Genomic DNA, 109,969 nt, shown 5'->3' on the forward strand with positions numbered 1-109,969 from the left:
TCTGCCATTTTTAATAGCTCCGTTGCATGCTGTAATGTTAACGCTGTAATTTCGGTTCCAGACATCATACGGCTTACTTCCTCTATACGAGCGTCTTGATCAATCTCTGATAATGAAGTAAATGTTCGATCGTGTTCCACTTCTTTTTTGATGAAGTAATGATGATCGGCCATCGCAGCAACTTGTGGTAAATGTGAAATACATAAAACTTGAGAATTTACAGAAATCGCGGCAATTTTTTCTGCAATCGCTTGCGCCACACGACCACTGACACCTGTATCCACCTCATCAAAAATAATGGAGGTAATTCCATTGGAAGAAGAGAAAATGGTTTTCAATGCCAGCATCATTCGTGATAATTCTCCGCCAGATGCAATTTTTGGTAAAGACTTTGGAGGCTCTCCAACGTTTGTGGAGATGTAGAAAATAATTTGATCTTTCCCATTAGCATCGAAATAGGATAATTCATCAAAATTGACAATAAATTTTGCCTTTTCCATATGTAATTCACGTAGTTCTGCCATAATCGCTTCACTTAATTGTTGGGCTGCAGCTTTACGTACTGTTGAAAGTTCACTAGCCAACTCATTGAGTACAGCTTCCATTTCTAACACGCGTCGTTCTTTCACCTGCAAAATTTCATCGCGATTCAACAGCTCATTTAACTCAGTTTTAATTTTTTCATAATAAGCCAAGATTTCTTCTACTGTTGTACCATACTTGCGTTTTAAATTTTGCAATAATGCTAAACGTTGCTCCACCTCGTTTAAACGAGCTGGATCAAATTCTAATTCATCTAACACATTTTTGACCTGATAGGCTGCATCCTGCAATGCATAAAACGCAGTTGTAACTGCCTCAGACGATTCTTTAAATTGCTCATCAACCGTTGCAGCGTCTTCTAAAGCACCCATTGCCGTACCGATCCAATCAAGCCCTTTTGTTTCGCCTTGAATGGCTTCATAGGCTGCACTAGAGCGTTCAAAAATTTTATTAAAATTCATCAGACGACGGCGTTCGTCTAGAAGCTCGTCTTCCTCGCCTAATTTTAAATTGGCTTCGTCCAACTCTTTGATTTGAAATTGATACAAATCGATACGTTGTGCCATCAATTGCTCATCAATGGATATGGAAGCTAAGTCTTTTTTGAGTAAACGGTATTCATCGTACTGAGCACGATACGTTTTTTGAATGGGCAATAGCTCTTCTTCTGCAAACTGGTCGAGCAAATTGATGTGCTGCTTTTCATCCATTAGCTCTTGATTTTCATGTTGGCCATGAATATCAATAAGACTAGCTCCAATGTCTCTTAGTACCGATAATGGCACAAGCTTTCCATTCACACGGCAAATACTTTTACCCGTATCATTTAAATCACGACGTAAAATAATCGTATCTTCTTCTATTTCAATGCCTGCTTCTTCTAACTTTTTCAGAACAGGATGTACTGAACTCGAAATTTGAAATAAGCCACCCAATTCTGCTTTTCTTGCGCCATGTCGAATAAATTCAGTGTTGCCTCGTCCACCAGCAAGTAAATGCACCGCATCAATGATAATGGATTTTCCGGCACCTGTTTCCCCTGTGAGAACTGTTAAGCCTTCTAAAAAGCTGACAGTCAAATCCTCAATGATGGCAAAGTTTCGAATACTAAGCTCTCTTAACACAAAATGTCACCTCTAAATCAATTTAACCATTTTTTAAAGCATGTCTAATAAGCGATTTTTTGTATTTTCACGCTCATTTTCATTTCGACAAATAATTAAAATGGTATCATCTCCAGAAATTGTACCTAAAATTTCTGGCCAATCTAAATGATCAAGTAAGGATGCAATGGCATTCGCATTCCCCGGAAGAGCTTTCATGACTAAAAAATGTGATGCCCCATCAATACTTACAAATGCATCCGCTAATGCACGATGTAATTTTTGGACTGGGTTGAAACGTTGATCTGCGGGCAAGCTATATTTATAACGACCATCCTGCAGTGGTACTTTCACTAAATGAAGCTCTTTTATATCTCGTGATACCGTAGCTTGTGTGACATTATAGCCTGCTTCTTTTAAAAAATCGACTAAATCATCTTGCGTTTCAATCTCGTGATTGGCGATAATATCCCGAATCCGTATATGTCGTTGTCCTTTATTCAACGAAATCACCTCTTATAAATAATTGTTTATGTGTATAATCACACTACCATTTTCAACAAAAAAGCACAAGAAAAAACACGGCTCTATAAGCGAGCACGTGTTATTTTAAAGAATTATGCGCTTCTTCAACGAGTGCATTAAAAGCTGTATATGCAGGTAGAATTTCTTGTCCAATAGGATTCACTAAATGGAATAAAAATTCAATATTTCCTTCTCCACCTGTGATGGGCGAGAACGAAGCATCTTTCACTACAAAACCAATCTCTGTTGCCATTGCAGCCGTTTTTTCCAATACTTCTAGATGTACTTTTTTATCACGAACAATTCCCTTTTTGCCTACTTTATCTTTACCTGCTTCAAACTGAGGTTTCACCAATGCCATAACATCCCCGCCTGGCATCAATAATGTTTTTAATACTGGTAAAATCAGTGATAACGAAATAAAGCTGACATCGATTGTTGCAAAATCAGGTAAACCTTCTGATAAATCGGCTGCCGTTGTATAGCGAAAATTCGTTTTCTCCATTACCGTGACACGTTCATCTGAGCGAATTTTCCAAGCTAATTGGTTAGAACCAACATCTAGTGCATAACAATGTCTTGCTCCATGTTGTAAGGCGCAATCTGTAAAGCCACCTGTAGAGGAGCCAATGTCAAGCATTAGCTTCCCTTCTACAGACATATCAAAAATTTGTAGCGCCTTTTCTAATTTAAGGCCACCACGGCTCACATATTTTAAATCTGAGCCCTTTACTTGTAGCGGTGCATCGACGGCAATTTTCTCGCCTGCCTTATCAATACGTATTTCATTCGAAAAGACAATTCCCGCCATAATGGAACGTTTTGCTTTTTCTCTTGTTTCACATAGCCCACGCTCTACAAGTAAAATATCTACTCGTTCTTTTGGTTGTTTTGTCATTATTTATTCAAACCCACTTGCTGTTTTTGTTGAAGTAATACGTGCATACGTGCAACCGTATCCTCTGCTGTCATATGAATTTCTGCGAGTAGCTGATCTACGTTGCCATGCTCAATATATTGATCTGGGATGCCCATTCGATCAACAAGCGCATTTAAATAGCCGTGGTCATGAGCAAACTCTAATACACCACTACCAAAACCACCTTGTAAAACAGCTTCTTCAATTGTTAAAATTGGTTTTTGACTAGATAATATACGGTGTAGCATATCCTCATCCATCGGTTTGATAAAGCGAGCATTGACCACTTCAATATCGATACCTTGTTGCGCTAGCATTTCTGCAGCTGCCATTGCCATTGGAATCGTTGTACCAAATGTCAGAATCGATGCGTCTTTCCCCTCACGTAAAACTTCCCAGCTACCAATCGGTAAAGCGACAAGCTCATCATCTAATGGCACACCAATCCCATTACCTCGTGGATAACGAAGTGCAATTGGACCACCATCATAATCAATCGCTGTTTTTACCATATGTTGCCCTTCATTTTCATCCTTTGGCATCATGATGGCCATGTTTGGAATATGACGAAGGAAAGCAATATCAAATACACCTTGATGTGTTTCTCCATCTGCTCCCACTAAACCAGCACGATCAATACCGATAAAGACATTTAAATTTGGGCGAGCAATATCATGTAATACTTGGTCATATGCACGTTGCAGGAATGTAGAATAAATCGCTAAAAATGGTTTCATATTTTGCGTAGCTAATCCTGCAGCCATCGTTGCCGCATGTTGCTCAGCAATACCCACGTCGAAGAAACGATTTGGGAAGTCCTGTTGAATACCTTGTAGCTTTGAACCTACAGGCATGGCAGGCGTAATCGTTACCACTCGCTCATTTTCATGGGCAATTTTACGAACCGTCTCAGCAATTAAACTACTCCATGCTGGTCCAGTTGCCTCAGACTTTACAAAGGCACCATTTTCAATTTTATAAGGACCTGTTCCATGCCAATTCCCAATTGTATCATCCTCGGCTGGTTTATAGCCTTTTCCTTTTTTCGTAATGACATGAACAAGGACTGGCCCTTTCACTTTTTTCGCGTGTGATAAAGTCATTTCAAGCGCTTCAAAATCATGCCCATCAATCGGACCAAGATATTTAAAACCTAGCTCCTCAAAAAACACACCCGATACTACTAAATATTTCAAGCTGTCCTTCACGCGTTCTACAGTAGACGCAAGCTTTCCACCTAGTACTGGAATCTTATTAATAAGTGACTCGAGCTCTTCCTTGGCTTTTGAGTACTCCTTCGCTGTACGTAGACGACCTAAAACATTGTGTAACGCGCCAACATTCGGTGCAATCGACATTTCATTATCATTTAATATAACAATCATATTCGTTTTCGCATGGCCAATATGATTTAATGCCTCAAGTGCCATACCACCTGTTAAAGCGCCATCTCCAATAATAGGGATAACAAAGTTGTTTTCTTTTTTTATATCACGTGCTGCTGCCATACCCATGGCTGCTGACAAGGAAGTCGAGCTATGACCTGTTTCCCACTCATCATGTTCACTCTCCACGCGCTTTGGAAACCCACAAAGCCCTTTGAACTGACGTAGTGTGTCAAATTGACTCGCACGACCTGTTAAAATTTTATGCACGTAAGCTTGGTGGCCAACATCCCACAAAAACTTATCTTTTGGACTGTCAAACATTTTATGCAGCATTATCGTTAACTCAACTACGCCTAAATTCGGCCCGATATGCCCACCTGTGACAGAACATTTTTCGATTAAGAAGGTACGAATTTCTTGGGCAAGCTGCTCAAGCTCCTTCTTATTTAAGTTTTTTAAAAAGGATGGACTAGTTATTTTATTTAAATCCACCTTTCTCACACACCTTTTCAATAAAATATTCACTGCAATTGTGTTTCCACCATTATAGCAGTGTTATCAATATGCTAAAAGTACGAGCACTTCATTGTTTGCATATTGCAAACGTTCCCACCTATTCTAGCATATTCTTTTCCTTCAACGCCTTGATTTTCTCTTAGTTTTTACGATGTACAATATAAGCCGCAAAGTCACGTAATAGGCTGACATCTATTGGTAATTGATCGAGTGCGTTAATGGCATGTTGATAATGCTCAGCAAGCTTTTCTTTTGCTCCCTCTAGTGTTAACAGTGCTGGGTAGGTACTTTTATCACTAGCGACATCTTTCCCAGCTGTTTTTCCTAGTTCTTCTGTTGTTCCCTCAATATCTAAAATATCGTCTTGAATTTGGAAAGCTAAACCAATGTGATGCGCATACTCCTTCAATGTAGCACGGTCTTGTTCTGACACATCTGCAAGTACGGCTCCCGCTTCAATACTAAAGCGCAATAAAGCACCTGTTTTATTGACATGGACTTGTTCCAATTCAGCTAAATTAAGCTGACGTTGTTCCCCTTCCATATCTAGTACTTGACCACCAACCATGCCTTCTGCACCAGCTGCAACGCTTAGCAATTGGACAAGTTCAATACGCTTTTCAGCAGAGATTTCCATACGTGCTAAAATACCAAATGCCAGTGTGTTTAACGCATCACCAGCAAGCGTAGCCAGCGCTTCTCCATAAACTTTGTGATTTGTTGGCTTACCTCTTCTGAAATCATCATTATCCATGCTTGGTAGATCATCATGGATTAAAGAATACGTATGAATAATTTCAATCACTGAACCGACAATCAAACCGTCCTGTAGATTTTCACGGTAAAGCTCCAGTACTGCTAACACAAAAAGTGGACGAATTCGTTTACCGCCTGCCTTTAATGAATACAGCATGGATTCCTTTAAATCTGCTGGTGCATCAATTTGTTCAACAAGTGCAAACATGGTCTCTTCAATTTGTGGTGTATTGCTTTCGATAAAGTACTTTAATGGCTCATTCATTTCCTAATTCTCTCCCTTTAGTGGATCAAATGCTGTTGTTTCACCAGTCTCTTGGACAATTGATACAAGCTGCTCCTCAGCATGTTGCAGCTTACTATGGCAAAACTTTGATAGCTCCATTCCTTGCTTGTATAAATCAATCGCATTTTCCAATGGCACATCACCTTGTTCTAATTGGCGAACGATTTCTTCTAGTGCCGTCATGGCTTCTGCAAATGTTTGTTGTTTTTCTGTCACAACAATTCCCCCTCATTCTTTGGCAAGATATTCGTCACTTCTGCCACAACCTTTCCATCATGGAAGGTCAGTGTCAGTTGATCCTGCTTTTGCACCTCAGTGGATGATTTGATCATTTGCTGCTCTTTATATGCTACTGTAAAGCCTCTTGTTAGAATAGACAGTGGATTTAAAGCTTCTAATGTTCTAACGGTTGACTCAAATTTTTGTTGTTGCTTCGCCACATAATACGCTGTAACACGTGATAATTGTTGGACACGCGCTTCAAGCTCTCTCTGATGAAAAGCAAGTGCCTTTTTGGGTGAATGTTGCTCCACCGTACTATGTAATTGTTGAAGTTGGGCGGCTTTTTTCATCAAGCTCACTTGCATCGCTGTCTGCAATCCGGACTCAAGCTGTGCCAATCTTTCCGTAAAAGGTCGATAAAGTCTTTCTGGCATTGATAACGGATAAGACTGCTGGAGCTTATTTAGACGTTGTCGCTCAGCCATAAGTTGCGACCTAACCATTTGATGAAGCTGTGATTTTTGCGTCAGCACACGTTGGTAGAGCTCCGCTTGATCTGGCACAGCCATCTCAGCAGCTGCCGTTGGTGTCGGTGCACGTAAATCTGCTACATAATCGGCAATCGTCGTGTCTGTTTCGTGACCAACTGCACTTATAATGGGGATTCGGCTTTCAAAAATAGCTCGTGCCACGATTTCTTCATTAAATGCCCATAAGTCCTCGATTGAGCCGCCCCCTCGCCCGACAATCAACACGTCACAGCTCGCCTCTTGATTAGCACGTTGAATATTTTGCACAATATTCGGTGCTGCCTGAGCTCCTTGCACAAGTGTTGGATAAATCAAAATTTCCGCAAGTGGGTAACGCCTCTTTAAGGTTGTACAAATATCCCGGATAGCTGCACCAGTAGTTGAAGTGAGCACACCAATTTTTTCAGGAAACTTTGGAATCGGCTGTTTCCACTCTGGTTTAAAAAGCCCTTCTTTTTGTAATTGCTCTTTTAATTGATTGAAGGCAACAAATAAGCTACCAATGCCATCTGGTTGCATTTCCTGTACATAGAGCTGATAAGTTCCATAGCCTTCGTAAACGTTTACATCACCACGGATAAATACTTGCATACCTTCCTTCGGCTCAAATGCTAATTTGGTAGCCGCTGTTTTAAACATCGTAGCAGCTATTCGGGCACCATCGTCTTTTAAGGTAAAATAAATATGACCGGATTGATGAATTTTCACATTCGATAATTCGCCTTTTACATAGACTTCACGCAAATGTGGATCTGCATCGAATTTTCGTTTAATATATTTTGTTAACGCTTTTACTGTTAAATAAGAAGCAGAGGACATGTTTTCGGCTCCTTTACTAAAATCAAGTTTTTCACAAAACTACACCTATCATAACATTTTTTACAGTCGTTGACGTGCCAAAATGCAGTTTCGCTAGAAAAAATGACTGTCTTTCTTCTATCGAAAAACAACTATAACACATTCCTACACGTTCTCACTATTAGAAACCGTCTATTATGACAAATAACAAACAAAGCCCCATAACTTCATACGTTATGAGACTTTATATTTTAATAGAATAGTAATAAAAGAGTTCCTACAATAAAACAATAATACGTAAAATAGCTAAGTTTGCCACTTTTCATAATGCCCATAAACCAACGCATCGCAAAATAAGTCATAATAAGTGTCGCCAAGAAAGTGGCGGCGTAGGGAAGTGCTAAGGCACCTTTATTCGGCTCGTCTAAAAAATCTGTAATACCGAGGACTACCCCACCCAAACTCACAGGAATATAAAGCATAAAAGAAAAACGTAAGGCTGTATCCTGCTTCATCCCTACTGCTATGGCTGAAATAATCGTAGCTCCTGAACGGCTAATGCCTGGCGTTAAAGCGACTGCTTGCCCTAATCCTACAATGATAGCATCTTTTGCACGTAAATCTGCATCTTTCTTCTTGCCACGCATATTACGTATTAGCCACAATGCGGTCCCTGTCACAAATAGCATAAGCGCAATCGTCGTCATACTTACATTATCCGCAATAACGTCACTTAATAACACCCCTAAAACGCCAGCAGGGATTGAACCAATTATAATATAGAGAGCAAAGCGAAAATCCGCATTATAACGCTTTTCTCCCGTTTTCAAGTAAAGAAAAAAATGGCTGATCAGACGAACAATATCCTCACGATAAATATACATAATAGCGAGTAACGAAGCTGTATTTGTTAAGATGGCAAAAGTAAAGCCTTGTTCACCTAGCCCCAGTATTTCGCTGGCAATCATCACATGCCCACTCGACGATACAGGAATTGGCTCTGTAAAGCCTTGGACAAGTCCAATAATGATATGCTTAACAATTAACATAATATCAATATTTTCCATAAAAACCTCCTTCTAAGTATGTATGTCCCAAACGTTACATTAGACGTCCAAATAGCAGAAAAGTTCTGATTTTACGCAACAAAAAAAGTCATCTCACAGCAATGTTGAGATGACTTTTTTTCAAAGGATTTTTATTTTGCAAGCGTATTTTCAGCTGCTTGCACTGTGTTGAATAGTAACATTGTGATGGTCATTGGACCTACGCCACCTGGTACAGGCGTAATATGAGACGCAATTCCATCCACTTCTGCAAAGTTTACGTCGCCGCATAATTTATTGTTGTCATCGCGATTAATCCCTACATCAATGACAACAGCCCCTTCTTTCACATGCTCTTTCGTAATAAAGTTTGCACGTCCAACAGCGGCAATTAAAATATCCGCTTGTTTTGTAAATGAAGGTAAATCTGGCGTTTTAGAGTGTGTATAGGTAACCGTTGCATCTTTTTGTAAAAGTAGTTGTCCCATTGGTTTACCAACGATATGACTACGACCTACAATCACAGCATGTTTTCCAGCGATTTCAATTCCTGAATACTCAAGAAGCTTCATCACGCCAAACGGTGTACAAGGTAAAAATGTTTCTTGGCCAAGCATCATTTTCCCAACACTTACAGGTGAGAATCCATCGACATCCTTCTCGACTGCAATCGTTGCAATGACTGTATCCTCATCAATATGTTTTGGGAGTGGTAATTGAACTAAAATACCATGAATATCCTCACGTTGATTTAAAAGCTCAATTTGTGCTAGTAATTCCTCTTGCGTTGTTTCTTCTGGTAATTTAATGAGTTCTGAAAACATACCAATTGCTTCACAAGATTTCTGTTTATTTCTCACATATGTAGCTGATGCTTGGTTGTCTCCAACTAACACAACCGCTAAACCAGGTGTTAACCCTCGCTCTTTTAAACGAATGACACGCTCTGCTACAGCATTACGAATTTCTTGACCAATCTCTTTACCATTAATAATTGCACTTGACATAAACCTTCGTTACTCCTTCCAATTCAACACATTATTCTTGTTCTGTAAATTTAGAAAGTACACCATTGACGAATTTAGATGAACTATCATCGCCAAATGTTTTACATAACTCGATTGCTTCGTTTAGTACTACTCTTTTTGGTGTTTCTGGCATGTATAACAATTCATATACAGCTAGGCGTAAAACCGTTCTTTCAATTTTGGGTAGACGGGCAAGTGACCACTTTTCAAGATGCTGTTCTAATGTAGCATCGATTTCCTCCAAATGTTCAGCTGTTCCATTCACGATCTTTTCATAGAAGGCATTGGTAGGTTGACCCTTAATATGGCCCATTGCTTCTTCAACTGTTAGATCCGTATTGTCTAGCTGAAACAAAACTTGCAACGCTTTTTCGCGTGCTTCATGTCGTTTCATGTAAAGCTCTCCTTCTTAAGTGGCATTAAGGTTTATAATAGCATAAAATCACACGAGAAACACGATTTCAAGCAAGTTTTCAATAATCTGAAACCTTTTTCAAGGAACTTTTTGCTTAAGCTCACTTCTTATCGAATAGTGATATTCAAAAATGATTGTTTCCTGTTCATAATGGTATAATAAAGAAAATGAAAAGATCTTTAGAGGTGTTCACAATGCAATATGAAGCTACATGCCCTAGCAGTAAAAAACATTTAAATTGGTTGAAGGTGAAGAACAATATAAACAAATAAAGAAACATAAATCTCACCTATTTTACTGCGAGGATTGCAAGCATAAAATTCGTTTTGATGCCATTCGAAACTTCTTTAGCTATTACTAGTGGAGGCCATTTATGAAGGAACATTATTATACGATAGGTGAGGTTGCCAAACTTTCAAACTTATCGGTTCAGACATTACGTTATTATGATCAAATTGATTTATTTAAGCCTGCTTATATCGATACCTACACCAATTATCGGTATTATAAAGGCAATCAGCTATTCTATTTAGATATTATAAAGTCTCTTAAATATATCGGCGTTTCACTGGATGATATAAAAAAAGCACTTAGACTAACCTCTGAAGAATTGCTTGATTTTTTAGCTCAGCAGGAACTACGCATCAATGAAAAAATTTTACGTTTAAACGAAGCAAAAAATACTTTACTGAAAACTAAAAAGCAATTACAAGAGCAAATTGATATTCCAGTCTTCGGTGAGGTCTATGTGCAGATAGAAGAGGCCATGCCCGTTCTTCAAGTAACCACTACTGAATTAACACCAACATCAAGCACCAGTACATACTATGCCACTTTAATTAAAATTATAGAAAAGGAAGGCAGTGTCTTAAACAGTCGTTATGGCTGTACTTATCCACTAGAGCCTTATAAAGATGTCAATGATATTATTTATGATGCTATTTTCACTCCCCTATTAACGGAGCGCACATTTTCGAAGCTCTCACCAAACATACAACAAACCATTATCCCTGATGGTAAATATGTATGCATTGCCTTTATTTATGATCCTGATACTTATTTTTCATTCTATGAAAAATTGAGAAATCATGTATTGGCTCAGCAGGAACTATTTGAGTCGCAGGTGTATGAGCTATATATGCCAGCAACGCTCACTATGGAGCAAGAAAAGAAATTTATAGTAGAATTAAAGATTAGGCAAAAACAAGAGACACAAAATTCCTCCGAAAAAGTAACTGTGCACTCGTATAACTCTCTACAAGAATTCCCAAACTAATAAAAACTTTAAAAAATAAAAACAAATCTTTTGACCCTATAGTTACTATAGGGTTTATCGTATTACATGGAAATATTCTAGTAGATTGAAAACATGTATCGCGAACAATTAGAAGGAGAAGTTTATGAGCAAGAAGCAAAATATAACCTTAGCTATTTTATTATCTAATCTTTTCATTGCCTTTTTAGGGATTGGTTTAGTCATCCCTGTTTTACCAACCATCATGAATGAGCTACATATTTCTGGCTCTGTTGTTGGTTATATGGTGGCAGCCTTTGCCATTACACAACTAATCGCATCACCAATTGCAGGTAAGCTTGTTGATACTATTGGCCGCAAAGTTATGATTGTTGCAGGTCTTTTTATTTTTGGACTTTCTGAGTTTTTATTTGGATTCGGTCGTTCTGTTGAAATCCTCTTTGTCTCCCGTATGCTAGGTGGCGTAAGTGCAGCTTTCATTATGCCCGCCGTAACCGCTTATATAGCAGATATTACGACATTAGCACAGCGCCCTAAAGCACTTGGCTATATGAGTGCAGCCATTAGCACAGGTTTTATTATCGGTCCTGGGATCGGTGGATTTTTAGCTGAAATTGGTACACGTGTCCCATTTTATGCAGCGGGGGTACTTGGTCTGTTCGCAGCTATCCTGTCATTCATGTTTTTAAAAGAGCCGTCACGTGCTACAGACAATGAAGAAGCAGCACCATCCATGTTAGGGAGTGTCAAGCGAGTGTTTAGCCCGCTCTACTTCATTCCATTCATCCTTATTTTCGTGTTGTCATTTGGCCTCGCTGCATTTGAATCGTTGTTTAGCTTATTCGTTGATCACAAATTTGCGTTTACACCATCTGATATTGCTATTATTATTACAGGAAGTGGTATTGTCGGTGCCCTAGCTCAATTAATACTATTTGATTGGCTGACAAAGAAAATGGGCGAGATTAATGTTATTCGTTATTCGTTAATCCTTTCAGCAGTATTAACATTCGCCATGACGATCGTGAGTCATTATTTTGCCATTTTATTTGTTACATTCTTTATTTTCGTAGGCTTCGATTTAATTCGCCCTGCTGTTACTTCATATTTATCAAAAATCGCTGGAAATGAACAAGGATTTGTTGGTGGGATGAACTCTATGTTTACAAGTCTTGGTAATATTTTCGGTCCTATTCTAGGTGGTATATTGTTCGATATCAACCTGAACTATCCATACTACTTTGCCACAATCGTCTTGGTGCTTGGCGTCATTCTTGCGTTATTCTGGAGAAAGCCAAAGCATATAGAATTATAAAAATAGCGATACACATCCACATGAACCCTAGAGAAATCCATATAAAAAGGACTGCCCTTGATGAACGAATCATCGTCGGGCAATCCTTTTCTTTTTATTCATGTACTACTGCTTCTTCTTTTTCAAAGTGAATACCTGTAATATGCACATTCACTTCTGCTGTTTCTAGTGCTGTCATATTAAAAATAGCCTGACGGATTTGCGTTTGAACTTCTTTTGCTACCTTAGGAATGGCATATCCATATTTCACAGAGCAAAATACATCAATGGCAATTTCACCAGTTTCCGTTACACCTGATTTAATGCCTTTATTGTGTACCTTTTTACCGAAACGTTCCACGACACCCGTCGCAATATTTCCACGAGTTGCAGCAATGCCTTCAACCTCATTTACAGCAATCCCAGCCACAACTTCGATCACCTCTGCCGCTACCTCAATTTTTCCAAGCTCTTCTTTCCCAGAAGGTGTTGGTTGTACGAAAGATTGTCCTACTTTCTCTGCCATACAAATATCATCCTTTCCCTTACACATCACAAACAAGTGCTGTACTTACATTTATTATACTATAAAAAGGAAGGTTTGGCTGTCGAAAGCCGTTTTAATTTAAAATGGGCTTTATTGATCTTCTACATCTATTAAATAAATTCTTTTATCAAATCCACCACGAATTTCTCTCTTGTGCTCACGCGTCGCTTCTAGCTCCTCAAAACTTACTCCTAACATACTGATAGCCGTATGAATGAGTTCCATATATCTAATACTACATCACTTTCCTCTACAAGAAAGAGCAGAAATTTAAATTAAAATAAACCAATTTCATAAAGAAAGTCTAAAGACTATTAGAAGTGACCTTAAAATTTAACAATGAGTTTTATAAATTATGAAAAAAGTTTGATAGATTATTTATTTCTTTGATAAAAATATTTCTATAATAAACTTTTCTCAATATAATTTAAATAAATTTCAAGAATTGATAAGATAAACTAAATTAGCATGTTTAGTTAAAAAATCATTAATTTTTTCTTCAGTAAACAGCTTATCATTTTTATTTAAATATTTTTTATTAGATAATGATTTAAAAAATTCAAGTTCTTGAATTACTTTAACATTCTCTAGTTTTATAATATTATTATATATGCTTCCTTCATCAACTTTCATTTCTTTTCTATAATAGTCAGGAAGTTTTTGTATCGCTTCCTCAAAAAGTTTTGGTGATTTATTTCTAAAAATTATATTTTTTATATGTTCGGCTTTATAAAATTCTGTCGGAAAATAGGAGTTCTCATTTCCTTCAGGATTAACTATAATATATAATTCGGGTTCTTCTGTAATAATCTTATTTTGAATATCTAAATTAATATTATTAAATAAATTTGTTCCAAAATAAACGTCCTTTGCTGTATAGTCTGTTTCCTTAGAATAGTTCCCTTTAATGTGTGAATAAAAATTATCACTTTGTTTAAGTTTAATTAAAACTGTAAATCCATCAAAGATATTTCCCATTTTGATTCTCCTTTTTATATAGGTATCCTTCAGTTTTCAACCTATTTCATCACAGTCTTTTTATAAATATAGAAATGATACTTCATCATTAAATTAGAATCCTCTTTAGTTTAGATTTTTAAAAATTCTTCTAATGATGATTTACTTCTACTCAGATAAGAACAGGTAGTACCTACATCCCCTTGACAATTATTACTCCTAAATATGGTTTGCCAAAATAAAAATGGGATTCTTCCTTGTGCCATAATTACATTTATTCTATCACGTATTTCGTAATTAATGTCTGCTTCTGTTAATTGGACTAACGAATACCATGAATTTTTGCACATTCTATTGCTACACTTTGAAAATTTTATGTAGATATAAAATTCCTTTTTGTGCTTCTAAAGACTAAATTTTCAATATGTAATATTTGCATTTTTTATTCATTTTAGATATTTCATTTAATAGTCTACGAATATCTCCTAAATTCTTTTCTCTAACTTCTAATAAACTATCTACAACATCAGAAGCAACCTTCCTCTTTGAATCTGTTCGTTTTTTGAAATACAATTCATAAAAAAACCTTTTAAATCATGCTTGCACCAATATAAATTGCATATCGCTTCTTTTAAACATTAAACAACTATAAGTCGATATATTCATTTGTTTTCATTCTTCCACAGTCAAGATACTTAATTAAACAATAGATAGGAAATAACAGTTTTCAATACCGTATTCTGTATAAATTATATATCAAATAAATTATTTCTTTCCTTTGTCCTTTTAAAGTTTATAAAAAACCTCCTAACTACTAACAGTTAGAAGGTTTAAAATTGCGAACGCTTACTTCACTTTTTCTGCTACACCCAAAACATCATTCTCTTCAAGGAACTTCGTATTGAATTGTGCTGATTTAAACACGTCATTGTTCATCAATGCTTGGTGGAATGGAATTGTTGTATTGATTCCAGGACCAGATACTTCGAATTCACTTAGGGCGCGGTTCATTTTTGCAATCGCTTCTTCACGTGTATCCGCATGAACAATTAGTTTCGCTACCATTGAATCGTAATATGGTGGGATTGTATAGCCCGCATAGACAGCAGAATCAATACGTACACCGTAGCCACCTGGCGTTATATACGTATCAACAGTTCCTGCTGATGGCATGAAGTTTTTGTAGGCATTTTCTGCGTTAATACGGCATTCAATAGCCCATCCATTTAATTTTATATCATCTTGAGTGAACGGAAGCTTCTCACCAGATGCAATTTTTAATTGTTGTTGTACAAGATCTACACCAGAAATCATTTCTGTTACTGGATGCTCAACCTGAATACGAGTATTCATTTCCATGAAGTAGAACTTGTCCTCTCGATAATCATAGATAAACTCGATTGTACCAGCGCCTTCATAGTCACATGCTTGTGCCGCTTTGACTGCAGCCGCACCCATTTCAGCACGACGCTCAGAAGATAAAGCTGGAGATGGAGCTTCCTCTACTAACTTCTGCATACGACGTTGAACCGTACAGTCACGTTCGCCTAAATGCACCACGTTACCGTAGCCATCTGCTAAAACCTGGATTTCACAGTGACGGAAGTACTCGATGAATTTCTCTAAATATACGCCTGGGTTACCGAATGCTGCAGCAGCCTCTTTTTGCGTAATTTCAATACCTTTTACAAGATCTTCTTCTGTACGTGCTACACGGATCCCTTTACCGCCACCACCAGCAGTTGCTTTGATGATGACAGGGTAACCAATTTTAGCAGCCCATTCTTTACCTGTTTCAATATCTGGTACAATACCAGTACCTGGAACAAGGGGAACACCTGCCGCTTCCATCGTAGTACGTGCAACGTCCTTGATGCCCATAATTTTAATAGAATCAGATGATGGACCGATAAATTTAATGCCAGCGTTTTCACAAGCTTCAGCAAAATCAGCGTTTTCCGATACGAAACCATATCCTGGGTGGATACCATCTGCACCTGTTTTTTCAGCTACACTAAGTAGCGCTGGGAAGCTAAGATAAGAATCTTTTGATAGCTTTGGTCCGATACAATAAGCTTCATCTGCTAATTTCACATGTAATGCGTCCGCATCTGCTTCAGAGTAGACAGCAACCGATTGAATGCCTAACTCTTTACAAGCACGAATGATACGCACAGCGATTTCGCCGCGGTTTGCAATTAAAACTTTTTTCATTTGTTTTGCACTCCTTACTCAGCTTTTACAAGGAATAGTGGTTGGCCGTACTCTACTAAGTCGCCATCTTTAACTAGAATTTCAACGATTTCCCCTTGCACTTCTGCTTCGATTTCGTTGAATAATTTCATTGCTTCTACGATACATACGATTGTTTCATTTCCTACTTTGTCACCTGGTTTTACGTAAGCTGGTGAATCTGGGTTTGGTGCTTGATAGAAAGTACCGACCATCGGAGATACAATTTTATGTAACGAAGGGTCGTTAATTGCTGGTGTAGCTGCAGCTGGAGCTTCTTCCACTTTAGCTGGTGCAGGTGTTACTGCTGGAGCTTCTGCTGGTGCAGATTGTTGTACAACAGGGGCTACTACTTCTTTTTTAGGTGCTACAGTTTCTGTAACAACAACATTATTCTTTTTAAGTTTTACTTTTGCGCCATCTACTTCATACACAAACTCGTCAATTGAAGATGAATCCACTAATTTAATGATTTCACGAATTTCTTGAATTTTGAACATTTCTAACTCTCCTTATGAATTAAAATCTACTACAATAACTATTCTATATTTTTTCGTATCAATTTGAAATAGTTAAATGAAAATTAAGTAAATATGAACAAAATAAAAGGCTTTCCTTTACTAAGCGAAAGCCTTTTCATTACGCTGATATATAACACCCTTTTGTAAATTGACTAAATATTTATTTTTTTCTCTATTTTTTAATAATTATTTGCACTGAACTTTACTTGCACATCATTTGCGCCTTCCATCTCTGTTTTTACCAGATAGATAATTTCGTTTGCTTGTGCTTTTGACAACTCCTCTGCCATCACTGTAACTGAAACTTTTTCTCCCTCAGCGCGAACAAACGCATCCGAATAACCTAATGATTTAACGAGCATTTCAAGCATAGCTTCCGCTGATTCACGTTTAATCAGCCCATCCATTTCATTAAATGCCTCATTTTTTTCTTCAGCAGAAGCTTCCTCAGAAGCAATTTTCTGTGTTAACTGTTCACGAAGTTGGCTTCTCTCATCACTAACCTGCATACGCATTTCTTCGAATAAGTGACTTGGTGAAGATACTTCTTGTGTGATATCATTTGTTGCTTCCTGATCTGTAACACCTGTGACAGCTGTTTGTTGCAGTGTATCATCTGTAAAAATAGTAAGACCATTAAATTGTTTTGCTGGATCAACCAAATAATACACTGAAATGACTGCTACTAAACTTAATAATGTCATAAACCAAACTGTTCTTCTACGTACGCGCATTTACTTTTCCTCCTTATTTTCCATTGGAACGATAATAATTCGATGAATCGGTAATTGCATCACTTGACTGACGACAGCACGAATTTCATTTTTTACAAAGATATCGGAAGCACCTTCTGAAACAACGAGCATTCCTGTTACGTTTTTCGCGCCTTGCTCAGTCCCTCGAAAATATTGGCTGAATAGTTTATTGGCATCCTGATCATCTGTCATCTCTCCATAATAAAAGTAGACTTTAACCTCCCCAACACCTTGCATTGCCTTCAGTGTTTGCTCAAGTTTTTCTTCATTCGTGAGCGGTGAACCTTTGTCGCTTGTTGAATTCGTTTGATACATAGGTAAAATGATGAATATTCCCACGGAGGCAGCTATCAAAATTAAAAGCATCAATGACGTTGTTTTTTTTCGTGTCTTTTCCACTTCACTTGTACATTGCCTCCTTTCATCTTCTCTTTTTCAAGTGTATGTACGCTTGTTTCTTCCTATGAATTGATAAATGGAATCTTTAATAGCAATTGCAAAAATACTAACGTGATGACCAACTTTGTCAGTGAAATTATTTCCTTATCATCCGTTAGAAACACAAAAATCTGACAGACAAAGAGCAATGCCAATAAAAGAATCAATCTATCTCCCCCCTGCCATGACTTGTACGAACACAATGAGGAAAAAACAAGAAAACATAAATGAAAAAGCAATTAAAAATGATACAGCACATAAAGTAAATAGCGATTTGCTAACTTGATCTAGTAGTCTACAAATATCATCAAAGGCAATCGGTTCTAAAATGGCGGCAAGCATTTTCAATGAATAGGCACTGACTACAAGCTGCACTGTTGGGATAAATGACACCGTAATGACGGCGATAAAGGCACTAATACTTGTAAGGGAAGATGTAAATTGTGTCATATGCTGAAACATCGAAAAACTATCCACAATAAAAGAACCAACAACTGGAATATTTTCTTCAATTAATTTTTTGACGGGCTCCGCTACAGCCGCATTGACACTAAATGCTGCTACGCCACTTGCAGTCATCAGCAGAATATAGCAAATGACAGACGCAGACACGATACTCATAATCGTAAAACGAATCAAATCAGCTATCCGCGTAAAGGATATTTCCTTGACGATAACACTGCACACATCAAAGACAATGGCCAATAGCACGCCTGGAATAAGCCACTTACTACTGATAATGGTGAGGACTTGTACAAAAAACAGTAAAAAAGGTTGCCAGGAAGCAATCGCGGTAATACTACTGGATAGGAGAAAGCTTGATGTAAGAATTGGATAAAATGCCGTAAATAGATGGGCTAGTCCTTGTGCAATTTCATCAATTAATGTAAAAGATTTGACAACAACAGGACCGATTGTTGCTAAAACGATAAGAAAAAAAAGTATCCTTGTCCCTTTTTCAAATTCTGGTATTACCATGTTCACAATCAAAATAATGATGACGTAACTGCAAAGCATGAGCGTCATCTTGAGCAAGAGAAAGAATGGGTCGATTAAAAACGATAATATTTGCTCCTGCAATGGCTTCGCTCCTTAGTTTAGCCTTTTTAAAATGGCCGACACCTCCTGTAGAACAGCCAAAAATTCTTTGAACCAATACAGCAAAATCACAATTTTTACAGCAGCAAAAACGATGTTCCCGAGCACTTTATAATTCTGTTCTGCCAGAAGCAATGCCACCCATTGCCCGACATAGAACATACTTGCACTGATTAAAATAGCCTTCGCATAAGGTAAAAACGCAAGTGTTTCTAACAGTTGTTTGGCGAAAGGCAATAAAAGTGTCGAGAACAACATGCCAAAAAGCAAAAAAGAAAACATCACACTGATTAGCGCATGGAGTGGCTGTATAACTTCTTTTATCAGCAATAATAAAAGCAGCATGACAACAGCGACGATCACAATTTCCATTTACGTTACCCCGAAGAGGTAAGCCATTGGAAGAATGTTAAAATCTCATTAAAAAATAGACGTAAAAATCGAAGTAATTCTGCTGTCATATATAAGTAGGCAATGAAAAAGAGGAAAAATGAAAATTCCTTCTTCCCTGTTTGGTCAAAGAAAACATGAAGAAGCGCAACGACTAGTCCCACTCCAGCAACTCTTAATACGTCTTGTAATTCCATTCCTACGCCCCCTCGTGTACAGCAATATATGTCGCTCTACAAAAAAAAAGACCTCTATACGGATGTATAGAGATCTTCAATAAAAAATTTAGAGTAGCTTTTTCAAGATGCTTTTAACAGTGCCTGCTTGCTGAACGAGATGACTATTTTCGCCCATCCACATAGATAAATATTCAGCATTGCCTTGCTCAGCACTTTCTTTACGAATGGTAGTCGTTAAATAGTTTTGTAGAGGATAAGGTGCTACTGTCGCATCCTCCATACGTTTTGTGAAATCATTCGCTAAACCTCGTGCTGGCTTACCAGTAAATGCAAGCGTAATCGTCGTTTGTTGTTCTTTCGATGCTAACACAGCATTTTTATAGAGTGGTGAAATTTCGCATTCATCTGCCACTAGTAAAGCGGTACCAATTTGAACTACCTGTGCCCCACTCTCAAGTGCCTTTTGAATATCCTCTTTGGTTACAAGGCCACCCGCAGCGATAATAGGAATCGTAACTTTTCCCACTACTTGTTGTAGTAAGTCGTTTAACGGAATTAATTGCAGAGGAGCAGTAAAAGAACCTCGATGACCGCCAGCCTCTCCCCCTTGTAATACAACCGCATCCATTCCTGCCTGTTCCACTAATATAGCTTCTTCTACTGTCGTAGCTGTGCCAATCGTATAGATACCGTGATCTTTTAATTGCTTGAGAATCGCTGGAGATGGCAGTCCAAATGTAAATGAGCAAATTGCCACCTTCTCATCAATCACCGCTTGAACCTGTCCTGCAAAAACTTCTTTTGATACTACACTCTGTACAGGCGATAAGCCTAATTCATCGTAAAAAGGTTGCAGTGCCATTCGTGCTTGTTGTAAAACCTCGACATCAATTTTAGGTTCCTCTTGCACAAATAAATTGACTGCAAAGGGCTTTGTCGTTAATTTCTTCACTTCCTGAATAAACTGCTTTGTTTGTTCACCATCTAAGTAACCCGCACCAATTGAGCCTAATAGCCCTGCCTCAGCACAAGCCGCCACAAATTTAGGGGATGTTACGCCTGCCATTGGTGCTTGAATAATTGGATATTGAAAATCAAATGTTGTTTGTAGCATACCTTTCACTCCTTACTATGATTGTAAACAATTCTCCTAGTAATGACCATCTATCTGTTGATAGAAACTTGCTAGTTCCTCAATAAAAATTAGATAGTGCTTCTATCTATTATCACATTAAATGAACGATTTGACAGGATATGTATAAGAAAAAAATAAAAACCTACTCTTTCATCCAAAAGAGTAGGCTGGCTATTACTGGTCATTATGCACGAGAAACGTAAGAGCCTTCTTCAGTGTTAATGATTAGAACATCACCTTGGTTTACGAAGAATGGTACTTGTACAATAAGACCTGTTTGAAGAGTAGCAGGTTTTGTACCGCCTGAAGCTGTATCACCTTTAATTCCTGGTTCTGTTTCAGTTACTTCTAATTGTACAGTGTTTGGTAATTCAACACCTAGCATTTCACCTTGGTAAGATTGAATATGCACTTCCATGTTTTCTTTAAGGAATTTTAGTTCATACTCGATAGCTGCTGAAGCTAGTTCAGTTTGCTCATATGATTCTAAGTCCATGAATACATGATCGTCACCTTGGGCATATAGGTATTGCATTTTACGGTTATCGATTTGTGCCTTCTCTACTTTTTCACCAGCACGGAATGTTTTTTCATTCACGGAGCCGTTACGTAGGTTACGTAATTTAGAACGTACGAATGCAGCACCTTTACCTGGTTTAACGTGTTGGAAATCTAACACGCGATATAATTGGCCATCAACAACAATTGTTAGACCTGTACGAAAATCGTTTACTGAAATCATTTGTGTTCCTCCAAAGTTTATAAAATAATGAGTTCTTTTGACGAATGTGTTAGGAGTTCATTACCCTTCTCTGTGATTAAAATATCATCCTCGATACGGACACCACCGATTCCTGGTAAGTAAACACCTGGTTCAATCGTCACGGCCATACCTGGCTCTAGCACTGTATCAGAACGCATCGATAAGCCAGGGCCTTCATGTACTTCAAGACCAATACCATGTCCTAAAGAATGACCAAATGCTTCGCCATATCCTTTTTCTTTTAAATAGTCACGTGCAATCGCGTCCGCTTGAATGCCTGTTAAGCCAGGGCCCACTTTTTTAAGTGCTAACAGTTGAGAAGCAAGGACTGCATTGTACATATCTACTAATTTTTCAGATGGTTCTCCAACAGCCACAGTACGTGTGATATCCGAAATATAGCCATTATATAGCGCACCAAAGTCTAAAGTAACAAAGTCGCCTTTTTCAATCACTTTATTCGTTGCAACGCCATGTGGTAATGCTGAACGAAGACCAGACGCAACAATTGTGTCAAACGAAGACTGAGTTGCTCCTTGTTTACGCATGAAAAATTCTAATTCATTCGAAACCTCAAGCTCGGTTTTACCAGGCTTGATGAAGCCTAAAATATGTGTAAATGCGTGATCTGCAATTTCACACGCAGCCTTAATAATATTAATCTCTTGTTCCGTCTTAATCAAGCGAATTTTTTCAATTAGCCCAGAAATCGGCACTAAATCTGCTTGAATGTTCGATTTATACAGTTCATATGTGCCATAGCTTACAGTATCTTTCTCAAAGCCCAATAATTTGATGCCCATATTGTTTACTTGAGTAGCGATTTCTTCAATAATTGTCGCTTCATGCTTGACAATTCGGAAGTCCTGAATTTGTGCAGCAGCCTGCTCTGTATAACGGAAATCTGTAATAAATACAGCATCATTTTGAGACACAATTGCTACGCCCGCTGTCCCTGTAAAACCTGTCATATAGTGACGGTTGTACCCATTAGTAATTAGAATGCCATCGATGCTTTGTTCTTGAAGTGCTTTACGTAGCTTTTGTAATTTCAACATAATCAATTCTCCCTCTCGATAAATGTACGTAGTGCCAGTTCATAGCCTTTCGTACCTAGTCCACAAATTTGACCAAGGCAGGCCGGAGCAAGATAGGAATGATGTCGGAAAGCCTCACGTTTGTGGATATTGGAAATATGTACTTCGATAACTGGCACAGAAATACCTGCAATCGCATCATGTAACGCGATGCTTGTATGGGTATATGCACCAGGATTAAAGATAATACCATCATAGTTTTCGTCCTCTGCTTCATGCACCCAATCGACTAGTACCCCTTCATGATTGGATTGACGAAATTCAACTGTAGCACCTAAAGAAGCCGCAAGATTTTGAACATTTTCTCGAACATCATCCAATGTTTCATGTCCATAAATATGTGGCTCTCGTTTACCAAGTCGATTTAAGTTAGGTCCATTCAAACATAATAACTTCACGCTTCTATTCGCCTCTTTCTATGTACTTGCCATTTATTTTATCATACACCGTGCATTCAGCAACTAATTTCAACTAGTGGTTCCATAAATACCCCCTCAAACGAAGGGGATATTTTGCCCCACTAACTTTGTTTTTGTGTCGTATGTTCCTTCTGATGGAAATTGGCGGTTTCCAGCAAGAAACGTAATAAACAAATGACGGTCACCATAAATGGAATCGACAGTTTTTTAAAAGACGTAAGTTGTAATGGTAAATCTAAAGCCATCCATTCTAATGTGATGGTCACCAAAAGACCTAGTAAAAGGGAAGAAAAGACAGCTGGGATGATATATACATAGCGCATTGTCATGTATAAAAATAAGCCAATAATAAATAGAAGAAAAATAAAAAAGGTCCACTGAAATAATTTGGAGCTTTCTTCAAACCAATTCCATTTCTTATAAAACCCAATCGGATGCCATTTAATGAGATGGAAATAATGTAAACCCTTTAAGCACAGCGCTAAAACAAGCGCGTTGACAAGTGCTGTAATCGTCGCTACCTTCACCATATACCTCCTTTATGCACACTAATCATTTCCTAAAATGTACGATTAGTGTAGCCATATAGAAAATTTACTATGCGTAAAGGTAGAGGTTTTTCACTAAATTTAGTACAATGGTACAGTTGAAATATATAAAGAGAGTGGTGTTAGCCTTGAGCAATTCACCTGTATACGGGGGACAAGCACAATTAGAGGGTGTGATGTTCGGAGGAAAGGAACATACTGTTACAGCCATTCGTCGTAACGATGATTCCATTGATTATTATCATTTCAAAAAAGTACAAAAACCGATGTTACAAAAGCTGAAGAAAATTCCATTTGTACGAGGCGTTGTTGCGCTGATTGAATCCGCTGGCTTAGGTTCTCGTCATATGCAATTTGCTGGGGATCGTTATGATGTAGTACCTGGCGAAGAGGAAGATCATAAAGAAGAAGGCTCTAAACTTCAAATGATACTTGGCGTTGCTGTAGTAGGTATTCTTTCCTTTTTATTTGGAAAATTTGCCTTTACATTAATTCCTGTTTTTATAGCTGATTTTTTCTCAAAATGGATTGAAGGAAAAACGGGACAGATTTTACTAGAAAGTGGCATTAAGCTCCTTTTACTACTTACCTATTTATACTTTATCTCGTTGACACCTCTGATTAAACGGGTATTTCAGTATCACGGTGCTGAGCATAAAGTCATTAACTGCTATGAAGCAGGTTTGGACATTACCGTAAAAAACGTCCAAGCTCAATCACGTCTGCACTATCGTTGCGGCAGTAGCTTTATTCTATTCACAGTGTTTGTCGGTATGTTTTTATATTTCTTTGTGCCTACAGATCCACTGTGGCTTCGTATTTTAGATCGTATTCTATTAATTCCTGTTGTTCTTGGTATCTCATTTGAAGTCTTACAAGCGACAAATGCTTGCCGTAATATTCCAGTGTTACGCTTCCTTGGCTACCCTGGCTTATGGCTTCAATTACTAACAACTCGTGAGCCAAAGGACGATCAAGTGGAAGTAGCGATTGCTTCCTTTAATATGCTACGCCAAGTAGAGCAGCAACCTGAAATTGCTGCGACATTAAATCATGATTAACAAAAAAAGGCAGCCCAACATGAACGTTGGAGCTGCCTTTTTTCATTTTGAACCATTGCCTTGCATTTTCTGCTTAAATATAAAAATAGCGAGAATCGTAATAATTACTGTATAACCGATGACAACGATGAGTGAATGAAACATATTAGTATACTCTGCATGTAAAATAGCCTTCGCTGCATTGACTGCATGAACGAAAGGTAAATACTGCGCAATCGTTTGAAATGTTCCACCAATCATATCTAATTCGAACCATGTTCCACTTAACCAAGTTGTGATATTAACAAAGATGGCAAAAATTCCTCCTACCTGTTTATCTGTAAATAATGTCCCAAACAATAAACCAAAACTAATATAGAGTGGTGAGATAATCAGAAGTACAAGGATCATGAAGAGAATGGACTTATTAAACGACAACCCTAAAAACAGGGCGGTAACTAAACAGACAATGATTTGTAGCAGAGCTATTGGTATTAAAGGTAGCATATAACCTAAAATGTAATCAGCAGCAGACATAGGAGAAACGAAAATTCGCATTAAAAAGGATGAGCTTTTATCTTTTCCCAGTAACATTCCTGAAAACAATGTGAGAAAAGAAAAACTAAATACAATGATACCTGGTGTTAGACTATTCATTTCATATAAAGCAAATGGCATATTTTTTTGCATAACAGAAAACAATGCTAACAAAAGGATTGGTAAGCCCATACCAAATAATAAAGTGACTGGATCACGGACAATCTCTTTATGAGTCCTTGTTGCAAATACGGCCACCCTCACAAGAACACCTCCTCCGTTTTTTCCAAGAATACTTCTTCTAAAGATTGCTTGCCCGTTTCACTGATCAGTTGTTGTATCGTACCTAGTGCACATAATTGTCCATGATGCATAATGCCTACACGATCAGCCAAAGCCTCTACTTCTTCTAAATAATGTGAAGTCAAAATAATCGTGACATATCCTTTTAAGTGCTTCAATATGTTCCATACATCATTCCTTGCCCGTATATCCATCCCTAAAGTCGGTTCATCAAGGAACAATACTTTGGGATTTGACATCAAGGCCATCGCTACACTTAAACGGCGCTGGTAGCCACCAGATAGTGTCTTAGCTTTGTCATGCTGACGTGGCGTCAGTCCGAATAATTCTAATTGTGTTTGTACTTGTTGTTGTGCCTGTGCTTTTTCGTAGCCATAAATTTAGCCAATTAATAGTAAATTTTCATATACCGTTAAATTAGGTGCAACAGCCGTTTCCTGAGGAGAAATATTGATCATTTGTTTAACAGCCTGTGTATTTTGTACAATACTTTTCCCGCCTATTGTGGCATCTCCCTCTGTAGGTGGAAGGAGGCCACACAACATTTTGATTGTGGTTGTTTTGCCAGCCCCATTTTGTCCTAAAAGAGCGAAAAGTTCACCTTGATGGATTTGTAAATTTAATTGATTAACGACTACGCGCTCCTTATAACGCTTTGTTAAACCTTTTATGTTAATCGTCAAGCTCTTCACCTCGATTGGAAAGTATGGCATTAATTTTTTCTATGTCACGTTGTGAAAATCTATATTGTAAAACCCATGTCACAATATAAGTTCCGAGAAAGCTGGCTACGAGAGAACCAACATTAGCCATCGTTTTTGGCATCCATAGTAGCGTTACAATTGGTATCCAAATCATTGCCGTTATGAAAAAGTGGACCAAATATTGTTTCAACATGCCCCATCTAGCCATATCAAAAATAAGTGCAGCAAGTGCAAAGGTAATACCGATGACCCCTGTTAATAGATTTTGGCTAATAATTGCACTCATTTCATTTGTAAAGTAAGTACGAAATTCAGGAACAACCCAAACATATTGCCCTTGTCCTATGCCCATTGATACAAAGAATTGCACAATTTGTCCCAGTATCACACCTATCACAAAACCTCCAATAATACGTGTTAAAATTTCTTTTCGCATGTTTTTCACCTCAAATCCCTAAATGTTTCTTAATTTTGCTTACATAACGCCTTGATGCGTATGTTTTCGTGCCATTCTTCAATTCAACTCCGATTGTACCGGTTCTACTAATGTCCATATGCTTGATCATGTAGCGATTGACTATTTCGGCATTTGAAATACGGATAAACATTTGAGGGTTGAGCTTTTCCTCCAGCTCATAAAGGCGAAAACGTACCGTATAAACACCCTTAATGGTTTGCACAAAAACCTTTTTTTGCTCTGTATAAATACGAACGATCTCCTTACTATCGATCAATTCAACGCCTTTATGAGAGAAAGCGATTAACGTGCTTTCCGCTGCCGCAGTAATACTTTGCATAAGATGCTCAATGTCATCCGTCATTTTATCTGTGAGAATGATTACTTTGGGTTCTTTATATGTAGGGTCAATCGATATTTCCACCTTCATATGATCACTGTCCTTTCTACGCCTCACTATAAATTTTTCCATACACGTTGTAAATGAACTTTCGACAACTGGTCGTTATCAAGGAATAAGTGGTCAATCTAAAAGATTTTTTTGAACGATAAAAAACACCCCTCTAGATAGGACTATCCAAAGGGGTGAAACGTACAACTTAGCTTACTTAGACTGTTTTTTGCTTACTATAAGGGCTGTAAAAATACCCACCATATTCGGTATGATACTGATTAATAAAAACCGCCAATTATTTGTTATGAAGGAGATAATAGTAAAAATAATAAGGGATGCGACATTGATGCTTATACCTATCTTCACATAAGAAGACTTAAATGGTACTGGGCCGTACATGTTGACAGTCAAAATGATCCCTATGATCCCCCAACTCCCTATATGTACTAATAAAAGAATACCTAAAACCATGGCAATGTTTAATTCAATTCCAAACACCATTAATGAAAAGAAAATATAAATTGCTGCTAATGTCATATACCATGAATAAGATTTTGCCTTTTGCCAAATATGGTCGTATAGTTCATCTAAGCCTCTATTTTTCTTCGCTTTTTGCCTTCCGAACCACCAACCAAGAATCCCACAAATCATCCCACCATACAGTCCAAAAATACCCCCGATAGAAAATTCCATTATGCCATTCCCTCCTCTTCGAAAATAAATACTTCCTCAATCGTGCAGTTGAACGCTTTTGAAATATTGTAGGCAAGCTCTAGTGATGGATTAAATTTTCCCGATTCAATTGCAATGATTGATTGTCTTGAGACACCAACTAATTTTGACAAATCCTCCTGCGTAATCTTCTTCGATTTCCGCAATTCACGAATTCTGTTTTTCATAATGCCTCCTCATTAAATGTAAAGTAAACTGTACATTTATTTATAAGTAAAGTTTACTTTACATTATTTAGGATGTCAAGTTCACTTTACAATTTTAAATAAACCTTGTTAAAAAAGTACATAGAAAAACGTGTTTTGAATTGGTCAAAACACGTTTTCTGTGAATTATTTACTTAGGATATTTATAATTTTCTGTTGAGCATCTATTGCTTCAGGAATCGGCATCACAACAAACACATGATTCATCTTAGGATAAACAAAGGTAGTGATCGCAACGCCTTGTTCTGTTAGTTGTTCATCAAATTGGATTGCATCTGGATATAAGCTTTCGTGTGTTCCAATAAAATGAGTAATCTTGCTAGTTCCTTGAAAATCACCATAAATTGGACTAATCATTGGATCCTTTAAATCTTTATCAGCTGCCCATATTTTAGTAATAACTTCCATTCCTTCACTAGCTAACATAGGGTCGTTTTCTTCATAGTCATGTATAAGAGGATTTTCTAAACTTATATCAACGCATGCCGACAATAAGATAATATCTTGCGGTTGAGGCAAATGGTCCCGCTTCAAAAGCTGAATCAAACCAAGTGCTATATTTCCGCCTGCTGAATCCCCTATAATGGTTAATTGATTGGAGCTTTCAACAGATTCTAGAATCTCTTTATAGAAGTTAAGCATTTTTGGGTACGTATCTTGATAGTTAAAATGAGGTACTTTCGGATAAATAGGCGCAATAACTTTTGCATTTAATGATTGTGCCATTTTATCCATGAACAACCAGTGTAAATTTAAAGGTTGATTCGTCCAAGCGCCACCATGTATATAAAGAATCACCTTTTGTGACGAAGACTTTTGGTCATTTAAAATGAAAACCTGCATATCCTCGAAAGTTTGCTCCTTCAAATCGCTTACAAGATTGACATCCTCCCCAATCACATAAGGGTGAATATTTTCTGTTCCTCTTTGTTTAATAAACTGTTGAGTATTTTCAATACTAGAAAAGCTCTTTTTATTACTTTGTGAAAATAACAATTTTTCAAATTGAACACTCTCTACAGATCGTTCTCCGTTAAAAATTTCTATACTCATGTTTTTCTCTCCTTTTATTGTTCATTCTGTTTCCTAACATGTAATGATTAATAAAGTTATGATTCATACCGCTAAAACTGAGTATCAAAGGTATCAAACTTTAATTTAATTCTACATTTTGAAGAATACTCCTCCCAAAATCTATCATAAAAATAAAAAGACCTCCCTGTTGTAATGCCCAAATATGAATAGGATTGATTATAATTTATATAAAAAGCTGCATTTTAAATCAAAATGACAGCTTTCTATTGAGTATCTATTCCTTCCAACCTACTGCTATATCATTGGAGGAGAATTCAATAACTAGTTTAATTTGAGGCGAATAAATATACCTATCCCACTTTCTAACTTCTTCAACTCTGTGTAGGATGCTAATTAATTTTGTCTTCATAACATGTTGATAGCGAAGATCAATAATATAGCCTATATCGTTATGTATCTTATGATTTTTAATGACTAGCTCTGCTAATGCGCTTTCATAGTCAATAAAGTTAGAAAATATCGTTTTATAAAACACAAGTGTCCAATCAATTCCATAAGCATGAAACGGAAATTCTGCAAATAATTCATCTATGATTTTATTAGATTCTTCTTTTGATAAAATTTCTACCTCATCTTCTAAATTTGGAAACAACGCTTGAACTTCCTCTAAAACAGTTTCATATTCTCTTTTTTCCTCTTCATCTATTGCTTTTTGCTTTTGCTTATCTAGCAACATTTTTAAACGTTCTTTTTTATTCTTCACTATATTCATCCTAACTATTTATTTGAGTCATATATCCAATTCTTTTAAGTCACCTATCGTTAAGATAATAACACCGACAGTAGTAGATGTCAGTTTAGATAAAAGAACGTAATCATTTGATGTGTCGTTTCATCATTCAGAGATAGCTATACAAAAACGACACGTATGTATTCCTCGTTCTTTAAGCTTTCAAGGTGATGCAATTCAACGTCTTCCATCGTGAGACGACGACTTTTTAGTTTTTTGTCACAATCCCCTGCCCAAAACCTTATTAATTCAGCGCCTTGCTCTGGTTTAATATGTTCCTTCAAATAACTTAAAAAATCCTCTAAAAATTGAGGACCCCAATTTCCCTCAATGCCGTATACAAAAGGTTTTTCATTATAAACCCCTAAATCATATGGTGGATTATCCCATTCAAATATATTCAAATTCCCAAAAGCCGATGCATCTGCTGCATGTAAAACTCGTGCATCATCATCCATCAAATGCCACGGCTGTGTTGGTGTACTCTCTGTAATGGGATATAACTTTTTCATTTCCCTTATTGTTATCTCAGCAATTCCTGTACAATCAACTGTTTGTAAAGAACTGTTCGCTACAAGTACGGAATATAACGTCATATGTTTGTCTCCTTAAGCTTTAATAAATGAAACTCAAAATATTATCTAAGTAGTAATTTCGCCAGTCATCCAACCTTTAATGAATACTTCCAATGAAGAAGCAACCCACGTTCTACTGTCATCTTCGTGGTTCCATACATAAATATCTTCTGTTTGAATGCTACGATTTAATATTTGATAGCCAAATAGGTCACCACATCCATTATCTGAAAAAAATAACAGTTGGTCAAATGGCATATAAATATCTTTATAGTCACTAAAATTTCTAAAAAATAAATTATCCTTTACTATTTGTGAAGTTGACCATATTAAAGGACAGCCGAAACTATCAAACACTCCATTTGTTTCATTATATAAATCAAACAACTTATTTGGTAATTTCACATTTAATTCCTCTGATATTTGAATTATTTCAGCATTAGATGCTGGTGGTTTGAAAGAGTAATCTTTTGATACCGAACTTATATAGTACTTCCACATCTATGTAACACCATCCTTAAAATCGTCTAGTTAGATAATAATTCACCACTATTAAAAGACATTCCTTTTCACTAAACTGCTTCGATAGTTTAAGTACACTTTGTTAATATAAATTTCCAACAAAAAACCATCTTTATTATAAAAGAACAAGTTTTGAAAAAAGATTGATCAAAAGGGATTCTTCTTTAGCAGTTTTAAGTTAGGTTTTTATAAAAAAGTTTGATTATTTTCTACCTGTGTTGCTCCATAATTGCAACCGATTGTTGAAGATCGTTTTTCTTATAGAACTAACGCATCTGTTCGTTAAGTATAACTCTTCACAATTACTTGATATTATATAGGTGAATAGAAAGATAAATTATAATTTAGTTTTGTATTTGTAAAAGTAGGTTATTTATATTATTCTCTTATAATTTTTCAAAAAGGAGAGTTTATGAAAAAGTTCATTGTTTTTGTATTAACGATATTTGTATTATTTTCAGGATTCACAACACAAAGTTATGCTCTGTCAGATTCGAAATCTGCGGCAATACAAGCGTTGCTAGATGATGCCTCTCGTATATCAGGTGTGCCGGGAATGTCCATCTCAATACTTGCTGATGATGAAGTGTTCTACTTTTCTTCAGGGTATGCTGACCGTGAAAAGGGGTTGTCTGCAAGTGAAAATACACTCTATGAGTTAGCCTCGGTCAGTAAAGCTTTTACCGGTATGGGTATTTTGCTGTTGGAAGAGCAAGGGCTGCTCTCAATGACTGACCCTGTCCAAAAATATTTACCTTGGTTTACATTAAAGTATCAAGGGAAACCTGTTGATATGCAAAGCCTTACACTAAATAACTTTCTTCATCATACCAGTGGTCTAACAAATATTAGGCATACCAAAAATATTCCACAAGGCAATTCACCGAATATGTTGCAAAAGACTGTGGAAATGCTCGTAGATGCTGATTTGGCGTTCCCTCCCGGTGAACAGTATAACTATGGAACGGTTAATTATGACGTATTGGGTTTGGTTATTGAGATTGTGTCGCGACAAAGCTATGAAGACTTTATGAGGGAACAGGTATTTCAGCCGTTAGGTCTTCACCAGACGTATGTTTATAAAGAAGATGCTCAAGCCACTGGACAGTTGGCACAGGGCTACCGTTCTTCCTTTTTTATGACAACTCCATTTAAAGCTCCTGATTATGCTGGAAATAAACCCGCAGGCTACATCATTTCTAATACAAAAGATATGGCGCATTGGATGGGCATACAGATGGGTATTGTGCAGGACATACCCGAAATATTCCACACGGTTATCGAAAAATCACATAGGGGTGATATGTCTGTTTCGGCTGTCAACGATATGTATTATGCGGCAGGTTGGTTGGTTAACGCTGACCAAACGATTATAGAACACACTGGGGGCAATCCAAATTTCAGAACCGAAGTAGCCATACTGCTAAATGAACGAACAGCCATCTGCTTGCTGAGCAACGGTGCAAATACCAATATAAATCTGGTACTAAAAGTTAAAGATATATTAGACGGCAATCTAACTCAGTCATATCAAATAAGCGGCACACAGCTTTTGGATATCATTTTGTCAACTGTCACTATTATTCTTTGCCTTTTGGCTGTTCTGCTATTTCTCTTAGGATTACGCAGAAGGAAAACGAATGAGCGGCAGCCAATGACAAAAAGGAGAATAATCGTAACCGTTATTTTCCTAATCTCTACAATTGCCCTGGGTATACTGTGCTGTGCTTTCGATTGGTCAACGATACTTATTTGGCAAACATATAGTGGTCTTACAGCTTTGATTTCGTCAGCATTATTAACAGCAAGCATTGCATGGTTTGTATACACTCACCGATAAAATACCTCGGTCCCAAGATAAACATAATTTTAAGTAATTAAATTTCAATTTATCAGTATGCTTAATTTGAAAACATAAGACACTTCGGTGTCTTTTTTAATACCATCGGCAATTTTACCAACCATACCCAATTACTATTGCTTCCACTAACCTGCTCTGTTTGTGGAATAAGGATGTTTAAACAACTTTATTATTTTTCAAATGACTTAATTGTAAATTAAGCAACAATATTATTTTTGTACAAGCGTCGTTAGGTAACATTTCTTAAAAGACTGTTATTCAACAATCTGGCCCGACTGCTGAATAAGGGAGAATCCTGCATATAACAAGATTTTTTTATCAACCTTTTATAAATTATCATGCTAAGATCTAAAAAAACAGTTCTTCTTTTTTCAAAACGGTACAACTTTCTTACAAACGGTTAAACTTTGTTTTAAAGATACAAAAAGCTCCCCTATAGATTACTATGATCCAAAGGGGAGAGGCGTTGCGATTTTTTAAAAAAACTACATAGCTTTATTTGAAATGATACATCTTTTTTCAAACGATACGACTTTATTTCCAATCTACACAACTTGATTGAAAATATTATTTACAGACCGCATTTCAACTGTGCGCCACAGTTTGTACATGTATTACAGCCGCCCATTTCTTCAACCGTTCCCTTACGGCATACTGGACATGTGTTCCCTACGTCTGAGCCGATAACGGTTGTTGACTCTAACGCTTGGATTGTGTCCACTAGTACAACTGGACGTTTTGTATGTTCTTCTACCAATTCTTCTTCAAATGACAATTGATCCATATCATTTTCTTCAGCTTTTAGTGTAAGTACCTGTGAATCACGGCTACCATCGACATAGACCGTACCACCTTTAGCGCCACCCTTGTAAAGTCGCTCATATACTTTTTCTACTTGCTGTACTGTATAGCCTTTTGGTGCATTTACTGTTTTAGAGATGGACGAATCAATCCATTTTTGAATAATACATTGCACATCAGCATGTGCTTCTGGTTTCAACTCCATTGCTGTGACAAACCACTCTGGAAGCTCTTGCTCATTTACTTCTGGATGACGGTTTAAATATTCTTGGACAATTTCGGCTTTTACTTCAATGAATTTGCCTAGACGACCAGAACGGTAGTACGTGAAGGAGAAGTATGGCTCAAGACCTGTTGCTACCCCTACCATTGTTCCTGTTGACCCTGTTGGTGCAACTGTTAATAAATGCGAGTTACGGATACCAGTCGCTAAAATCTGTTCTTTGATGTGAGCAGGCATTTTTTGCATAAAGCCTGTTTCTGTAAAGGCTTTACGTAAACGAGCTGTTTCTTCGTCTGTAGCACCAACTAAGAATGGGAAGCTACCTCGCTCTTTCGCAAGCTCTGTAGATGCCTCATACGCAGTTTCAGCAATTGTTTTAAAGATTTCATCGACTAACGCATTACCTGCTTCAGAACCATATTCTTTTTCACAGTAAATAAGTAAATCAGCTAAGCCCATAACCCCTAAACCAACACGACGCTCGCCAAGGGCTTGTACACGGTTTTCTTCTAAGAAGTACGGTGTTGCATCAATAACGTTATCTTGCATACGAACACCAACACGAACTGTTTCACGTAGTGCTTCGTAATCAACTGATTGATTTTCTTTATTCGCAAACTGTGCTAAATTCACAGCAGCTAAGTTACAGACAGAATATGGTGCAAGTGGTTGTTCCAATAATTGTTATCCTAAAGGCTTTTTATCCTTTAGTTCTTACAGTTCAATTCCTGCAAGTTCAGCATACATTTTCATTACACACTTTTTTCATAAACCTTAGTAATTCTTTTCTTCCTCTATCTTCACCAAAGACTGCTTTTGAAATTACTCTAAAATCTTTAACACCAAATTCTTGATAAATTTGCTCAATTAATGGATTAAGCGTTGATTTTATTTTATTCAAGGGTGTTACAGTTATTATTTCAGTATGATCGATTGCCCATTGTATGACAGTTTGTTTGATTTCTTGATGTATACTTGCTCGATTTTCAACATAAACTTGTGTGGCGATTTTTATATTCGAATTTCCAGCGCACACTTGAGTACAAAACAATTTGGATGAAGTAATAATTACTTCAAATTCGCGCCCACAACTTTTGCAAATTCTTTGCTCTCGGGGCTTCTTCTGCTTACCTTTTTGTACCAAGCCAGATTTTCTTAAACCTTCAATCATTCTAGCTTTTGCTGGACTATTGGAATCCCACAACTTCTTAGTGTGCTGACCGATTTTTCTTTTTGTTTGGTCAGTATGTTTTTGATTGAAATGTCCATTGTATTTACCATATACAGCTTTGTTTATTGTTGTATTATTCGACTCTATCCATTCTGTAATCGTTGATGTGAGTGAAAATGGAACAAGTTTATACATATCGAGCAACTCTTCATAGGAAATCAATTCGCAATCAATACCATAAGTTGTTTTAATAACATTTAGAGCCTTTAGAGCTTTCTCTTTTGCCTCGTTATCGCGAGACTTAATCTCTACAATCTTTATAAGATTGCCGGCATCGTTATAAAAGAAAAAATCAGGTTTATAAATTTGTATCCTATATTAAATACTCTATCCTCATAGCCCCAAGAAATACAATGATAATCTAGAAATTTGGCGTATGCATACTCATAAGAGCTTCTTAAATATTGTGATTTATAAAAGCCTGCATAACCTCTATTCATTTCTATCACAGCCTTTCTTACATTAGGCAATTTTGAATTTTAATGAATGTGTAATGTTGCGGTCTCGTGCCCGGATTATAGTCTACAAAGTAGGATCACCGGGTATGCGTTGCCCCTGACTAAAGCTTTACCATTAGCCTTCGGTTCGGATTAGCATCTCAGCCTTCCCGCTTTATCCCGCAATTTTTAACGTGAGGCGAAGTCCACCACACGGATTAGTCGCTACAACACTTTGACCATATGCCTTTGCATTTGTCATGTCATTCGCGTTGTCGATGAAGAAAATACCTGGCTCTGCCGAGTATGTTGCACATACATTAATTAAATTCCATAACTCTTTTGCTTTAATTGTACGGTATGTGCGGACTTTATAGCCCATTTTCTCCCATTCACGAACGTCACCAACTTCATGCCATTTCGTGTTGTAAACGCTCATTTCTTCCTTTGTATATTCTTCAACGGCTGGGAAACGAAGCTCAAAGTCAGCGTCTTTTTCAACTGCTTCCATAAATTCTTTTGTTAATGTCACAGAAATATTGGCACCTGTTAAAAACTCTGGGTTATGAACTGTGTATGTGCCACCATCACGTAATTTATTTTCAGCATCACGAATGATCGCTGTATCGAATCCACCTAAGCCTTCAATATTTTTGTAGTTCACGATGCCTTGATACATCGCTTCTTCTTGCATAGAAAGTGGCTTGAAGTTTAATTTTTCTTTTGCTAGACGAATGATTGTTTCATCCGTTGTATTTTCGATCAGGTAACGCAGAATACGTGGATTTTGCATTTTCGAAATAATAAATTCCACAATATCTGGATGCCAATCTGCTAGCATAATCATTTGTGCCGATTTCTTACGCGGGTTCGCTACACCCACTCTCTATGTCACCATAGAAGTTGAGACCATATCTTACATCTTATTAGATGCCCTCGCACTTCGGAGTGGCTTCACTCCTACTCTACTCACTTCCGCTAACTTAGCGTGTTTTCGATGGTCGTTGAACCTTCCCCTTTAAAAGGAGCTTGGCTGCTGATTGTCTTTATCCCACTACTATTTTCAAGCATTCACGTTTACCGTTTCCGATTACGTTGTAGCTAGCAGTGCATTTATAATGCGTTTTTTAACATTTTCAAAATCATTTTTTATCTCATCTTCCCAAAAACGGAGTAAAGTGTATCCATTAGCTGCTGCAATTTGATTTTTTTCGATATCCCTAGCTTTTATTCTCTTTTGTACCTCATAAAAAGAGGAATAAAATTTTGGATTCCCATGCCAAAAATCACCATCACATTCAATTAGAATATTTGTCCCAACTAGTAAGAAATCAAATTGTGCACCTTCAAATATAAAGGAATATTTGTAGGTGATTGATTGTTCAACTAAGAAATTCTCTAAAGCTGTTTCAATACTAGTTTTTCTAAACGTTTCCCTCTCTATTTGCTTTAATGCAGCTTGTCGAATCTTTTCAATGGTTTCTTTACTATAAACCCCTGTCTTACCGCTATTCCATGAAGGCGTTCCATTTATTTTTCTAGTTTTAGCTGTTTTTGAAATGATATTATTAAAATGAACCTTTTTTTGTTCATTTGGCATGTCATTATGCCACTTACCTGTATTTTGGGATCGAAGTCTACTCGCACACTCTTTACTACAAGTTTTAGTCTGCCGATGTATTTCATCGAATAGTTTCCCACAAATTACACAAGTTAAAGGCTCACCTTTTCCTCGACAGCTTCTACAACAAAATTGATTAGGAATACCTCGCCTCAGTTTAACCTTTTTATTACATAAACTATATTGGCAGATCACCATTTCTATTGGATAAAAATAAGATATTAAATAATTATCTAATGTTAAATTATGCTCATTTTTCAAATGAGACGTAAACCATCCTTGTTTATTATGATTTATTGTAAAACCACATATTAAACAAGTTTGTGGTTGTATCGCATCATAAACATCCATATTTCCCACCTCGATTAAAGTGACAATATTTCCGTTAAAGAGTTTCCAGCAATTCACGAGGTTTGTTTACGCAGAAGCACTTAGATTATGCTTACCTCTGCGGCTACCACCTTGTTCGACAAGATGAGTCAGCTTCGCAATATCGTCTAACCATGAGACAGAGCCAGATGATTTACCATTTACACCACGTGCTAATGTGTTGCGTGGGCGTAATGTTGAACCATTTGTTCCTACACCACCACCACGACTCATAATTTCCATTACTTGCTTACGGTGATCACTAATCCCTTCACGAGAGTCAGCTACAAATGGCATCACGTAACAGTTAAAGAAAGTTACATCTGTTTCAGATCCAGCTCCATAAATCACTCGTCCTGCAGGAATGAATTTTAAAGATACTAATTGCTTATAAAATTTCTCAAACCATTCTTGGCGTTTTTCGGGTGTTTTTTCAACAGCAGCAAGGCCTGTTGCATTTCGTTTTGCGATTTGTTCATAAAAAATCTCAAGAGGCTTTTCTAGCACGTCAATTGAACGCGTAATCACTCCCGTTTCTTGCTCTTGCGGATCGTCTAATGCGCTACGATAATCTTCCTCAATCAAAATATCTGCTGTTTTTGTAGACATGTCCAGCTTTTGAATTGTCCCTAAACCACGTGCAGGAAATTTTGGGTCAGCTTTTACCGTTAATACAACAAAATCGCCGGCTTTCAATGTTTTCTTTTCTGTGTCTTTAAACGAATAGCGATCGATCATGACGAGTCTTGATACACCTTTGTGTGTAATATGCATATCAGACGTTACGGGGTGTACCTGTGGGAATTGTTCAATATCTTTGTTTAACTGTTCAAATTGATTGTTTACTTCGGGTTGATGATTTGTGAGTACCATCGTTTTGCCTCCCTTGTTTTCTTCATTACAAAATAAATACACAATATCTTGTGTCGTTAAACACTACATATTGTGTATATGTCTTTTAAAAAGATACTATATATAGTTTTTTAATTCAACTCTTGCTTTTTTTAATAGATTCCGAACTACTTGTTATGACTAGGGTTGAACATTAAAAAATATTTTTTCCATACCATTTTTTACTTTTTAAAGTTCCACTCATCAGAAGCATATTTTTTTTCTTCTAAAGCTCGGACATATTCTAATTGCTCCTCAGAAAGTGTAAATGGTTTTAATTCAATTTGCAACGATTTTGCAAAGCCGTCTCGAAAAGCTGTCACACACTGCTCAACTGTCACAGGCTCTTTTACAAGACTATTGATGGCAACAGCCTTTTCTGGTAGCTTTCTGCGCATACGATTCTTCGCTTCTTCACTTGAGAAATTAAATACGGATAATAATTTCTCCTGATCCAAATCTAATAAAATGGCGCCATGCTGTAAAATAACACCCTTTTGACGTGTTTGGGCACTTCCCGCTATTTTTTTTCCTTCCACGACAAGTTCATACCAACTTGGTGCATCAAAGCAAACAGCACTTTTCGGACTCTTCAAGTCAGCTCTTTTCTCCTCTGTATCAGGTACACTAAAATAGGCATCCATACCTAGGTTATGGAAACCTTGCAAGATTCCCTCACTTAACACACGATAGGCCTCTGTCACAGATTCTGGCATATCCGGATAGCTTTCCGTCACAATAACGCTATAAGTTAACTCATGTTCATGCAAGACAGCTCGTCCACCTGTAGGACGTCGTACAAAACCTAAGCCTTGTTCACGTACAGCATCTAAATTAATATCTCTTTTGGCTTGTTGAAAATAACCAATCGACAATGTTGCAGGTTCCCACTCATAGAAACGAATCACCGGTGGAATTAACCCCTCACTATGCCAATCAAGTAATGCTTCATCTAGTGCCATGTTAAAAGAAGGACTACATTTCCCTGAATTTAAAAAATACCAAGTTGTCATATGTTCATCTCCTACAAATATAAAATGATCCATCAGGCCCCACCTGTGGTTCAACTTTAACGAATAATATTCTACAGTTCAAGTTGCGAACGATTGCTTGTGTAACGAGATAGATGAATTCGCCACAACCTAGTTAATTTTATCAAACTCATTGGACTATCGCTAGCGCATCTTTTATAATAATAGAGAAGATAGAAAGGGGTAAGAAAATCTTGGACATACTTATCACAATCGGTGTCGTTTTAGTAGTCACAATTGCATATATCGGTATTAATGCACTACGACTCAAAAAAGCCGTAACCAACCTAACGCAAGAGCAATTCATAGAAGGCTATCGTAAAGCCCAGCTGATCGATGTTCGTGAGCAAAAAGAATTTGATGCTGGTCACATTCTTGGTGCACGAAATGTTCCTTCGACAACACTACGTCAACGTTATAAAGAAATCCGCCCAGATTTACCAGTATATCTATACTGTCAAAATACAGGCCGTAGCTCACGTGCTGCATTATTTCTTAAAAAACGTGGGTACAACCAAATTTACCAACTTCAAGGTGGTTTCAAAACTTGGACAGGTAAAATAAAAGCAAAAAAATATTAATGCTCTCATGTAAAGAAGTCGTCTCAAAGAACTATGAGACGGCTTCTTTTTTAAAAAATTCAGAGTTTCTACTATATTATATCTATTGCAAATGATGATGTGCCAGCTTCGTGTATACTAAGTCCCTAATCATACATTGGACAGAAAAAGATAAAGCAACGAGACGCAATATAATCCACTTTTTGATACCAAGTCGTTGAGCAGGTTTTCACATAAGCATGAGTGCTTTGACTTTCTTTTGGGAGTGGTCTCCATATAATTGACACCTACTTTGAGCGGTCTTCATATTAGAATGAGCACTTTTTCACACTTTGTGAGCGGCTTTTACATAAGTTTGAGCGCCTTGGCACCTTTTTTGAGCGGGGTCCTTATAAGTATGAGCACTTTGATACTCTTTTGGAGCGGCTTCCTCATAAGGATGAGCGCTTTGATACTCTTTTGGAGCGGCTTCCTCATAAGTTTGAGCACTTTCACACCTTTTTGGAGCGGCTTTCTCATATGTTTGAGCGCTTTGACTCTCTTTTGGAGCGGCTTCCTCATAAGTTTGAGTGCTTTGACTCTCTTTTGGAGCGGGTTTCTTATAGGGATGAGCACTTTGATACTCTTTTGGAGCGCTGTTTCCTCATAAGTTTGAGCACTTTCACACCTTTTTGGAGCAGCTTTCTCATATGTATGAGCGCTTTGACACCTTTTTGGAGCGAGTTTCTTATATGTATGAGCGCTTTGAGACTCTTTTGGAGCGGCTTCCTCATATGTTTGAGCGCTTCTACACACTTTTGGAGCGGCTTCCTCTTAAGTTTGAGCGCTTTGACTCTCTTTTGGAGCGGCTTCCTCTTAAGTTTGAGCGCTTCTACGCCCTTTTGGAGCGGCTTCCTCTTAAGTTTGAGCACTTTCATACCTTTTTGGAGCGGCTTTCTCATAAGGATGAGCGCTTCTACGCCCTTTTGGAGCGGCTTCCTCTTAAGTTTGAGCGCTTTGATACTCTTTGAGAGCGGCTTCCTCATAAGGAGGAGCGCTTCGACACACTTTTGGAGCGGCTTTCTCATATGTTTGAGCGCTTTCACACCTTTTTGGAGTAGCTTTCTCATATGTTTGAGCACTTTGATACTCTTTTGGAGCGGCTTTCTCATATGTTTGAGCGCTTCTACACACTTTTGGAGCGGCTTTCTCATAAGGATGAGCGCTTCGACACACTTTTGGAGCGGCTTCCTCTTAAGTTTGAGCACTTTCACACCTTTTCGGAGCAGCTTTCTCATAAGGATGAGCGCTTCGACACTTACTATGAGCGATCTTCCAATAAGTTTGAGCACTTCGCTTCTCTCAAGAGTATACCTAATAAAATTCATCACTGCCTACTCCACTTAAAGTAATCCCCTCAGAATATTGCTCATTATCACTATATTAGCTTCCATAGAATCAGCCACTACACCTCACATTTTAAACACCCCTTCATCAAACACTTTGTATGACCAAAAATCCTATTTTTCGTTAGAGATATACCAGTTACGAACCCTATTCTTCTATTTTTCAGAAAATAGTCAAAATTTATTGTTGAATAATTTTGGAAGCACTGATAGGATGTATAGTATCTTACAATAATATTTGATTATGAAATTAATAAGCTATGAATGCTATGGATCAAACTATAGCAGGAGCAGTTCTGGAGAGAGCGCACATTGCGTCGCCGAAGGGTTCACTATCTCAGGCAAAAGGACAGAGGAGTAATAGCAGCTTTTATAAGCGATGCTACATGTAATATTCAACCTATTTCATGTAGACATCTGCGAGTAAATGGTATTTGTTATTCTGACGTTTTTCCGAGACTAGTGTCACAACTAGTCTCTTTTTATTTTTCCAGTCATAGTTTTTTATGCATCTTGAGGGGGATTAACGTGGAACAGCAACAATTAAAACGTGATTTAAAAAATCGCCATGTGCAGCTTATTGCCATTGGTGGAACAATTGGGACTGGTTTATTTTTAGGTTCTGGGAAAGCCATTGCCTTAGCAGGACCTTCGATCATTCTAGCTTACTTAATTGTAGGTACTGCGCTATTTTTTGTGATGCGTGCCTTAGGTGAATTGTTACTATCCAATGCAGGCTATTCATCATTTACGGATTTTGCATCCGAATACATAGGGCCTTGGGCGGGTTATGTGACAGGCTGGACATATTGGTTCTGTTGGATAATGACGGCGATGGCAGACATTATTGCAGTGGGGGTTTATACACAATATTGGTTTGATATCCCACAATGGGTGCCCGCTATTGGTTGTCTCGTATTGTTGTTACTACTCAATCTATTAACGGTTAAGCTTTTTGGTGAGTTAGAGTTTTGGTTCGCTATTATTAAAGTTATTACGATTGTGGCACTTATCATCATTGGTCTCATTATGTTAGTGACAGGCTTTCAAACTAGCTCGGGAACAGTATCAGTTGAAAATCTGTGGGCACATGGGGGTATGTTCCCAAATGGTATATATGGCTTTTTAATGGCCTTCCAAATGGTTGTCTTTGCATTTGTTGGTGTGGAATTAGTGGGAGTTTCAGCAGCTGAGACAGCAGATCCTCAAAAAAATATTCCATCCGCCATTAATAAAATTCCATTTCGTATTTTGCTCTTTTATGTAGGAGCATTATTTGTCATTCTATGTATTAACCCATGGTATGAAATGTCTGCCTCAAGCAGTCCATTTGTCCAAGTATTTACATTAGCTGGTATTCCAATTGCGGCTGGTATTATAAACTTTGTTGTCCTTACTTCAGCCGCTTCAGCAGGTAACAGTGGTTTATTTTCCACAAGTCGGATGCTCTATACTCTTGGCAACAACAAACAGGCATCTCCAGCATTTGCAAAGCTCAACAGAAATAGTGTGCCAAGTAATGCACTCGTTATATCTGCTATTGTTGTATCAGTTGGCGCTCTATTAAGTAAGTTGATGCCAGAGAATGCCTTTAGTATTGTGACGACGATTAGTGCAATTTGTTTTATATGGGTGTGGAGCATTATCATCATATCGCACATCATCTACAAACGAAAAAAACGTGCCTTACATGAAGCTTCAACCTTCAAAGCACCGCTGACACCTTTTATCAACTATGTCGTGCTTGCGTTCTTTGCCTTTCTATTAATTGTGATGTTTATTTCTGAGGCTACGCGTACAGCACTGCTGTTAACACCGATTTGGTTTATCGCTTTATTTATTATTTACAAAATGAAAAAAAGATGACTTCAGACAAAGCGCTGAAATCATTTTCACTTATTAAAATATTGTCATATCCCATTCTGTTGCTAGATGTTTCAGCAACTGTACACCTGCCACACTGTTTCCTATTGGATCAATCGCTGGTCCGTAAATTCCGATACCACAGCCGGTAGGAAACGGGGAGTTCAGGCTTGCATGTCCTGGAACAGCGGCAAGAATCGCACCTGATACACCACTTTTTGCGGGGAGGCCAATAAATGCTGCAAACTTCCCTGAGGCATTGTACATACCACATGTCACCATCAAAGCCTTCGCTAATTTCGCCACTTGTTTAGGGAATAGCTGTTTCTTTAACAGTGGGTGATAGCCATCATTGGCAATAACTAAGCCAATCATAGCTAAATCTGATACATTGACTTCAATTGCACATTGCTTCAAATAAACCTCAAGGGCCGCATCTACTGAACAATCTAGAAAGCCAGAATCCATTAAGTAGTAGGCCAATGCTCGATTACGATTAGCCGTTTGCCACTCTGACTCGAACACTTCTTCATTGATACTTAATTGCTTGCCGATGATTTGCTCTAAAAATTGTAGAATCTTTGTGACCTTCTCTTGTGGAGAATGACCAGCCAACATGGAGGACACCGTAATAGCCCCAGCATTAATCATCGGGTTAAAGGGTTTACCTGGCTGATGGCTTTCTAAGCGAATAATTGAGTTAAAGGTATCTCCTGTTGGTTCAACATCTACTCTTTCTAAAACATATGGCAGGCCTCGATCCATACAGGCTAATATAAATGTGATGACCTTGGAAACGCTTTGAAGGGTAAATAGTTCTTCGGTATTTCCTGCTTTGATTTCATGGCCATCTGTCCCAATAATTGCCACAGCTAATTGGTTGGGATCTTTTTGGGCTAAGGCAGGGATATAACTAGCACATTGCCCTTCGTTGGCAGCTGCACGATACTGTGATACCCATTGTGCTACAAGATGATGCTGATGATTGGGTTGTGTTGACATGTCACGTTCTCCTTTCAAATGAGGCAAAAACAGAGCCTTCATAGTTCTCCTATGAAGACTCTATCCTGTTAGCGCTTAGGTGGCTGTGTGCCCTCTGGAATTAATGATTGATATATTTCTCCATCAAGACGTTCTTGCCATTCCTTTTTCGCTTCTTCAATGTATGTAGGATTATCCAGCAACGCTAAAGCTGTACAAGCCATAATTTTAGCAGCCTGTAGCATACCTTTATGCGCAATTGGCATAACTCCCTGAGACACCACCTGCCATGTGTGCAACGGTGTCCCTAATGCCATACATACCGTTGTACACTGCACGGTTGGTACGTTCCAGCTGACATCTCCAACATCGGTAGAGCCACCCATAATAAATTCAGGTAGCATGCCTGGAACATGATCAGCAATCACTTTTCCTTGTAATTGCTTGGCATCTTCTTTACGCAAGCCCACTAATGAAGCGGCTTGTACTTCTGGCGTAAACGTATTGAAAATAGCCTTTGCGTACTGTTCATCCTCTATTGTATAGTCTGGCATGCCAATTTCAAGTATTTGTTGATACATTACATCATAAAGCGTTTTATTTGTAATCAAATCCGAAGCAGCGCCTTCAAACTCAATGTCCACTGACGTCCCTGTCATCATTGTGGCACCCTTTGCAATCTGTTCTACGCGCTGATAAATTTCCTGCACTTGCTGCTTTTTAGGTGCTCTAACAAGATACGTTACCTCTGCATATGGTTGAACTACATTTGGCGAAGTTCCACCTGAATTCGTAATGGCATAATGCACACGCGCTTCTGGAATGATGTGTTCTCGTAAGTAGTTTACCCCAACATTCATAAGCTCAACAGCATCTAAAGCACTTCGCCCAAGATGTGGTGCAGCCGCCGCATGCGCACTTTTGCCCGTAAACTTAAAGGTTGCGGCATAGTTTGCTAGAGAACTACACGTCATCACGGTCGAAAAAGTACCTGGATGCCAAGAGATCGCGATGTCAACATCATCGAAAAGACCAGCTTTTGCCATATAAGCTTTACCAGATCCATTCTCCTCTGCAGGGCAACCGTAAAAACGGATTGTTGCTGATTGATGATTTTGCGCTAAATAATCCTTCACAGCTACAGCAGCTGCGAATGCGCCTGTACCTAATAAGTTATGACCACAACCATGTCCGCTTCCACCATCCACAAGAGGTTCATGTTGTGTTGCCCCACCTTTTTGACTCAAGCCCGGAAGCGCATCATATTCACCTAGAAAGGCAATGACAGGCTTTCCAGAACCATACGTTCCAACAAGCGCTGTTTCAAGACCAGCAACACCAACGTCTGTTTGAAAGCCCTCTTTTTCTAGTGCCTCTTTCATATATTGCACCGATTTTTTTTCTTGAAAATGAAGCTCAGGCACAGCCCAAATCGCATCGCTTAATGCTACCGTAGCTTGCTGTTTTGCTTCAATTAACGTCGAAATTTTTTCATGATAACTCATTTTCATTCCTCCACTTTCATTATGCTTTTAACAGTGTTCCTTTTTGGTCGTTTAGCGTGACAAGCGACACAATACAGATAAGCGCAAAGCCAATTAACATCCAAAAGGCTGCATCAAAGGAGCCATTAAAGGCATCAACCATAAAGCCAATCGCCATTGGTGTGACAAACCCGGCTAATTGCCCCCCTGTATTGGCAATCCCCATCGCAGAACCTGTGATAGAAGAAGGTAATTTCTTCAGTACAATAACAGGTAGTAATGTAATGACAAATGCAATAAAGATTGACACGACCGTTTGGTAGCCAATAAATAACGTTACTGTTTCGGCAGTAAACATTAAATACAATAAAAGACCAATAACTGCGCAGGAGATAGAGCCTAACACTTTATCCATCCCTTTTGGTAGCTTATCAATGATATATCCGCTACCATATACACCTATAATCGTTGTAATGGCAGGTATTGTTTGTGCCCAACCAATGGACATTAAATCCAAGCCTCGATTTTTTTGAAGATATGTTGGAATCCAAGAAACTAATCCCCAGTTCACTGCATAAATACAAAAATAAGCAATAATTAAATTCCACATTAGTGGTGTTTTCAATAACTCTTTAAAATTCACTTTATTCGCAGGATTTTCTGTTTCAGCTGTAGCTGTTTCGTCTTGCGGAAGTTTAATATATTTCCAATATAAAAAGGCAACTATTGCGCCAATGGCCCCAATGATAATAAACATCATGCGCCAGCCAATCGTTCCTAATAAATAGGCAGCTAGCAGCGGCACGATGAGTGAGACAATCCCACCAGAAGTAAGCATGATGGACATTGCTCTTCCTCTTTCTTCTTTCGGGAAGATCGTAGCTATAATCTTAGAGCTTGATGGCTGAAATCCACCCTCGCCAATGCCAAATAAAAAGCGAATCACAATCATCGCTGTTAAAGACCAAGCAATCGCCGTTAGGCCCGTGAAAATAGACCACATGATAACCGCCATCAATAAAACTCGTTTTGCGCCAAATTTATCCGCAAGCCAGCCACCCGGTATTTGCATAATGGCATAACCTAAAAAGAAAGCGCTTAAAATAATACCCGTAGAAGATGCATCCAATTGCAAATCCCCTGTAATCGAAACGACTGCATAGTTCATAATGTAGCGATCCAAATTCCCTAAGGACCAGCCTAAAAATAATAGTGCAAGGATGACATTTCTAGATTTTTTCGTTACTTCATTTGTTGTCATTCATATCCCTCCCATATATAGACATCTTCTCTTTATTGCCATGACCGTTCTTGATTATCATTGCCCCCTGTCAATAAATCCCCTCTTATATACCGACAATTTCGTTATATATTCGTATAATAATCAAAGTTCAATGAAAAAACAATATTTTTTTGAAAATTTCTAATAGATAATCGTCTTCGCATCCCCTTATTATTTACCTAAAAAGTCGCTGAATTCGTTGATTTATCTGTATTAAGAGCTTCTTCTAAAAAAAGCACAAAAAATGTCCCACACCACTTATTGGCATGGGACATTATTATAAATTTTTAGACAAGTTGATACATTTTTATAGGTCTACCTCGCGTATGCTGCAATTCTTCTCCACAAATTCTCGCTAAATCGACATTACATAAATCTGCCACGATTCGTTGGGCATTTCTTTCGCTCATTTGCAACTGTGTCGCTAAATCCTTTGTCGTAAAATGCTTCCAGCGCATTTTCTGTACGAGTGCATGTATTTTCATATAGGTTTTAATACTAATATTCCCTTTTTTTAGTTTTTCTAAAATATAAGGGTCTTCTGCTCGGTAGGAATAAGATAGCTCTTCTACATTTCCTACCGATTCAATAATGGTGCCATCATCCTGTATCATCACGATATCAATAGCTTCATTTTCCTTTGTCTGTCTTAGTCCTCGGTGAGCATGTAACTCGGCATTGAACACTGTTTGAGCAAAACCAATACCTGCTGTCACCTTTGCCTCCATTTCAATCGATAACTGATACATTTTTTCTTGTAAAAATCGTATTTGCCCTTCAATAGCTCCTCTTGTACTAAAGATCGTATATTTGCCGTTCCCCTCTTCAATAAGAGAGCCATCAATCTGTTCACAGAGCTGTAGTAGATTTTCCTTCGTACGCAACTCTAAATATTGAATACGATAGCCTTGCTTCATGCGCTCTTTTAATGAATCGAAGTCTTTTATTTCAAGCATGACCGCACCAATTTGCGTTTCTTTATAATAGGACGTTTTGATCTTTTCTGTAAAAAGCTGAACCGTATGATAAATTTCAGTTTTTGTCGGAGAAACCCAATAAGACGGAACACCACGTTTCTTCAGCTCTTCATCAACAGAAGGATAACAAGTAATCGCAAAATCAATCTTTCCCGCCTGCCAAAGACTATAGTGGAAATCAAATAACTCTTGTGGATCAATAGCCACATCAAATTCCTTTAGATACATATGATGAACATTATTTTGAATCTCCGCAAGACTTTCTGAAGCCATTTGAGAAGGCGAAGGAATAATATCAATACTGACATTTTCAATAAACTTTTTTTGTTGATAGGACTGCTCTAAAAACCCTCGATAAATGGCCGCTTCGGAAAAAATAATATGGGTCAATTTATCTTTAGAAACACTCGTTTGACTGGCTATTTTATAGGGAATGTAGCCAGAAAATAGCCAGAAATCTACAGCCTGATTATGTGTCTCCACAAGATGCTTTGTTTCCGTCGCCACTTTATATATATACGGAATAAATTCCATATCCTGTTCGATTTCTCGCGCTAATCCAATGATTCTTTCAACGGATTGAATGGGACCAACAACACCTATTTTATACATCTTTTGTTCCTACCTTCTTTGTGAAACTACCATCTTTATGTAAACTATTTCTTCCTTTGTTGTACCTAGTATAGCGGACAATCAAATTACTAGACAAATCTTATGTATAAAGAAAAGCCTCGAAAACTGTTCGAGGCCATCTAGAAGTAACTATTATTGCTCAGTTGGATACATTTTTGTATAAAGTAATTCTAATCTTTTAGAAAGCTTACCATAGGCAGTTTTCCATGCTTTGCGCGCTGTTTCATCGCCCCCTGCTGGTTCGTATTTAGTATGCACCTCGTCAACCTTTTTCAAATCACCCTCTGCTTGTGTGAGCTTCGAATAATTTTTAACAACCTTCTTATCAGCATCACTCAAAGCATCATAGGCTTTACGGATTTCACTTACTTTCTCCTGCAAACCATCAATATATTCACCTTTTTCAAGAAGTAAATTGATCGATTCAATTAGCGACAACGCATTTTCATTCGTTTGCTGTTGTCCTTTTTGCTGATCAATAATCAATTGTCGAGTCCCTGCATCAATCAGGCTCACTTGTTTAGATGTAAGCTTTTCAAATGCCTTGATAACGGTGCTTGGATTAGTCGCAAAGGATTTCTCATAGGTCTTCATAAAGCTTTCCACTTTTTTCACATCTGCAAGCGCTGTTTTTAAAATATCATAATTCGTAATCAACTTTTTATCACTTGAACTAAGACTACTATACTGCGTAGAAAGATTTTTAATTGTTTCAATCGTTACGACATAGAGATTATTGGCAACAATTGTAGCAATGTCATTATTTAGCTGTGTGAGCTTCGATGCATTTTCATCGATATTTTGATTTTTTAATAAAGCTTCATATTGTTCTTTTGCTAAATGCTGCTGATTCGCTGGTAATTTTGCATAAGCTTTTTGCACTGTTTCAATTTTTTTAGCTTTTTTCGCAGCATCTGTTTCTTCTCTAGCAGTCTGTATTTTTTTATAGAATGATTTCACACCCGTAATATCCTTCTTTGCCGCCGTTAATAAATAATAATTTGTCACATATTTTCTTGCAGCTGAAGACAATTTTTTATAAGATTCGGTAGCTGTATCAACAGCCGTTTCTAATTGATTGAATGAATATTTCGTCACATCCGCAAATTTGGCGATATCCGTCTTTAACGCCTCTGCTGCTGCTTTATCAGTAGGCACTTTACCATTGCCATCAACAGAAATCTTTGGCGTGTTTAGTAAAAAATCTTCAGCATTATATACAAGTGACTGCTGTAAATTCGTAAGATTATTATAAGCTTTTAAAGTACTTGTATAGCTTGAATTAAGTTTACTTTCCGTAACACCAGTGGTTGCAGATAGCTTTTGATACGCATCCATATCTTTATTTACTTTTTCGGCTGCTTTTAAATCTTTCTGTAAGGTAACAAGACTATCATAGCCAATGATTTGTGCTGCTGAGGCTTTCGTTAAGCTCTTGTATTCTTTGATCAGTTGATTGACATTATTGACATGACTTTGCCATGAACCCGCAGACGGATCGAACGGATAGACATCATCACCAATATAGCTATCTATATCATGATTTAGTTTTGTAATTTGGCTTTCTTCAGCACGTTCTGCTGTAGTCAAACGTTGCACATACGCATCTGGCACTAATTTTAATTGTTTATACGTTAATTTTTCATAGGCTGTTCGAATGGATTTAGCTGTCGTCACTTGTTTATTCGGTGTAATATTTGTAGCTAATTTATCAAATGATTTAATAAATTGCTCGACCTTTTTAATATCCGATTTAGCCTCAGTCAAAATGGCTTGGTTTTGAACAGCAGCTCGGTAGCTTTGTGATAGTTTCTCAATATCTGCTTCAAGCGTCTTCACAATCTCCTGTAAGGAATCAACATCAGCAGCTACATATTTCACAAGTGAATTCTCATAAGTTAGTAAATTAATAATGGTTTGATTGAGACTTCTCACTGCTTTTATCTCTTCAAGATCATTTGGCTCATTTAATAGATTTTTAATGCTCTTATATAAGGTCTCATTTACATCTAAGCTACGCTGTAACAGATCTAGCTTATTATAAGCCTCCTCTATTTCTTTAATTTGTTTTTCATTACTAGTCTCTATTTTGCTCCATTTTTCATTTAACTTATTTAGTAATTCAACATCAGCAAGCGCTCGCTTTAAGACATCGTAATTGGACACATTCCCTTTAGCTGCTGCTGATAAAGATTGATAGTTTTTTTCTAGTTCCGCAACTTTAGCACTGAATGCTTCTAAGCTTGATACATTGTATTTATTGTCATTGACCAATAAAGTTTCAATTTCGGTAGTTAAAGTATCTGTAGATTCTTTTGATACTGTAATGGTATCTGATAGTTTAGATTCCGCAAAAGAAAGACCCACTTTTGCTTTAACTGTAACAGCAATATTCTTAATATCCTTTTCAATAGCATCCTTTGGGATCGTATAGGTACTACCTGTAGCTCCCTCTATGATAGTAAAGGAGTTATCACCCAGTTTATAAAACCATTGATAACTATATGTAATTTGACCACTTTGCAATTCTGCACCATTCTTATCAGTGACAGTAATACCAGCTACTTTCACTGTTTCCCCAGGTGCTGCAAAACCAGAAGATTGACCTTCTAAAGTTGGAATGGTGATTTCAAGATCTAATGGCTGAATTTTGCGTGGTTCACTTTGAAATTTTTTATTTTCTGTCGTAGTTGCTTCCACAAAAATGGTTTTTCCAGCTGCTTCGATGGGCACTTTTAAGGAAATGGACGTAGCACCAGGAATCGGCTTATTTGTTGAACCCTCTTCACCAGTAATTTCCTCTAGGTAATACCATTGATAGGCATTGACGATAGTTTCATTTGGTAATTTATCCACTTTCAATGTTTCATTGACAATATTTTTCCCACTGACTGAAACTAGTTCAGTTGCACCTGCTACAGTTGAAACAATAAGTGCTACAGGAATAGCTGCTGCTGTTAAAAATAATTTTTTATTCAAATCTATTGACCTCCTCAATCCTTCTAATGAATTATATCGGTCATATGGCCATAATTTCCTTGATTCTACGGTAAGTATTGTAAAAAGTGTATTTTCTCCTGATTCTCATTTTGCAAAATAATATTTTTTTGATATCATTTTATTATTTTTGATTTATTAATGCATTTAAATAAACACAACTTCAAACAAAAGCCTTCTAACCTGCATTCGTAGCATCTACGATGAGATTAAAAGGTGTTAAAAAAATGTATGCACTTATGCTTCCGCTTCATCTGGTTATCCTCGTATCATATAAGTTGGTCGGGTCAGGGTCCTATAGGCATAGGGATTCGTATGTTGGGTTTCACTTACTCGAATATGAATCGTCATCCCTTCTCCTACTTTGCTGTCTAAGGCGAATTTCCCATTAAAAGCTTGAACTCGCTCCTGCATACCTTGTATGCCCATGGAATCGGCAAGCAGAATATCATCTATATTACAACCTACACCATCATCGCTATACAAAATTTGAAAGCCTTCTTCAGTGCCTAGTAAATGTATTTCAACTGTATTAGCATAGGAATGTTTTAAAGCATTATTTAATAATTCTTGGAACAGGCGATAAATCATTAAATTTAAGCGTTCATCCTCTAAATAGAGACGGTCAATCGTATAAATCAAAACAAATTTAGCACGTTTATGGATTTTTTGGATTAATTTTTCGAGGGCTGCATTTAAGCCTAATGTATCTAGCAGAGGTGGCTTTAAATTTTCACAATAGCCTCTTAAATCATTCAGTGAGATAATCATATGTTCATGAAGTTTTATAAGTTTAGATGGGATCTCCTCTTTTTCTTTTGCATGCATGAGGACATCCATTTCCCTTGCGATGTGCAGTTGTTCTTGTAAAATCGTATCATGAAGTTCCTGTGCTAACTGATATTTTTCCTCCTCGAAACGTAGCCAAAGTAATTTATTGAGCCATGGTAGCTGTCGATTATCAGCCTCTTTCATATGCTTTAACTGATTCAAAAGCTCCTCAACCATTTTCGTGTTTTCAATAAAATTATTTAAATAGAGCAGCAATAATTCTAACCATAGTAATTCCTCATCCTTGAGATAAATCGTTTTATTATGGTCCACAACAAGGATTCGTTTATAGTTCACATCTTGATGAATAAAGGCGATATAGAAATGATCTGTTTTTTTAATATCCCCTAAGCCTAATCGTTCAACTAGTACCTCGTCTATTTGATGCTGCGTGTATTCTTTGGATTTATTTGTTAAGGTAACTTGATGTGTTTGAAAATCGTAAGTGAGCACATACACACTTTCCATCTCAAGCTGGACCACAACCTCCTGCACAAACCTCTCCAATAAATCCTCAATCTTCACCACTCTACCAATACTCTCAACGGTCGTATACAAGCGGTGAATGTAGTCCCCTTTTGTAGAGAATAAAATTTTCCGTTTACGGTAATCAATCCGCTCTTTTATGTAAAACAACGCCATTAACGATAGAAAGGCAAAAAAGAAAATCTCCGTCATTCGTGAAATGGATAGATCCGCAAATAAATAGAGACCGATTAACAGCCATATGGTAAAGCCAAATGAGAAATTGAAATAATAACGTAATCGAGAAATGAAATACTCCATATCGAAAATACGTTCAGTTAGTTGTGTGAAAATGAAGCTATACGGGATAAGCATTAAAAATAAAGAACATATATCTGCAGAAATTACATACTGATTAAACAAAATTACAGGTACTGCATATAAAAAGAGAAATGGTAAAAACGGTGTAATAACACTTATTAACAATAGTTTCAATTGAGAGGATTTATATCTATAGTATCCTACAATTAAAATACTTAGATTGGAAATTAATAATATAAAAAATGTCCATAATATAACAGTAGAAAATAATGGGTTAATTTTCGGGAAAATTATGCTAATGATACTTATAAAGATTGCTATTAAAGGTAATACGTAAAGAATGGAAATATTTTTAATAAAAATCCATTTTAAATTTAAAAAAGAAAAATATTTTTTTAAAAAATGAATTAATATTACTAAACAAAGTAACATACTCCCACGATTAATAATCATACTTAGATTATCTAGTCGTCCAGATGCACCGCTACTTACATAAGCTATTGAAATAACTAACATAAAATACATTAGTAAATTTAAAAGTGTTGTTCCTTTTTGGGTTATTTTTAAATAAAAAGTAATCAATAACGTAAGGAAAAAGAAACATGCAGGAAAAAAAAAGAGATAATAAAATTGTTGGGGAATATCTAAGTGATTTATTTGAACATAGAGAATTTCACCATTTTGCTTTAAAATCTCTAATGTATTTGCTGCTCGAATTTTGGAATCATATGTAATATTTGAAACTTCATCGACTTTGACTCCATCGACATTAATAACAATATCTCCAACAGATATTTTTTGATCAGTTGCCCATTCTTTATAATATGGTTCTTTAATAATCCATTGTCCATTTTCTTCCTGTATTTTTATGCTTACAAAAGGCGTGCTGTAGGTAACATAAAGGACATAAAAGCCTAGAGTTAAATAAATACCTACAGCAAGCCAAAACCATTTCTCTTTAATTAATGTCAATACCAAATTCCATTTTCTAAACATACATCTTCATCAAACGAATCCAAAATTGCCTTTTGTTCTAATGCTGTTACACCAATAAGAGAAGCTTTTTTTTCTTTTAACAATGTCACCAGCGTCGGATTTTGCTCTAAATATTGAATCATGTTAATCATTAAAATCGCCTCATTTCTTCATTTTATAAGATTATAGTCACTATTTTATACCAATAAATCCTTATATAAAGGAATTATTAACCATATATGTAACTATATTTTCATTATACTATCTCTCTCCAATAATTCAACATAATTTTCTAAAAAATTCAAAAAATAATAGAATACGTAATAATTTTGCTTTATTTTCAATTGTTTTTCTCCAAAAATAGACAAATGAAAAGCTCCTTCCTTATAGTAGGAAGAAGCTTTTCATTTGTCTCTCTTGCTAATACTGACACCCTTCTTGTAGCCACTTGCATAAATCAGAAGTAACCAATGTAGCATGTTGCCGATTCATATCACCACCATCTACTGCAAAAACACGATAATTCTCTGCCTTTATCGCCATTAAAAAGACCATTCCCCCACTATCATCACCAATGGCAATATAGCCTTTTGCATATTCCGCCACTTCCCAAATCTCATTTCTTTCTAAAATGTCCTCTGTACCATAAATGAACACGCCATTCGTAAACGATAAACCGTTACTTTCCTTTAATACATGTCTATATGCACTCGGAAGTTGACAATTCAACCTATTTTCTATGTGTAAAATTTGGTGATCTGTTGCTGGAGGATATGCCGTATAGCTATTATGTATAGGTAACATTCCGTCACCGTCCTTTCTAATAAATTTTTTTCACACCTGTGCTGTACAAAATTCATAAAATGCCGTGATTAAATCATCAATCTCCTGTTTTTTAATAATTTGATTCAACCATTCATCTGGAATCTCATTCAACCAACTACTCATACCCGCTATGGCACCTGTAATTGCGGCAATTGTATCTGTATCTTCTCCTAAATTAACAGCTTTTAGAATCGCTTCGTTAAACGTTCGTGCATTACCAACACACCATATCGCAGCTTCTAGAGAATGGACAATATAGCCACTTGAGTGAATGTCATCTTCAGGAATACTAAAAAAGTTGTCGTGAAATATTCTTGTGTATGTGTTTAATTCTGCTTTCAGTTCGTCCTGCAAATGATTTTCAAGCAATGAAAATATTTCAACTAAGGCAGCTTCTAGCGAATTATTTCGATATAAGCTTAATAATAGCTCAATATAAATAATAGACCCCACGATTGAACGTGGGTGGGCATGTGTAATCTCTGTATATTGTTGAATCAATGCTTTTCTTTTACTAAAATCAAACTCATTCATTACCACAAATACTAAAGGTGCTATCCTCATAAGCGTCCCATTGCCATTATCGAACTCGCCCGTTTTTCCACAATGCTCAGGCAAAACACCTTTTTTATAGTTTGAAACGGCTTCAGCAGTCGTGATGCCGATATCAAACATTTCTCCAAATGGTGTGAGATAGCCTTCTTCCATGTATCGTACAAACTTATCCATTAAATGAGTTGTATTGCCTTTTTCAATGATGTTTTTGACTAAGCAAAGTGTTAAAGAAGTATCATCAGACCAAGTGCCAGGTGGTTGATTGTACGTACCGTATCCTATTACATCTTGCACATGGAAAGTTCCTCTTTTCTTAAATTCAACAGGTACGCCCATTAGATCTCCGACAATCCCACCATATAAAGTAGCAAATACTCGCTCCCTCATCTTTGAACCTACCATAAGATCTCACTTCTCCTTTCCAAGTCAAACATAATACAACGAAGTCTGTTAGTGGAAGTGTGAAATTTACTAAGTTGGTAAATTCACCCTTCCATCCTATAAAATTAAATACGTTCAATTTACCCACGTTCTTACAATAGTAATACCTCAATATCTTCTTACAAAAACATATTTACTTTCACTAACACATAAAAAAACCGTTCAATAAGTATAATCATACTCATTGAACGGTTACTGCTGTTCATTATGCTTTTTGATAGCGTAGCACTGGTGTACGAGCAGCGCGTGTTTCGTCTAGACGAGATACGACTGTTGTATGAGGTGCTTCTTGAACGATTGATGGATTTTCTTCTGCTTCTTTGGCAATTTGAATCATCACATCACAGAATGCATCTAATGTTTCTTTTGATTCTGTTTCTGTTGGCTCGATCATTAATGCCTCTTCCACATTTAATGGGAAGTATGTTGTTGGTGGATGATAGCCAAAGTCTAACAGACGTTTTGCGATATCTAATGTACGAACGCCCAGTTTCTTCTGACGACGACCTGATAAGACAAATTCGTGTTTACAGTGACGGTTATATGGCAGTTCGTAGAATGGCTCTAAGCGACGCATCATGTAGTTTGCGTTTAATACAGCATATTCTGTAACAGCTTTTAAACCATCCGGCCCCATTGTACGAATGTACGTATAAGCACGAACATTGATACCAAAGTTACCATAGTAAGGTTTTACGCGCCCGATAGATTGTGGACGATCGTAATCGAAGTGGTATGTTCCTTCTTCTGTTCTCACTAGAACTGGTTTTGGTAGGAATGGAATTAAATCTGCTTTTACGCCTACTGGACCAGAACCTGGACCACCGCCACCATGTGGACCTGTAAATGTTTTGTGCAGATTTAAATGTACACAGTCAAAGCCCATATCGCCAGGACGTGCTTTACTCATAACGGCATTGAGGTTCGCACCATCATAGTACACTTTACCGCCTACAGAGTGAATAAGCTCTGCCATTTCGATAATGTTTTCTTCAAATAAGCCTAGTGTATTCGGGTTAGTTAGCATTAGCGCAGCTGTATCAGCACCTACTACTTTGCGAAGGTCTTCGATATCAACTAAGCCATTTTCATCCGATTTAACAGTAATTGTTTCAAAGCCTGCTACTGTCGCTGATGCTGGGTTTGTACCGTGAGCCGAGTCAGGAACGATGACTTTGTTACGGTGACCTTCGCCATTTGCTTCATGGAATGCACGAATCATCATTAACGCTGTCCATTCACCATGAGCACCTGCAGCAGGTTGTAATGTCACTTCATCCATCCCTGTAATTTCTACTAAAGAAGTTTGAAGGTCATAAAGAAGCTCCATTGCCCCTTGTGCTGTTGATTCATCCTGTAATGGGTGAACATTGGCAAAGCCTGAAAGACGTGCAACTGCTTCGTTAATTTTCGGATTATATTTCATCGTACAAGAGCCAAGCGGATAGAAGCCAGAGTCTACCCCATGGTTTCTACGAGAAAGTGCTGTATAATGACGCATAATATCAAGCTCAGACACTTCAGGTAGTTCTGCTGCCTCTGTACGTACTAAGTTTGCAGGTAATAAATCTGCTAGGTCTACCTCAGGTACATCTAGTGCTTCTAAATTATAGCCAACGCGACCTTCTTTTGAAATTTCAAAAATGAGTGTTTGATTTTCGTTATGCATGAAGAGCCCCCATTTCTGCAACAAGTGCATCAATTTCTTCTTTTGTGCGTAATTCAGTCACTGCGATTAGCACATGATTTTTAAGAGAGTCATAATTTTGACCTAAAGGATATCCACCGATAATACCTTTTTCGATTAAACCTTTATTGATTTCCTTCACACATTTATTCGTTTTCACAACGATTTCGTTAAAGTGTGCGCCTTGGAATGCGACTGTAAAGCCTGCTGCTTCAAAAGCATTTTTTGCATAACGTGTTTTTGCAATATTTTGAGTAGCCATTTCACGAATACCTTGTTTTCCTAGAGCAGTCATCGCTACAGAAGCTGCAAGTGCAAGAAGGGCTTGGTTCGAGCAAATATTTGAAGTGGCTTTATCACGACGGATATGTTGTTCACGTGCTTGTAGTGTTAATACATACCCACGACGGCCTTCACCATCCACTGTTTCACCAACAAGACGTCCTGGCACCTTACGCATTAATTTCGTTGTCACCGCAAAGAAACCACAGTGTGGGCCACCGAAAGCTTCAGAGATACCGAATACTTGCGCATCACCTACACAAATATCAGCACCTAGCTTACCAGGAGGCGTTAAAATGCCTAATGCAAGTGGATTAGAAGATACAACAAGTAAGCTTTTTGCAGCATGTGCAATATCCCCGATCACTTGAATGTCTTCCACTTGACCAAAGAAGTTTGGATATTGTGCAATAACAGCTGCTGTGTTGTCATCGATTAACTCTTTTAATGCTTCCACATCTGTCACGCCATCTTTTTGTGGAATTGTCACGATCTCAATGGATTGACCATAGGCATATGTAGCAACTACATCGCGATATTCTGGGTGCACTGCTTCAGACACTAAAATTTTCTTACGACGCGTATGACCAGCTGCCAGCATACCTGCCTCTGCTAATGCTGTACCACCGTCATACATAGAAGAGTTCGCAAGATCCATACCTGTTAGCTCAGCAATCATCGTTTGGAATTCAAAGATCGCTTGTAGCTCACCTTGTGAAATCTCTGGTTGATATGGCGTATAAGCTGTATAAAACTCTGAACGAGAAATAACATGGTCTACGATCACTGGTTTATAGTGGTTGTAAACGCCTGCGCCTAAAAATGATACATTGGCATTTGTGTCCTTATTTTTTGCAGCAAGGGCCGTTAACTCTTTTAATAAAGCAGATTCTGATTTTGCTTCCTTAATATCATAAAGGCCTTTAAAACGGACTTTCTCAGGAATATCCTCGAATAATTCATCGACTGAGGATACACCGATTACGTCTAACATTTCTTTTTGATCTTGCTCCGTCATAGGTAAATAACGATGTTTCATAAATGTAGGTCCCTCTTTTCAACTATTATTTTGAACGCTTGTAAAACGGTGTTTCTACTGTTATTACCTTCAAGTGCTTACCGCGAATTTCGATTTCTAGCTCAGTTCCGATTGTTGTGAATTGACTGTCAATTATTACGTGACCAACGTTACGTTTAGATGAAGGAAGTTGTGTACCCGTTGTCACTTCACCGATTTCTTGACCATCTTTAAACACTTTGTAGCCATGACGTGGGATGCCTTTATCGATCATTTCAATTCCTACAAGTTTGCGTGGTAGTCCATTTTCTTTTTGTGCTACTAATGCTTCATGACCAATAAAATCTTCTTTATTTAATTTCACAGCAAAGCCAATACCAGCCTCCAGTGGAGAAATTGTTGCTGATAGCTCTTGACCATATAATGGTAGCCCTGCTTCAAAACGCAGTGTATCGCGACAACCTAGTCCAGCTGGAACTACACCTTTTTCTTGACCAGCATCTAAAATTTTACCCCAAAGCGCTTTAATATCTTCTGGAGCGCCATATAATTCAAAGCCATCTTCACCTGTGTAGCCACTACGAGAAACTAATACTTTATGACCTGCAACCTCAACATTCTCTTGGAAGCGGAAAAATTTAATGGCACTTACATCAGTCGAAGTAAGGGATTGAAGAACTTCTTCTGCTAATGGTCCTTGAAGAGCAATTTGTGCATAGGCATCAGATTGGTTATCAATCGTCACATCATATTGATGTTGATTTTCCATCATCCAGTCATAGTCTTTTTCGATGTTGGCAGCATTGACACATAGTAAATAGTGATTGTCAGCTAATTTATATGTTAATAAATCATCAACAACGCCACCATCTTCATAGCACATTGCTGTGTACTGCGCTTGGCCGTCAACAATTTTTGAGACATCATTTGATAAAAGATTTTGTAAAAATCCTAATGCATCGGGACCAGTTACTAAAATCTCTCCCATATGTGATACATCAAATAAGCCTGCACGATTACGAACTGCATCGTGTTCTTCTTTAATAGAAGAGAATTGAACAGGTAATTCCCATCCACCGAAGTCAACTGTTTTTGCACCATATTTCGCGTATTCTTCAAATAGAGGTGTACGTTTTAATTCATTCGCCATTCTTTTTTGCCCCCTTATTGTTAGTTACATTTTTACTGGTAGTAGTTCGTCTGCTTTTTGTATTCCTACAGCCAATGCATGCAGTCAACCGCATAAAACACGCTATAGACATAAAAAAAGACAGACGAACCCCTTTTCGGGATTCTCTGTCCTTGCACCTGAAAGTTACACCAGACTGGCTCGCAAGCTTTACTATTGCCAATCAGTCGGCTTTCCCCTTTGGTGGCTGTTATTGTTATACTACAGCTCTCTCCAGAGTTGCGTCTTGTACGAGTCCTTTTACCTGAGAGATTCATAGCCCATTGCTACTTGCTCCTTCGGTGGCGTCTACACGCTCTCTCCCCGCACAATCATCCGCCCAAGATAAATCTTGGTACTATTTAGTATTCAATGAACATTTAGTTACTTATTTGTCTATATCCTAACATTAAATGCATTGAAAAGGCAATCATTTTTTAAAAGATAATAAAAGACGAACATTAATGAATTAAAATCTTTTCATCGTTCGTTTTTTAACCTTTTCACTTGAAATACTAAATACTCTAGAATTTGACGAATCGTTCTACCTTCTGTCAGTACCTGAATATGACCTGCATCACGGTAAAATTTCCTTCTGTAGTGATACAGACTTTCTAGCTCCTCTTTTGTAGAGCTCTGTACAATGGGTCTATTTGGATCATGCTGAACTCGTTTATAAATATCCTCAAACGACGCATCTAAAAAAAACACCAATCCACTACGTCTCATAATTTTTCGATTTTCAGCATTCATGGCAACGCCACCACCAGTCGAAATAATACAAGCCTCGTCCCTAAAATTTTTCAAAAATTCTGTTTCTATTTCTCGAAAATGGGCCTCGCCGTATTTTTCAAAAATTTGTGGAATTGTCATCCCCTGCTGTCGCACAATCTCATGATCCATATCATAATATGGCATCTTCAATAAATAGCTTAAACGTCTTCCTAACGCACTTTTTCCACTACCCATAAAACCAACAAAATATATTTTTCGCAATTCGAATCACCTTCTTATAACTACGATTCTACACTGTCTGACAAAATTTGTCCCAATAAATTTATCGTAGCTCGAACATTCAATTTTTCTATCCCATCATATGTTCGATACTGCATTTCATAAGACATACAATACGCAAGAACAAAAGTAGTTACAAAAAATAATAATGCAATTGCGACCAAAAAAATAGCCCCTCTGTCATTTTTCAATAATTGGCACATAAAAGGTTCGCTCCTTTTGAATACCGCTAGTCATTTCGACAGCTACCGTCAGCATATTTTCGGAATAGTTAAAATGACATTTATTGATTCCTATTAACATAGGAACATGTCCACCGTTTACCTGCTCACGAATAATATTCGAGTAGCAATCAATATGATGGAGTGTAGTGGCTGTTTGGAAAGTCATTCTTTTTTGATCCTCACGAACAGAAAATATGGAAATATCTTTTAGAGAGAGATTTAAATCAGAAACAAATAGTTCCCACTTGGTTTGTTCATCGGTTAGCATAGTGGATCTCATTTCAGCAAACCACAGCATCATAAGGACAAAGAGATGAGAAATAAGCACAAAAACGACTAATTGAAACATCGCTTCTAGTAATGTATAGCCCTTCTCATTCATGAACTTCACCTGTCGCTTGGATACATTTTTGACGAGGCTCATGTAAATTTTGAAAATGAACACAAACTTGTTGTCCATCAACTATCCAGTGATAAGCAACTTGTTCAATGGTTCGAGAGCCTTCTGTTTGCTGAATAGCCTGGTACTTTTTTAAACCTTCGTAGGCTGTTTCAGCTGCAATTAGCTCCATTTTTTTATTAGCAAGATTTGTTTTCATCGTATAGGAAATGGGTATCAACGAGGTACAAAGTATCATCAAAATACCCACACCTAAAATAGTTTCTACAAAAGAATAGCCTGACTCATTCAATCCTAGCTCTCCCTCGTCCTAATGTTATGATTACTTTTTTCTTGCCCTGTGGTGTTTTAAATGCCATGGTACCAGCTGTCATCACATTGCCGCTGTAGTTATAGATTAGTGTGTAAATCGAACTCTCTGCGGGCAAAAATTCAATCCCTTTCGGATAAGAACGTTCATATAAAGTAGTATAAAAATCTTTTTGAATAATATAGCGATTCGTTGAACTTTCCATTTTCAGCGCTATATATTGCCGTTGGCTCATACTATAAGTTTGAATATATTGAATATCGAGTTGCAATTGCGTGAAAAATCGTTCTAATTCCTTGGCTTCTGCTATTTTGAATGAAAATTTGCCAACAATCGCAGTTAAACTCATAACAAGAAATAAGACGACCAGCATTTCAAGAATCGTAAAACCACCATTTTTATCATTATTCATTAGCTCTCAGAACCTGTTTCTATGTTGACATTGGCTGGACGTACCTCTCCCTCATTTGTAATCACTATTTCTTCTTTATTGGGGCATGTTGTTTCATTTTCTTTTAAATAGCCTTTTGCCACTAAATCATCTAAGGTAGGATACGCCATATAATCTACACGATAAGCCTCTACTTGACCTTGTACCATGGAAATATAAGCCGTACAGCCTTTCTTATCTATTGTGGCGAAATGCTTTGTTACATTTGGGATCGTAATTAAAATTAGAACAGATATAATTAACAAGACAATTAGCATCTCGATTAAAGTGAAACCAGCTTGTTGGTTAATACGTTTCATTATCTTCCTCCTAAACTAATTCAATCATGTGATAGATGGGTAATAATAAACTGATATAAGCTGCTACTATACAAACAGCAATCAGGATAAAGAAACTAGGCTGCACAAAAGCTAATATTTTTTGCAAAAGCTGTTCCTGCTTTTCCATTAATAATTCGCTATACAATACTAATTCTTTTCCTAAATAACCGCTGTGTTCACCATGCTCAACGAACATTGGAAAATCTTTTTGAAAAACTGCCATCATCGTTACCGACTGTGTCAGTGATTCGCCAAAGATGACTCTTTCTTTTATACGCTGTGAAAGAATTTGGAGATATGGTTGGAGTTGTTGTTCTTCTAATAGTTGAAGGCTTGCTTGTAATGAAAATCCACTTTGTAGTAAACTGCCCAAATAAGCAGCAAATTGTCTTGTCAATGTTAGCCTAAAATAGCGTTGCATAATGGGGATCTTTAACAAAATTGTTAGTTGATGAGCAACAGCTTGTCGTTTGAGATAGAATCGAAAAATGAATAAGCTGCCTATTACTATGAACATGGTCGAGATGACTATATCTGGAACATGTAATAACATATTGGACAATGCAATACTTGTCTCCTCTGCTTCAGAGGTACGACTGACGACCATTCTTTCAATATTCGGTAAAAAAAATGTACGAAACACAAAAAATAACAATAGTAAAAAGATAATCAGTGTGACAGGATAGATCAGCAGCTTGATTAGCTTTTTCTTAGTCTTTTCACCTACCGTTAACTGCTTCGCCACACCTTTAAACGCCTCTATCATATGGCCATTATTTTCTGCCACCTTAATCGCCATTAAATAATGTTTCCCCAGTTGTAATATTTCAAGTATCCCTGCAACACCTACTCCTTGTCTGAGTCTTTCATCAATTTGCTGCTGTATGTCTTCATGTGCCTCGATATGATGAGGTAGAAGCATGGAAATAGCTTGTGGAAATAAATATCCTTCCTGCATTAACACACATAATCGATGGAAAAACTGAGCTTGCTCCTTTACCCGCCATTTCGTAGCCCTATTGTAAAAAAGAAGCAATTTATCGATGTATGTTTGTAACTGCATAAAGGCTCTCCACTAATTCTTTTTGCCCCATTAATGTTAAATCATAAGGAAGTTTGTAATTGCCCTTATCCTTGATGGCAGTGATGGCTCTTGTTAGATGATCATCATGTAAAATTTCATAGACTGCACGACGTTCACCATGTAAAGCTGCAGTCTGAACAAGCATTTGCGCAACAATACCGATAACCGTTTGGCGAAGCTCCTCTATCGACACGCCTAAATCCATTAAACGATAAAGACAATTAATGGCGTCTTTTGCATGAATAGTCGAAACAACTAAATGCCCTGTTAGAGAGGCTTGGATTGCAATATTTGCCGTTTCTTTATCCCGAATTTCACCAATCATGATGACATCCGGTGAATGGCGTAAAATGGCTTTTAGTATTTTTTATAGGTACAAAATTTTCATGAGCGTATTTTTTATCCTAATGAAATAAACAAATATATGTATTTAGCCCATTTTCATTAATTTTTTTTTATTTCGCCCATAAATAATTACTTATGTAGCTTTGGAATAAAGATTGATTAAAAAATATTCCTTAACCCTTATCTAAATAGCAACATCAAAAACTCCATTTTGAAAAAAGATTGATCAAAATGGATTTACTCTCTTTAGATAAGTATGAGATTTTTATAAAAAAGTTTGATCATTTTTCAGGTTGTTCCACAATTGCGCCCGATTGCTGAATATCAAGTCGGTGATTTGTCTTTTGCATATTAAAGTAAAGCACCCTTTAGGTGAATACATATTAGATAACCAAATATTTAAATTTGAAGGGGAATTGAAGAATAGACTTTTGGGAAAAGCTGAAGAATTCACGAAACAAACATATGATTTTTCAGAACATGAGAGAAAAACCAAATTTATTAATTGCTGGCACTTAAACGATTTTGAATCAGCAGCTATGTGGGATCTTTACTTAAAAAGTAATGAGGGTATAGCTATTCAAACGACTTTTGATAGACTTAAGCGTAGTTTGAATAGAAGTAAGGAAGAAATTTATATGGGTAAGGTAAAATATATTGACTATAGAACTGAAAGAAATTTTCATAGAAATACTCTTTCACCTTTTTTCACTAAAAGAATTTCATTTAGTCATGAAAATGATGTTAGAATTACTTTATTCCAACAATAAAGATTTTAACAAAGATATATGGGAAAAACATCAAAGTAGACCTTGCGGAATTAATTGAATCTATATATGTATCACCTGATGCTCCTTTGTGGTTTGTGGATGTTGTAAAAGTAATTTGTTAATAAATTTAATATTCAATCAAAAATTATTCATTTAGGTTTATATAAAATTAATTAAATGGAGTTTTATAATTAAGGCTGTTTTCTTAAAGATTGTTGCTAAATTAAATCTCGAGGGACATCAAAAAATAGATTTTATCTACTAAGTACGTAGAAATAAACTCTGTTTTTTAATTTCGCAAACTGAATTTTAAAGTAATGCTACCCGTTAGTTTAATAAGGACAGTAACGCTTCTTCAACAATGGCGCCCGATGTTAATTACAGTTGCTGTTAGCCAAGAATACAACAATATTAAAAAACTAAGAAGAGTAAAACTATTATAGAAAATTTGATCTTATGTTTCTGGATCTTATTCATTTTTATCAGTAGTGTTATACAAAACTAGAGACTAATACAAAACAAATTTAATTATATTATATACTTTGTTTAGGAGGTGCATCTTATGGAACTCAATAAATTGATGATTTTGGATGTTCACTCACATCGAATGGATGAAGTTCGCAAATGATTTTCTAGCTCTGGCAGAAATGTGCTAGAGACAACCAACAGTTCTTGGGGCATTGTCCAAGGAGCGTTAGAAAATACGCTTCGCAAGTTATCTAGCAGGCTTATTTTTCAACAAACGAAGATGCTATTAAAGCATGCATCAAGTCATATGTTCAGAACTTCGATTTGATGGAATATCTTAATAAATAGGAGGAAGCGTAATGAAGAATTTAAAGTTGATTGGTATTATAGTGGTCTTGCTAGGTATTATCCTAGCAGGCTTCATGTTCATAAAGCGTTGGTTATATATTCAGAAATGTAATTTATTAATTGACGGTTCTGTCAAGTATGGCTATGATATGTGTCATATGGTCTTAGAAGGTGAGTCTCCTACTAACTGGATAGCTATATTCGGAGGTATGCTATTGCTGGCAGTGATTGCAGGTCTAATAATATTTGCCTTATGGCTACCGTTCGGAGTTACCCAAACAGTTCGAGAAGTACGACACAATATGAAGAGGAAATAAGATGAGCGTATCAATACAGCACCACAGAAAAGCAGTTGCAAGTCTGAACAAACCAAATGTATCACCCTCGCCATCTTTTCTACCAGTGTATGCCAACGAGTTTACCATTAACTAGTTCGGAACCATCATTAACGCAAAATCAACGGGAATAAACGTGCTGCTATCAGTCCAGCCGAGCGTTAGTAATTGAAATCCCTTTAAATAACGGTGTGAGGAATGGTCAACACCTTCGCCAGCAGTTCCACAGTTTTACTGCGATTCCGCGAATAAACGGAATCATCAATGATAAACGCCGTCACACGTTTTTCAGCGGTTAACGGCTTGATTAGACGCACCATTTCGCTACTAAGGAATAGTAAAAAGGGACGCCAGTTATACGTAGGCATCTTTAAAAACCGATAAACCGTTTCTTTACACGGTAAATCAATGGCTTTCTTACTCGTAAACGCACGAAACCAATTCGGATATTGGAAAACGAGTAAAAAATCAATTGAAAGACGGTGATGCGATAGCCAGAAAGCTTGTTAATATGAGCTTTTCACAGGTGATAGCCAATATTTAATTCAGAAAATCCTTGTTTTATTTCTTTTGGTAATTGCGCAAAGTATGCTTTATACATTATCATAGAGAGAGACACTTTTATTTGTGGTATTGGTTTAGTCACCATTAATTTACCAAAAGAAGAGGTGTCTTTTTTCGTTGTTTTCACACTTTTTTTGTGAAATTCAAATCGGTTTAAGATGGGCAAGTCAACCAATTAGACCAAGCGATGAGGATGAAAATTTAACTGTGATAGATGAGTAATAAAAAAAGCCTGCCAAAGATTATTTTCTTCGACAAGCCTTTTTCAATTTCAAGAAGTTCTAGAATGGGACACAAAAACCGTCCCCCTGTCCTTGAGAGTCACAGGTTTACCAGAACATTATATATACTTTAGATAAAATTGTTTACAATATCGGTTATCACGGCATCAATTGAATTGTTTTGTTTGCAAGTATTGTTAATTGCATTAACAGCATAATTTCTATTTACTAACAAATAATACTGAATAGTAGCCTCTGTATCAGTATAATTTTTGTACAACTTGTTAAGCAATGCTTTTCGTAATAAATTTTGTTGAATCTCAAGCGTGGTCACCGTGCCGTCAAAGATTGGATTTCCGTTACTATCTGCCAATGGATTTTTAAGAGAAATGTTTGAAATAAGATAAGTAATCCATCTTCTAGCTGTAACGGCGACAACTGCTGTTGTTGCATAACGTAGTTTACCATTATTCATTGTTGTTATGCCACCTCGTGGTCCTATACGAGAACCATTTAAAGATGGATTTGTAATGTCATTGTTTATACTACTACAAGATAGGTATTGCAACTGTGGTTTCGTAAAACTCGTTGCTCCATATCCAACATATGAATTATCGTAGCGTGAAAAATCATTTGTCAATTCTTGTATTCTAGTGTTATTTTCAGTTATAATAATATTTCTTGCAATATTCGCTTTAAAAATAAGCTCCATACCTTCCTGTAATACCGAAATCATGTTCAGCATTCTCTCAAAAGAAGCATTAACAGTCAATGTATAAAATTCAAAATCTGATTTTTCTAAGAAGTTGTTTTCAATTTGTGATAAAGAAGTGCATGAAGGTAAAAGAAATTGAATTTTTTCATTAGTAAAATACGAGTCATTGAACTTAAATTTTGTCTTATCAGACTTATCTTTATAAAATTCTCCAATGTCCAATTGATCTAATAGTTCAAATGTAGATTTGGATTTTGCAGCAACCGCTTCTGGCTTTAAAAACTGATGTTTTTCTTCTTGAATATCTTCTATCATACTTTTTATATTATCAATTGTAGGCTTTTGGCCATTGATATTAAACATTTCAAACATAAAGTCTGTTCTATTATGAACTAAAAACACAGGCAATGATTCAAAGACACTTTTCAATACATCTTTATATAGCTCTGTAACAATGTTTGGATATGTGTCGCTACAAAAAAACACAATTCCATCTAAATTATCTAGTCCTAATTCTGATAGTGACTTTGAAGTTTGAGACTTTAGATCATTATTAAGCACAATATCTAATAATCCTCTAGTGTCCCTAATTCTTAAATCTATATTTTGGTCTTTTAAGAAAAGGGTTAATGTTGAATTTGCTGGAACACGTAATATTAATTTGCGAACAAATGTATCGATTGTTTCTGAACACATAAGTTTTTTCAAAATTTGCTCGCTAGCTGGTTCACCCTTTAAACTTTCAATCTGCTCTTTAATATGCTCTTTTACATTCTCCCCTTCATCAAGTGTAGTTAATTTCAAAACATCACTTAGGACCTTATATTTCTTGATTTGAAGATTATATTTCTCAAGGTTGCCATCTACTGAACCCATAATATTTTGCTCAAATAAATCAATATCTTCAATAAATATCCCATTACCTTCAGTTTTTTGAACGATGTGGTACTCGACAGTTGTTTTTGTTCTACCATCATCACCACTAGCAAGATTAATGATTATTTCCGGTACATGTGTTAATGCCGCAATTGATGTAGTTTTACCACACTTTGTTGTTCCTATGTTTGCCAATGTAATGGTTTTTTCCAATGTACTGCCATTGTTTAAAGAATTATTCATAATAATTCCCCTTCCGTATTTTTACAGTACTCGTTATTTAAAACAAAAAGCAGTTGCAACTAAACTTAGTCACAACTGCAATAATTTCAGTTCGTTCTAAGTACAAGTCAAACCAATAGGTAGAATCTTATCTGCAATAGTAGAATAAGAGTACTGAATTATTTTTAATTTAATACATTTCAATTGAAACGTCAAATGTTTTTTCTGATTTATTTAACAATTTGTATTATTGTGTAAAATATTACGTTCCGCACCCTTGAAGAAAATTTTTTAAGATTTTTTTCCTTTTTATGACTGCAATTGGAAGTATTTTAATCAAAAATAGAACCTTTACTATGAAATCCACCTGAAGATACATCTTGAAATTTGAGCCAAGGTTTATAATTTATTTTCCTTCCAAAGCCTCGATCTTCTTTAATCAATTTTTTAGGATTTTTAATTCTTGCTCTTTTAGCCATTAAAAACACCCTTTTAGACAAAAAAATCTAAAGGGGTATTTCATCGCAACTTTTTTACAAACATCGCGACTTTATTTCAAATCTACAATTTTAACCAAACTTGCTTCTTTTCAAGACCTAAATTGTAAAGGTCCTAAAATATAAAGGTGATACATATTAGTCATATATAATATGTATCACCTTTTTCTTCTTGCTCAACTAATTTTTCTTCTTGCTCAACTAAGGCATGTTAGTGCAACAAAATTCATCAAACTGGATTCTTTAAGTATAAAACGAAAAAACAATTTCCTTTTTTACGGTAAATCCCCCTATTTTTAATGCAATCACAAATCTATAAATGTTATAATTTTCAAATACACAATAAAATGGATTGAAGTAATTGTTTAAGCAGTATTCAATTCTTTGTCTTAAATCTAGAGTCACCATTTCTCTTTCACATTTTCTAATCTTTTATAACCCTCATGAGAATCAAAAACAAAAAGTCCTAAATCCCAATCTAAGGATGAGGTGTTACTAGCTATTATTAAGATTGGCTCAGGACAGTTGTATCCCTTGTTAACAGATATGTTCTTCATTTCTCTAATATCTTGATTACTCGGAATTGTATTTCCACATGGATGAAAGTGCCACTCCCCTAAATAATAGTCCCCCTTTTTATTCCATGCTTCGTCCAGTATATTCTGCAAACCATTAGTACCTCTGTAAAACCAACTCTTCCCGCATTTAGAATCTGAAGGAGCTCCGGTAGCTATAGTTACTCGGGCTCGTTTAAGATCGCTTGAATAATGGCCTATTAAAATACCACCTGTTTCATTTGGAAATGAATCCTCACACAATTCATATATCTCGTTAACCATTTTATCAGTAATTTCCACCCCGAATGACCCTACATCATTTAAATAAAGTAAATCACTCATTGTACTCCTCCTGATGAACCAGCGAAACGCCTTTGAATAAATCTCCTTTCCATTGCTGCTCATAAACAAGTATCGTCGGTTTAATATTTTTTGTTAAAATAGCACGCTCAATTGTTTTAAATGCAGAAGAAACCATTAGCCAAATATCATCAGCTCTTGCAGGGAATACAGGGTGCCAGCAACCTATCCCTTCCCTAGGGAATTCAATATGTTTTGTATCTCCCTTTTCTTTCGCCAACCACGGCTGCATTAATTTAATGAATGCAGTATGATTAAACTCAATGCCATTAGTATAAAAAACAAATAACCGTCTTGCTTGATAACCTAAAGAAATAGACAGAAACGTTTTTGGCTCTTCGAATGTTAATTGAGACATATTATATAAAGCCTGATCCTCACCTGTACAATCTAGAATCACACTGTAACTTTGCATATTTACGGATTGTTCATTTTTAGGGGGGAATTTCTCCCTAACTCCCTGTACCTTGCTATGTGGAGAAATATTGTTTAAGCGTTCTTTCAACTTATCAATTTTGAATTGTAATACGTCTTTTGAAGTTAAAGTATTACGAACAATATTACCAGCCTCTAACAAATCATCATCCATAATGGTTATCTCTTTTTGTCCGCTGCGCACCAGTAGTTCTGAAATCGTTGAACCAACAGCTCCAGCGCCCAGTTGAAGGATGGATGATTCCCTAATAATGGTGTTAAGTCTCCCTCTATTAAAAAGTTCCCCATCATGCCAATTCTCTGAATTAAGCCATTGTATCTTGTTGTTGGTTTTAAATATTCCTTCCAAATCCTGAAACCAGTTAAATTTTTCAGTATCCCTAAAACCTTTCATTTTCACTTTGACATTACTTAACGCAGGTAATTGAAGGGGTTGCCAGTGCATTTGTACGTGATTATTATTTATTTTTTCAGGAATTGGAAATCCTATCATAATTATATGATGCTTTCCATCCCTCAATTTGGTTGAGAGATTTTTTAGGATTCTCTTGAGATTAATTCCTTGGGCTGTACAGGCAGTCATTAATTCCCCCCAGGTAGTTGGGGCTTGCCAAGGTGGAACAACGGGTAACTCTTTCAAAACTAGCCAAGCGCCTACTAAAGTTTGTGACTTAGTAGCAAGATTTGAAATTTCTGTACCCCATTTTGGTTTATAAACCTCATTCCCATTGGTAGTAGAATATTTCGTAGGAACAATAACAAATGGTTCATCCTCTTTGTAAAATAAGAGTTCTGCTAGACCATAATTCACTCTACTCTTTTGCCACCCTAAAAAGCTTTCGCTATCCTCATAGTAAACAACAGTGTTTAGGTTATTTTTGAAATGCGGAAGTTCAAAGGGATCTCCATCTTTACTGAGTGTCCCCTCTGCTGCTTCCTCCAACCAACTCAGAGCTCTTTCAAAATGCCATAGCAAACGATATTCCGAATCAAATGGCTCACTATCCAGTCCTAAGTGCCTTAATGGTTTGTAACTGGAATCTAAACAAAGATTCCCGCCTGTCCAAGGTTGTTTAGAGTGCTCACTACCATTATAATTTTGATGAGGAAACGTGCCCTTTAAACCATTTTTTTTAGCAGGATAAAACTTTATTTCGCCCCATGGGTATCCATCTTCTATAAGAACATACCAATTCGAATTCTTCGGAATTGAATCATTCTCTTTACTTTCCGAAGAAATCCTACAAAGAAGGACCCATTTATCAAACAATGGGTCCCATTTTAAATCTTCTAGTATCTTAACGGAATTTAATTCTTCCAACATTCTTCTGGCAAGTAATAATTCCGCATTAGGTCTTTTTTGCTCCCTACTAAGCAAATCTATTTCCTCCTATTGTTGTCTTATCATTCCTTTGAGTGAAACCAGACTGTCCGTTACTGTTATTTTTTGTTGGCTTTGGGGGTTCTGGAAATTTAGAGCCAAATAATTGTCTCCATTTTGTGGCACTGTCATAAACTGATTCAGCATCCAATGCTTCTCGTGCTAACACGGCAGCTACTTGAACTCTTTCATAAAAAGCGTTGTATTCATCGTCGGTAAGTCTGCCAAACACATCGTGTTGTGGAACTCCATGATCCGGCATAATAGGCTTTGTAGGATATTCATTCACTATTGCTTCTAAAGTCAACGTAATGCCCTCTGCAACAGATTCTATGCCAGCAGGACAAGTTTGACCTATTAAATGTTCAAGCGGATAACTCTTTGGATGACTACCTTCAGGATCATCGATACGACGCCACCACTTCAAAGCTTTTACTACATTGACATAATGCCTATTACATTCTTTATTTTTATCCCATGTCCACTTTATCTGTGACAAAGGATCTGTTGGGTCCCATTGTTCTGCATCTCTATTAGGAATATACAAGGGTTCAGTTTTCCATTCAGCAGCATTCGCCTGTTTTTCAAAAAACAAAAAAGTTTCCGAGCGTATGTCGTGAGGAAATGTCTGTGACTTTGATAAAGTCCATTCCGATAAGTCATCTAAGGAGATATCACTGGCTACACTCTCGCCTTCCAAGAGTGCTTTTTGACTCTCAGATGGAGCTGCAGTCACTACTAAATCCAAATCCACATAGCTCAACTCAATCCCGAGCGACCTCCCCTGTATACGGTACTTATCTTTATAATGCTTTTCCAAAAACGGAATAAATAAATCATGGGCTTCTTCAGGAGTGTACTGTTCTTTATCAAGATTTGTTACCACAACTACATCTACGTCAGATCGCTTACCGCTTTTGGGACGAGTTGCTGTAGCTCGTCGATAACTACCTTGTAAGAATGTGTTTACGATTATTTTTGAAAGGTTCTCGTCATTATATAGTCTATCCCTTAAAGTCGTATGACCTGTGATTAAATCATTCACTTGGTTGTCAGTTAACCGTATTCCCGATAGAAAATCATTAAAATACGAAGGTATTTTCATTTTTTTATCTCCCTTGAATTGTTTTATTTTTTTAAAGCGTTCAAAGTTATCGATGGTTCATATTTCCCTGGAATTCTGTTTTCAAAGTCATACTCATATAATGTGCAAGGCCCAAACGAGCGGGCAAATTGACCAATAAAGAAGAGAAGAGCATTTGGTACCGCGGAGAATATATGGATTTGTCCAAACCGTTCTTTTATTGGGCGATCATTTATATAAGTTGCGATTTTATCAGCAAGCAACCATGCGTGAGAACCATCTTTGATAACCGCTGACCCCTGCCCGCCATCGATGGTACAATTAATTACCCTACGTATAGGTAAATTTATTTGTTGGAGATAATAATTAACTTCTTCAATGATATTATGACGTATACCTAATGTAATAACTAGATCTTTACCATTTTCGTCCCTAATATCCTCGTCATAAATCCATCCAGGGTAATCATCATATTTAATATTCTTCTCTGGCTTCCAAACATGACGCCCATTAATCCTCTGTACTGGAGCAGCATCTATTCCAGATTTTGAATCTAAGTAATAGCCCGTAGCGAATGCTATTGAAGAATGAGTATCTAAATGAAGATGATGTTGTGCACCTTGTTTGGTAGAACTCAAAATAAAATGTTCAAGATTTTGCAAAATTGTACCATTCCAGTGTTTTTTATCTTTTATATACCTTCCATCAAAAAACTCTAGCAAACAAAGCATAGCATTAGTTTCATCTTCCATTTTCTCAGCCCACTGGTGAAAACTCCTTATGCCTATGGAATACGCAGTATTCTTTTGATTAGATTGTCCAATCCAGAGCTCTTCTTCTTTGCATATCTTCATTAAGTCATCTTTAGTGAATTCATTTCTACCTCTAGTCAACAACCCCTTAATCAACTCTACATAAGGGTTTATAATAGCGCCCTCATCAATAGGTTTAAGACCAGCTAAACATAAATTTAAGTTAAGAGTTTTTTTTAATTGCTCAGTACTTTCTTTACTGTGTAATATTCTTAAAGGACGTAAAACAACTTGAAGCTCCTCATCTGTAACAATAGAGAGGTGCTCTTTCATTGCTTTACGAATTTTGCCCATTCTACTCCTTTCACCACCCGTAGCTAATTTATCCCACCGAATTTCTCCTCCAGAGTTGCTGACCAATTCAGATAGCTCATTATCAGGATGAATATGCCAAGGAGTAACAAAATAGAAACGGCTACCTTTACCATCAGGCGCCACCTCTTTTTGTGCTAAATGGAGTCGTTGAAGAAATGAAACAGCGGAAGCATTAATTGCTTTGGGGTCTAACAGATCCTGCCAGCTCAAAGAACCACCTTGAGTTACATGGAACTTGACTTGATAATAATCAGCATTAAGATTATCACCATGTTCGTCTAAGTATGGTTGCTTATAAAAGACCGCCACATCATCTATTGATTTTACTTGATCAAACTCGTATGCAATTTTTTCTACTTTTGTATGCTCTAGAAAGAGTCTGCACGCATTTATCCAAAAAATGTATGCTTGGTAATCATCACCTTTAATCCTGGAACTTACTGCTTTGCTCAATAAAATCACCTTGTTTCATGTATTAGAAGTAATAGAATTCATATAATTTCCAATATTATACTGAAAAAGTCAAAGAAGGTCAAAGGAAAACCAAAGCAGATTTAGTAACAATATTTCTTAATATATTCCTTTAATGATAAAGCTCTTTCCTTATTCAAGGTAAGCGCCCGATTGTGGAATATCAATTAGCTTCTTAAATTAATTATGAATGCTGGGTTGTGTACATTATTAGTATCATTAGGATACTAATGCACTTTACGAAGACATACAATCGTATTTATCGGCCAAAGAGTTTTTTACCTAATTTATACACTCCGCCTACAGCAGCACCAACTGCTAATGCAGGTGCAACAGCTATAACCGCACCACCGATAGCACTCGTTGCTACAGCCGTACCGATCGCACTTGTCGCAATAGTTACTGCACCGGAAGACACGGCAGTGCCAATCGACGTTGCTGCTAATGCGCCTGTAAGCGCACTTGATCCTGATACAATTGCGCTACCAATGACTGTTTTGCCAACTAAAGATCCTGCAGCAGTCATTGCACCTCCAACAGCTCCACTTACAGTAACCCCAACTTGTGTAGATGCTAGTGCACCGACAACATAGCTAGTAGCTGTTGCAACAGCAGTGTCTTTTGCAACACCCGTCGCCGCTTCACTAATTGTTTTATCACCGTATAATAGATCCACAGTATTGCCACCTAAGCTAAAGCCAGCCCCAAAAACACCACCACGTTTTGCATTCATTGCACCTGCCTGATGCATCGATACCATACGTGAAGTAATTGGTGCATTCACAATTCCTCTTAAATGACTTTCACTTTGTAACAGCTTAGCAACAGAGCTCATTTGCTTATTCGAGAAATTCGACTCGATTACATCCATCCCTGCTTCACGTGCGCTTTTCAGAAGCTTTTCATTACCTTTATCAATAATAATTTTTTGGTCCTTATATACTGACCAATCAATTTTAGTCGTATTATAGCCAAGCTTAGCTTGCCCTAGTGTACGTGTACCATCAGCATTTAAAATCATAAAATCAGCAATTCCATTATTCGAAATTACATCAGTTGCTATACCATTTACTGATGCATTGGCAGCATGTAGCTCCTCAAACACAAAGCCCTTAAAGCCATTCGTACCGCCTCGCATAGTATTATAAGATGATAAATTCGTAGCTAAACGATTAAAAATACCTGCATTTTTAAACGCAGCAGTCATACCTTCTGTTAATGGAATTTGCTTTTCTAACACATCCAGTAATACATCGATTTTTTCTGCAAATTGCTCCATTGTCCAATTTTCATGCGCAGCAATTACTTGAATTTCATCAGGGTATAATCCCGTAACTTCACTCAATAATAGTACTTCATTAATTTTATGATTACTGTTATCCACACAAAGCTCCGAGCAATAACGTCTACCATCTGCTAGTTCTATCCATTCGTATAAAGGTTTTTGGCAATGTAAGCATGTTGGCATGGTTTGCTCAATACAAGTATGAGAACAATATTGATGGTCTTCATGTATATACCATTTTTTCATAGTATCCTTGCAAACATGACATGTTGGCCACGTTTTTTCATAACATGCACCTGAGCAATAATTGCGCCCATCAACGTTAAACCATTGCATTTGACGTTTGCCACAGCATTCACATGGAGGTGCGGTTGCTGCAATACATACATCCGAACAGTACATTTTTCCTTCACTAACAAACCATTCGGTCATAGATTTATGGCATATTTGACACGTCGGGAGCGTTTTTTCATAGCATTGCTCTGAACAATAAATCGTTCCGTCCTCATTTTTTAACCATTCTTTTTGACGTGTATTACAAACGGAACAAGCTGGATAACTTGTTTTTAGACAAGCTTCTGAACAAAACATTCCTTGATCATTTTCTATCCATTGTTGCATTTTTTGGTCACAACATGTACAGTTAGGCAACTGCTGTTTAAAGCACTGTATCGAACAAAAAATTTCTCCTTCCTCGCCCTCTGTCCATTGCTTTACTTTTTTGAGCAAACGGAGCAGCATGGCCAGGTTTCGGAAAAACAGCGCTCCGAGCAATATTTATTACCTTCAGATTCAATCCATTCGATTAAAGGCTTATGACAAATAACACAGCCTTCTAACGTTGTTTCATAGCATTGAACTGAACAAAATTTTTTGCCGCCACTCTCTGTCCAGCTTTTCATTTTTGTATAACAAACATGGCATTTTGGAAACGTCTCCTCAAAACATGTCTCTGAACAATAAACCGCTCCATTTTGGTCCTGCAAATATTGATAAACTTCCTTTTTACACATACAGCAATTCAACGGCAATCCCCCCAACAGTAATATGATTATCGCAACGAATAAAGACGCTTTTTACCCACCTTACAGTGCAGCTATAAAACCAGTTGCAGCGCTACATCTCAATTAAATTTGTAATCTAATTTTCCCAGTAATAATTTACTATATTTCATTATAGCACCACGACCATTATATTTAATATATAAATTCCCATGAAAAGCTACACTCTATTTTAAGTAAAATAGGCCAAACAAAAGGTTTTTCGATACATTATTTTATGACTTGTATTTAATTCAGTTTTAAACAAAGAGTAAAGTACATGAAAAAAATCAAAAACAATTTGTAAAGGCCGATTTTCTATAATAGAAAATCGGCCTCTGTTTTTATACTGTACTAACTTATGATACGGTTCACCTAACGTAATGCTTTACAAGTAAATATTTATTCAACAATCTGGACGGTTTATTGAATGCATATCAACATAGGATTTTTAATCAAACTTTAATATGAATGATCAATCTTTGTTTTAAACAATCAATCTTTTTTATAAAGCTACAACTTAATTGGTTATAGGTCAAAAAAACTAAATAAAAAAATCTAAATTAACATGTTATGATATATTCAACATATTAGAAATATGTTGAAATAATTCTAAAGTTAGGAAATGGAGGGTAACTAAATGTATTTACATAGTTTAAGATTATGGAACTGGAGAAAATATGGAGTAGGTGATAATGGTGAATGTGGTATTGAAATTAAGTTTAATAGTGGCCTAAACATAATTGTAGGTGAAAATGATGCTGGTAAAACAGCGATAATTGATGCAATTAAATTAGTTCTCTCTACAAACAACCAAGAAATCAACTGGATTTCCGATCTAGATTTTCATCAAGATAGTTCAAACTTAAAAATAGAATGCTTATTCCGTGATTTAAGCACTGACGAAGAATCGTTCTTTTATGAATGGTTATCATTAACTCCTGATAAAACAGAACTAAGATTAATATTAGAAGCAGAATTTTACGAAGACCTTAATAAACAAAAAAGAATAAGAAAATCTCTCAAAGCTGGTCCTGAAAACTTAGAAAAAAGCATGGAAGATACAGTTCGACAGTTATTATCAGTTACATATTTAAAACCTTTAAGAGATGCAGCAACTGAATTGAGCCCAGGGAAACGTTCAAGAATAGCTCAAGTGGTTAAAAACTTAAGCAACTTTACTGACAATAGTCCTGAGCAAACCCATATTATAAGTAGTTTTGAAAAAGCATTTGATGAATTAAAAGATGTATTAAAAGAGCCTGTATTAAAAAAGATTGGTTTAAAAGTTGATTATTTTTTTGATGATAACAATAAAAAAGAACCTGAAATTAGAAATAGAGAAATGAGCTTTGTAGAAATTTTAAGAAAACTCGAATTGAATTTAGGCGAAATAGGGACTGGATTAGGAAGCTCTAACCTTTTGTTCATGGCAATTGAATTATTATTGCTAAGTGAATCAGAAGTAGGGCCAAAAATTGCACTGATTGAAGAAGTAGAGGCTCATATCCATCCCCAAGCTCAGTTACGTATTATTAAGCACTTTGAACAAAACTCTAAAGACTCAGGTATTCAATATATTTTCACCTCACATAGTACAGTTTTAGCTTCTTCTATTTCACTTGAAAGTATTATTTTTATATATAACAAGAAGGCTTTCTCCATGAAAAAAGGTTCTACTAAATTAGCTCAAGGAGATTATGAATTTTTAGAACGATTTTTAGATGCTACCAAAGCAAATATGTTTTTTGCACAAGGAGTTATTTTTGTTGAAGGAGATGCAGAAAATTTACTTCTACCAGCTATATCAGAAGTTATTGATCTTCCTCTACATAGATATGGGGTCTCAATAATTAATGTTGGAAATTTAGCATTTAAGAGATATTCATCAATATTTTTGAGAGAAGATGATAATAATCAGATGAACTTTCCTGTTTCAATTATCACAGATTTAGATTTAAAACCTGTGGAATTTTATACAGAACCATGCTATCTAGAAATAACAAGTGATATAAACACTTCAATAGCTAATTATTTTGAGTGTGATGCACAAGAAGAACTCGAAGATATTTATATTACTTCAAATGAAATCATAACCAAGTCAAAATCCTTATACAGTAAGCATATTAGTGATAAATTAGATCCTGATTCATTTAAAAAAAGGATAGCCGAGATAGAAACTCAGATTATTGAACTATTAAGTACATTACAACCTAATTTTAATGATTATAAACAAAAAATAGAAACAAAAATTAAAACTAGTTTTTTTGATAATATAGAAAAAACTAAAGTTTATATAACCAAACCTTGGACTTTAGAACATACATTCGCAAAAAGTAAACTTGGAGATGAATTTGAAAATGTATTGTTGGATTCACATTATTCATTGGATTCCTATAAAACACAACAAAAGAAGCTCTTTGAAGAAATATCTGATAAGTCTATACGAGCAACAGCAGTTTATAATTTCTTATTAGAAAAAAAAGTTTCAAAATCTATTGTTGCTCAAAACTTTGCTAAATATTTATTAGAAAATAAAACTACAATAAAAGATATATTATTAGAGGATGAAGATATAAGAAATATTATTAATGCAATAAAACATGTGACAGGAGAAGAGGTAAATGGAAATTAGTGATAAAGACTACGAACTTGTCGAAAATATATTACTAAATAATAAAAGTGAATTTAATACCTTACAAAGAGAATTCATCGAATTATTCGAAAATAAAACAATTATTGCTGGACCAGGTGCTGGAAAAACAACCTCATTAGCTGCAAAAATTGTAATTTTACTTAAAAACTTAAATTCGTCTGAGAGCAGGGCTGGCGTATGCATCATTACACATACAAATGTAGCAGTAAATGAAATTAATAATGCATTAATTAAAGCTGGTATAGGAAAAATCGATCATCCACATTTTATAGGTACAATTAATGAATTCTTTAACCGTTTTTGTGTATTACCTCTCTTCAAATATACTTGTAATCACAATAATTTAGTTTTTGATAAAGAGCATCCAAATGACTTAGAATTTTATAAATCCTTTTTAAGTGTAGAAAGGAGTTTTATGAGTGAAGATGTAAAAGGTAAGATCGCTTTTAGAATGCATAATAGTAATTTGATTTTTAATATAAATGATAAATGTTTAGATATATCTAATACAACTAATTGGCATTTATTTGAAAAGTATAAAGATTTGCTGTTAGAGGCCAAGCTAACCAGAAAATCACAGGGGTTTCTTACTCATGATGATACTTTCTTATTTTCCACATTTTTTTTACAAAATTTAAAATTTAAAGAAATTCTTAGAAATAGATTTAAATATATTTTTTTAGACGAGTTCCAAGATACGCCTCCTGAAGGAAAAGTATTACTGGACGAATTATTTAAAACTCAAAATAATATCTATCAATTAATAGGTGATCCCTATCAGACAATCTCCTTTGATCATCCTATGCCTTCAATAAATGAAAGCGAAGTATTTAGAATAAATATTACGAATCGTTTTGGAAATCAAATTACTGAACACTTAAATACAATATTACCTCAATCAGAAATGAAATCAATTTCAGGTAAAGAATCTCTTTCCCCCATTATTTTACTGTATAAAAATGAGGAAGATATATACCCTGCATATCAAGCAATAATTAAAGAATACGAAGAAATTAATTTTAGATTTAGAGAGAATAATAAAAAAGATAAAGTACTTGTTTTAATCAAAACCTGGTCAAACAGAATAAAAAAAGGAGTTAATTATAAAGAAAAAAATTTAAAGAAAAATAAATCAATCAACTCTGAATTAAAGACTTTAGTTATTGAGTTTGTAGTTGGGAAATTAGCTACTAATGGGGAAAAAATATCTACTATAAATAACTGGATAAGTAAACATCCAAAGATGTTATCGCTTCACACATTGCTAATTAATATTATAAAAAATGGTATAGACGATGATAATAAAATTCAACTATGTAAATTAATTAATCAATTTTTAACAGAAAACGGAGTAGACAATATTGGGTTAGATGACAATATCTACGGTAATATAGAAAATATTATTAAGAATCAAAGAACGCCTGAAGTGTTATCAGATGAAACAGATGATATTTTTACTATACACTCTGTAAAAGGAGAAACACTTCGTTCAGTCTTGTTAGTAGACTTTGGTAGAAAACCATTTACAAAAGTTCTTCTACATAAATATGGTATTATTGATGATGATTCTTATAGATATACAGATCAAAATTTACTATATGTAGCTATGAGTAGAGTTACCGATTTGTTCGTATTTGCAATGGCTGAAAATGATTGGACCACCGAAATAGCAGAAGTTTTCCAAAAAAATTGGGCAATCAAAAGAGTATAGAAACTATTATTACAACAACTATTTTTAATATCATCGATTAGAATATTTTCCGAAATTTCCTTTTTTTATAATTTAAAAGAGAGAATCCATTTGATATTTTTCAAATGGATTCTCATGTCTATTTTTAAGAATTCCCCACAACAGTTTGATAATTAGAACTACATGAAATATTACAATTTAATTCTTAAAAACCTTTTTAACTTTCTTAGATCTTTTTTGTGGTATCTTATAAAAATTGTCTTCAGATAAATTCCTTTTATTTAAATATCGTTCAAATATTTTCTGATTATTTTCTTCTTTAAATGTTTTTAGTGCGTTAGTAGCTACATTTCTAAAACCATTATGTTTCCAAATACCTCTAATAATGTCTATATCCTCCTTTCCAATTAAATGCTTACCTTCATAAACTTTTCCAGTATAAGGATCAAGTTTTAAATTAGCGTATTTTCCAACTCCATGGAGGTGAGGAATACTTGGTTCTGGATCAGGATCACTAATACCCGCAAGAATCCATTTCCCATATTTCCCAGTACGGATAGTAACTAGACTAAAACGATTTTGATCTTCATTTTCTTTTAGTTTTTTTTCGGGAATTTCAAAGACCTTGGTATGTTCTTTGACCTCGGTATGTTCTTCAAGTTCTAACTTTAATTTTTCTAATAATAGTCTATTTTTGTTAAATTCTTCTTTAGAAAGCAATACTAAATAAAATAACCTTTCTTCATACACATCAGGTGAAATTATACCTATGTGAAGTGAAATATCACATAAAGATAAATAACATTGAATATCCTCGTAGTTCATATTAACCTCTCCCTTTAAATATTTAATGAAAAACTTACATTGAAAAAGTAATTGAAAAATCCCCATTTAAATTGGGGAATTATTCTGGCCACCATTTTTTTGAAAAAATCTCTTAAATTAGTAATAACCTGGTCTGTTTGATATGTAAAAATAAATTCTGATTGATACTCTTTATGCTCACTCCTAATATTTTCCCTAAAGGAGCACTGCCAATTCCTATACTGTATAAATTGTAATAGGTATTGGTTGCACCGTTGTGCTACTATTTTACTACCATCTTCAATTTTAATATGTAGTGGAGCATCTGTAAGTATGGAAATAATATAAACATAAAAAGCATTAATTTTTTCATAAAATTGGATTGCTTTTAATTTTTGTTAGTAAAAAGTATTTATGTCTTCTCTCCCTTTACTACTTCTCCAACTCTAGTTTTCTCTATATTCCTATCCATAATTTCTTGGTAATTCTTAGATAGGGGCATCTTATAAGCTTTTACTTGAAAAAAGCTTCAAACTAGAATAGTACTATTAAAAAACTAATTTTATTTTTTTTCAAAATTTCCTCTAAATATATTACTAATATTGTTCATTTTATCCATTTTAAACCGTTTTTGTTCATCTAAATGATTATTAATTACCAATATACTACTTTCCATACTAGTTACTGCAGTATTAAACAATTCTTTATAAGCTAAATTAAATAATGGTGTTAAGGAATCCTCATTATTTTCATAATTAAAAATTAAGAACTGATGCACATAAGATTGTAGTTTCTCATTAATTTCAGCCATTCTATCAATATTATTTTGTTTTTCATAAATCTGCTGTTTTAACTCAGTATTTTCATGTAATAAAGATAGATATTTTTTTTCTTCAATTATTAGCCTTTGAATTAATTCTTCTTTATTATAATAAAATTTATTTAATATATGTAAAAAATTAGGTAATTTATTATTGCAATCTTTTTGTAAGTCCCTATTTTCATCTATAATTTGCTTGGAGTTGTAATCATCAATAATATTTCTCCCTAGTCGCCCTTTTTTTCTCCAAAAAGTTTCTGAGGTTCTAACATTCAATGTCCCATCATTATATAAAATGTTTGCATAATGATGTATATCTTTATATTTAATTATTCCATTATGCTTTTTTGAAAATTTTAAAACTATACTAGTTACTTCTTCTTTAGACAAACTTGTTTTTCTACCTCTTTTCGTTGTCACTAGGTTCAATTCCTTTCAAAATTATAGAATTTATTTGTGCTAAGTGATTTATCTCTTTGATTAAAGTTCCTGAATATGTCTTTAATTTATTTTTAATCCATGGGTTCATTTCAAAAGAACCTTCGCTTAAAATTTGTCTATGAAGTTCCATTATAAAAAAAACTATTTCGTGTATTTTTTCTTTTTTATCCTTACTTATTTCTTCAAATATATTACTATTATCTTCTAGTTCATTTATTGGAATACGCCAATAATCACAAAGCATACAATTCTCAGTCTGGCAACGTTTATTTACATCTATACAGTATCCAGGGACACTTAAATTATCCCAGTCCTCCTTTTTGGTTGTCGTTACTTTATTTTTAATTAGTGATGGTGTTATTTCATATGTTTCTTGGTTTTGCAAGCTGTAATTCAAATTATTTACTAATTTAAAAACCTCAGAATCTATCCAATATTCAACATGAGAAGAATAATGGTATTGAGATTCAATAGTTGAATGACCACCAAGTCTCGCAATTTCTACTGGTGAAACTCCTTGAAGCATTAATGAAATAAATGATAGATGTCTAGTATCGTTTGGCCGTACTCTGTTTTCATTTTCAATATTATCTTCATATCTTGTATTGATTATCTCATTATAAAATCTGTTTATTAAATTTCTTAAATTGTGAAGATTAAAATATTCTTTATAGCTTTTTTTCTTTCTAAAATAAATTGGGTCAGCCCATATAATTGACCAATATGAAATTAGAGTCTTAGTATTTCCAAATTGATTTGTTATTTGTATATAGTTATTTATTAATTCATAAAGGTCTTTTGAAATAGATATTTCTTGATGATTTTGGACTTTATTTTCTCTATGTTTAATTCTATTAATTTTAATGAAATATTTTTCATCAGTTTGTTTTAAACAATCCCTACTAAGTGAGCAAAATTCTGAAGGTCTAACAGGGATGATACTGGTTAGATTCCACCAAATTAAAATCGGATAAAATAGTATATAAGATTTAGTAATTGTGCTATGTTGCTGATTTTTAACAGATTCTTCCTCGAAGAATTTATCTAAATAAAACTTAAACATTAATAGATATTTCGAAGGCGGTAATTTTCTTATTGAAGCTTTTATCCTGATTCGTTTTTTGTAATTGGATAATAATTTGACTATTTCATGATCAATATTTAAATTAGAGAATACTAGAAATGAAAGTGTTGAATGAATTTTTTTCCACTTTGCTCCAGATGTAATACCTGAAAATTCGATATATTTAATATATGCTCTTACTTTATTTTCTTTAAAACCATCGGTCATATATAGTGCTTGTTTAAAATTTCTAAATATAGTTATTGCTTCAGAAAGCGATAAATTAACTAACAAATCACAAACCCAAAACTTCATTTTATATTTCAAAATTTCGTTTTTGATTTTCCCTACACTAATATCTTCAGTTAATGAAAAATCAAAATTAAGATAATATCCCATATATAAATGACCTACAGGACAAACCCATACATCATTCTCAAATTCACTATTAATAATTTTCTCTGCAGATTCAAGACTTTCAAATATTTCTTTTTGTTCCTCAATCAATTTATTACTAATATATATTATATCTAAATTTTCATTTTTTTTATCATTTCTTAACATATAAATCACCTAAATCTTTAGATATTGTGGTGTATAAGTAAGTAATTTATTTAAATCGACATCTTCTGTATTTCCAATAGTATTTATTAACTGTAAAAATTCATCTTTCCCATCTTTAAAAAAGTTAAATACTTGATTCTCTCCAAAAAATTTTATAGCAAATAATAGTTGATCCATTAGATTAAAAAGAATATTAGTATATTTTATCCTTTCTGCATTTGTCCCCCCCTCAATTTGATTCTTATAATTTTGTAAATATAACTTAGTTTTATTTACTAGTATTGAGAGAGTATAAAAATTGGGTATTGAATATGAACAGCCAATACAAGATTCGCTGAATTGTTTGACACAGCCAGTTTCAGACATCAAACACTGAATATTGTCCTCGTTACTTGGCATAAGGTTCGCTTTTAATTTATTGTTTAATTCTAAAACCTGATCTATACCTAGTGATAAAATTTTATCTGTTATACTTTTTTCCTCTGCCAACATATTTATAATAAATCCAGATGATGCTTCTATTCCTATCACCCCTCCTAGCTTTTTTTTTAGTAACTGAATTTGTTGAGTCCTTTCAGATAGAGCCCTTTTCTCTCCAAAAATAATGTCTGCTAGAAGGCTAGGTATATATCCAAAGCTCTCCCTTTCGAACAATTGTTCGCTAACAAAATTGAATTGTTCTCTTGGTATATTAATGTATAAATTTGTTGTCTCCTCGCTAACATGAGATCTTAACCTTTGAGCCACTTTTAGTGCTGCAGCACCATCTCCTTCTTCAGCCAGGATACTATACATTAATGTTAATAGAGTTCGATTCATCTTCCTTGATTCAAATGTAAATTCTTTCTGGAAGTTTTTAAAAAAGATAACTTGATATTTTTTATTAAACTCTCGATTTTTATTTGGAAAGTCAATAATTCTTCTTTTACTTTCAACAAATGACTTTTTTGAAGTACTAAATTGGGGAATATTTTCGTAAATTAGTGTACATATAACTGCTGCTGTTGCTAGGGGCACTTTCAAATCTTTTGAGCAATAAAAGTTTCCTAAAACTTGAGTCTTATTAATTAAATAATCTTTTCTAATTATTTGTGAAATAACTTTTTCTACTTCATCTTTAGTAAGATCTCTACCCTTAAGTTCCTCTAAACTAAAAATTCCTATATCATTTAAATTTATTTTCGGAAAATTGTTTATAACATCGCTATGTCTCCAAGCATTATTTAAATGAACTAAAACATAAAGCCAGGAGGAAGCATAACAATATGATTTTTTTCCACTAATTATATCTAAGGCATCTTCAATTGCTCTTTTTCTGTGAAACTCTGTTTTCTGGACATATTTGTATACATCTAAAAACACTTCAAAATTGTAAGTCTCCTTAGTAAATACTTTTTCTTGTTTTTTTAATTTAAATTTAATTCTCCTGAAATCATTTTCACTATTCTTTTCACAATACAGTGGATAAAATTCTTTTAAAAAAACAAATATATTTCTTTGAATATAATTAGGAATTGTATCATTGAAAATTGCCAAATTAATTTCTTTAACGGTAAATTGATATAACTCTCTAGATACAGTTAATTCACTCAAAATTTGAGTACATTTTACATAACCAGAAATATATGACTCAATAGTATTATTATTCGCTTTTGTTAATAATAACTTATCCGCACAATATTTCATCCATTCTTCATTTGTTAACTTGCTATTTTCCGAAAAGATTATTTTTAACTTATGTAATATTATTTCAAACGCACTTATAGCGTCTTTATAGTCGATAGTTGATAAAATATTTTCTAAATCCTTGTTATTTTTCAAAGCCAATACATCTTTTTTTAAATAAACTTTAGTATAATTCGTTGTACTATTTAAGGCTGATTTTATTAAGGGGGTAGCGTTAATTGCACTTAGATCATACAAAGTAAAAGTTGTAAGATTTAATACTTCAAAAGTTTCTTTGGGTGATAAATAATTTTCCCTATAGTACTCTTGCTTTTTCTTTAGGGCAAATATATCTTTTTTAAAATAGTAATATCGCCCTTTATGTTGAAAAGCCTCTATTCCTTGTTCTCTACAGAAGTGACGAAACGTACTTGAAGCTTTAAAATTTAAAAGCCTTCTTGCTTCCCCTGAAATAATATATTCCTCTAAATTGCAGTTACTCAAACCAGAAGATAAATATTTATCAATATCCTCTTTTAAATAAAAAAATTTTGTGTTCCATACAGTATAAAATTTTACTTGTTTACTTTTTCTCAAACGAAATAGATTAGAGTTTGACATATTATATTTTTTTAGCAAAATGGATTGAGCGATATATTTATTCATAAAGTTATTAAATGAAAATTTATTCACAAATATACCCTCTAATTTACCAATAAAAGTTTCATATTCTAAAATTTCAACATTTTCTATTTTTAGTATATCAATAATATTATTTTCAATAATTTCCCTATTTTTAGTACCACTGTTAGTGCATAAAGAACTTACTTCAAAATACTTTTTAACTTCTTTAAAATTATAATACTTATCAAAAAGTTCAAGTATTGTTATTAAATAATTATCTAATGAGCCCTTATTTACTAATAATCTATGATTCTCTTCTTTTGTTATTAGACGACCAAGTTGTGATAAAAAAAGTATCTTTTCTTTCCTTAATCGTAAGGTCTTATATCTATTCCCTCTCTCTACTTGATGAACTGTTAACCACTTATCATTACTAACCTTTGAAATCGCAATCACTCCTTTTTATGAATATATGCCTCGATTTTTTCCAATGAATTATTTATTGATTTATATGTATTCTTATAATCTACATAGTCCATTGAACTTTTAGTATTTCTGTCGCCTCGAGCTATAGCTATTTGAGTAGATGTCATTCCCATATCAAATAATATATTTGTATAGATGCCTCTCCCTATATGAGTTCCCCAGTATGAATCAACAAATATATCATAGTCAGGATGGTTAATTTCACATAAATATTTTAAAAACTCAATTTTCACCTTTTTGAACCTTCGCTCATATACTTTTCCAGACATTGCATTACCGTTTTTATCTAAAAAGAGGGCATAATTATTTTTTATGATATTTTGTTTAATTTTTCTATCCAAGTCCTCTATATGATCCTTGTAAACTGTCCACAGTAAATCATTAGTGATTATAATTTGTTGAGATAAAGAATTGTTAAGATAATTAATTCTTTTTGGAAATTCGAATTTTGTATCTTTTAAATGATTAAACAGAATATTTCTATTATCCCTGATTTTAACATTTAAATTCCTTCTATATTCTACGTCCAAATCTGCTCTAGTTATATTAACTATTTCTCCTCTTCTTAATCCTCCGAAAAATTGCAGGCAAATTCCAAATGCAATTTCTGGTGCTACATTTCTTGCTATATTTATAAATACATTAACCAATCTATATCTATCTTCGCCAAAATCTTTTAGTTTTGGGATTCCAATTAAAGATACATTTGATGGATATCTCGTTTTTAAAGTTGGATCTTTAAAAATTGAATCAAATTTTGCTTTTCTTTCAGTATTACTTGTCTTAATTTTTTCATTTATTAGATTTAATTCAAGCAAATAAAGATAAAATTTATTTAGGTACCTATCGTATTGCATCACAGTATTCTTTTTTCTCCCAGTAATCGATAGATTAGTAAGGAATAAACTTCCATGCTTAATTGTTAAACCTTTCAAACCTGCCTTTTTTAGATTTATAAAATTCTTATTTCCTTTATTAATTTCATCAATACAATAATTTAAAAATCTGCATATAGAATTAGCTGCTGCTACTTGAGTATTAATAGTCAATCCCCTGTAACCATATATTGTTTTTATAAAAAGACTTAAAGGATGTGCTATCTCAATTCCAGTATTTATATTTTTTATACAAATAATTATAGATTTATATTTTATTACCTCATCATTAATTTTTTCTGTTATTTCCAATTCCTTTGTCATAAATTTGAATAGTTTTTTATTTATTACAACCATTTGAAGATTCACCCCTCACTTTTACAACTTTTACAGTAATTATAATACACAGTTAGAATAATCTAAATTCAATTCTTTTTCGCCCTTTCGCCCAAAAGTGTACCTATAATCCTGCAGCATATGTAACACCCGCTCGCTCGTTTACTTGAATTTGAAGTAAATTTGCTTGGCTGTTTTCTACAGGATCTTCTAAAGAAATCACATGTCGATTCAATTCTGTGGAACAGTAGTGGATTAAGGAATAAAGTGAAGTAGACTTGCCAGAGCCTGTTGCTCCCGTAAAAAATAGAAGACCTTGTCGGTTTTGTACTAGCTCCATGAGTTTGTGAGCTGCGCTTTTGGAAAAGCTTAGGGAAGTTAGTGGAAATGCATGATTTTGGAGAAGTAAACGAATAATTAAGCTCTCTTTTAAAAATACAGAAGGCAGTGTGGATACTCGAAACGAATACGAACTTTGCTCCATTGCTTTTTGAAAGGCGCCGCTTTGAGGTTTACGCCGCTCACTGATATCTAATTCTGCAAGAAATTTATAATAAGAGATCATTCTTTCTGCAAGTTCATTCGGTAGCTCACCAGCGTGGAGAAGTTTATCATATTTTCGAAAATAGATCCGATATTTTATGTTTCCTGGAACCAGCAATAAATCGGATGCTCCAAAATGATAGGCCTTTAGTAAAAGTTGCTCACATCTTTGTTCTACAACTGTTTCAAAACTCTGCATATATGCACCTCTCTTTTAGTTCATTCGAATAAGACCGCTTTATTCGTTATTTCCTAGTATAAGGAGGAACTTGCCACGAGAAAAGCCCTTTTCCGAAAATAAAAATTTGCAAGATAATTTTCTGCCAATAATGTTTTTTGCTATAAAAATGTGGATAAAGTGCAATTTTCCACTAAAAAAGAATATAAATACATGAAAAACTTAATATTTATGCCGAAATGAACTGTATCTTTTTCAATAATACAATATAATAGTATCAACATGATTATTTTCCTAACACTTGGTAGACGAACATAATTTTTATATTAAATTAAAGAGGTGAAGCTCATGATCCATCCATTAAAAATTACTAGTACACTAGCCGATGAAACAAGATACTCTATTTATGAGTACATATTGCAAGAGAAAAAAACAGTTACTGTACAACATATTGCTGATCAATTCGGTATCCATCCTAACGTTGCTCGACTTCATTTAACGAAGCTTTCAGAAATAAACATTATTACAGCTGACTATGTAAAAACAGGTAAAGGTGGCAGACCTGGACGTGTTTATAAAGCTTCAGAGAAAGGCGTTTCACTTACATTTCCAAGACGTGATGAAGATCGTTTATTAAAATGGACAATTCAATTAATTGAAGACTTTGGTCCATCTGCATTAACAAAGTGCCAGGAAATTAGCTACCAAGATGGCTACCAGCAAATGAAAAATTATATGAATGCTGATTTGACATTAAGTAATTCTCTTTCCTTCGATGAAAAACTTCAGCTATTAACGGACAATGCCGCTTTAATTGGCTATATTCCACAAATTCAACAAACTGAGCATGGAAAAAAAGTGATCTTCTCCATTTTCAATTGTCCATTCCAGGAGCAACTGACTGCCCATTCTGAAATTGTTTGTTCATTACATGAATCCTATTTAAAAGGACAATTAGATGCACTGTTTACGAACAATGAATTTGTGCAAATGGAAAGTATGATACATAATTGCGATTTATGTAAATATGAAATAAACGTGACAGAAATCGATCGCTAGATTAAAAATCCATTTGTTTGTCACAAACATGGAGAAGTTACAGTTTACAGACACCTTTCATATCATTTATAATGAGTAAGAGATTATTGTGTCGTGGGCAAAAGGAGGGGAAATTTCATGGATAATATGTATAAAGTTATGGCATTCTGGACAGGTATTTTTGCCGTTATGTTCTACCTTGGAGGTATGAACGAGGTATCGCTATTATTCTTAGGTAATACAGGTTTATTCTTATTATTAGGCTTCTTAAACCTTTCAGAACGTATGTACATGTACATTTTCGGAGCATATTTAACTGTATTCTTCGCTGGCTTCACGTACTATACAACATTCATTCACGTACCTGGTGGCGGTCATTAATACAAAGAAAATCGCGTATCTCACGATTGGTGAGATACGCTTTTTTATGTGCTAAGTGATAATTTTAGCTAATTCGCCATTTTTTTAAAATCCATTTAAAAAAGGATTTGTCTCCATTTCTGCACCTACAGTTGTATAATTACCGTGGCCAGGATAGATAATAGTATCCTCAGGTAGTGTCAACAGCTTATTATGGATAGATTCCAATAATATTTTGGTTGATCCACCCAATAGATCTGTACGTCCTACACCTTGTTCAAATAATGTATCTCCTACGATGGCAAAACCATCCTTTTCAAAGATATAGGATATACTACCAGGCGAATGCCCTGGTGTAAAAACAGCTTGAAAAACAAAATTACTCATTTCAAATTGCTGTTCTTCTTTGATGATTGTGTCTTGTGCTGGTGCAGCTACCCGATAATCTGGTAATGCAGCATATTTACTAGAGCCGTTCTTCGTTGGATCGGCTAGCCAACTAACTTCCTTTTCATGAATCCATACAGGAACGTCAAATACCTCACGCACAGCATCCACTGCCCCTATATGATCAAAATGGGCATGTGTTAAAAAGATAGCAAGAGGTTTTAAGCCGTTGCTACGGATTGTTTTAATTAGACGCTCCGCTTCCTCACCTGGATCAAATACGATACATTCTTTTTCTTTATTCGATACGATATAGCAATTCGTTTGGACGGGACCAAGAGAATAACTTCGTACGTTCATCATAGTTATCACCTCAACTTCCTATTATACAGGCTTTGCCACAATTTGACGATAAATGTTCATAGTTTGCGCTATTTTAGTTCTCGACAAAAACAAGTAGAACGTTTACAATTAAGGAGGAATATTGTTTGCGACATTCATTTTCTGATGTCGAAAGGAGTGTCTATTTTTAATGAACTTATTAATGGTTATTTTTGGTCTAGTAGCGATTTTAGCTGTAGTTGGTACATTCCAAGCAATTAAAGAAAAGAACCTATTAAGCGTTGTTTTCAACTTATTAAGTGCTGCTGTATTCGGATGGTTCGTCATCATGACGATTGTTAACAGCGGTTACCCACCAAAATTACACTAAAATTCAGACAAAAAAAGAGCAGTCTCCTCGGAGATTGCTCTTTTTTTGTTTATCATTACTTATTAAATTGAAGGAATCGTTTCTTGCCAATTTGTAGGACATCACCATTCATCAATACTTGTGATAGATCATCAATTGCTATTTTTTCTCCATTCAAGGATACACCATTTTGCTTGATTAACCGCAAAAACTCACTCTTACTCTGAATAAAGCCCATTGCCACTAGTTGTGGCATAATATCCACGATTCTTTCCTTATCAATTTCTAAGAGCAGTAGAGGAATGTTTTTTGGTATTTCCTTTCTTTGAAATGCTGCATCAAAATAAGATTTTGCTTCCTCCATTGCTGTAGCTCCATGGTATAAATTCGTAATAATTTCTGCTAATTGAAATTTCAGATCACGGGGATTCTCTCCCATTTGTAGTCTATCTTGAATAGCCTGCACTTGTAGTGGATGTTCATCTGTTGCTAATTCAAAATATTTGATAATTAAAGTATCTGGTATTTCCATCACCTTTTTAAACATAATCTCAGGTGCTTCATTGACACCAATATAATTGCCTAAGCTTTTACTCATTTTTTCAATGCCATCTAATCCCTCGAGTAATGGCATAAAAATAGCAATTTGTTTTTCTAACCCTCGATGCTTTTGTAAAGTGCGTCCCATTAGAATATTGAACGTCTGGTCTGTTCCACCTAACTCTATATCAGCCTCTAGCTCTACCGAATCATATGCTTGCATAAGTGGGTAGAAAAACTCATGAATGCCAATTGGGATTTGCTGATGGTAACGTTTCTGAAAATCTTCGCGCTCTAAAAGTCGAGCAACAGATGTCGTGGCTGCCAGCTGAATGACTTCTTCAAATGACAGCTTTGCTAACCATTCACTATTAAAACGAACCGTTGTCTTGTTCTCATCTAGCACTTTAAAAATTTGCTCACAATATGTTTGGGCGTTTTTCTTCACTGTATCATCATTTAAGGCTGTTCGCCCCTTTGCTTTACCTGTAGGATCGCCAATTCGTCCTGTAAAATCACCGATAACAATAACTGCATGATGCCCTAAATCTTGCATTTGCTTGATTTTCCGTAGAACGACTGCATGACCTAAATGAATATCTGGTGCAGATGGATCGAGCCCTAGCTTAATTGTTAAAGGTCGCTGATTTTTATACGATCGCTCTAATTTTTCAAGTAAATCTTGCTCATCAACAATTTTGTTAGCACCCTTCTTGATAATCGCTATTTGCTCCTTTGGTGTTAAAAACATACGAAACATCTCCTTGTAATATTAAATATTAATATTGCAAGTTCTATAAGAGTTAATGGATTACCGACTGTTGTAAAGGCTTTAATAACTTCTGTACACGTTTCTGCTTAGAAGGCATAAAAAAACGCCTTTAGGAAATTCCTAAAGGACGTAGATAAACGTGTTACCACCTTTTTTCAAGAGCTATTCACATAGCCCTCCTCAACAAGTACAGCCGTAGCGATACTTTTGCAATGATTACGGATGCAACCCCGTCGTAGCCTACTAAAGTTTCGGTACGCAGCTCCAAGATGTATTCACTTTAATATCCCTTGCGCCTCTCAACAACCGGCTACTCTCTGTCAGTTCCATTAAAGTTACTCGTTCTTTTCCATGCCTTTCACTCTTATACTCCGAAATGCGAAAAACAAATCTTCGTTATGCAGATATTTAAAATTATTATAATCGTATTTTTCTATTTGTCAATAAAAAGAGAGGTCCAATAAAGTGTTTTCACTTTACATAGCAATGTAAAACAAAGGAAATCTATAAATTTTATGAAAGGTGTTTTCTTTAGCATAAGATTCACAAATTATATGAATGGTTGTCGTGACTAATTCCTTCTCCATATTTAAAATAGAAGCCAATGGTCTTTTAAAAACAATATAAAAAGAGAGATCCCTATACGAGATCTCTCTTTGATTATTTAACTGACTCCTGCTTTAAATTACCTGTTTTTTCATCATAGAATCGTAGCAAGTCTCCATTGATGATAGCATCGGAATTTTCCAGCTCCATTGTTGCACGATCAGCATAAGACTGACATGGCTCACCCTCTATTTCTTCACCAGTTGCTTTGTCATAGCAAGCTTCACCAGCATAGACGTATTTATCTGTAATAAAGCGTCCATCACGGAAGACTACAAAGTCCTCATGCTCTGGAGAGAATAAATCTGCACCCATTTGCATATCTTTTGACGTTTCAACGCCAAGAAGGTGTAAGATCGTTGGACGTAAATCCATTTGTCCTGAAATCTCTGTCATTTCTTTTCCATCGCCAGCTCCTGGGATGTGGATGAATAAAGGTACTTCTTGAAGCATGGCATTATCCATTGGTGTAATTTGATCTTTACCTAAATATTGTGCCATTGCTTTATTATGGTTCTCAGAAATACCATAGTGATCCCCATACATCACGATAATAGAGTTATCATAGACACCTTGATCTTTTAACTGTTGGAAGAAGTCTTTTAAAGCTTCATCCATGTAACGTACTGTTTGGAAGTAACGATTTAATGTACCTGAATTTGAATCATATTCAGGAATCATAATATCTTCTGGGTCCAATGTAAATGGATAATGGTTCGTTAATGTAATAAGTCTAGAGTAGAATGGCTGTGGCATATCTTTCATTAAAGCAGCTGATTGCTCTAAGAATGGAACATCTTTCATCCCCCAGTTTACAGCTTGCCCCTCTTCCACAGTATATGAATCTATATCGTAGAATTTATTAATTTTTAACGATTGATACATCATGTCACGGTTCCAGAATGATTTATTATTAGGGTGCATGACATTTGTAAAGTATCCATTTTCTCCAAGGCGTTCAGCCATTGAATTATACGTATTTCCACCATGCGTGAAGAATACAGCACCTCGACCTAATCCAAACAATGAGTTTTCAACAATAAACTCAGAGTCAGATGTTTTTCCTAGACCTGTTTGATGATAGAAGTTGCTGAAATAATACGTATCTTTATCTTTTGTTAAAGAGTTTAAGAATGGCGTGATTTCATGACCATTCATGTCATTATTGATGACAAAGTTTTGTAAAGACTCCATCGACACAACAATTAAGTTACGACCTTTATATTTCCCAAACATCTCTGGATTCACAGCAGCCTGATTAGAGCGTATATAGTTATTCACTTCTACTAGCTCACTACCATCGGCTAACGCACGTTGCGCAGATGATTTAGATTGAATATAAATGTCATACAAGTGGTAATTGTACGTACCAATGTTTTTTACTAATAATTCGCGGTCAAAACTACGTGTTAGTAATTGCGGACGCTCAGTTTCTGCTAATCCTAGGTTTAAGAATGTCATTGCTATCGCTAGCACAAAGAATGCACGACGGAACTCAACATTCACTTTAAATACTTCTTTCATTTTCGGTAAAAATTTATTCGCTAAGATTAAAATAACGACATCAACGAAATATAATACATCCCAAGGCTCCACTATCGCTGCTACTGATGTTCCTAAGTCACTAAAGTTACTTGTTTGGAATAATACTGGTAGCGTAATAAAATCATTGTAGAATCGATAGAACGCTACATTTCCGTATAAGACTATGGACAAAATAACACTGACCGTAATCAAATAACGATTTCTAGCTTTTGCTGATTTAAAGAATAGTGATAAACCATACGTAAATAGCAAGAAGCTTAGTGGATTAATAAATAAAATAAATTGTTGCATTGCATTTTCAAGTTTCATTTCAAAGCTTGTGTGGTAAACAATGACCGTTTTGATCCAAGTTGCTATAATTGCTAGTATCATAAATGAATGTTTAGGCCACTTTATTGATTTCATTCCTAACATCCTCCCTACTTCCTTACAAAAAAAATAATAATTTTTTACATTTTGTTACTGAAACAAAATATATCTTAATCCTTTTTTAACAGATAATCAACACATATCTTATGGAAAATTTTTTCTCCTCGCTCTTTCTATGCACTAGATATCTATATATACGTTTTGCAATGTAAAAAGTTTCGTAAAAACATAAAAACAGCGGAAACCCACTGTTTTTAAGAATATTACATACATGTTACATTAATTTTACAATACCCAATTACATTATATTTCAAACATTACTTTTTATGCTCTTCCATACGAAGTCTTGTTGTTTCTTGTCGAATTAGTAGCAAGGCCATTTGATAATCTTTTATGTCTAGTACATTTGCTTTATAGAGTTCACGTATTTCATCCTCCATTAACATCAAATCGCCAATTGGATCACGTGTATAAATATAAGTACCATATGTTTTCAAGAGTTCATAAATATCTAACATTTTATCCATTTTCGTTCGCTCCTCGTTGTGCAAGACAGTCAATACGTTTTGTGGGTGTCACAATGATATCTACTGGGCAATCATGTGCTTCGGTAGGAACGCAATCAATGATTTGTTCATCAAAGAGCAGCGACATCAGCTTACCCTTATTATAGTTTAATACATAGCGGTCATAATAACCACCGCCATAGCCGATTCGATAGCCATCTCGATCAAAAACAACGCCTGGTACTACAATGATATCCATCTCATTTGCGTCAACAAACTCACATCTTGCTGGAATGGGCTCACGCAAATGCATATATACAGTTTCAAGCTGGGCAAATGATTCAATGGCGTAAAATGACATTTCTCTTGTTTTTGGGTGACATTTAGGAACTGCGATCTTTTTACCTAGTGCCCATAACTCCTCAATCAAAAGAATCGTGTCGACTTCTGGCTTATTTGAAATGGTCATGCCAATTGTATTTGCTTCTATTATATATGGTTCCTGTAGCACCTTTTTTAAAACAGCTAATGATTGACGCTGATAGTCTGCATCCGTCATAGTGGCAAGGGCTTGGCGTACCGTGTTTCGTAAAGTTGTTTTATCCATCTAGGCTACCTCCTCTATCGTAAAACTTCATATCCTCTTGGAGTCGTTACATCGAAATGATGTCATAAAATGTAGAAAGCCAAAACCACTTGTGGTTTTGGCTTAATGAGCGATTACTTAGTTTCACGGTGAAGAGTGTATTTCTTCTCGCGAGAGCAATATTTTTTAAGTTCAAGACGCTCTGGATTGTTACGCTTGTTCTTTTTAGAAATGTAGTTACGTTCGCCGCAATCTGTGCAAGCTAAAGTAATGTTTACGCGCATCATTAACCCTCCCACTCTATATCAAGAATTTAAATTTGAGCATGATTTATACGACTAACCTATTATAACATAAACTGAAAAAAAATCTACCTTCATTTCATATTAAGTTTGCATATGGTAAAATATCTTATAATTACATACTACATTGAGGTGAAACTATTGGATTTATCCATCGTATTAATGAGTATCGGGATTTTTCTGATCATCGTTTCGTTCTTTTTCAAAAATAGCTCGAAAAAAATCGAACAAGATGTCGAAGAATTATCTATCTCCATCTTCCAAGAAACAAATAATTTAAAACGTCGCCTAAAAATTGTTGAGGAAGAACTTTTATTAGAGCCTGAGTTCCAAGTGAAATCAAAATCAAGTATACACCCAAAAGGACAAAATCCTAAAGTACAACAAGTCATGCAAGCCGTTCAACAGGCTGCGCAGGCTTCAAAAGTTGGACAAACAACAGCACAAGCAAAACCCATTCATCAAATTATCGTTAGTCAGGTACTGGAATTAAATAAACAGGGTCTTTCGGTAGCAGATATCAGTATTCGCTCAAATTTAACAGAAGAGCAAGTTCGGCAAGTGATTGCAAACGGGGGGCGTTGATTGATGAATAAGTCTGCCATCCGTGCATTTGGCATGGCCATTTTTCTTATTGGGGCATTGCTCGCACTCGCAAGCCGCTTCGATGTAAATATTGGTCTTCCTACCAAGGAATTTTCCAATCATCAACAGGTAGAAGAACTGCAAAATAAATTAAATAAGGCCAATCAAGAAAACGCTTCGTTAAAGGAACAATTAAAGCAAGTAAATACGGCTGAAAAAACTTCTACTACAGATTCATCTGAACAAGCTGTTGAACAAACAGATATGGAAGTGACATCGATGTCACTGCAAATCTATAGTGGCATCACACCATATAGTGTGGCACAAAAGCTTGAAGATGGTGGTATTATTACCAATAGTGTTGAAATGGAGTTACTACTCGCTAATCCTAAATATGCTAGAAGCTTACAAATCGGCTCCTATGAGGTCCATTCTGCCATGACTTTAGAAGAAATAGCTAATTTAATTACTGGCAAGAAACAATAACTTTAAAAGCTGTCGCCCATTCATATTAGGCGACAGCTTTTTTATTACGCTATACTTTCTAGGAAGGCTTTCATCATCATACTGCCTTCTTTTGTGCCGATTGATTCGGGATGAAACTGCAGCCCATAAAGAGGATATTCTTTATGTTGAATGGCCATAATCTCTCCATCATCACCCGATGTTGCAAGTATGTTAAAATCCTTGTGTAATGTTTGTTCTTCAATAATAAGCGAATGATAACGCATGACTTCAATGTCTCCATCTAATTGGGCAAATAATCCCGTTTTCTCGTATTGTAGTGGGGACAGCTTTCCATGCATAATGTTTTTGGCCTGCACAATTTTTGCCCCAAAAGCCTGCCCTATGGATTGGTGTCCAAGACAAATACCTAAAATAGGGAATTTTTGATAGAGTTCTTTGATGACCTCTATCGTTATACCTGCTTCATTTGGCGTTCCTGGTCCTGGTGATAAAATTATGGCTTCTGGCGACAATTTTTGAATTTCTTCTATAGTAATGGCATCGTTTCGCAAGACCTTGACACTTTTCCCAAGCATACTGATTTGTTGAAAAAGATTATAGGTAAAAGAATCGTAATTATCAATTAATAAAATCATTTTTTTACCTCCAATAGCGCACGGGCTTTATTCAGCGTTTCCTCATATTCTGACAATGGAATAGAATCGTAAACAATACCTGCTCCTGCCTGTACATGGGCCTTTTGATCCTTAATGAGCATTGTGCGAATCGCGAGGGCCAAGTCCATGTCACCTGTTGTCGAAATATAACCTACTGCTCCCGCATACACCCCGCGCTTTACTGGTTCTAATTCATTAATCAATTGCATGGCACGAATCTTAGGTGCTCCTGACACTGTACCAGCAGGTAAACAAGCACGAAGTACATCCAGTACATGGAGGTCATCTCGTAATTCGGCTATAACCTCAGACACCATATGCATCACATATTTATAGCGCTCAATACTCATGTATTTGATTAGTTTGACAGAACCGACTTTGGCAATACGTCCAAGATCATTGCGACCTAAATCCACTAACATACGGTGCTCCGCTATTTCTTTGCTATCTTCTAAAAGCGCATTTGCGATGGCTTCGTCCTGTTCTATTGTCGCGCCACGCGGCTTTGTACCTGCTATTGGATTGGTTGTCACCTTTCTATTTTTTACCTTTACAAGACTTTCAGGGGAGGTTCCTAAAATGACATAGGCTCCATAATCCATATAGAACATATAGGGTGACGGATTAGATGTGCGCAATTGACGATAGAGCGAGAATGGCGAACCCGTAAACGGCGCAGAAAAACGTTGTGATAACACAATTTGGAAAATATCGCCTCTCAAAATATGCTGCTTAGCACGTTCCACCAAAGTAACAAATCGCTCCTTTGAAATCATCGGCTTAAACTGTAGCTCATCCACGTTTAATGCCTCAAAGGTTGAGCCTGCACAAAGCTGTTGCTCCATCGTCGCTACAGCTGCCTCCATCTCCTCTAATGAACGCCCCTCGTGAAATAGATCAATCGAAGCTAATGTAATTTCCTGCGTTACATGATCAAAAACAATAAATGTATCATAGAAAAAAACATGCACATCAGGCATAGCTAAATCATCCTGTAAATAGTCTCCGATTTTTTCTGTGTAGAACGCTGTTTCATAGCCAAAGAAACCTATGGCTCCTCCAAAGAAAGCGAAAGGATAGTTTTCTTCATGAAAGGGTATTACTTCTTTTAATTGATCAAGCACATTGCCACTGACCTTGTCATTTTCCATTCCTTTTGAAAAGACGAATTCTTCGTTGTTTCCTTTTAGTTCAGCCACTGGATTGATGGCGATAAAGGAATATCGCCCACTCTCCTCATGTTTTGCTGAAGATTCGAACAACATTTTATGCTGCCCTCTAAGTGATTGATACACAGAGATTGGGGTCATCATATCCCCCTGTAATACTTTCATAGCATACTTTCTAAGCTCAACTGTCATACTCTTCTCTCCTTCTCTAAGCTCTGCTCTTCTACACCTCATATATCCTTGGCAGCATTGATCTGCCAAAGGCTTTCTCTTCATTCAGCTAAATCATTTGCTGTATAAAGATAAATATAAAAAGGCCTTTCCATCACAAAAGGACGGAAAAGCCGTGGTGCCACCTTCATTGGTCTCCTAATTAAGAAGACCCTCTTTAAGCCTTATAACGTAGGCATCCGCTAATCCGTACTATTTTCAGGATTAGAGCTCCGAAGTCCATTCACCAAACATTTGTACTAGTTTCCACCAACCACTAGCTCTCTATAACAAATTGTACTAGCTACTATTCTTCATCAAAGCTGATTTCTTGGTAATATTGTAAAGCAATCTATCTTACAATTCAATTTATTTTTTATTTCGTAGACTTTCATCTTCATGAGGGCTAACCAACGTTATCGATAACTCCTCCACTATTTGACGAATGGCAAATAAAATGTCCTGCCGCACTTCCAGCATAACAGCGGTATCATTTGTAGCAACAAAGAAACGGACAAGGACACGATAGGAATCGTGATGAAATTCATCTATAAATACATGAATCATGTCTTTCTCTGTTTTAGCATGTAAATAAATTTCCTTATGAATGGCCGTTAAGGCGCTGCGTATACCGTCCTCGTCATTATCGGAAGCGACAAATAAAAATTGCTCACATTTCCGTTTTTCTCTTCTAGATAAATTATAAAGTGGACGATTAACTAAATAGGAGTTCGGCACATACACAAGTCCTTTGTCTCCTGTTTGAATTAAGGTACTTCTTAAATTGATATCCTCAATCGTTCCTTCAATTTTTTGATCCTCTGTCGCAATCCAATCCCCTATTTGGAATGGATTATCTAATGCTACGGACATGCCACCAAATACATGCGCTAATGTATCACGAATACCAAAGGCAATCGCCACGCCCGTTAAACCAATTCCTGTTAAGAAGCCATTGAGATTAAAATCCCAAAAGGAAGCAATCGTAAACATAGCAAAAATCATGATGAGTACTTTACCGATTCGTAGGAAAAACGGTAATAAGACATTCTGATCCTCTTCGCTCGTTAATTCGAATGGTTGTTTCGTATAAAAATTCAATACATCATAAACCCCTTTAAAAGCAAAAAACACCATAATAGACAATACAAAATTCTTTGTTGATGGATGCGTAAATAAAGGAACCTTTATTAAATAAGATAAGCTTAGCACAATGACCGTCGTCATAAAGGCATAGCCAATTGCTTTACTAAATTGCGCCAGTACATTTGCTTGGAAGTTGCGCTGACGATCCTTTAAAAATATCACTGCACGATGAATAATTTTTTTGATGATGAAACGTTGAATAAGCCATCCAACTAAACAAATAATGACGGCAATTAAACCATCTATCCAAGTTGGGACTGTAAATTTAGGTAACAACCAATGTAATGAATCCATGTATTTCTCCTTTATAACTACCTATGTATCGCCAGCAAAAAGGAGCTGACCTTCAGTAATGGTTAGCCCCTTTTTGTTATTGTATGGCATCATCTGCAAAAAAAGCCTTACTAGCAAACCAAAATTGCTGTTTATTAAAATTATGTTCATGCATGGCAATCACTGAAAATTCAGCATGATATTTTTGCTTCATTTCCTCTAGCATGGTTTTCGCTTGCTTGCCAACGAGATGTTGCCCATCAATAGGTGTTCCTTCTGTAAAAATAATCACATCTGCTTCTGTGCCTAGTTGATTTTCCTGTAGTAATGCTTTCACAAACTGTAAAACAGGAAAAATGGCAGCCTCTCCCTTTGCCTTATATTCGATAAAACTCTTAAAATCAGCTAAATTTAAATGACCATTTTCAAAGCGGTAGTGGACATGAATTTGACGATCATACGGAACAATATATAAATCACGGCCTTCCCGATGTGCATTCATAAATAATGCTAAAATCATACTTTTACAAATCTCAGAGTAAGCTGCCATCCCTGTCGTTTGTTCTAAACATATAATCATCGGACCAGAGTCTTGTTGATAGTCATGAAAGGGCACATAGTAAATATTTCCGCTTTTCGTTGTCTGCTGCTTGAGCTTTTGACATCTTAGCTCTAACCATTTTCGTTCATAATACTGGCGTTGCTCTTTGCCGTTTGCTAAGCGTTCAGCTTTCTCAATAGCAGGGATATTTTCTCGGATTTCATGCATGATATCTGTCAATTCTAGTGCAAATGCTGCCATATTTCGTAATGGCTCACTCTTGAAAAAATAATCGATAAAATAATGTTGTTCTCCTTCACTTAACTCCTCTATATGTAGGTTTTCGTAGAGAAAACGTAAATAGTCAAGTTGTTCGATTGTCATCTGCTGGTCAAATTGCTTGATGAGGGATTCAATTGCATCTTTCACTTAGCAGCACCTCCTAAGCACCACATTTTTTGGATAATGTCTATAGTATAACCAAAAAATTTTTTTGACAATACAAAAACGCTCGCTATAAAGACGCTACAGAAAAAACAATGTTGCTACTTCAGGGATTTTTTTTGCAAAAGAAACATACTAACATTAGTAGTACAAACCAAGGCCATGGTTTGTGCTACTATTTTTTTATAGTAGAAGTGAAGAAAAGCCGACCAGCCTCTGGGACCATTTGTGAGTCCGTATATTAAACCGGCTAACTTCATGCCCTTATATGAATCAGTTTAGTATGTTGGGTCCAAGAGATCGTGTATAAGAAAGTGGAATCGATAAGGTACTGTGAAGGCTTCTATGATTGGTCAAAAGGAGAAGAATGAGATGAAACATGTTATTGCGTTAGATGTCAGTAAAGGAAAAAGTACTGTTGCGATTTATGATGGTCACCGCCAATGTGAATTCGAAGGTGTGCTACTTCATACACGCGGTGATTTTGAGCGATTACACGAACGAATAGTAGAGATGTCAAAACAAGATGGACAAGCACCAGCTATCGTATTTGAAGCAACAGGTACCTATTCAAAACCTATCGAAGCATTTTTCAAAGATTACGGCTACGCATACTGCCGCATGAATCCACTTGAAGCGAATTTACAGATGGCAACGATGCGTCGTCATAAAACCGATACTAGTGATGCCCATGAACTTGCGAAGACTCATTTTAAAATGGAACGCGAAATAACGTACATACAAGACGATTATTATGAACAGATGCGTGCACTGACTCGTTACTACGATGAAATTGATGAAGAAATCATTTTACTCAAAAGTAGAATGCATGCCATTTTACAGCTGAGTTTTCCAGAATTAGAAAAGCTGATTACACCGAGTTCAGCACTATTTTTAAATATTGTACAACTCTATCCACACCCCGCACTTTTACAAGCCCATTCAAAAACGATGATTAAAAATCGTTTAAAGGCCAATACGCGAAAAAACCTCTCGCTAATGCGTGCGGAGGCTAAAGCTATTACATTATTAGAAGCAGCTGAAAATAGTTACCCCGCGATTAAACCAACAGATATTCGTTGTGATCAAGCACGAGATTACGCAGCTCGCATTGCGGATTTACAAGAGAAGAAAGATACGCTTGTGAAACAGATGGTGGAATTGTCGGAAGGACGAAAAGAATATCTAGTATTTCGATCGATTCCTGGAATTGGCGATTCAACGGCGTGCCGATTAATTGGAGAGATTGGTGACATCCACCGCTTTCAAAATGCGAAACAACTGAACGCTTACGCAGGCATTGATATTATGCGGTACCAGTCTGGGAATATGCAATATCGAGACAGAATTAATAAACGAGGAAACAAACATTTACGAAAGATTTTATATTTTATGGTGTGCGCCATGCTTATGGCTAAAGGAAAACCGAATCATTTTGTGGACTATTACTACAAATTAAAAAAGCAACCTCAGAGGAAGCCTCATAAGGTTGCGATCATCGCCTGCATCAATAAGTTTCTGAAAGTGACATTTCAGTTACTGACGCATGGCATTCTTTACGATTATGAGTCCGCACTACCAGCTCAGAAATCGTAATCACCTACATAGAACTATATCATAATGACCTTTCGAAAAAAATAAAAATCGTCAGGTCTTTTTGGCGTATCTAAAAATGAGTGTGAAGTGATGAGGGATATCCCTCACCACTTCACACTCATAAAAATATAAATTATTCATTAAATAAAGTTGACTAATCGTAAGAAAGAGGCTGGGACATAACTAGCTTCAATTAGTGAGAAATCCTAATTTGAATTCATTCAAATTAGGATTTCTCTATTTTTTATGTTGTCTCCATACCTAATGGCTGTGAATTTTCTTAAATTCACAGCCATTAATGCCAGACCTATTTCATTTTTAACCTTCGATTTTCCTCGAACAGAAAATCGAGTGAAACGCAAATTAGCTTTCAAGAATCCAAAAACTGGTTCCACGTCAATTTTGCGTTGACGATAAATGGTACTCGTTTTTTCTTCTGAAAGCTTTGTTCTTACATATTCTTTTTGCTGTTCCCACTTCTCATTCACTATTAACTTACGATTATTTCCTTCTTTTGCTTTTGTACATAATGAACGGAATGGGCATTCGGAACAGTCTTCACATTCGTATACCTTAAACTCGCGCGTGAAATCATATTGATCCGTTTTCGTGGTACGATATTTAAATACAAGCTGTTGTTGGTTCGGGCATGTGTATTGATCATTTTCTTCATCATAATCCCAGTATGCTGTATTGAATTCGTTTTGTTTATACTTTTTCTTTTGTTCTTTTAAATACAAGTTATACGTAATTAAGGCTTCTCGTTTACGATTCGAAAGGATATCATCATAATTTTGTTCGCTACCATATCCAGCATCTGCGACAACGTGTTTTGGTAGTTCAAAATAATGTTGTTCGATTTCATCTAAAAACGGGATTAAGGTACGTGTATCCGTTGGGTTCGAATAGATACTATAGGCAAGCACATATTGACCTTCTGTTGCGACTTGGATGTTATAACCTGCTTTCAATTGACCATTTTTCATATAGTCATCCTTCATTCGCATAAATGTGGCATCTGAGTCCGTCTTGGAATAACTATTTCGCATGCCAAAGATTTCAAAGTCTTTTTGATATTTTAGTTTACGTACAATATAGTCGATTAATTGTTTGCGTGCTTGCTTTGGGAATTTCCGTTCGGCTCTTAAAGCTTTTCGCGCAGCTACATCCGATGAATCCTCTATTTTTTGATCATACGCGGAAATCACTTCGTCTACTTTTTCTACCATCTGGGCGAGCTCTTCTACTGCTAATTCTTCTACATTTTCTCGTTCAATTTCTGGTATGATTTCTTTCTCGAGTAGCTCATCGTATAACTGGTTTGATTTTTCAATTAATCCGTTATGATATTTCTCGATGGATTTTTTCCACACGAAAGTAAATTTGTTCGCATTGGCTTCGATCTTTGTTCCATCAATAAAAATAGCTTCCTGATCAATTAATTCTTCTTGGACCAACTGGCAACGGAATTGGACAAAACATTGGCGGATCAACTCTTTCATTTCTGGTTGAACACGAAAACGGTTGATCGTGCGGTAGCTTGGTTCATACCCTTGAGCTAGCCACATCATCCGAAGACTATCTTTTAATAGGGCTTCAATTTTACGCCCTGAGAAGACAGATTGTGTATAAGCACATAAGATAATTTTAAGCATCATGCGTGGATGGTAGGCGGGACAGCCTTCATTTCGAAGGAATGGTTCAAACGCTTCAGGCGAGATACTTTCAACTAGATGGTGGACATGGAAGGCAATATCATTTTTTTGTAATGTTACTTCTAAATCTAAAGGCAAAACTAATTGATTCATGTTATAATTTTTAAACATAAGGATCCTTCTTTCTGTATAATTTTGTTGTGGTGACTTAATTTTATCAGAAGTGATCCTTATTTTTTTATGAAAAAATTTAAAGCCTGTGAAATTTTACTGATCGTAAAATTTCACAGGCTTTTTAATTTAGAGGTGGGTTTTGTCCCAGTCTCCTCTTAATTATTTAATTCATAATGTTTGCCTTTTACTAAGTAAAATAGATGTTCTGCAATATTTGTTGCATGATCAGCAGAACGTTCTAAATAGCGGCAAATAAATGTGAGGTGTGTAATCTGCGAAATATGGGATGGATTTTCTACCCCTGCACGAAGTAAAAGTGTAATCGTTGCCCCGTATAAATCGTCCACATAATCATCTAATTCAGCGATTTCTTTAGCGCGTACCGTATCTTCCTCGGTAAAGGCCTTCATGATGCTCTCTAGCATTTCTACTGTTTTATTACACATAGTTTGTAGATTCGTTATCGGGAATATCATTGGTTCTTTGCCAATTCGAATCGCTTCTTTAGCAATATTGACCGCATAGTCGCCTACTCTTTCCATATCCGATGCTGCTTTTACAAGAACCATGAGACGGCGTAAATCTGTTGCTACTGGTTGTTGTTTGGCAATCATTAGTATTACATGGTCATTAATTTCTTCTTCAAGGCGATTAATAATTAAATCGTCTTCCAAAATTTTTAATGCCTTTTCTAAATCCTGCTCTACTAATGCTTCAAAAGCTGTTTTTAATGCAAAGATACTGCTGTTGGCAATTGCAAGAAATTGTCCCTGTACCTCTTTTAACTCTTGTTCAAAACGTTCACGTACGATCATCCAATTGCTCCTCCTTAGCCGAAACGTCCCGAAATATAGTCTTCTGTCCGTTGATCTGCTGGTGTTTGGAAAATAACATCCGTTTTATCGTATTCGACAACCTCTCCACTTAGGAAGAATGCTGTACGATCAGAAATACGTGCTGCTTGCTGCATATTATGTGTCACGATAACAATCGAATAATCTTTTTTCAATTCTTGTACAAGCTCTTCCACTTTCAATGTAGAGATAGGATCTAAAGCAGATGTCGGCTCATCCATTAGAATGACATCAGGTTCAATCGCTAAACAACGCGCAATACAAATACGCTGTTGCTGACCACCTGATAATCCGTAGGCATTTTGATTTAAACGATCTTTTACCTCATCCCAGATGGCTGCCCCTCTTAGTGATTTCTCCACAATTTCATCTAGAATTTTTTTATTTTTAATGCCATGGATTCTTGGTCCATAGGCAATGTTATCATAAATAGATTTTGGGAACGGGTTTGGCTTTTGGAATACCATTCCTACACGTGTTCTTAATTCCTCTACCGTATAATTTTTATCTAAAATATTACGCTCACGATATAAAATTTCCCCTGATGTACGAACGATTGGTACAAGTTCAACCATTCTATTTAATGTTTTTAGATACGTAGATTTACCACAGCCAGATGGCCCAATAATAGCCGTTACTTCATTTTCATAGATGCTTAAATTAACATCTTTTAAGCCATGGTGATCACCATACCATAAGTTTAAATTTCGTGTATCGTAGACAATGTTTTTCGCCACATCTTTCATAGACTTAGTTGTTGCTTGATTCAATTTGACAATTGTTTTTTCCTCTTTTAAATCTAGTACCATAAGGTCACCTCATTAATAACGTTTTTGGAATTTATTTCGAATATAGATGGCAATAGAATTCATCAATAACAGCACCGTCATCAGCACTAAAATACCTGCTGCTGCTACATACTGAAAGGCTTCTTGTGGTCGTTTTGCCCAGTCATAGATTTGCATCGGCAATGCTGTAAATTGACTCAATAAACCATTCGGTAAAAACTGCAGGATAACTGGAATCCCGATAACAACTAGTGGAGCTGTTTCTCCTATGGCACGAGACAAGGCTAAAATACTTCCTGTTAAAATACCTGGGATGGCGGCTGGTAATACAACACGCAAAATCGTTTGCCATTTCGTTGCTCCCATACCATAGGAAGCCTCACGTTGTTCATTTGGCACTGCGCGAATGGCCTCTTGAGCCGCTACAATGATAACAGGTAAAATTAACAAACTCATTGTAAAGCCAGCAGCTAAAATACTTTTTCCTAAACCCATCATACGTACGAAAATAGTTAATCCAAGTAATCCAAAAACAATGGAAGGAACACCTGCTAGATTGGATATATTCATGCGAATAAAATCATTGATTCTATTTTTCTTGGCATACTCCTCTAAATAAATCGCAGTACCCACACCTAAAATAATAGATACTGGCGCTACAACTGCCATTAACCAAAGCGAACCGATCAAGGCAGCTTTGATACCTGCCTTATCCGCAAATCGTGATGCAAAATTCATCAAGAAATCGATGTTTAAGTAATCGATACCCTGTGTCACAATGCGGTACAGTAAAACAGCTAAAGTTACAAGTGCAAACGTCGTAGCTAAGAAAAATAGGGTTTTCCAAACTTTATTTGCTGTAATACGCTTTGTCATTCGTTTCATGACGACCGTGTCATCCATATAGCGCATGCTAGTAAACCTCCCTGAAGCGTTTCGAAATATAGTGAGCAAGTAAATTCATTACTAGTGTAAAGATAAATAGTGTGAATCCTACTGAATAAATAGAGTAATAAATGGTTGTACCATAACCCGCATCACCCGTTGAAACCTGTACAATGTATGCAGTCATTGTTTGAATAGAGTCTGTCACATTGAGATCAAATTTCGGTGTCGATCCACCTGCAAGCGATACAATCATTGTTTCACCTATTGCCCGGGAAATAGCTAACACAACGGAAGCCACAATCCCAGAAAGTGCAGCGGGTAGTACTACTTTGATTGCTACCTCAAATTTCGTCGCACCTAGGGCTAAAGCCCCTTCACGCATACTATTTGGTACAGATGACATGGCATCTTCTGAAAGAGATGTAATCATTGGTAAAATCATAATTCCTACAACAATACCAGGACTTAATGCATTAAATAGTTTGAGTCCAGGTACAATTTCTTGTAGGATTGGTGTGACAAATGTTAAAGCGAAGAAGCCATAAACAATTGTTGGCACACCTGCTAATACCTCTAAAATAGGTTTCACTGTACGTCTTGTTTTCTCACTTGCATATTCACTTAAATAGATAGCTGAAGCAATTCCAAATGGTACAGCTACTACAACTGCAATAAGTGTCACTTTTAATGTACCAGCGATTAATGGCAAAATCCCAAATAATGGTTCATTACCTGAAAACGGTAACCATTTTGTACCGAAAAGGAAATCCGTAATCGACACACGTTTAAAGAATTCAAACGTTTCAAAAATAAGGGTGAAAACAATGCCAAATGTTGTTAAAATCGAAATAATTGCTGCAGAAAATAATAGAGCTGGCATGGCTTTTTCCACTATTTTCTTTGTTTTTTGATTGCGCGAATTTGCAATTAATTGCTGCACAGATGATGTCTTATCTTCCTTTTGAGAAACCATTGGGA

The 109,969-nt window shown here is 35.8% G+C and carries 102 protein-coding genes, 5 pseudogenes, 2 riboswitches and 2 other annotated features (1 of these 111 only partly in view); of the genes and pseudogenes, 16 read left to right on the top strand and 91 right to left on the bottom strand.

Features of this window, described 5'->3' with window-relative positions; all coding sequences use genetic code 11:
- The 10 genes from recN to nusB form a co-directional block, all read right to left on the bottom strand.
- On the bottom strand, positions 1-1,667 hold the 5' portion of the coding sequence (recN, locus tag JTI58_RS24235) for a DNA repair protein RecN (RefSeq protein WP_205444246.1). The gene continues 25 nt to the left of window position 1, outside the view; the window shows 1,667 of its 1,692 coding nt (coding positions 1-1,667); it begins with the start codon at positions 1,665-1,667; its stop codon lies beyond the left edge, outside the window.
- Between the two features lie 33 nt (positions 1,668-1,700).
- Positions 1,701-2,150 carry a transcriptional regulator AhrC/ArgR gene (gene ahrC / locus JTI58_RS24240; RefSeq protein ID WP_004231170.1) on the bottom strand — a complete coding sequence of 150 codons (450 nt, stop codon included), beginning with the start codon at positions 2,148-2,150 and terminating at the stop codon, positions 1,701-1,703.
- Between the two features lie 100 nt (positions 2,151-2,250).
- Entirely contained in the window at positions 2,251-3,069 is an 819-nt protein-coding gene (locus tag JTI58_RS24245; protein WP_205444247.1) for a TlyA family RNA methyltransferase, read from the bottom strand.
- On the bottom strand, positions 3,069-4,970 hold the full coding sequence (gene dxs, locus JTI58_RS24250; protein ID WP_205444248.1) for a 1-deoxy-D-xylulose-5-phosphate synthase: 1,902 nt from the start codon (positions 4,968-4,970) through the stop codon (positions 3,069-3,071). Before dxs ends, JTI58_RS24245 begins: the two co-directional genes overlap by 1 nt.
- 163 nt (positions 4,971-5,133) lie before the next feature.
- Entirely contained in the window at positions 5,134-6,015 is an 882-nt protein-coding gene (locus JTI58_RS24255) for a polyprenyl synthetase family protein (RefSeq protein ID WP_205444249.1), read from the bottom strand.
- Between the two features lie 3 nt (positions 6,016-6,018).
- Complete coding sequence (xseB, locus tag JTI58_RS24260) at positions 6,019-6,252, bottom strand: exodeoxyribonuclease VII small subunit (RefSeq protein WP_008179899.1); 234 nt, start codon at positions 6,250-6,252, stop codon at positions 6,019-6,021.
- Positions 6,249-7,607, bottom strand: a complete 1,359-nt coding sequence (gene xseA / locus JTI58_RS24265) for an exodeoxyribonuclease VII large subunit (RefSeq protein ID WP_205444251.1) — start codon at positions 7,605-7,607, stop codon at positions 6,249-6,251. The genes xseB and xseA overlap by 4 nt, the downstream gene beginning before the upstream one ends.
- A gap of 230 nt (positions 7,608-7,837) precedes the next feature.
- On the bottom strand, positions 7,838-8,653 hold the full coding sequence (locus JTI58_RS24270) for an undecaprenyl-diphosphate phosphatase (protein ID WP_205444252.1): 816 nt from the start codon (positions 8,651-8,653) through the stop codon (positions 7,838-7,840).
- 131 nt (positions 8,654-8,784) lie between these two features.
- Entirely contained in the window at positions 8,785-9,639 is an 855-nt protein-coding gene (folD, locus tag JTI58_RS24275) for a bifunctional methylenetetrahydrofolate dehydrogenase/methenyltetrahydrofolate cyclohydrolase FolD (RefSeq protein WP_054549163.1), read from the bottom strand.
- Between the two features lie 31 nt (positions 9,640-9,670).
- On the bottom strand, positions 9,671-10,054 hold the full coding sequence (gene nusB / locus JTI58_RS24280) for a transcription antitermination factor NusB (RefSeq protein WP_004231146.1): 384 nt from the start codon (positions 10,052-10,054) through the stop codon (positions 9,671-9,673).
- 394 nt (positions 10,055-10,448) lie between these two features.
- On the opposite strand from nusB, the gene JTI58_RS24285 reads away from it, so the two are divergent.
- Both JTI58_RS24285 and JTI58_RS24290 read left to right on the top strand, forming a co-directional pair.
- A complete protein-coding gene (locus tag JTI58_RS24285) occupies positions 10,449-11,351 on the top strand; it encodes a MerR family transcriptional regulator (RefSeq protein ID WP_205444254.1) in 903 nt (300 codons plus the stop codon).
- A 124-nt stretch (positions 11,352-11,475) separates the two neighbouring features.
- Positions 11,476-12,645 (top strand): MFS transporter, encoded by a 1,170-nt coding sequence (locus JTI58_RS24290; protein ID WP_205444255.1) that lies wholly within the window; start codon positions 11,476-11,478, stop codon positions 12,643-12,645.
- Between the two features lie 94 nt (positions 12,646-12,739).
- On the opposite strand, the gene JTI58_RS24295 is transcribed toward JTI58_RS24290, so the two are convergent.
- The 16 genes from JTI58_RS24295 to JTI58_RS24370 form a co-directional block, all read right to left on the bottom strand.
- Positions 12,740-13,150 carry an Asp23/Gls24 family envelope stress response protein gene (locus JTI58_RS24295; RefSeq protein WP_205444257.1) on the bottom strand — a complete coding sequence of 137 codons (411 nt, stop codon included), beginning with the start codon at positions 13,148-13,150 and terminating at the stop codon, positions 12,740-12,742.
- Positions 13,151-13,261: 111 nt separating this feature from the next.
- The gene (locus tag JTI58_RS25125) at positions 13,262-13,396 is read right to left on the bottom strand and encodes a nucleoside triphosphate pyrophosphohydrolase family protein (RefSeq protein ID WP_279381297.1); all 135 of its coding nucleotides are present in this window, start codon (positions 13,394-13,396) and stop codon (positions 13,262-13,264) included.
- Between the two features lie 213 nt (positions 13,397-13,609).
- Positions 13,610-14,149 (bottom strand): hypothetical protein, encoded by a 540-nt coding sequence (locus JTI58_RS24305; protein WP_205444258.1) that lies wholly within the window; start codon positions 14,147-14,149, stop codon positions 13,610-13,612.
- 825 nt (positions 14,150-14,974) lie between these two features.
- On the bottom strand, positions 14,975-16,342 hold the full coding sequence (gene accC, locus JTI58_RS24310; protein WP_205444259.1) for an acetyl-CoA carboxylase biotin carboxylase subunit: 1,368 nt from the start codon (positions 16,340-16,342) through the stop codon (positions 14,975-14,977).
- A gap of 14 nt (positions 16,343-16,356) precedes the next feature.
- Positions 16,357-16,860: an acetyl-CoA carboxylase biotin carboxyl carrier protein gene (gene accB / locus JTI58_RS24315; RefSeq protein WP_205444260.1), complete on the bottom strand. Its 504-nt coding sequence runs from the start codon at positions 16,858-16,860 to the stop codon at positions 16,357-16,359.
- 200 nt (positions 16,861-17,060) lie between these two features.
- Positions 17,061-17,615: a SpoIIIAH-like family protein gene (locus JTI58_RS24320; protein WP_205444261.1), complete on the bottom strand. Its 555-nt coding sequence runs from the start codon at positions 17,613-17,615 to the stop codon at positions 17,061-17,063.
- Positions 17,616-18,035, bottom strand: coding sequence for a hypothetical protein (locus tag JTI58_RS24325; protein ID WP_205444262.1), 420 nt, complete (start codon positions 18,033-18,035; stop codon positions 17,616-17,618).
- Between the two features lie 62 nt (positions 18,036-18,097).
- Positions 18,098-18,241, bottom strand: a complete 144-nt coding sequence (locus tag JTI58_RS24330) for a hypothetical protein (RefSeq protein WP_004231124.1) — start codon at positions 18,239-18,241, stop codon at positions 18,098-18,100.
- A gap of 1 nt (position 18,242) precedes the next feature.
- Positions 18,243-19,154 carry a stage III sporulation protein AE gene (locus tag JTI58_RS24335; RefSeq protein WP_205444263.1) on the bottom strand — a complete coding sequence of 304 codons (912 nt, stop codon included), beginning with the start codon at positions 19,152-19,154 and terminating at the stop codon, positions 18,243-18,245.
- Between the two features lie 12 nt (positions 19,155-19,166).
- On the bottom strand, positions 19,167-19,544 hold the full coding sequence (locus JTI58_RS24340) for a hypothetical protein (protein WP_205444264.1): 378 nt from the start codon (positions 19,542-19,544) through the stop codon (positions 19,167-19,169).
- 5 nt (positions 19,545-19,549) lie between these two features.
- Complete coding sequence (locus JTI58_RS24345; protein WP_012295089.1) at positions 19,550-19,759, bottom strand: hypothetical protein; 210 nt, start codon at positions 19,757-19,759, stop codon at positions 19,550-19,552.
- Between the two features lie 88 nt (positions 19,760-19,847).
- Positions 19,848-20,855 (bottom strand): NAD(P)H-dependent flavin oxidoreductase, encoded by a 1,008-nt coding sequence (locus tag JTI58_RS24350; RefSeq protein WP_205444265.1) that lies wholly within the window; start codon positions 20,853-20,855, stop codon positions 19,848-19,850.
- Positions 20,856-21,060: 205 nt separating this feature from the next.
- The gene (gene efp, locus JTI58_RS24355; protein WP_008179859.1) at positions 21,061-21,618 is read right to left on the bottom strand and encodes an elongation factor P; all 558 of its coding nucleotides are present in this window, start codon (positions 21,616-21,618) and stop codon (positions 21,061-21,063) included.
- A 17-nt stretch (positions 21,619-21,635) separates the two neighbouring features.
- Positions 21,636-22,697, bottom strand: coding sequence for a M24 family metallopeptidase (locus tag JTI58_RS24360; protein ID WP_205444266.1), 1,062 nt, complete (start codon positions 22,695-22,697; stop codon positions 21,636-21,638).
- Between the two features lie 2 nt (positions 22,698-22,699).
- Entirely contained in the window at positions 22,700-23,134 is a 435-nt protein-coding gene (aroQ, locus tag JTI58_RS24365; protein WP_205444268.1) for a type II 3-dehydroquinate dehydratase, read from the bottom strand.
- A gap of 122 nt (positions 23,135-23,256) precedes the next feature.
- Positions 23,257-23,685 (bottom strand): hypothetical protein, encoded by a 429-nt coding sequence (locus JTI58_RS24370; protein ID WP_205444269.1) that lies wholly within the window; start codon positions 23,683-23,685, stop codon positions 23,257-23,259.
- Between the two features lie 107 nt (positions 23,686-23,792).
- Between JTI58_RS24370 and JTI58_RS24375 the strand changes: the two genes are divergently transcribed.
- Positions 23,793-24,764, top strand: coding sequence for a DUF1385 domain-containing protein (locus tag JTI58_RS24375; protein ID WP_205444270.1), 972 nt, complete (start codon positions 23,793-23,795; stop codon positions 24,762-24,764).
- A gap of 42 nt (positions 24,765-24,806) precedes the next feature.
- On the opposite strand, the gene JTI58_RS24380 is transcribed toward JTI58_RS24375, so the two are convergent.
- The 10 genes and pseudogenes from JTI58_RS24380 to JTI58_RS24425 all read right to left on the bottom strand — a co-directional run bounded on the left by JTI58_RS24380 (position 24,807) and on the right by JTI58_RS24425 (position 30,977).
- Complete coding sequence (locus tag JTI58_RS24380) at positions 24,807-25,544, bottom strand: ABC transporter permease (protein ID WP_205444271.1); 738 nt, start codon at positions 25,542-25,544, stop codon at positions 24,807-24,809.
- Positions 25,541-26,266 (bottom strand): annotated as a pseudogene (locus JTI58_RS24385) (ABC transporter ATP-binding protein). Before JTI58_RS24385 ends, JTI58_RS24380 begins: the two are co-directional and overlap by 4 nt.
- On the bottom strand, positions 26,256-26,723 hold the full coding sequence (locus JTI58_RS24390) for a DUF3021 domain-containing protein (protein WP_205444272.1): 468 nt from the start codon (positions 26,721-26,723) through the stop codon (positions 26,256-26,258). The pseudogene JTI58_RS24385 and the gene JTI58_RS24390 overlap by 11 nt, the downstream one beginning before the upstream one ends.
- A 10-nt stretch (positions 26,724-26,733) precedes the next feature.
- Complete coding sequence (locus JTI58_RS24395) at positions 26,734-27,174, bottom strand: LytTR family DNA-binding domain-containing protein (protein WP_205444273.1); 441 nt, start codon at positions 27,172-27,174, stop codon at positions 26,734-26,736.
- A 174-nt stretch (positions 27,175-27,348) separates the two neighbouring features.
- A complete protein-coding gene (locus JTI58_RS24400; protein WP_205444274.1) occupies positions 27,349-27,831 on the bottom strand; it encodes a hypothetical protein in 483 nt (160 codons plus the stop codon).
- On the bottom strand, positions 27,831-28,037 hold the full coding sequence (locus JTI58_RS24405) for a helix-turn-helix transcriptional regulator (protein WP_205444275.1): 207 nt from the start codon (positions 28,035-28,037) through the stop codon (positions 27,831-27,833). The genes JTI58_RS24400 and JTI58_RS24405 overlap by 1 nt, the downstream gene beginning before the upstream one ends.
- Before the next feature lie 165 nt (positions 28,038-28,202).
- Positions 28,203-29,129: an alpha/beta hydrolase fold domain-containing protein gene (locus tag JTI58_RS24410; protein ID WP_205444277.1), complete on the bottom strand. Its 927-nt coding sequence runs from the start codon at positions 29,127-29,129 to the stop codon at positions 28,203-28,205.
- Between the two features lie 256 nt (positions 29,130-29,385).
- Positions 29,386-29,874, bottom strand: coding sequence for a CDI toxin immunity protein (locus tag JTI58_RS24415; RefSeq protein WP_205444278.1), 489 nt, complete (start codon positions 29,872-29,874; stop codon positions 29,386-29,388).
- 146 nt (positions 29,875-30,020) lie between these two features.
- Complete coding sequence (locus tag JTI58_RS24420; RefSeq protein WP_205444280.1) at positions 30,021-30,497, bottom strand: hypothetical protein; 477 nt, start codon at positions 30,495-30,497, stop codon at positions 30,021-30,023.
- Between the two features lie 45 nt (positions 30,498-30,542).
- On the bottom strand, positions 30,543-30,977 hold the full coding sequence (locus tag JTI58_RS24425; protein WP_205444282.1) for an SMI1/KNR4 family protein: 435 nt from the start codon (positions 30,975-30,977) through the stop codon (positions 30,543-30,545).
- A gap of 433 nt (positions 30,978-31,410) precedes the next feature.
- On the opposite strand from JTI58_RS24425, the gene JTI58_RS24430 reads away from it, so the two are divergent.
- Positions 31,411-32,838 carry a serine hydrolase domain-containing protein gene (locus JTI58_RS24430; RefSeq protein WP_205444284.1) on the top strand — a complete coding sequence of 476 codons (1,428 nt, stop codon included), beginning with the start codon at positions 31,411-31,413 and terminating at the stop codon, positions 32,836-32,838.
- A 592-nt stretch (positions 32,839-33,430) separates the two neighbouring features.
- On the opposite strand, the pseudogene JTI58_RS24435 reads toward JTI58_RS24430, so the two are convergent.
- The 6 genes and pseudogenes from JTI58_RS24435 to JTI58_RS24460 all read right to left on the bottom strand — a co-directional run.
- Positions 33,431-34,558 (bottom strand): annotated as a pseudogene (locus JTI58_RS24435) (ribonucleoside-diphosphate reductase); the annotation flags it as partial.
- A 61-nt stretch (positions 34,559-34,619) separates the two neighbouring features.
- A complete protein-coding gene (locus JTI58_RS24440) occupies positions 34,620-35,249 on the bottom strand; it encodes a restriction endonuclease (protein WP_243456249.1) in 630 nt (209 codons plus the stop codon).
- 510 nt (positions 35,250-35,759) lie between these two features.
- A pseudogene (locus JTI58_RS24445) lies at positions 35,760-36,434 on the bottom strand (ribonucleoside-diphosphate reductase); the annotation flags it as partial.
- 207 nt (positions 36,435-36,641) lie between these two features.
- Positions 36,642-37,523 (bottom strand): endonuclease domain-containing protein, encoded by an 882-nt coding sequence (locus JTI58_RS24450; RefSeq protein WP_205444288.1) that lies wholly within the window; start codon positions 37,521-37,523, stop codon positions 36,642-36,644.
- Between the two features lie 93 nt (positions 37,524-37,616).
- A pseudogene (locus tag JTI58_RS24455) lies at positions 37,617-38,414 on the bottom strand (ribonucleotide reductase N-terminal alpha domain-containing protein); the annotation flags it as partial.
- Between the two features lie 200 nt (positions 38,415-38,614).
- Positions 38,615-39,394: a lipoate--protein ligase family protein gene (locus JTI58_RS24460; RefSeq protein ID WP_141905527.1), complete on the bottom strand. Its 780-nt coding sequence runs from the start codon at positions 39,392-39,394 to the stop codon at positions 38,615-38,617.
- 263 nt (positions 39,395-39,657) lie between these two features.
- Between JTI58_RS24460 and JTI58_RS24465 the strand changes: the two genes are divergently transcribed.
- Positions 39,658-40,044, top strand: a complete 387-nt coding sequence (locus JTI58_RS24465; RefSeq protein WP_004231073.1) for a rhodanese-like domain-containing protein — start codon at positions 39,658-39,660, stop codon at positions 40,042-40,044.
- Positions 40,045-40,622: 578 nt separating this feature from the next.
- Here JTI58_RS24465 and JTI58_RS24470 read toward each other — a convergent pair.
- Positions 40,623-41,393 carry a hypothetical protein gene (locus JTI58_RS24470; protein WP_205444292.1) on the bottom strand — a complete coding sequence of 257 codons (771 nt, stop codon included), beginning with the start codon at positions 41,391-41,393 and terminating at the stop codon, positions 40,623-40,625.
- A gap of 301 nt (positions 41,394-41,694) precedes the next feature.
- Positions 41,695-41,771, top strand: a riboswitch (glycine riboswitch).
- Positions 41,772-41,936: 165 nt separating this feature from the next.
- Between JTI58_RS24470 and JTI58_RS24475 the strand changes: the two genes are divergently transcribed.
- Positions 41,937-43,274 carry an amino acid permease gene (locus JTI58_RS24475; protein WP_205444294.1) on the top strand — a complete coding sequence of 446 codons (1,338 nt, stop codon included), beginning with the start codon at positions 41,937-41,939 and terminating at the stop codon, positions 43,272-43,274.
- Positions 43,275-43,307: 33 nt separating this feature from the next.
- On the opposite strand, the gene JTI58_RS24480 is transcribed toward JTI58_RS24475, so the two are convergent.
- The 19 genes from JTI58_RS24480 to JTI58_RS24570 all read right to left on the bottom strand — a co-directional run bounded on the left by JTI58_RS24480 (position 43,308) and on the right by JTI58_RS24570 (position 64,360).
- Positions 43,308-44,273 carry a glutaminase gene (locus tag JTI58_RS24480; RefSeq protein WP_205444295.1) on the bottom strand — a complete coding sequence of 322 codons (966 nt, stop codon included), beginning with the start codon at positions 44,271-44,273 and terminating at the stop codon, positions 43,308-43,310.
- A gap of 68 nt (positions 44,274-44,341) precedes the next feature.
- A complete protein-coding gene (locus JTI58_RS24485) occupies positions 44,342-45,757 on the bottom strand; it encodes a M20 family metallopeptidase (protein ID WP_205444296.1) in 1,416 nt (471 codons plus the stop codon).
- A 19-nt stretch (positions 45,758-45,776) separates the two neighbouring features.
- The gene (locus JTI58_RS24490) at positions 45,777-46,997 is read right to left on the bottom strand and encodes an MFS transporter (protein ID WP_205444297.1); all 1,221 of its coding nucleotides are present in this window, start codon (positions 46,995-46,997) and stop codon (positions 45,777-45,779) included.
- A gap of 308 nt (positions 46,998-47,305) precedes the next feature.
- The gene (locus tag JTI58_RS24495; protein WP_205444298.1) at positions 47,306-48,607 is read right to left on the bottom strand and encodes a hypothetical protein; all 1,302 of its coding nucleotides are present in this window, start codon (positions 48,605-48,607) and stop codon (positions 47,306-47,308) included.
- A 153-nt stretch (positions 48,608-48,760) separates the two neighbouring features.
- Positions 48,761-51,607, bottom strand: coding sequence for a hypothetical protein (locus JTI58_RS24500; protein WP_205444299.1), 2,847 nt, complete (start codon positions 51,605-51,607; stop codon positions 48,761-48,763).
- Positions 51,608-51,883: 276 nt separating this feature from the next.
- On the bottom strand, positions 51,884-54,220 hold the full coding sequence (locus JTI58_RS24505) for a sensor histidine kinase (RefSeq protein ID WP_393951545.1): 2,337 nt from the start codon (positions 54,218-54,220) through the stop codon (positions 51,884-51,886).
- Entirely contained in the window at positions 54,211-54,369 is a 159-nt protein-coding gene (gene comX / locus JTI58_RS24510; protein ID WP_205444302.1) for a competence pheromone ComX, read from the bottom strand. Before comX ends, JTI58_RS24505 begins: the two co-directional genes overlap by 10 nt.
- Positions 54,370-54,637: 268 nt before the next feature.
- Positions 54,638-55,021, bottom strand: coding sequence for an SMI1/KNR4 family protein (locus JTI58_RS24515; RefSeq protein WP_205444304.1), 384 nt, complete (start codon positions 55,019-55,021; stop codon positions 54,638-54,640).
- Positions 55,022-55,051: 30 nt separating this feature from the next.
- Positions 55,052-55,999, bottom strand: a complete 948-nt coding sequence (locus JTI58_RS24520) for an ADP-ribosylglycohydrolase family protein (RefSeq protein WP_205444306.1) — start codon at positions 55,997-55,999, stop codon at positions 55,052-55,054.
- Between the two features lie 244 nt (positions 56,000-56,243).
- Positions 56,244-57,707, bottom strand: coding sequence for an aminomethyl-transferring glycine dehydrogenase subunit GcvPB (gene gcvPB, locus JTI58_RS24525; protein WP_205444307.1), 1,464 nt, complete (start codon positions 57,705-57,707; stop codon positions 56,244-56,246).
- Positions 57,700-59,046 carry an aminomethyl-transferring glycine dehydrogenase subunit GcvPA gene (gene gcvPA, locus JTI58_RS24530; RefSeq protein WP_205444309.1) on the bottom strand — a complete coding sequence of 449 codons (1,347 nt, stop codon included), beginning with the start codon at positions 59,044-59,046 and terminating at the stop codon, positions 57,700-57,702. Before gcvPA ends, gcvPB begins: the two co-directional genes overlap by 8 nt.
- A 25-nt stretch (positions 59,047-59,071) precedes the next feature.
- Entirely contained in the window at positions 59,072-60,175 is a 1,104-nt protein-coding gene (gene gcvT / locus JTI58_RS24535) for a glycine cleavage system aminomethyltransferase GcvT (protein WP_205444310.1), read from the bottom strand.
- A 261-nt stretch (positions 60,176-60,436) separates the two neighbouring features.
- Positions 60,437-60,529, bottom strand: a riboswitch (glycine riboswitch).
- Between the two features lie 144 nt (positions 60,530-60,673).
- Positions 60,674-61,189: a shikimate kinase gene (locus JTI58_RS24540; RefSeq protein ID WP_205444312.1), complete on the bottom strand. Its 516-nt coding sequence runs from the start codon at positions 61,187-61,189 to the stop codon at positions 60,674-60,676.
- Between the two features lie 198 nt (positions 61,190-61,387).
- Positions 61,388-61,813, bottom strand: coding sequence for a competence type IV pilus minor pilin ComGF (gene comGF, locus JTI58_RS24545; protein WP_205444313.1), 426 nt, complete (start codon positions 61,811-61,813; stop codon positions 61,388-61,390).
- Entirely contained in the window at positions 61,806-62,123 is a 318-nt protein-coding gene (locus JTI58_RS24550) for a hypothetical protein (RefSeq protein WP_205444314.1), read from the bottom strand. Before JTI58_RS24550 ends, comGF begins: the two co-directional genes overlap by 8 nt.
- Positions 62,116-62,553, bottom strand: coding sequence for a competence type IV pilus minor pilin ComGD (gene comGD / locus JTI58_RS24555; protein WP_205444315.1), 438 nt, complete (start codon positions 62,551-62,553; stop codon positions 62,116-62,118). The genes JTI58_RS24550 and comGD overlap by 8 nt, the downstream gene beginning before the upstream one ends.
- A complete protein-coding gene (gene comGC / locus JTI58_RS24560; RefSeq protein ID WP_205444316.1) occupies positions 62,553-62,891 on the bottom strand; it encodes a competence type IV pilus major pilin ComGC in 339 nt (112 codons plus the stop codon). The genes comGD and comGC overlap by 1 nt, the downstream gene beginning before the upstream one ends.
- Positions 62,892-62,901: 10 nt before the next feature.
- Positions 62,902-63,975 carry a competence type IV pilus assembly protein ComGB gene (gene comGB, locus JTI58_RS24565; RefSeq protein WP_205444317.1) on the bottom strand — a complete coding sequence of 358 codons (1,074 nt, stop codon included), beginning with the start codon at positions 63,973-63,975 and terminating at the stop codon, positions 62,902-62,904.
- A complete protein-coding gene (locus JTI58_RS24570; protein ID WP_347709124.1) occupies positions 63,950-64,360 on the bottom strand; it encodes an ATPase, T2SS/T4P/T4SS family in 411 nt (136 codons plus the stop codon). Before JTI58_RS24570 ends, comGB begins: the two co-directional genes overlap by 26 nt.
- 325 nt (positions 64,361-64,685) lie before the next feature.
- Between JTI58_RS24570 and JTI58_RS24995 the strand changes: the two genes are divergently transcribed.
- Together JTI58_RS24995 and JTI58_RS24580 are read left to right on the top strand one after the other, a co-directional pair.
- Entirely contained in the window at positions 64,686-65,111 is a 426-nt protein-coding gene (locus JTI58_RS24995) for a hypothetical protein (protein ID WP_243456255.1), read from the top strand.
- A gap of 827 nt (positions 65,112-65,938) precedes the next feature.
- Positions 65,939-66,244: a hypothetical protein gene (locus tag JTI58_RS24580; protein ID WP_205444318.1), complete on the top strand. Its 306-nt coding sequence runs from the start codon at positions 65,939-65,941 to the stop codon at positions 66,242-66,244.
- Positions 66,245-66,361: 117 nt separating this feature from the next.
- Here JTI58_RS24580 and JTI58_RS25290 read toward each other — a convergent pair.
- The 8 genes and pseudogenes from JTI58_RS25290 to JTI58_RS24615 form a co-directional block, all read right to left on the bottom strand.
- Positions 66,362-66,869: pseudogene (locus JTI58_RS25290) on the bottom strand (transposase); the annotation flags it as partial.
- A gap of 308 nt (positions 66,870-67,177) precedes the next feature.
- On the bottom strand, positions 67,178-68,881 hold the full coding sequence (locus JTI58_RS24585; protein ID WP_205444320.1) for a hypothetical protein: 1,704 nt from the start codon (positions 68,879-68,881) through the stop codon (positions 67,178-67,180).
- 311 nt (positions 68,882-69,192) lie between these two features.
- Positions 69,193-69,339 (bottom strand): hypothetical protein, encoded by a 147-nt coding sequence (locus tag JTI58_RS24590; protein ID WP_205444321.1) that lies wholly within the window; start codon positions 69,337-69,339, stop codon positions 69,193-69,195.
- 419 nt (positions 69,340-69,758) lie between these two features.
- Positions 69,759-70,256: a Mov34/MPN/PAD-1 family protein gene (locus JTI58_RS24595; RefSeq protein ID WP_205444323.1), complete on the bottom strand. Its 498-nt coding sequence runs from the start codon at positions 70,254-70,256 to the stop codon at positions 69,759-69,761.
- Positions 70,249-72,087, bottom strand: a complete 1,839-nt coding sequence (locus JTI58_RS24600; protein WP_205444325.1) for a ThiF family adenylyltransferase — start codon at positions 72,085-72,087, stop codon at positions 70,249-70,251. The genes JTI58_RS24595 and JTI58_RS24600 overlap by 8 nt, the downstream gene beginning before the upstream one ends.
- Positions 72,080-73,195: an SMODS domain-containing nucleotidyltransferase gene (locus JTI58_RS24605; protein ID WP_205444327.1), complete on the bottom strand. Its 1,116-nt coding sequence runs from the start codon at positions 73,193-73,195 to the stop codon at positions 72,080-72,082. Before JTI58_RS24605 ends, JTI58_RS24600 begins: the two co-directional genes overlap by 8 nt.
- Positions 73,196-73,218: 23 nt before the next feature.
- Positions 73,219-74,754 (bottom strand): SAVED domain-containing protein, encoded by a 1,536-nt coding sequence (locus tag JTI58_RS24610; protein WP_205444328.1) that lies wholly within the window; start codon positions 74,752-74,754, stop codon positions 73,219-73,221.
- Between the two features lie 277 nt (positions 74,755-75,031).
- On the bottom strand, positions 75,032-76,678 hold the full coding sequence (locus tag JTI58_RS24615; protein ID WP_205444330.1) for a hypothetical protein: 1,647 nt from the start codon (positions 76,676-76,678) through the stop codon (positions 75,032-75,034).
- Positions 76,679-77,737: 1,059 nt separating this feature from the next.
- On the opposite strand from JTI58_RS24615, the gene JTI58_RS24620 reads away from it, so the two are divergent.
- Complete coding sequence (locus JTI58_RS24620) at positions 77,738-79,732, top strand: ATP-dependent nuclease (protein WP_205444331.1); 1,995 nt, start codon at positions 77,738-77,740, stop codon at positions 79,730-79,732.
- Positions 79,722-81,464 carry a UvrD-helicase domain-containing protein gene (locus tag JTI58_RS24625; RefSeq protein ID WP_205444333.1) on the top strand — a complete coding sequence of 581 codons (1,743 nt, stop codon included), beginning with the start codon at positions 79,722-79,724 and terminating at the stop codon, positions 81,462-81,464. The genes JTI58_RS24620 and JTI58_RS24625 overlap by 11 nt, the downstream gene beginning before the upstream one ends.
- 177 nt (positions 81,465-81,641) lie before the next feature.
- Here the strand turns inward: JTI58_RS24625 and JTI58_RS24630 are convergent, their stop codons facing one another.
- From JTI58_RS24630 to JTI58_RS24655, 6 genes are all read right to left on the bottom strand, one after another.
- The gene (locus JTI58_RS24630) at positions 81,642-82,268 is read right to left on the bottom strand and encodes a hypothetical protein (RefSeq protein ID WP_205444334.1); all 627 of its coding nucleotides are present in this window, start codon (positions 82,266-82,268) and stop codon (positions 81,642-81,644) included.
- A 541-nt stretch (positions 82,269-82,809) separates the two neighbouring features.
- A complete protein-coding gene (locus JTI58_RS24635; RefSeq protein WP_205444335.1) occupies positions 82,810-83,487 on the bottom strand; it encodes a hypothetical protein in 678 nt (225 codons plus the stop codon).
- Positions 83,468-85,135 (bottom strand): site-specific integrase, encoded by a 1,668-nt coding sequence (locus JTI58_RS24640; RefSeq protein ID WP_205444337.1) that lies wholly within the window; start codon positions 85,133-85,135, stop codon positions 83,468-83,470. The genes JTI58_RS24635 and JTI58_RS24640 overlap by 20 nt, the downstream gene beginning before the upstream one ends.
- A 9-nt stretch (positions 85,136-85,144) precedes the next feature.
- On the bottom strand, positions 85,145-87,880 hold the full coding sequence (locus JTI58_RS24645; RefSeq protein ID WP_205444338.1) for a hypothetical protein: 2,736 nt from the start codon (positions 87,878-87,880) through the stop codon (positions 85,145-85,147).
- Positions 87,877-89,142: a site-specific integrase gene (locus JTI58_RS24650; RefSeq protein WP_205444340.1), complete on the bottom strand. Its 1,266-nt coding sequence runs from the start codon at positions 89,140-89,142 to the stop codon at positions 87,877-87,879. Before JTI58_RS24650 ends, JTI58_RS24645 begins: the two co-directional genes overlap by 4 nt.
- A 103-nt stretch (positions 89,143-89,245) precedes the next feature.
- A complete protein-coding gene (locus JTI58_RS24655; RefSeq protein ID WP_243456257.1) occupies positions 89,246-89,863 on the bottom strand; it encodes an ATPase, T2SS/T4P/T4SS family in 618 nt (205 codons plus the stop codon).
- A gap of 327 nt (positions 89,864-90,190) precedes the next feature.
- Between JTI58_RS24655 and JTI58_RS24660 the strand changes: the two genes are divergently transcribed.
- On the top strand, positions 90,191-90,901 hold the full coding sequence (locus tag JTI58_RS24660; RefSeq protein WP_205444341.1) for a helix-turn-helix transcriptional regulator: 711 nt from the start codon (positions 90,191-90,193) through the stop codon (positions 90,899-90,901).
- 117 nt (positions 90,902-91,018) lie between these two features.
- On the top strand, positions 91,019-91,261 hold the full coding sequence (locus tag JTI58_RS24665) for a DUF2626 family protein (RefSeq protein WP_004231035.1): 243 nt from the start codon (positions 91,019-91,021) through the stop codon (positions 91,259-91,261).
- A gap of 84 nt (positions 91,262-91,345) precedes the next feature.
- Here the strand turns inward: JTI58_RS24665 and JTI58_RS24670 are convergent, their stop codons facing one another.
- Positions 91,346-91,990, bottom strand: coding sequence for an MBL fold metallo-hydrolase (locus JTI58_RS24670; RefSeq protein WP_205444343.1), 645 nt, complete (start codon positions 91,988-91,990; stop codon positions 91,346-91,348).
- 169 nt (positions 91,991-92,159) lie between these two features.
- On the opposite strand from JTI58_RS24670, the gene JTI58_RS24675 reads away from it, so the two are divergent.
- The gene (locus JTI58_RS24675; protein WP_205444344.1) at positions 92,160-92,339 is read left to right on the top strand and encodes a DUF2759 domain-containing protein; all 180 of its coding nucleotides are present in this window, start codon (positions 92,160-92,162) and stop codon (positions 92,337-92,339) included.
- Between the two features lie 55 nt (positions 92,340-92,394).
- Here the strand turns inward: JTI58_RS24675 and tyrS are convergent, their stop codons facing one another.
- From tyrS to rpmG, 5 genes are all read right to left on the bottom strand, one after another.
- Positions 92,395-93,609: a tyrosine--tRNA ligase gene (tyrS, locus tag JTI58_RS24680; RefSeq protein ID WP_205444346.1), complete on the bottom strand. Its 1,215-nt coding sequence runs from the start codon at positions 93,607-93,609 to the stop codon at positions 92,395-92,397.
- Between the two features lie 141 nt (positions 93,610-93,750).
- Positions 93,751-93,991, bottom strand: a binding site (T-box leader).
- 299 nt (positions 93,992-94,290) lie between these two features.
- Positions 94,291-96,186 (bottom strand): LTA synthase family protein, encoded by a 1,896-nt coding sequence (locus JTI58_RS24685; protein WP_205444348.1) that lies wholly within the window; start codon positions 96,184-96,186, stop codon positions 94,291-94,293.
- Positions 96,187-96,467: 281 nt separating this feature from the next.
- A complete protein-coding gene (locus JTI58_RS24690; RefSeq protein ID WP_004231021.1) occupies positions 96,468-96,677 on the bottom strand; it encodes a YqgQ family protein in 210 nt (69 codons plus the stop codon).
- Positions 96,670-97,263, bottom strand: coding sequence for a 5-formyltetrahydrofolate cyclo-ligase (locus JTI58_RS24695; RefSeq protein ID WP_205444350.1), 594 nt, complete (start codon positions 97,261-97,263; stop codon positions 96,670-96,672). Before JTI58_RS24695 ends, JTI58_RS24690 begins: the two co-directional genes overlap by 8 nt.
- A gap of 113 nt (positions 97,264-97,376) precedes the next feature.
- Complete coding sequence (gene rpmG, locus JTI58_RS24700) at positions 97,377-97,526, bottom strand: 50S ribosomal protein L33 (RefSeq protein WP_008408521.1); 150 nt, start codon at positions 97,524-97,526, stop codon at positions 97,377-97,379.
- A 150-nt stretch (positions 97,527-97,676) separates the two neighbouring features.
- Between rpmG and JTI58_RS24705 the strand changes: the two genes are divergently transcribed.
- Positions 97,677-98,129, top strand: coding sequence for a hypothetical protein (locus tag JTI58_RS24705; RefSeq protein ID WP_243456441.1), 453 nt, complete (start codon positions 97,677-97,679; stop codon positions 98,127-98,129).
- A 3-nt stretch (positions 98,130-98,132) separates the two neighbouring features.
- On the top strand, positions 98,133-98,615 hold the full coding sequence (locus JTI58_RS24710; RefSeq protein ID WP_205444353.1) for a hypothetical protein: 483 nt from the start codon (positions 98,133-98,135) through the stop codon (positions 98,613-98,615).
- A 44-nt stretch (positions 98,616-98,659) separates the two neighbouring features.
- On the opposite strand, the gene JTI58_RS24715 is transcribed toward JTI58_RS24710, so the two are convergent.
- The 4 genes from JTI58_RS24715 to JTI58_RS24730 all read right to left on the bottom strand — a co-directional run bounded on the left by JTI58_RS24715 (position 98,660) and on the right by JTI58_RS24730 (position 103,021).
- Positions 98,660-99,232: an anthranilate synthase component II gene (locus tag JTI58_RS24715; RefSeq protein ID WP_205444355.1), complete on the bottom strand. Its 573-nt coding sequence runs from the start codon at positions 99,230-99,232 to the stop codon at positions 98,660-98,662.
- Positions 99,229-100,614, bottom strand: coding sequence for an anthranilate synthase component I (trpE, locus tag JTI58_RS24720; protein WP_205444356.1), 1,386 nt, complete (start codon positions 100,612-100,614; stop codon positions 99,229-99,231). The genes JTI58_RS24715 and trpE overlap by 4 nt, the downstream gene beginning before the upstream one ends.
- A gap of 136 nt (positions 100,615-100,750) precedes the next feature.
- Positions 100,751-100,962: a binding site (T-box leader), on the bottom strand.
- Positions 100,963-101,001: 39 nt separating this feature from the next.
- Positions 101,002-102,072, bottom strand: coding sequence for a mechanosensitive ion channel family protein (locus JTI58_RS24725; RefSeq protein WP_205444358.1), 1,071 nt, complete (start codon positions 102,070-102,072; stop codon positions 101,002-101,004).
- A gap of 76 nt (positions 102,073-102,148) precedes the next feature.
- Positions 102,149-103,021: a vWA domain-containing protein gene (locus tag JTI58_RS24730; RefSeq protein WP_205444360.1), complete on the bottom strand. Its 873-nt coding sequence runs from the start codon at positions 103,019-103,021 to the stop codon at positions 102,149-102,151.
- Positions 103,022-103,408: 387 nt separating this feature from the next.
- Here JTI58_RS24730 and JTI58_RS24735 point away from each other — a divergent pair, with 387 nt between their 5' ends.
- Positions 103,409-104,632 carry an IS110 family RNA-guided transposase gene (locus tag JTI58_RS24735; RefSeq protein ID WP_205444362.1) on the top strand — a complete coding sequence of 408 codons (1,224 nt, stop codon included), beginning with the start codon at positions 103,409-103,411 and terminating at the stop codon, positions 104,630-104,632.
- Between the two features lie 221 nt (positions 104,633-104,853).
- Here the strand turns inward: JTI58_RS24735 and JTI58_RS24740 are convergent, their stop codons facing one another.
- The 5 genes from JTI58_RS24740 to pstC all read right to left on the bottom strand — a co-directional run bounded on the left by JTI58_RS24740 (position 104,854) and on the right by pstC (position 109,964).
- Positions 104,854-106,458: an IS1182 family transposase gene (locus tag JTI58_RS24740; protein ID WP_205442132.1), complete on the bottom strand. Its 1,605-nt coding sequence runs from the start codon at positions 106,456-106,458 to the stop codon at positions 104,854-104,856.
- A gap of 158 nt (positions 106,459-106,616) precedes the next feature.
- Positions 106,617-107,276, bottom strand: a complete 660-nt coding sequence (gene phoU / locus JTI58_RS24745; RefSeq protein ID WP_205444364.1) for a phosphate signaling complex protein PhoU — start codon at positions 107,274-107,276, stop codon at positions 106,617-106,619.
- A gap of 14 nt (positions 107,277-107,290) precedes the next feature.
- Positions 107,291-108,061 (bottom strand): phosphate ABC transporter ATP-binding protein PstB, encoded by a 771-nt coding sequence (gene pstB, locus JTI58_RS24750; RefSeq protein WP_243456442.1) that lies wholly within the window; start codon positions 108,059-108,061, stop codon positions 107,291-107,293.
- 75 nt (positions 108,062-108,136) lie between these two features.
- Positions 108,137-109,015 (bottom strand): phosphate ABC transporter permease PstA, encoded by an 879-nt coding sequence (gene pstA, locus JTI58_RS24755; RefSeq protein ID WP_205444368.1) that lies wholly within the window; start codon positions 109,013-109,015, stop codon positions 108,137-108,139.
- A 1-nt stretch (position 109,016) separates the two neighbouring features.
- Positions 109,017-109,964, bottom strand: coding sequence for a phosphate ABC transporter permease subunit PstC (gene pstC, locus JTI58_RS24760; RefSeq protein ID WP_205444369.1), 948 nt, complete (start codon positions 109,962-109,964; stop codon positions 109,017-109,019).
- Between the last annotated feature and the right edge of the window lie 5 nt (positions 109,965-109,969).

Origin of the sequence: Lysinibacillus fusiformis (assembly GCF_016925635.1) — a bacterium.
In the GTDB taxonomy this organism is placed as follows: domain Bacteria; phylum Bacillota; class Bacilli; order Bacillales_A; family Planococcaceae; genus Lysinibacillus; species Lysinibacillus fusiformis_F.

What these genes read in the sequence shown, in the direction of transcription:
- JTI58_RS24245 (WP_205444247.1), bottom strand. Translation starts at nt 3,069, where the DNA reads ATGACAAAACAACCAAAAGAACGAGTAGATATTTTACTTGTAGAGCGT.
- JTI58_RS24255 (WP_205444249.1), bottom strand. Translation starts at nt 6,015, where the DNA reads ATGAATGAGCCATTAAAGTACTTTATCGAAAGCAATACACCACAAATT.
- xseA (WP_205444251.1), bottom strand. Translation starts at nt 7,607, where the DNA reads ATGTCCTCTGCTTCTTATTTAACAGTAAAAGCGTTAACAAAATATATT.
- JTI58_RS24270 (WP_205444252.1), bottom strand. Translation starts at nt 8,653, where the DNA reads ATGGAAAATATTGATATTATGTTAATTGTTAAGCATATCATTATTGGA.
- folD (WP_054549163.1), bottom strand. Translation starts at nt 9,639, where the DNA reads ATGTCAAGTGCAATTATTAATGGTAAAGAGATTGGTCAAGAAATTCGT.
- nusB (WP_004231146.1), bottom strand. Translation starts at nt 10,054, where the DNA reads ATGAAACGACATGAAGCACGCGAAAAAGCGTTGCAAGTTTTGTTTCAG.
- JTI58_RS24285 (WP_205444254.1), top strand. Translation starts at nt 10,449, where the DNA reads ATGAAGGAACATTATTATACGATAGGTGAGGTTGCCAAACTTTCAAAC.
- JTI58_RS24290 (WP_205444255.1), top strand. Translation starts at nt 11,476, where the DNA reads ATGAGCAAGAAGCAAAATATAACCTTAGCTATTTTATTATCTAATCTT.
- JTI58_RS24295 (WP_205444257.1), bottom strand. Translation starts at nt 13,150, where the DNA reads ATGGCAGAGAAAGTAGGACAATCTTTCGTACAACCAACACCTTCTGGG.
- JTI58_RS25125 (WP_279381297.1), bottom strand. Translation starts at nt 13,396, where the DNA reads ATGGAACTCATTCATACGGCTATCAGTATGTTAGGAGTAAGTTTTGAG.
- JTI58_RS24305 (WP_205444258.1), bottom strand. Translation starts at nt 14,149, where the DNA reads ATGGGAAATATCTTTGATGGATTTACAGTTTTAATTAAACTTAAACAA.
- accC (WP_205444259.1), bottom strand. Translation starts at nt 16,342, where the DNA reads ATGAAAAAAGTTTTAATTGCAAACCGCGGCGAAATCGCTGTGCGTATC.
- accB (WP_205444260.1), bottom strand. Translation starts at nt 16,860, where the DNA reads ATGTTCAAAATTCAAGAAATTCGTGAAATCATTAAATTAGTGGATTCA.
- JTI58_RS24320 (WP_205444261.1), bottom strand. Translation starts at nt 17,615, where the DNA reads ATGCGCGTACGTAGAAGAACAGTTTGGTTTATGACATTATTAAGTTTA.
- JTI58_RS24340 (WP_205444264.1), bottom strand. Translation starts at nt 19,544, where the DNA reads ATGGAAATTGTGATCGTCGCTGTTGTCATGCTGCTTTTATTATTGCTG.
- JTI58_RS24345 (WP_012295089.1), bottom strand. Translation starts at nt 19,759, where the DNA reads ATGGAATTACAAGACGTATTAAGAGTTGCTGGAGTGGGACTAGTCGTT.
- JTI58_RS24350 (WP_205444265.1), bottom strand. Translation starts at nt 20,855, where the DNA reads ATGCTACAAACAACATTTGATTTTCAATATCCAATTATTCAAGCACCA.
- efp (WP_008179859.1), bottom strand. Translation starts at nt 21,618, where the DNA reads ATGATTTCAGTAAACGATTTTCGTACAGGTCTAACAATTGTTGTTGAT.
- JTI58_RS24360 (WP_205444266.1), bottom strand. Translation starts at nt 22,697, where the DNA reads ATGTTGAAATTACAAAAGCTACGTAAAGCACTTCAAGAACAAAGCATC.
- JTI58_RS24370 (WP_205444269.1), bottom strand. Translation starts at nt 23,685, where the DNA reads ATGGTGAAGGTAGCGACGATTACAGCACTTGTCAACGCGCTTGTTTTA.
- JTI58_RS24375 (WP_205444270.1), top strand. Translation starts at nt 23,793, where the DNA reads ATGGTACAGTTGAAATATATAAAGAGAGTGGTGTTAGCCTTGAGCAAT.
- JTI58_RS24390 (WP_205444272.1), bottom strand. Translation starts at nt 26,723, where the DNA reads ATGCGAAAAGAAATTTTAACACGTATTATTGGAGGTTTTGTGATAGGT.
- JTI58_RS24395 (WP_205444273.1), bottom strand. Translation starts at nt 27,174, where the DNA reads ATGAAGGTGGAAATATCGATTGACCCTACATATAAAGAACCCAAAGTA.
- JTI58_RS24400 (WP_205444274.1), bottom strand. Translation starts at nt 27,831, where the DNA reads ATGGAATTTTCTATCGGGGGTATTTTTGGACTGTATGGTGGGATGATT.
- JTI58_RS24405 (WP_205444275.1), bottom strand. Translation starts at nt 28,037, where the DNA reads ATGAAAAACAGAATTCGTGAATTGCGGAAATCGAAGAAGATTACGCAG.
- JTI58_RS24410 (WP_205444277.1), bottom strand. Translation starts at nt 29,129, where the DNA reads ATGAGTATAGAAATTTTTAACGGAGAACGATCTGTAGAGAGTGTTCAA.
- JTI58_RS24420 (WP_205444280.1), bottom strand. Translation starts at nt 30,497, where the DNA reads ATGACGTTATATTCCGTACTTGTAGCGAACAGTTCTTTACAAACAGTT.
- JTI58_RS24425 (WP_205444282.1), bottom strand. Translation starts at nt 30,977, where the DNA reads ATGTGGAAGTACTATATAAGTTCGGTATCAAAAGATTACTCTTTCAAA.
- JTI58_RS24430 (WP_205444284.1), top strand. Translation starts at nt 31,411, where the DNA reads ATGAAAAAGTTCATTGTTTTTGTATTAACGATATTTGTATTATTTTCA.
- JTI58_RS24440 (WP_243456249.1), bottom strand. Translation starts at nt 35,249, where the DNA reads ATGTATAAACTTGTTCCATTTTCACTCACATCAACGATTACAGAATGG.
- JTI58_RS24450 (WP_205444288.1), bottom strand. Translation starts at nt 37,523, where the DNA reads ATGGATGTTTATGATGCGATACAACCACAAACTTGTTTAATATGTGGT.
- JTI58_RS24460 (WP_141905527.1), bottom strand. Translation starts at nt 39,394, where the DNA reads ATGGCACTAGATGAAGCATTACTTGATTGGCATAGTGAGGGGTTAATT.
- JTI58_RS24480 (WP_205444295.1), bottom strand. Translation starts at nt 44,273, where the DNA reads ATGTCAACACAACCCAATCATCAGCATCATCTTGTAGCACAATGGGTA.
- JTI58_RS24485 (WP_205444296.1), bottom strand. Translation starts at nt 45,757, where the DNA reads ATGAGTTATCATGAAAAAATTTCGACGTTAATTGAAGCAAAACAGCAA.
- JTI58_RS24490 (WP_205444297.1), bottom strand. Translation starts at nt 46,997, where the DNA reads ATGACAACAAATGAAGTAACGAAAAAATCTAGAAATGTCATCCTTGCA.
- JTI58_RS24495 (WP_205444298.1), bottom strand. Translation starts at nt 48,607, where the DNA reads ATGTATAAAATAGGTGTTGTTGGTCCCATTCAATCCGTTGAAAGAATC.
- comX (WP_205444302.1), bottom strand. Translation starts at nt 54,369, where the DNA reads ATGATTAACATGATTCAATATTTAGAGCAAAATCCGACGCTGGTGACA.
- JTI58_RS24515 (WP_205444304.1), bottom strand. Translation starts at nt 55,021, where the DNA reads ATGTTACCTATACATAATAGCTATACGGCATATCCTCCAGCAACAGAT.
- JTI58_RS24520 (WP_205444306.1), bottom strand. Translation starts at nt 55,999, where the DNA reads ATGGTAGGTTCAAAGATGAGGGAGCGAGTATTTGCTACTTTATATGGT.
- gcvPB (WP_205444307.1), bottom strand. Translation starts at nt 57,707, where the DNA reads ATGCATAACGAAAATCAAACACTCATTTTTGAAATTTCAAAAGAAGGT.
- gcvPA (WP_205444309.1), bottom strand. Translation starts at nt 59,046, where the DNA reads ATGAAACATCGTTATTTACCTATGACGGAGCAAGATCAAAAAGAAATG.
- gcvT (WP_205444310.1), bottom strand. Translation starts at nt 60,175, where the DNA reads ATGGCGAATGAATTAAAACGTACACCTCTATTTGAAGAATACGCGAAA.
- comGF (WP_205444313.1), bottom strand. Translation starts at nt 61,813, where the DNA reads ATGAATGAGAAGGGCTATACATTACTAGAAGCGATGTTTCAATTAGTC.
- comGD (WP_205444315.1), bottom strand. Translation starts at nt 62,553, where the DNA reads ATGAATAATGATAAAAATGGTGGTTTTACGATTCTTGAAATGCTGGTC.
- comGC (WP_205444316.1), bottom strand. Translation starts at nt 62,891, where the DNA reads ATGAAACGTATTAACCAACAAGCTGGTTTCACTTTAATCGAGATGCTA.
- comGB (WP_205444317.1), bottom strand. Translation starts at nt 63,975, where the DNA reads ATGCAGTTACAAACATACATCGATAAATTGCTTCTTTTTTACAATAGG.
- JTI58_RS24580 (WP_205444318.1), top strand. Translation starts at nt 65,939, where the DNA reads ATGAAGAATTTAAAGTTGATTGGTATTATAGTGGTCTTGCTAGGTATT.
- JTI58_RS24585 (WP_205444320.1), bottom strand. Translation starts at nt 68,881, where the DNA reads ATGAATAATTCTTTAAACAATGGCAGTACATTGGAAAAAACCATTACA.
- JTI58_RS24590 (WP_205444321.1), bottom strand. Translation starts at nt 69,339, where the DNA reads ATGGCTAAAAGAGCAAGAATTAAAAATCCTAAAAAATTGATTAAAGAA.
- JTI58_RS24595 (WP_205444323.1), bottom strand. Translation starts at nt 70,256, where the DNA reads ATGAGTGATTTACTTTATTTAAATGATGTAGGGTCATTCGGGGTGGAA.
- JTI58_RS24605 (WP_205444327.1), bottom strand. Translation starts at nt 73,195, where the DNA reads ATGAAAATACCTTCGTATTTTAATGATTTTCTATCGGGAATACGGTTA.
- JTI58_RS24615 (WP_205444330.1), bottom strand. Translation starts at nt 76,678, where the DNA reads ATGCAACAATGGATAGAAAATGATCAAGGAATGTTTTGTTCAGAAGCT.
- JTI58_RS24620 (WP_205444331.1), top strand. Translation starts at nt 77,738, where the DNA reads ATGTATTTACATAGTTTAAGATTATGGAACTGGAGAAAATATGGAGTA.
- JTI58_RS24625 (WP_205444333.1), top strand. Translation starts at nt 79,722, where the DNA reads ATGGAAATTAGTGATAAAGACTACGAACTTGTCGAAAATATATTACTA.
- JTI58_RS24630 (WP_205444334.1), bottom strand. Translation starts at nt 82,268, where the DNA reads ATGAACTACGAGGATATTCAATGTTATTTATCTTTATGTGATATTTCA.
- JTI58_RS24640 (WP_205444337.1), bottom strand. Translation starts at nt 85,135, where the DNA reads ATGTTAAGAAATGATAAAAAAAATGAAAATTTAGATATAATATATATT.
- JTI58_RS24650 (WP_205444340.1), bottom strand. Translation starts at nt 89,142, where the DNA reads ATGGTTGTAATAAATAAAAAACTATTCAAATTTATGACAAAGGAATTG.
- JTI58_RS24655 (WP_243456257.1), bottom strand. Translation starts at nt 89,863, where the DNA reads ATGCAGAGTTTTGAAACAGTTGTAGAACAAAGATGTGAGCAACTTTTA.
- JTI58_RS24660 (WP_205444341.1), top strand. Translation starts at nt 90,191, where the DNA reads ATGATCCATCCATTAAAAATTACTAGTACACTAGCCGATGAAACAAGA.
- JTI58_RS24665 (WP_004231035.1), top strand. Translation starts at nt 91,019, where the DNA reads ATGGATAATATGTATAAAGTTATGGCATTCTGGACAGGTATTTTTGCC.
- JTI58_RS24670 (WP_205444343.1), bottom strand. Translation starts at nt 91,990, where the DNA reads ATGATGAACGTACGAAGTTATTCTCTTGGTCCCGTCCAAACGAATTGC.
- JTI58_RS24675 (WP_205444344.1), top strand. Translation starts at nt 92,160, where the DNA reads ATGAACTTATTAATGGTTATTTTTGGTCTAGTAGCGATTTTAGCTGTA.
- tyrS (WP_205444346.1), bottom strand. Translation starts at nt 93,609, where the DNA reads ATGTTTTTAACACCAAAGGAGCAAATAGCGATTATCAAGAAGGGTGCT.
- JTI58_RS24685 (WP_205444348.1), bottom strand. Translation starts at nt 96,186, where the DNA reads ATGAAATCAATAAAGTGGCCTAAACATTCATTTATGATACTAGCAATT.
- JTI58_RS24690 (WP_004231021.1), bottom strand. Translation starts at nt 96,677, where the DNA reads ATGGATAAAATGTTAGATATTTATGAACTCTTGAAAACATATGGTACT.
- JTI58_RS24695 (WP_205444350.1), bottom strand. Translation starts at nt 97,263, where the DNA reads ATGGATAAAACAACTTTACGAAACACGGTACGCCAAGCCCTTGCCACT.
- rpmG (WP_008408521.1), bottom strand. Translation starts at nt 97,526, where the DNA reads ATGCGCGTAAACATTACTTTAGCTTGCACAGATTGCGGCGAACGTAAC.
- JTI58_RS24710 (WP_205444353.1), top strand. Translation starts at nt 98,133, where the DNA reads ATGAATAAGTCTGCCATCCGTGCATTTGGCATGGCCATTTTTCTTATT.
- JTI58_RS24715 (WP_205444355.1), bottom strand. Translation starts at nt 99,232, where the DNA reads ATGATTTTATTAATTGATAATTACGATTCTTTTACCTATAATCTTTTT.
- trpE (WP_205444356.1), bottom strand. Translation starts at nt 100,614, where the DNA reads ATGACAGTTGAGCTTAGAAAGTATGCTATGAAAGTATTACAGGGGGAT.
- JTI58_RS24725 (WP_205444358.1), bottom strand. Translation starts at nt 102,072, where the DNA reads ATGGATTCATTACATTGGTTGTTACCTAAATTTACAGTCCCAACTTGG.
- JTI58_RS24735 (WP_205444362.1), top strand. Translation starts at nt 103,409, where the DNA reads ATGAAACATGTTATTGCGTTAGATGTCAGTAAAGGAAAAAGTACTGTT.
- JTI58_RS24740 (WP_205442132.1), bottom strand. Translation starts at nt 106,458, where the DNA reads ATGTTTAAAAATTATAACATGAATCAATTAGTTTTGCCTTTAGATTTA.
- phoU (WP_205444364.1), bottom strand. Translation starts at nt 107,276, where the DNA reads ATGATCGTACGTGAACGTTTTGAACAAGAGTTAAAAGAGGTACAGGGA.
- pstB (WP_243456442.1), bottom strand. Translation starts at nt 108,061, where the DNA reads ATGAAAGATGTGGCGAAAAACATTGTCTACGATACACGAAATTTAAAC.
- pstA (WP_205444368.1), bottom strand. Translation starts at nt 109,015, where the DNA reads ATGCGCTATATGGATGACACGGTCGTCATGAAACGAATGACAAAGCGT.
- pstC (WP_205444369.1), bottom strand. Translation starts at nt 109,964, where the DNA reads ATGGTTTCTCAAAAGGAAGATAAGACATCATCTGTGCAGCAATTAATT.